Origin of the sequence: Cobetia sp. Ld8 (genome assembly GCF_045066615.1) — a bacterium.
Classification (GTDB): Bacteria; Pseudomonadota; Gammaproteobacteria; order Pseudomonadales; family Halomonadaceae; genus Cobetia; species Cobetia amphilecti.
This window is the reverse complement of record NZ_JBISHF010000009.1, coordinates 283,698-369,324: the sequence shown is the minus strand read 5'-3', so window position 1 is coordinate 369,324 and position 85,627 is coordinate 283,698. Positions and strand designations below refer to the sequence as shown.

Genomic DNA, 85,627 nt, shown 5'->3' with positions numbered 1-85,627 from the left:
GTGAGAGGCTTGCTCCGATATTTGGTGACCTTGTCACCACTCATCGGCAAGCGCTCACACGAATTACCTGATCAAATTTTTAAAGAGCGTCGCTGCTAAGCGAGGAGGCATATTCTACCCGGAACGCTTGAGAAGTCAAGCACTTGATGATGAGTCAGTCGACTGCCTCTAAGCATCATCAAGCGGTGAGGAGCGTTGCTCGATCACCTGTTCCGTAAGGAGTGCGACGTATTCTAGCGAATCGCCCGGGATTGTCAATCGATGATTTCGAAGCGGGCTTCAAAAACATCAAGCAAAACAATCACCTGCAAACCTCTTTCACCGCTGGTGACGCCATGCGTCCCCGGCAGCGGATGCGTACTTTACGCACGAACCGCCGTGAGGGCAAGGGCTTTTTCAAGAGATTGTCATCAGGATGTCATGCATCTCGAACACCTCCCATCACCTTGGTGCCGATGCTCTATCGACCAGACCGAGAATCGATTGATAGCTGAGTCCGGAGTGCTCACTCAGCCCTATCTCGCAGGTGCGCGAGTTGGAAACCCCGTAGTCGCAATCGGCCACTACCTCCTTCAGTCCCTTCAATGCCGAGGCATTGAGCTCCGGTGTACTGAAGCCCTTGTCGCCTGCGAAGCCGCAGCAGGTGATCTCTTCCGGCACGACGACTTCACTGGCGCACTGCCGCGCCAGCGCCACGAACTGCTCTGCCAGCCCCATGCGGACACTGGAGCAGGTGACATGCACCGCGACTCTCGCCTTGAGCGGTGTGATCGAGAGATAGGGCAATAGATAGTCGAGTACCAGCTGCACCGGCTCGACCAGAGTCAGCGACACCTCGAGATGCTCGCGCGCATAGGCCTGAGCCTGTGCCAGGCACGGGCTGGTATCACAGAAGATCGGCAGCCGTCCGCCGTCACTCGCCGCCACCAGCGCCGTTGCCAGCTCGGCGGCCTTGGCATCTCCCGCCTCGAACTGCCCCTTGGACTGGAAGGCCATGCCACAGCACAGTGCCTCCAGACCTTTCGGCAGCACGACCTCGAAGCCTGCCTTGTCCATCAAGGCCAGCGCCATCTCCGTGACACTGCGCGGATCGCGATCATCAGCAGCGACCCCGAAGACACGCGTGGCGCAGGACGGGAAGTAGACGACATGCCCATTGGGCGCTGCACTGCGCCCCAGTGGCTGTGCGAGATGCTTGAGATAATCACGCGCAGCGGCGGCCGGCATGCTGGGAGTCCATTGCTGCACCCTGTCGCCGGACACCTTGCGAGCAGCCCGGGTCAGGCGACGCATGTTGCGCGTGCCGACGGCACCATGCAGCCCATCCGCCAGCCTGAGCACGCCACGCATGCCACTGGTGACACGCGTGAAGTGCTCACCGGCCCAATGCGCCACCTTTACCTTGCCTGGATGATCGGCACCGGCGTTCTCCTCATGACGCAGCCCCCGGATCAGATCACCGGTATTGATGCCGACCGGACACTGGGTCGCGCACAGGCCATCGCCCGCACAAGTCTCCATGCCCTGATAGGCGTATTCCTTCCTGAGCACTGCCAACTGGTCGCGCTGTGCATCATCCGGTGCCTCGAGCGCTGCCAGGCGTGCGATCTCCCGTCGGATGACGATGCGCTGGCGCGGCGTCAGGCTCAGGTTCTTCGACGGGCAGACCGATTCACAGAATCCGCACTCGATGCAGCGGTCCACCAGCGGGTCCGCCGCCGGCAATGGCTTGAGGTTTTCCAGATGCAGGCGAGGGTTGCGCGTCAGGATCACTTCCGGGTTGAGCAGGTTGTCCGGATCAAAGGCCTCCTTGATACGCCACATCAGGGTATAGGCATCCTTGCCCCACTCAAGCTCTACATAAGGCGCCATGTTGCGACCGGTGCCATGCTCGGCCTTGAGCGAGCCACCATATTCCTGCCCCACCAGCTGCGCGACGTCATCCATCAGCGCCTGATAGCGCGCCACCTCGCCTTCGCGCTCGAAGCCCTGCGGGAAGACGAAGTGAAGATTGCCCTCCAGCGCGTGGCCAAACAGGATCGCTTGGGAGTAACCATGCCGCTGGAAGACCTCCGTCAGCGCACCGACGCCTTCCGCCAGCCGCTCGATGGGGAAGGCGACATCCTCGATGATCACGGTGGTCCCCAGGTCACGCACTGCGCCGACCGCCGGGAACAGCCCCTTGCGGATCTTCCAGTACAGCGCATAACGCTGCGCATCCTGGGTGAAGGCCCACGACTCGCAGGTCTCGATGCCCTCCAGCACGCGGGCAACCTCGGCCATGCGCGCCTCCAGCTCCTGATGATGCGCGCCCCGCACATCCACCAGCAGCGCGACCGCCTCTTCCGGCAGGGTGCGCAACACGTCCGGCATGCCCGGTGCGTCCTCCACGGAGCGCAGCGCCGCGCGGTCCATCAGCTCCACCGCCGCGACCGGCGCCGTCTTCAGCAGCATGGTGGCGCGACAGGCCGCATCAATGTTCGGGTAGTACACCAGCGCCGCCGCCTTGTGCGGCTCCTCGATCACGGTGCGGTAGGTAATGGAGGCGATGAAGCCCAGCGTGCCTTCCGAACCGATCATCAGATGCTTGAGGATCTCGAGACCATCGGCATAGTCGACCAGCGCATTGAGGCTATAGCCGGTGGTGTTCTTGAGCCGATACTTGTGGCGGATGCGCTCGGCCAGCTCAGGGTCGGCGCGCACACTGGCCGCCATGCGCTCCAGCTCCGCGAGCAGACCACCATGGCTGGCACGAAAGGCCTGCACGCTCTCCGGCGACGCCGTATCCAGGCAGGTGCCATCGGCGAGAATGACGCGCAGGTCCTCGACGGTGCGATAACTGTTGTGTGCCGTGCCGCAGCACATGCCGGACGCATTGTTGGCCGCGATACCGCCGATCATGCAGCTGTTGATCGAAGCCGGGTCCGGGCCGATCTTGCGTCCGAAGGGTGCCAGCAGCTGATTGGCACGCGCCCCGATCACCCCCGGCTGCAGGCAGATGCGACTGCCCTGCTCCAGCACCTGTGCCCCTCGCCACTCACCGCCCAGCTGGATGAGCACCGAATCCGTCAGCGCCTGACCGGACAGTGACGTCCCTGCCGCACGGAAGGTCACCGGCAACTTGCGCACCCGGCACTCGCGCAACACATGCCCCAGCTCCTGCTCGTCATGCACCCGCACCACCAGCTGCGGCACCAGCCGATAGAAGCTGGCATCCGTGCCGTAGGCCAGGGTGCGCAGCGGATCATGGATCAGGCGCTCACCGGGAATGTGCTGCGCCAACGCCTCGCGCAGGGCGTCATAGGCAGCAGCACGCGCCTGGGGTGAGGCATGCCCGCCCATGGCAGGGTGAGCAGTGGAGTCAGGGGCAGCAGCGGCGGTCATGGCCAGTCTCTTTATCAGTCAGTCAGGATGTCTTTCAGGGTATCAGTCAACACGGATCACGCTTACGGCAGCAGCGGATCACTCAGACCCACCAGGTGGAACGCCAGCATGCCCAGCACGCCGGAGGCCAATAGATAGTAGGCGGTCGGAATCGCCGTCATGCGCAGGGTACGACCCTCACGCCCCAGCAGACCGACGGTCGCCGAGGCCGCCACGACGTTGTGGATGGCGATCATGTTGCCGGCCGCGGCCCCGACCGCCTGCAGCGCCACCATCAGCGCTCCCGACAGCCCGAGCTGGGCGGCGACATTGAACTGGAACTGGGACAGCATCATGTTGGAAACCGTATTGGAGCCGGCGATGAAGGCGCCCAGCGCGCCGATGCCCGAGGCGAACAACGGATAGGCCTGACCGAGGCTGTCAGCCACCACGTCCGCCATCACCACCGGCATGGACGCCAGGTCGTTCAGATTGACGCCGGAGTTGATCAGGATGCGCACCATCGGAATGGTGAACACCAGCACGAAGCCGGCGCCGACCAGTGTGCGCCAGGATTCGCTGGCCGCCGCCACCAGCTGGCGAGAGGCCATGCGATGCAGCAGCAGCGTGATCAGGGCCACGAAGACCATGATGCCGCCCGGCAGATAGAGCGGCTGTATCGCGCCGGAGATACCGCTGGCACCCAGCAGGTCAGTGGCACTGAATTGCACGCTGACCAGCCAGCCCTTGAAGTCACTCGATACGCGCGAGGCAACCAGCAGCAGCGCGATCAGCCCATAGGGCAACCATGCCAGCCACAGAGGCAGCGGCTTTCTGCCCGCCGCGGCGGCCTCGACATCATCACGCTCCAGCGTCAGGTCACCCAGCCAATGCCTGGGCCACTCGGCCTCGGGCGGAAAATCCCAGCTGTCCTTCGGCAGTAGAAATCCGGCACGCGCCGCTGGCACCACGAGGATCAAGCCGACCAGAGCGCCGATCAGTGACGGGAATTCCGGGCCGAGGAAGATACCCGCCGCCACGTAGGGCAGCGTGAAGCACAGGCCTGCGAACAGCGCGAACGGCGCAATCGACAGCCCCTCGCTCCAGCTTTTCTTCGCGCCGAAGAAGCGCGTCATCATCACGGTCATGAACAGCGGCATCAGCAGGCCGACGATGCCATGCACGATGGCGACCTCCGAGGTGATCAGCTGCATGAAGGCCTCCCAGCTGGAATGGTTCGCCAGCAGCTGCTCACCGAGATTGGCCTTGTCGAGGCCCGTATTCACGCCGATCACGATCGGCGTGCCCACCGCCCCGAATGATACCGGCGTCGACTGGATCATCATGCCCACCATCACCGCCCCCAGCGCCGGGAAGCCGATGGCGACCAGCAACGGCGCCGCGATGGCCGCAGGCGTCCCGAAGCCGGAAGCCCCCTCGATGAAGCTGCCGAACAGCCAGGCGATGATGATGGCCTGTACGCGACGGTCGGGACTGACGGTGGTGAAGGCGCCGCGGATCACCGCGATCGCCCCGGAATGCTTGAGCGTATTGAGCAGGAAGATGGCGCCGAAGATGATCCACAGCACCGAGACGGTCACCATCAGCCCCTGCAGCGTGGAGGCCAGAATGCGCGTCAGCGACATCTGCCATACGAAATAGCCGATGGCAGCGGTGACGAGAAAGACCAATGGCATGGCGCGACGCGCGGGCCATTGCAGACCGACGAGCAGGATGCCCGCCAGCAGGATAGGGGTGAAGGCCAGCAAGGCCAGCAGTGGCTCGGACATGACGGAAACTCCGCAGGCGAATTGTTGTGATTGTTGTCTGGCACGGCAGTGAAGGACTCGGGGGTTGGCGCACCCTTTGGGTCAGGCCTTCCGATAAATTGGTCATACCAATTTACCCTGCTGTGCCTCGGCATAATCTAGGCGTCGCCTCGAAAGGGGTCAAACATCATGTGGCGCAAGGTATCTAGACATTGGTCAAAGCAGCCTCATTGCGTAAAATTGGTCTTACCAATTACTGAGAACGCCAACCTCCCACGCGAGGCGTGGTTATCACACATATTGGTAAGACCAATGTCGGCTGTGGCGTGGAATGCCCACGGGCCACACTGATCATCGGCAGCGCCGCAAGCGCCCCTCTCTTGCATGCCGCGTACCGGCATTCCAGCGTTCGGCGCCGCCTTTCACCTTTGCCGCAAGGACACTTCCATGCGTTACGCCCCCGTCCGCCAACCCCGTATCGCCGATGTACTCACCGAGCGCCTCGAAAGCATGATCATCGAGGGCAGCCTGAAACCCGGCGAGCGCCTGCCACCGGAGCGCACCCTGGCTGAGCAATTCGAGGTCTCGCGCCCCTCCGTGCGGGAGGCCATCCAGAAGCTGGCCGCGCGCGGACTGCTGACCTCACGCCAGGGCGGCGGCACCTACGTCTCTGAAGAGCTGGCGCGCGCCTGGTCGGACCCGCTCAGCGCGCTGCTGGGTCGCCACGGCGAGTTCAATCTCGACCTGCTGGAATTTCGCGATGCGCTGGAGGGCATCAGCGCCTACTACGCCGCCATGCGCTCCACCCCTGCCGACAAGGCAATGCTGCGCCAGCGCTTCGAGGACCTGGAGAAGAGCTTCGAGGGACGTGACCCGGAGCGCGAGGCCGGCGCCGATGCCGCCTTCCACCTCGCCATCGCCGAGGCCGCGCACAACGTGGTGCTGCTGCACTCGATGCGCAGCCTGTTCCAGTTGCTGGAGAAGAGCATCGTGGCCAACCTGCGCCACCTGTTCGAGAAGCCGGAATCACGCCCGCGCCTGATCCAGCAACACCGCAGCCTGTTCGAGGCGATCATGGAAGGCCGCGCCGAAGATGCGCGCAACGCCGCCCATGAGCATCTGGTATTCGTCGAGGATTCACTGCTGGAACTGGAACGCGCCGAGACTCGTGCCCAGCGCGCCTTGCGCCGTGCCCAGGCGGCGCCGGATGGCGCATGACGCTCAGTCATGACGCTCTGGCTGAATATGAAGATCCGGATATGCAGAGCTTGAGATGAGGGCCTGAACATGAAGGCTTGCCGATGAAGGGCACGCGCCTGCCCCAGCTGTGGCGTCTCGTACTGGCGGTCGCGCTACCGCTGGGGCTGATGCTGTGCGTGTGGCAGGCGGTCTCGATGGCGCGCAGCCAGGGTCTGGAGCGCCTGGGGCATGAGGCAGACAACGAACTGCGCCTGACCGCCGCCAGTCTGCGTGGCCAGCTGAATCGCCACGCCTATCTGCCCAGGCTGGTGGCAGAGAATGACCAGCTGCGCGACTTTCTCGATCACCCAGAAGACCCCAGCGCGGAAGTGGCGCTCAATCAGCGCCTGGACCGCATGCGTGAGCTGGCCGGCATCTCGGACCTCTATCTGGTCGATGACACCGGCACGACCATCGCCGCCAGCAACTGGCGTTCCGCCAACACCTTCATCGGTCAGAACTACCGCTTCCGCCCCTACTGGCAAGACGCCATCAACGGCGGCGAGGGGCGCTTCTACGGGCTGGGCACCAGCTCCGGTGAGCGCGGTTATTTCTTCAGCGCTGCTGTCACCAGCCCCCAGGGGCGACGTGGCGTGGCCGTGGTCAAGGTGCAGATAGAGGCGCTGGAGGCGGCGTGGCTCGACCAGAATGCCGACATCATGGTCACTGACCCGCATGGCGTAATCTTCATCGCCAGCCAGGCGCAGCGGGTACTGCGCACGCTGGAGCCACTCAGCGAGGAGACACGCAACCGGCTGCTCGATACCCAGCGCTATGCCAATCAGCGCCTGCGCCCGCTGCGCCTGCATCATCGCGAGGCGCTGCCGGAGCTGCTGGGCTCGCCCTTTGAGTCGCGCCGCGACACGACCTCCATCGAGCTGTTGCAGCTGACACCGGGGGATCTCTGGCAGCACGCCTGGTTGAGCCTGTCCCAGCCACTGCCGGACATCGGCTGGCGCCTGCATGTGCTCAAGCCACTGGCACCGCTGCGCAGCGGTATCTGGCAAGCGGCCGGGCTCGCGGCCGGTGGCTATGCCTTGCTGTGTCTGCTGGCAGGGCTGGGCTGGCAGCGACTGCGCATCCTGCGTGAGCGTCGCCTGTTCGCCGAGCGCGAGCGCCAGAATCTCGCCAGCAGCCAGCAACGGGTGCGCGGCATCATCGACCGCACTCAGGCTGGCCTGTGCATCCTCGATGAGCGGGTGCGGCTGGTGTATCTCAACCCGACGGCCATTGCGCTGTTCGGCTCGCCCTTGAGTGCCGATGCCTCACCGGGCGACTCACTCCGCCAGCCCAGCGCCCGCGAAGGGCGTGATCTGCGCGAGCTTTTCCTGCCAGCCGAGCGCCACCTGCTGGACCGCCTGACCCAGGCCCGCTCCGTCGGGCCGCTGGAAGTGCATGGCCTGCGCGAGGGTGTCGCGGTACCACTGGAGCTTTCCTGCTCGCCGCTGCCCAGCCCCAACGGTCCGCGCTGGCTGGTCACGGTCTTCGATGTCAGCGAACGCCGTGCCCAGGCCGAACAGCTCGCCCAGGCACGCGATGCCTTCGAGCAACGGGTGGTCGAGCGCACCCGTGACCTCGCCGCCAGCAACACGCGCCTGAGTGCCGAAGTCGAGGAGCGCACCCGCGCCGAACGCGAGCTGCGCGAGACGCGTGATGAATTGATCCAGACCGCCAAGCTCGCGGTCCTGGGGGAACTGGCCGCCGGCATCAATCACGAGCTCAATCAGCCATTGGCCGCCATCCGCGCCTATGCCGAGAACGCCAGCGCCTTCCTCGCCCGCGCCCAGACCTCCCAGGTCGAGAGCAATCTGCGCCAGATCACCGAGCTGACCCAGCGCATGGGCGAGATCAGCGCACAGTTGCGTCAGTTCTCACGCAAGAGCGGTGACCGTCTGGAGGCCATCGATCTCACCACCAGCCTCGACTACGCCCTGCGCCTGCTGCATGCACGCTGCGAGGCACTCGGCGTGGCCCTCATTCGCGAAGCGAGTCCAAAGCTGGCCCGAGTGCGCGCCGAGCCGGTACGTCTGGAGCAGGTATTGGTCAACCTGATCGGCAATGCATTGGATGCGCTTGCCGACATGCCCCCCGAGCGCACGGAACCTCCCAGCATCCAGCTCAACCTGCATGAGCAAGCGGGCAGCGCCGGCAATCAGGTCGTGCTGGAAGTCCACGACAACGGCCCCGGCCTCGAGCCATCGCAACTGGTGCGGGTGTTCGAACCTTTCTATACCCAGCGCGCCGACGGCCAGGGGCTCGGGCTGGGGCTATCGATCAGCGCGCGTATCGTCGCCGACCTCGGCGGCACCCTCGAGGCGTACCCCTCGCCGCTGGGTGGCGCACTGTTCCGGCTGACGTTGCCGGCACTCTCGATGCCCTCACAACCCCCAATGCCACCCACCGCCAACCATTCACAGGAGCCGTCATGAGCGACGTCACGAATACCGACATGCAGGTGCTGGTGGTGGATGACGAACCGCACCTGCGCGACAGCCTGAGCCAGAGCCTGATGCTGGCCGATTACCGCACTCGCCCGCTGGCCAGTGCCGAGCAGGCACTGGCGATCCTGCGCGCCGAAGCGCCCTTCGAGGGTGTGGTGGTCACGGACATTCGCATGCCGGGCATGGATGGCCTGAGCCTGCTGCACGCGGCGCATGCCGTGGATGACGAGCTGCCGGTGATCGTGATGACGGGACATGGCGACATCGATACCGCCGTCGCGGCCATGCAGGCCGGCGCCTGGGATTTCATCGAGAAGCCCTTCGATCGCGAGCGCATGCTCGATGGCGTGCGGCGTGCGGTGGCCGCTCGCCGGCTGGCGCTGGAGAACCGCTCGCTGCGCGAACAGCTGGATACCCAGCGCAACAGCGCCGGCCCCAGGCTGGTGGGCAGCAGTGACATCATGCAGCGCCTGGATGCTCAGGTGTCACGCCTGGCGGCGGTCGATGCCGACACCCTGCTGTATGGCGAGACCGGCGCCGGCAAGGACCGTGTCGCCCGCTGCCTGCACGAGCGCAGCGCCCGCGCCAGCAAGCCCTTCGTGGCGCTCAACTGTGGTGGCATGCCGGAGACATTGATCGAGTCGGAACTGTTCGGCCATGAGAAAGGTGCCTTCACCGGTGCCAGCGAGCGCCGCATCGGCAAGCTGGAACACGCCGACGGCGGCACCCTGTTTCTCGATGAGATCGAATCGATGCCGATGTCATTGCAGATAAAACTGTTGCGGGTGCTGCAGGAGCGCAGCATCGAGCGGCTCGGCAGCAATACGCCACGCCCCATCGATATCCGCGTCATCGCCGCCACCAAGCGCGATCTGCGCGAAGCGGCCAGCGCCGGCGAGTTTCGCGAAGACCTCTACTACCGCCTGAACGTGGTCACGCTGTATCTGCCGCCACTGCGCGAGCATGCCGAGGATATCCTGCAGCTGTTCCGGCACTTCGCGATTCTGGCCAGCGAACGCACCAGTCTGGAAGTCCCGCCGCTGGACGCCACCACCCTGCAGGCACTGCTGGCGCATGACTGGCCGGGCAACGTGCGTGAACTGAGAAACTGTGCGGAGCGCCATGTGCTGCTGGGCGGACTGGAGGGCAACATCGGCGACAGCATGGCGGAAGGGCGACCGCTCACCGCGGGCACGAGTGGCCCGGCCGTGAACAGCACGGAAGCCGCAAGAGAGGCGGACAGAGAAGACATCACCGCCGGCACGGGCGAGCGGGATGCATCAGGTGCACCAAGGGAATCAGGCGAGCTGGGGGAACTGGAGCACAACGTGAAGGCGGCCACGCAGGCGCAATCGCTGCCGCAGCGCATGGAGGCGTTCGAGGCCGCGCTGATTCGCGAAGCCCTGGCGGCCAGCAAAGGTCAGGTGGTGATGGCCTGCGAACGACTGGGACTGCCGCGCAAGACACTCTACGACAAGCTCAAGAAGCACGGCCTGAGTGCCGAGCCCTATCGTGCCTGATGCATCACAACCAAGGCATCGCAAAGGAGATTCGCGTCGCCCTTCAGCCAGACGGCATCAGACGCCGGCCATCAGCCGCGACAGACCTGCGCCGAACACGGACAGCGGCCCCTGCAGGTGCATGATGTCCACCAGCACTGAAACGGGCGGCAGCCAGGGCGTCATGGCGGCAATCACCGCCACCATCGCCAGCGAGTTGCCCGGCTCACGATAATCGAACAGCTTGAAGGCGGTGCCGAAGCTGCGCTTCAGGCGTGCGCCGACCATGTCGACGCTGTACATCTCATCGAGCAGCAGGTGGATCATGGCGCCGAACAACAGGGCCGCGCCCTGCCACCAGGCCTGCTCTTCACTCTGACCCAGCACATGCAGGCTGGCGGCCGTCACGCCCAGCGAGCACAGCAGTGACGCCAGCAGCGAGTGCCAGATGCCGCGATGGACGGTGAAGCGCTTGAAGATGGCGCTGGCCACATAGCGCACGCCCAGATAGGTAGCGCCGCCGGCCATCATCAACGGCCCCGCCAGCAGGCGGTCCTGCAGCAACAGCACGCAGGCCATGGTCGCCAGTACCGCAAACAGCGTGAACAGGATACGGATGGCACGCGAGTTGTCGGAGTCGATATCCGGCAGGATACCGCCGAAGGTGGTCAGGCTCGCCAGCGGAACCCCCTCCGCCAGCGACCACAGGCCGCCCTGCCAGCCCGCCGCCGCGACGATGCCGCCGGCAAAGGCCGCTACGGTGATATGGGTACGAAAATTGGCCATGAAATACGGGTCGCGAGCCCTCGACGATGTCACTGGACCAGACGCCACACGCTGGCACTGGATATACGTCCAGATTATGACGCAAGCATTTCATGAAAAACAATGGCTTGTCCGAGTTAGTACGTACCGCCGCCGCCGCTGCCTTCAACGTTTGGAAAAATCCGGCCCCACAACGAGCACTCCCCCGCCAGCCGGAGCCAACGGGGGAGTGATCATTTCTGCGTCTGCCAATCTCCGCAATGGAGGTTCAGTCAGCGTAGTCTTCGGCCAGATGCTGATCCTTCAGCTTGACGTAGTTCACCGCCGAATAGGTGAAGAACTCACGCTCACTGTCCTTGATGGGGCGCAGTGCCTTGGCCGGGTTGCCGGCATACACATGCCCGCCCTCGAGGCGCTTGCCCGGCGGCACCAGCGCACCCGCCGCAATGATGACTTCATCTTCCACCACCACGCCGTCCATCACGATGGCGCCCATGCCGACCAGCACGCGGTCGTGAATGGTGCAGCCATGCAGCACGGCCTTGTGACCGATGGTGACGTCATCGCCGATTTCCAGCGGGTAGCCGCCCGGATTGAAATCACTGGCGTGGGTGATATGCAGTACCGCGCCATCCTGCACGCTGGTACGCGCACCGATGCGGATACGGTGCATGTCGCCACGAATCACCGCCAGCGGCCATACCGAGCTGTCATCCCCGAGGGCGACATCACCCAGCACCACACTGGCCGGATCGACGAAAACCCGCTCGCCCAGTCGCGGCGTCAGGCCCTTGAAGGATCTAATGCTCATGCCTTACCTCCTGAATTAGGCAACCAGCCTACTGCGCCAAACACCGGGATGCCAATAGCGCAACAGCCTGACTCGCGTTGCGATGTTTTCGACACCCCGTCCCGACGCCCCGCTTGCAGGCTCGCCATGCCCCACGCATCGCGCCACGCCGCGCGCCGACTCAACGCCAGATTTACGTACCGATTGCGCAGGCGCGCTTACTTGAAGAAGCTCCAGCCCAGCACGACGACGACCAGCGGAATCGAGATCCAGCGCAGCACCCAACGCCAGGTGCGGAAGAAGCCACGCGAGGTGCCGAGGCCTGCCAGCGCACGATTCTGCGGCATCACCCAGGCCGCGAAGATGGCGATCAGCAACCCGCCGATCGGCAGGAAGAAGTCCGGCGGAATCGTCGTCACCGCATCGAAGACATTCATCTCGCCCAGCACGTGCACGTCCTTGAGGCTCGAGAAGGACAGCACCGACAACAGCCCCATCGCCCATACCGAGACACCGACCACCAGTGCCGCGTGGCGACGCTTGAGGCCCCAACCCTCCAGCACCTCGACGATGGGCTCGGCGATGTTGATCGAGCTGGTCCAGGTCGCCAGCAGCAACAGCAGGAAGAACAGCGCCAGCAGCACGCTGCCGCCCGGCAGATTGGCGAAGGCGATCGGCAGGCTGACGAACATCAGGCCGGGGCCGGAGGCCGGGTCCATGCCCTGGCTGAAGACCGCCGCGAAGATGGCGATCCCTGCCAGCAGCGCCACGCCGATATCCAGTGCCGCCACGGCGATCGCGGCCGTCGGCAGACTCTGGCGCTCCGGCATGTAGGCGCCGTAGGCCATCAGGGCACAGGCCCCGACCGCCAGAGTGAAGAAGGCATGCCCCATGGCATTGAGCATCACGTCCAGCGTGATGGCACTCGGGTTGGGCATGAACAGCCAGTTCAGCGCGGGGCCGAAGCCGGGCGTGCTGATGCTGTAACCGGCCAGCGCCAGCAACAGCACGTAGAGCAGCGGCATCATCAGGTTGTTGAGGCGCTCGAGCCCGGAAGAGATGCCGGCGGCCACCACGCTCATCGTCATCAGCATGAAGACGGTGTGGTTGAAGGTCATCGTGACCGGGTCTTCCAGGAAGGCACCGAAGGAGGCGCCGATCTCCGGCGGACTCATGCCGCTGAAGTCACCCTTCAGCGAATCGACCAGATACTCGATCGACCAGCCCGACACTACCGAATAGAACGACAGGATGAAGAACATGGTGATGGCGCCGAACAGCCCCAGCCAGCGCCAGTGCGGGGTGCGCCCACCGCTGACGGCCAGATGGGCCAGCGCCTGCATCGGTCCGCGACGTCCGGCGCGCCCGATCATGATCTCGGCCATCATCACCGGCAGGCCCAGCAACAGCACGAAACCGATATACAGCAGCAGAAACGCGGAACCGCCGTTCTCGCCGGTCATGTAGGGGAAGCGCCAGATATTGCCCAGCCCTACGGCGGCGCCGGTCACGGCCAGAATGAAGGCTCGGCGACTGCCCCAGCGTTCGGTGGTTTCGCTCATGTCTGCTCTCGTGGTCTCGGTATGGGGGAAGGATACGGGCCCCACTCAGGGGCAAGGCCAGCAAGATAGCAGCCGTACCGGCCTCGGCCAATGCGACATGCGCGTGGCAACGCCCGCCTATCGAGGCGATAGATTGAATAACACGCGCCAAGGCCTCACATTCTAGGTATCCCCGCGGCAGCGGTGACGCCGTTTTCACGGCGCAATCGATGCGCAAGTTCTCCTTTACCGCTTACCGCTGCCGCCCACCCGAATGACGCGAGGTACATGATGTCGATCAATCCCCTGCTGGAACGCAATACCCTGCCCCCCTTCGACACCCTCAAGGCCGAGCACGTCGAGGACGCGATCAGCGAACTGCTGGAGCACAACCAGCAGGAGATCGAACGCCTGATCGAGGCCACCCGCGATGACACGCGCTGGGACAACTTCGCCGCGCCGCTGGAAGCGCTGGGCGATCGCCTGAGCCAGGCCTGGTCGCCGGTCTCGCACCTCAACTCGACCATGAACTCGCCCAAGCTGCGTGAGGCCTATCAGGCCTGTCTCGCCAAGCTGTCGGCCTACTCCACCTGGGTGGGTCAGAACAGCGACCTAGCCGCGGCCTATCAGCGCCTCGCGGACAGCGATGAGTTCGCAAGCCTCGATGAAGCCCAGCAGAAGGCGATCACCAACAGCCTGCGCGACTTCCGTCTCGCCGGTGTCGACCTGCCGCAAGACAAGAAGCAGCGTTACGGCGAGATCCAGGCGCGCCTGTCCGAGCTCTCCAACACCTTCTCCAACCATGTGCTGGATGCCACCCAGGCCTGGCACAAGGATGTCGGTGAAGAGGCACTGGCGGGCGTACCGGAAAGCGGCCTTGAAGCGCTCAAGGCCAATGCCGAAGCCAAGGGCCTGGAAGGCTATCGCATCACTCTGGACTTCCCGAGCTTCTTCCCGGTGCTCAGCTATGCCGACAACCGCGAGCTGCGCGAGGAGGTCTACACCGCCTTCGTCACGCGCGCCTCGGAGAAAGGCCCCAACGCCGGTGAGTTCGACAACGGCCCGGTGATCGAGGAAATTCTGGCCCTGCGTCAGGAGCTGGCCGCGCTGATCGGCTTCGACGACTACGCCTCGCTGTCGCTGGCGACCAAGATGGCCGACTCGCCGGCGCAGGTCATCGCCTTCCTGGATGACCTCGCCACCCGCGCCGTGCCGCAGGCGCGTGAAGAGTTCAACGAGCTGGCGGCCTACGCCACCGAGAGCCTCGGCATCGACGACCTGCAGCCGTGGGATGTCGGCTATGCCAGCGAGAAGCTGCGCGAGTCGCGCTACGCGATCAATCAGGAGCAGCTGCGTCCCTACTTCCCGGCGCCGCAGGCCATCGACGGGCTGTTCGAGGTCGTCAATCGCCTCTACGGCATCACCTTCAAGCAGCGCGAAGTGCCGGTCTGGCACGAGGACGTCAGCTACTACGAGGTGATCGAGAATGACACCCCGATCGCCGGCTTCTATCTCGATCTCAACGCGCGTGAAGGCAAGCGAGGCGGTGCCTGGATGGATGAGTGCCGCGTCCGTCGTCGCCGCGAGGATGGCAGCCTGCAGTTGCCGGTCGCCTACCTGACCTGCAACTTCACCCGCCCGGTGGGCGATCGCCCGGCACTGCTGACCCACGATGAAGTGGTCACGCTGTTCCACGAGTTCGGTCACGGCCTGCATCACATGCTGACCCGCCAGGAAGTCGCCGAAGTCTCCGGCATCAATGGCGTGGCCTGGGACGCCGTCGAGCTGCCCAGCCAGTTCATGGAGAACTTCTGCTACGAGCGTGAAGGGCTGGATCTGATCGCACGTCACGTCGACACCGGCGAGCGCCTGCCGGATGACATGCTCGAGCGCCTGCAGGCAGCCCGCAACTTCCAAGCGGCGATGACCATGGTCCGCCAGCTGGAGTTCTCGCTGTTCGACTTCCGCCTGCATCATGAGCTCGACAAGCCGTCGGCCAGCGATGTCCAGGCATTGCTCGACGAGGTGCGCAGCAAGGTCGCCGTGGTGCCGGCGGTCGAGTTCAATCGCTTCCAGAATGGCTTCAGCCATATCTTCGCCGGCGGTTACGCCGCGGGTTACTACAGCTACAAGTGGGCCGAGGTGCTGTCGGCAGACGCCTTCAGCGCCTTCGAGGAAAGCGCGGTCTTCGATACCGCCACTGGCCAGCGCTTCCGTGACGAGGTACTGGCTCGTGGTGGCTCGCGTGACGCCGCCGAGCTGTTCCGCGCCTTCCGTGGCCGTGACCCGCAGGTCGATGCCCTGCTGCGTCACTCCGGCATCGGTGCCCAGGCGGCCTGATCTCGCCCCGTCTCGTGATGGCGCAAGCCTGACCACGAGCTGCTGACCATGCGCCCCTGACCTTTACCGGTCGGGGGCGTATCATATGGCGCATCATCCGCCCGAGGCGGGATTGCCAGACCTACCCTGACCCTGACTGGAGGCACCATGTCTACCATCAAGCGCTTCATCGCCGGTGCCGTCTGCCCGCGCTGCGGAGCAATGGACCGCCTGCGCACCTGGGAGCAGAACGAGACCCGCTACCGTGACTGCGTGTCCTGCGACTTCTTCGAACAGCAAGCCATCGAGGAACCGCCGACCCTCGCCGAGATTTCCACGCGCGTGAGCGACCCCCGCGAGACGCCGGCGAGCGATGAGGTTCAGCCGGTGCGCATTCTGGACCCCGGCAAGCTGCACTGACATCTGCTGTATCGTTGTGACATGAAAAAGCCCCGCCTATTGGCGGGGCTTTTTCATGTCATCTCGGCAGGATGATCAATTGATCACAGACCAGACTACCGCAGATCTGTCGACCGCAGTTCTGTCGACCATCGTTCAGTCGACCACACATCAGTCAACTACACCGCAGGCGACGCGCGAGCCGCCACCGCCCAGCTTGGGCGTATCGGTGTAGTTGTCACCGCCGGAGTGGATCATCAGCGCATGGCCGCTGAGATCGCTTTCCTTGAGGCGCGGTGCCAGCACCGGCAGCGAGATCTTGCCATCGGCATCGACGCTCAGCGCCGGAAGGTCACCGAGGTGGCCATCACCGTAGGGGCCCTGGTGGGTACCGGTCTCTTCTGGATCGAAGTGGCTACCTGCCGCGGCGGCGGCGACGGTCTCGCCATCCTTCTCGGCCGGTTCGCAGCTGGCATTGGCATGCAGGTGGAAGCCGTGGATGCCGCTCTCGAGCCCCTCGATCTTCGGCGTCAGCAGCAGACCATCATCGGTATCCTCGGCCATGACACTGCCGACGGACTCACCGACGCCATCACTGCTGACGCGATGCATTTCCACCTCGGTGGCGGCCTGGGCGACGCCGCCGAACAACCAGGCGCCGAGCGCCAGCGTCGCGGCGGTCTTGAGGGGCTTTCTGGACGAGGTCGTAAAGGATGCCGTGTGCTGTGTCTCGTGATTCATGAGCAATCTCTCCATCACTGAGGCCGGCGTCACTGCCGACGCCTTGAGTGGCTTGCGGGCCGCTGTCACAAGCGGCTACCCGTCAGACCTCAGGGCGAGCGACGTCACATTCAATGCCGCTCTTCCAATTACTTGTCGCGCACGCCCGGCAGGCATGCCTCAACGAGAAGAGATCCCCAGATTTTCCAGCACCTTGAGACACGGCTCGGCCTGATTGAGGGTATAGAAGTGCAGGCCCGGCGCACCGCCATCCAGCAGACGCTGACTCATGCGCGAGATCACCTCGGTGCCGAAGGCCCGAAGGCTCTCGCTGTCATCGCCATAGCTCTCGAGCTGCCGGCGGAGCCAGCGCGGGATGTCCGCCCCGCAGGAATCGGAGAAACGCGCCAGCCGGGTGTAGTTGGTGATCGGCATGATCCCCGGGATGATCGGCTGCTGGATGCCGGCGGCACGCGCGCGCTCCACGAAGTGGAAGTAGGCATCGGCATTGAAGAAGTACTGGGTGATGGCGATATCGGCGCCGGCCTGCATCTTGCGCGCGAAGTTCTCGAGATCGCTGTGGTAGTTGTCGGCCTGTGGATGGCACTCCGGATAGGCCGCCACCGCGATCTCGAAGTGATCACCGGTCTCCTCGCGCACGAATTCGACCAGCTCGTTGGCGTAACGCAGCTCGCTGCGCGAGCCCATCCCGGAGGGCAGGTCCCCGCGCAACGCCACCAGGCGCTTGACGCCCTGCTCGCGATATTGCGCCAGGATCTCGCGCAGCTCGCCGCGGTCACTGCCGACACACGACAGGTGCGGCGCGGTGCAGATGCCGCTGGCGCTGACCGACTGCACGGTGTTGAAGGTGCGCTCGCGCGTGGAGCCACCCGCGCCATAGGTGACGGAGAAGAACTCCGGCTCCAGCGCCGCCAGCTGATCGCGAACCCTCTTGAGCTTTTCACGCCCGGCCTCGGTATTCGGCGGGAAGAATTCGAAGCTGATCCCTGACGGATGTTCGCTTGCACTCATGGGGCGGCCCTCGTGGTCGTCGTGTCCGGCATTGATGTCGTTATCGCCGCACACTTCGCGGTGCGCGTGCAGCAATACACGTCCGGCGCGTCACGCCACCGCCCCTGTACTGCATGTCGAGCATTCTGACCGCCGCCGCCGACCCCGGCCAATGAAAGGTTTTCGCCTCAACTTCAATACCATTCATATAAGAAAATGCGTGTTTATAACCATTGCTGACAGTGGCGTCCTGCCCCTCAGTCCTGCCCCTCGCCAGCCGCGCAACCACGCGATCCACAGCCGGATCAAGGAAAGGCGCAATGAGCGACATTCATGGGATGACGCTGACAGGGGCCACACGGCATGATGAGCCAAAAGGACAATGACGCTTCACAAGGAACCGTGATGGACCACATCGATCTGCAGCAACCGCTCTGGATGCTGATCACCTTTGTCGCCCTCGGCGCCCTCTGTGCACGCCGCCTCGCGATCGACCCGCGCCCCATCGCCACCTTGCTGATCTACGTGATCGCGCCGCTGACCTTCTTCCGCGGGCTGGTGCTCGGCGAGCCATCGCTGAGTGATCTGGGCCTGACGCTGGGACTGTTCTCGCTGGCCAGCAGCATCTGCCTGCTGGTGCGCCCGCTGGCCGCGAAGTTCTTCCCGCCGCAGGAAGCCGCCCTGCTCGCCTTCTCCTCCGGCACCGGCAATACCGGCTACTTCGGCCTGCCGGTCGCGATGCTGTTGCTGCCGCCGGAAGGCGTGACCCAGTACCTGTTCTGCCTGCTCGGCATCACGCTGTATGAGTTCACGCTGGGCTTCTACGTCAGTGCGCGCGGGCAGTTCTCGATGCGCCAGAGTCTGGTCAAGATCGTGCGTCTGCCGCTGATCTACGCCTTTCTGGCCGCTCTGCTGGTGGGGACCCTGGGGCTTGAGGTACCGGGGGCGGTGATGGAGGGACTCGACTACTTCAAGTACAGCTACACGGTGCTGGGCATGATGATCATCGGCATGACGCTGGGCGGTGTCAGCCTGCGCGAGATCGACCCGCGCTTCATTCTGGCCGCGACCGGTCTGCGCTTCGTGATGTGGCCGCTGCTGAGTCTGGGCAGCGTGATGCTGCTGGGCAGCCTGTTCGCCCTCGACCCGGTGCTGGCGCAGGTGTTGCTGCTGCTGGGGGTGGTACCGATGGCCGCCAATGTGGTCGTGCTGGCCATCGAGCTGAATATCCAGCCGGCCAAGGGCGCGATCGCGGTGATGCTGACCACCCTGGCGGCGCCGCTGATCATCCCGCTGTACCTGTCATGGATGCTGGCGATCAGCGGCCTGGGGTGAGGTTCAGGCGCCAGCCATCTCGGGCGTGACGGCGTCGGGCGTCGCGGCCGGCGCCGGACGCGGCATCAGATGGCGCGGCGCCGTCTCGATGATCTGACCCTGCCAGTCGATCAGGTGCAGCGCGCCTTCGGCATCTTCCGCCAGCGCGGTGCAGTGCTCGACCCAGTCGCCGTCGTTGCAGTAGAGCACGCCTTCCTCGACCCGGAAGCCCGCCTGGTGGATATGCCCCCCGACATAGCCATCCAGCCCTTCGAGACGCGCCTGACGCATGGCGGCTTCCTCGAACTGGGCCACATAGCGCTGGGCGGTGCCGCTACGACGCTTGAGCGCGCTGGCCAGCGACCAGTACGGCAGCCCGAACATGCCACGCGCGCGATTGCACCAGCGATTGAGCGACAGGATGAAGCCGTGCATGCCATCGCCCAGCTTGAGCAGCCACGGCGCGATGCGCACATGGGTGTCGAATTCGTCGCCGTGGGAGACCAGCAGGCGACGACCGCTGCCAGTGGTATGGATCGCGCGCCGCTCGATGCTCACGTTGTGCAGCTTCAGGCCGCACAGGCGACGGAAGGCGGCATCATGATTGCCGGGAATGTAGATGACCTCACAGCCACTGCGCGCCAGACGCAGCACCCGCGCCACCAGCGCCTGCTGGTCCTTGTCGAGCACCGCACGCTTGCGCATCGCCAGCAGGTCGACGATATCGCCGACCAGATACAGGCGTTCGGGGCGCACGCGACGCAGCAGCTTCGCAAGCAGCGCCGCCTGGCAGTCCGGGGTCCCCAGATGCACATCGGAGATGAACAGCGTGCGAACCTGACCGAGAGCGTCGGAAGCAGGCGGCATTTCAGCACGGGAAGCCGATTGCGGAGCGGTCATGTCAGTCACCTCTGGGTTGCCAGGCGGAATCGACAGGCGAGGCCCAGATGGCTCCTGTCGTTGCCCAGCAAGACTGAGGGGAGGCGATGACATACCCGTAACAGCGACATGAAAAAGCGATGACAGCCATTGCCATCAATCACTTGCAGCATGAATGAAGGGAAGATCGCGGGCTTTCTCACGCCTGGGGATCGTTGGCGCCCGCCATGGCCCGCCGCCGAGCGCGCTTCTGACGATACATGCGGTCGTCCGCGATATGGATCAGATCATCGACATCCACATCGCCCTGCAATACCGGGTCGTGGGTGACGCGCCCGATGCTCACCTCGACCGGGAAGGGGATTTGCTGCTCCAGGCGTTGCTCCTGAAGATGGCGCATCAGCTGGGTCGTCGCCTGCTGGCTGGCCATATCACAGGCTCCGGGCATCACGACCAGGAATTCATCGCCGCCCAGGCGGCATGCCAGCCCGTCTTCACCGGCCGCCTGGGCGACACTCCGGGCCACCAGCTGGATCAGGCGATCCCCCTCGGCGTGCCCGAAGCTGTCGTTGACGTGCTTCAGGCGATCGACATCCACGAACAGGATTGACACGCATTGCCGAGTGCTCGTGCTCTCGGCCAGCATCCGCTCGAGAAAATCAAAGCCGAAACGGCGATTGGGCAGCCCCGTCAGCAGATCATGATTGGCGCGGTATTCCAGCTCGTTCTGCTGGGTGAGCAGCTGCTGATTCATCTGCTGCAATTCGTCATTGCGAGCTTGCAGTACACGTCGCAGTGCCACCGTACGCCGGAAGGTAGTACTGCGTGCATGCGCCAGTGCTGGAGCAATGATCATCGTCGCCAGCGTATATGCTCCGCCGGCCCCGACAAGATCCGTCAATTGCAAAGGGCTCAGCCACAGGAAGATGGGGATGTAGCAAAACATCAACGGCAAGCTGCTGACCAACTGATAACGCCAGCCCCAGACCAGCCATGCCGGCATGGCAATCAGCATGCAGGTCGAGAAGCTCAGATTCCATAGCGACAGCGTGATGGCATCCTCGATCATCGATGCCCCGAAACAGAAGTACAGATTGGCGCAGCTGGCACCGAACAACACGATATCATCTGGTCGCCGGGGATCGTTCCTCAGCAGCGCGAGGCATGTCAGGCACACGCCGAGCAGCAGGAATCGTCCGACCCAGAGCGTCGGCCAGGCATTGGGGACCTGGAAATAATCAAATAGCAGAAAACACGCCAGTCCCGCCATGGCGAACAGCACGAAGGTATGGTTGAGGCGCGCACGAAAATGGCGTGACTCATCATCCTCGGTTTCACGGCGGGGCAGCAGACGTTCCTGAAGCGACACGGCACTTCCTCTCTGGCAATCAAGGCACCTGCTCATGCTACACCGCGTGGTGGCCTCGCCGTACTGGTGCAGAGGGTTGATCTATAAACGCTACTTCGGTGCAGCCCCCCGCCAGAAAGGCAAAAGGCCCCATGGCTGACATGAGCCACGGGGCCTTTTCTATCGCCATCAGGTGCCCATTTCAGCTCTCGTGGGGCTTGCGCTGGCAGGCTTTGACTCAATGCTTGTCGTGTGGCTCTTCCGGGTGGCAGCGATCTCCGACCACCGCGGTCACCAGCTTGCCGATGCTCAACCCCTGCACGAGGATCGAGAACAGCACGATGATGTAGGTGGTGACCACCAGCGGCTCGCGGAAGTCGCCTTCGGGGATCGCCAGTGCCAACGCCACCGAGATGCCGCCGCGCAGGCCGCCCCAGGTGAGCACGCGCGTGGTGCCGGGGCGGAAGGTGTACCAGCGGCGCAAGAGGCTCAGCGGGAGGCCGATCAGCGCCAGGCGCGAGAGCAGGATCACCGCCACCAGCACCAGCGCGATGCCGATCGAGGTCAGCGTGATCGGCATCAGTACCAATTCGAGGCCGATCAGCACGAACAGCACCGCGTTGAGAATCTCGTCGACCAGTTCCCAGAAGCCGTCCAGATAGCGGCGGGTGTTGTCGGACATGGCGCCATCACGCGCCATGTTGCCGATGATCAGCCCCGCCACCACCATCGCGATGGGGCCGGAGACATGCAGCGCCGAGGCCAGCGCATAGCCGCCCAGCACCAGCGCCAGACTCAGCATCACCTCGACCTGATACTGGTCGATGCTGCGCATCAGCTGGTAGACCAGCGCGCCCAGTGCCAGCCCGAGCAGGATGCCGCCGCCGGCTTCCTCGAGGAACAAGAGCCCCATGTGGCCGAGCTCGACCTCGCCGCTGCCGGCCGACGCCGCACTCAGCAGCGCGGTGAACAGCACCACCGCCACGCCATCATTGAACAACGATTCGCCGACGATGCGGATTTCCATGTCGGCAGGCGCGCCGGCACTGCGCATGATGCCAAGCACGGCGATCGGGTCGGTGGGCGAGATCAGCGCACCGAACACCAGGCAATACAGGTAGGGCACCTCGATACCGGCCCACTGGAACAGCCACCAGGCGGCGGAGCCGATCACCAGCGTCGAGATCAGCACGCCCAGCGTGGCCAGCAGACCGATGGAGCGCCGATAGGCCTTGAGGCGCGAGAGGTCCACGTGCAGCGCGCCGGCAAACAGCAGGAAGGACAGCATGCCGTCCATCAGCAGGCTGTTGAAATTGATGCGCCCCAGCCAGTCTTCCGCGGTATCGGCCACGACGGTGGTCACCGCGAAGTGATCGAGCCCGATCACGCCCAGCGACAGCACCAGGCCGATGGCCATCACGCCGATGGTCGGCGGCAGGCGCAGAACGCGATGATTGAACCACATGCACACGGCAGTGATGGTGATGAACAGTGCAGCGAGATTGAGCATCCGAAAACGGTCCTTTGCAGTGGCGCCGATACCCCTGATGGCATGACGTCCTTGTCATTCTTTCCAGTTCTTCTGTCGCGTGAGCGGCCGAGTGGCTGTCTGAGCTGAGCGTGACTGTCCAGAGCGGCTCATGGCTACCAGTACGGAGCGCGGCTACCAGAGATCGCCGTGGCGTTCACGGTGGCAGAGATAGAGACGCAGCTCGAACTCACGCTGATGATACTCCGGCTGCATGTGACAGCAGAGCCGGTAGAACGCCTTGTCGTGGGCCTTCTCGCGCAGATGCGCCAGCTCATGCACCACGATCATGTTGAGCAGCGGCTCCGGCAGGCGACGGAACAGCGACGAGATACGGATCTCGTTCTTGGCCTTGAGCTTGTTGCCCTGCACCCGCGACACGAAGGTGTGCAGCCCCAGGGCGTTGTCGATGACGTGAATCCGGTCGTCGTAGATCACCTTGCTGATCGGCGCCGAGCTGCGCAGATACTGATTCTTCAGCGCCATGGTGTAGTCATGCAGCGCCCGCGCACCCTGCAGCTGATGAGGCTCGGGATACTTGCCGAGAAAGAAGGCTGCCGTCTTGCCCGACGCCAGCAGTTCACTCGCCTGCTGTTGGATCTCGGGGGCGTAGCCCTTGAGATAGCGTAGATCAGCCACTGGGCATCTCTCCTGTTGCTGTCCGAAGGAGGGCCAGAGACAAGAAAACCCGCCGAGGCGGGTTTTCTTGTCATGGCGCCGAAAGCGAGGGGCGAGACGTCCGCCACCTGCCAGGCCTGTCGAGCTGGCGGATTTACAGGCCAGCGGCAGCCTTGAGGCCAGCGGCACGGTCGGTCTTTTCCCACGGGAAGGCGGTGAAGGTTTCGGTCTTCTGCTCGCCGCTCACGTCGGTCCAGCTGTAGCTGTGCTCGAACGGCTCACGACCGAAGTGGCCGTAGGCAGCGGTCAGCTGATACATCGGGTGCGCCAGGTCCAGCATGGTAGTGATGGCGTACGGACGCAGGTCGAAGTGCTCGCGCACCAGCTCGACGATCTTGGCATCGCTGATCTTGCCGGTGCCGAAGGTGTTGATCGAGACGGAGGTCGGCTCGGCGACGCCGATGGCGTAGGAGACCTGGATCTCGCACTTGTCGGCCAGGCCGCTGGCGACGACGTTCTTGGCCACGTAGCGACCGGCATAGGCGGCGCTGCGGTCGACCTTGGACGGGTCCTTGCCGGAGAAGGCACCACCACCGTGACGGGCCATGCCGCCGTAGGTGTCGACGATGATCTTGCGACCCGTCAGACCACAGTCACCCACAGGGCCACCGATGACGAAGTTGCCGGTCGGGTTGATGTGGTATTCGGTGGTCTCGGACAGCCACTCGGCCGGCAGCACCTGCTCGATGATCTCGCGCTTGACCATCGCGCGCAGGTCTTCCTGGGACACTTCCGGGTCATGCTGGGTCGACAGCACGACGGCTTCGACGGCGACCGGCTTGCCGGCTTCGTCGTAGCGGAAGGTGACCTGGCTCTTCGCATCCGGACGCAGCCACGGCAGCATGCCGTTCTTGCGCAGTTCCGCCTGACGCTCCACCAGACGGTGGGCGTAGTGGATCGGCGCCGGCATGAAGGAGTCGGTCTCGTTGGTGGCGTAGCCGAACATCAGGCCCTGGTCGCCCGCGCCCTGATCTTCCGGCTTGGTGCGATCGACGCCCTGGGCGATATCGATGCTCTGCTTGCCGATCAGGTTGAGGACACCACAGGTCTCGCCGTCGAAGCCGACGTCGGAAGAGGTATAGCCGATATCGGTGATGACACGACGTACCAGCTCCTCGAGATCCACCCACGCGCTGGTGGAGATCTCACCGGCCACGATGGCAACGCCTGTCTTGACGAGCGTTTCGCACGCCACGCGTGCCTGCTTGTCGCGCGCGATGATGGCATCGAGCACGGCGTCGGAAATCTGGTCGGCAATCTTGTCCGGATGCCCTTCGGACACGGACTCGGATGTGAAGAGTGAGTATTCGCTCATTGGTCCTCGACCCTCTTTTCGGATGCGGGGATGATTCGGCCACTGACGGCAGACTGCGTTGACGACCGAGTAGAAACACGCTTGTGGCGCACGATGAAGCTCAACACGGGCGGTTGAGCCTCGGGGGGGCGAGTTTACACGCCACTTATGTGAGTTCCTAGCGCAATGGGGCCCGTGGGGCCGTCCAATCGAGACCTTTTTGCGACAAGCGCTGCACACAGGGTAATAAGCCGTTGCCACCTTTGGACGAGCGTACATCCCGGATGCGATTTGCCGCGCCCTGTCATCTCGGTGACAATACCCGCCCGGAGATCACGCTCGGACGCGAGTCCGCGCGTACAAGGTTCACGCGACGCACTGTCCTTTCCGGCGCACTGTTTCAGGCGCACAGTCCTGAAGGAGACCCAGGCAGCAGCATGCCCTGGCTCTCGGGATGCACTGAGCGTCCGGCGCAGCACGCCGTGATTCATTGCCCCACTCTTGACGCCCGCAGGCGAGGAGCTACTGCATGCCTTCCCGTTTTGACCTGGCCAACGCCATCCGTGCACTTTCCATGGACGCCGTTCAGAAGGCCAAGTCTGGCCACCCCGGCGCCCCCATGGGCATGGCCGACATCGCTGAAGTGCTCTGGAACGACCACCTCAAGCACAACCCGGCCAACCCGAACTGGGCCGATCGTGACCGCTTCGTGCTGTCCAACGGCCATGGCTCCATGCTGCTCTACTCCCTGTTGCACCTCTCGGGTTATCAGCTGAGCCTTGAAGACCTGCAGAACTTCCGCCAGCTGCACGCCAAGACCGCCGGTCACCCGGAATACGGCTACGCGCCGGGCATCGAGACCACCACCGGCCCGCTGGGTCAGGGTCTGGCCAATGCCGTCGGCATGGCGATCGCCGAGAAGACACTGGCGGCGCAGTTCAACCGTCCGGGTCACACCGTTGTCGACCACACCACCTGGTGCTTCCTGGGTGACGGTTGCATGATGGAAGGCATCTCCCACGAGGTCGGCTCGCTGGCCGGCACCCTGGGTCTGGGCAAGCTGATCGCCCTGTATGACGACAACGGCATCTCCATCGATGGCGAAGTCGAAGGCTGGTTCACCGATGACACCGCCAAGCGTTTCGAGTCCTACGGCTGGCACGTCGTCTCCAACGTCGACGGCCACAAGCCGGAAGAGATCAACGCCGCCATCGCGCTGGCCAAGAGCCACGACGACAAGCCGAGCCTGATCATCTGCAAGACCGTGATCGGCTTCGGCTCCCCGAACAAGGAAGGCACCGAGTCCTGCCACGGCGCGCCGCTGGGTGATGACGAAGTCGCTGCCACCCGCGAGAAGCTGGGCTGGACCCACGCGCCCTTCCACGTTCCGGAAGACATCTATCAGGGCTGGGACGCCAGCGAGCGCGGCGCCAAGCTCGAGAGCGACTGGGATGCGCGCTTCGCCCGTTACGCCGAAGCACACCCGGAACTGGCCGCCGAGTTCACCCGTCGCCTGGAAGGCAAGCTGCCGCACGCCCTGACCAGCGAGAAGATGATCGAGGATGCCCAGGCCGCCGGCGACAGCCCGGCCTCGCGCAAGGCGTCCTTCGAGTGCCTGAACCAGCTCGGCCCGCAGCTGCCGGAACTGCTCGGCGGCAGTGCCGACCTGGCCCCGTCCAACCTGACCTTCTGGAAGGGCGCCCAGGCGATCACCCGCGAAGACTTCAGCGGCAACTACCTGCACTACGGTGTGCGTGAGTTCGGCATGGGCGCGATCATGAACGGCGCCGGTCTGCACGGCGGCTTCATCCCGTACGGCGCGACCTTCCTGATCTTCATGGAATACATGCGCAACGCCGTTCGCATGGCCGCCCTGATGGGTCAGCAGGCCGTCTACGTCTTCACCCACGACTCCATCGGTCTGGGCGAAGATGGCCCGACGCACCAGCCGATTGAACAGCTGACCAGCCTGCGCACCACGCCGAACCTGTCCACCTGGCGTCCGGCGGATGCCGTGGAGACCGCGGCGGCGTGGGATGCAGCCATCAAGCGTCACTCCGGCCCGACCGCGCTGATCCTGTCGCGTCAGAACCTGCCGCACCAGAACCGCGACAAGGCCCAGCTGGCCAACATCAGCCGTGGCGGTTACGTGCTGAAGGACGCCGCCAACGGCCAGCCGGAAGTGATCCTGATCGCCACCGGCTCCGAAGTCGGCCTGGCGATGGATGCCGCCGCCGAGCTGGAAGCCGCCGGTCGCGCCGTGCGTGTCGTGTCCATGCCGGCCACCGACCTGTTCGATGCGCAGGACGCGGAATACCGCGAATCCGTGCTGCCGTCTTCCGTCACCGCACGCGTGGCGATCGAAGCCGGTCATCGTGACTACTGGTTCAAGTATGTCGGCCTGAACGGCGACATCATCGGCATGGAGACCTTCGGGGAATCCGCGCCGGCTGGCGACCTGTTCAAGCACTTCGGCTTCACGGTCGAGAACGTGGTCGAACGCGCCAACAAGCTGCTGGGCTGATCACCGCCTGACCCACCCCGTCGATGACGGAGCGGGATGCAGATCGACGCCGCCGCCTCCCGCTGGGAGCGGCGGCGTTTTCGTCTGTGCGACACTCGGGGAGCCCTCAAGCGTCACCGGCTGTCGCCTGTAGTCGACGTGGCTCACACGAGTCGCGGCTTGATGACACGATTCATCCTGCATGAGCGGTCATTCTCCGGCGATCATGCCCACGACAGACAGCGCAGACGGCGACTACACAACCCCTCCAGTTGAGTAGTGTGACTACGTGTCCTTAGACGAAAAAAACCAGAAATCAGGCGCTTGCGCGCCTTTCGCTCCCTCCGCCCAGCAAAGCGATGCGCTACCATGGACCCCCTGAAAAACACTCGGAACACGACATCCTTGAACCACCAGCCGCCTCTGCCCACCGCCGACGCTCCCCAGGGAGACAAGGTGTCCCGACGCCAGGGAAACGCTCCCTTGCGAGTGGCCATCAATGGCTACGGACGCATCGGTCAGTGTGTGCTGAGAGCGCTGGTAGAACGTGAAGCACGCGGTGAGGCACTGCCGCTGGAAGTGGTCGCGATCAACGAGCTGTCAGATCTGGACACCATCACCTATCTGACCCGCTACGACACCACCCACGGCCGCTTCCCCGGCACGGTGGAACAGCGCGACGGCCAGCTGGTCGTCAACGGCCATGCGATCAGCATCCTGTCCGAGGCCAATCCAGATTGCCTGCCCTGGCGGGCATTGGGGATTGATCTGGTGCTGGAGTGCTCCGGCAGCTTCAAGGACCGCGCCACCGCCGAGCGGCATCTGGCGGCGGGCGCCGACCGCCTGCTGTTCTCCCAGCCCGGCGATACCGACGCCGATGTCGATGCCACCATCGTGTGCGGCATCAACCAGTCGGCGCTGGCCCCCGCCGAAACGGGACAGGCAGGCAGCGGCATGCGCATCGTCTCGGCGGCGTCGTGCACCACCAATTGCCTGATTCCGATTCTGACGGTGCTGGAAGAGGCCTTCGGACTGGAGCGCGGCGTCACCACCACGGTGCACTCGGCGATGAACGACCAGCCGGTGATCGACGCCTACCATCAGACGGACCTGCGCCTGACGCGCTCGGCGATGAGTTCGATCGTGCCGGTGGATACCGGCCTGGCCAAGGGCATCAACCGCCTGATGCCGCACCTGGAAGGACGCTTCGAATGTCTGCACCTGCGCGTGCCGACCATCAACGTGTCCTGCATGGACATGTCCATCGAAGTGAAGCGTGACGTGAGCGCGGATGAGGTCAATGACCTGCTGCGCGAGGCCTGCGCACAACGCCTGCAGGGCCTGATGGGATTGAGCGAGGAGCCGACGGCTTCCATCGACTTCAACCACGATCCGCGCTCGGGTATCGTGGATGCGACCCAGACCCGTGTTGCCGGCGGCCGGCTGATCAAGATGCTGTGCTGGTTCGACAACGAATGGGGCTTTGCCAATCGCATGCTGGACGTCGCCACCCATTGGCACGCCTGCGAGATGACAACGCCTCTGGCGAGGGAAGCTCTCTCCACCGATTCACGACCAAGGAACCCGTCATGAACGTGCAAACGATGACCGCCCTCGACCTGTCCGGAAAGCGTGTGCTGATCCGCGAAGATCTCAACGTGCCGATCCGCGACGGTCAGGTGACCAGCGACGCGCGCATCCGTGCCAGCCTGCCGACCATCAAGGCGGCACGCGACGCCGGCGCACGCGTGATGCTGATGAGTCATCTGGGCCGCCCCACCGAGGGTGAGCCGGAAGACCAGTTCTCGCTGGCACCGGTCGCGGCACATCTGGGCGAGCTGCTGGGCAGCCCGGTGCGCCTGATCAACGACTACCTCGACACGGCACCGGATGTCGCCGAAGGCGAGGTCGTGCTGCTGGAGAACGTGCGCTTCAACAAGGGCGAGAAGAAGGACGAGGAATCCCTGTCCCGCGCCTACGCCGCGCTGTGCGATGTCTACGTGATGGATGCCTTCGGCACCGCGCACCGTGCCCAGGCCTCGACCCATGGCGTGGCACGCTTCGCACCGGACGCCTGCGCCGGCCCGCTGCTGGCCGCCGAGCTGGAAGCCCTCGAGAAGGCACTCGCCGCACCGCGTGCGCCGATGGTCGCCATCGTCGGTGGCTCCAAGGTCTCCACCAAGCTCGACGTGCTCCAGGCGCTGTCCGACAAGTGCCATCAGCTGATCGTCGGTGGCGGCATCGCCAACACCTTCATCGCGGCGGCCGGTTACAACGTCGGCAAGTCCCTCTACGAGGCTGACCTGCTCGATACCGCTCGCGCGCTGATGGACAAGGTCGAGATCCCGCTGCCGACCGACGTCGTCGTCGCCACCGAGTTCTCCGACAAGGCCGAAGCCGTCGTGCGCGCCGTCGCCGACGTCCAGGACGACGAGATGATCCTGGATATCGGTCCGGAGACCGCCTCGCGCTTCGGTGCGCTGCTCAAGGACGCCGGCACCATACTGTGGAACGGCCCGGTCGGCGTGTTCGAGATCGAACAGTTCGCCAACGGCACCGAGCAGCTGGCGATGGCCATCGCCGAGAGCGACGCCTTCTCCATCGCCGGCGGTGGCGACACCCTGGCGGCCATCGACAAGTACGACGTCGAGTCGCGCGTCTCCTACATTTCTACCGGTGGCGGCGCCTTCCTCGAATATGTGGAAGGCAAGGTACTGCCGGCCGTTGCGGCATTGGAAGCCGCAGCAAGCTGAACCCGCCTGTGTCCTCATTGGCGCAGGCTTAGAGTCACGGCCACAAGGTCGCTCCCCGTCAGCTGACGGGGGGCACCCGACGCTTCTCCACTCGATTCCTCAAAAAGACAGGTGATGTCATGGCATTGATCAGCATGCGCCAGATGTTGGACCACGCAGCCGAGTACGGATACGGCATCCCGGCGTTCAACGTCAACAACCTCGAGCAGATGCGCGCCATCATGGAAGCCGCCGATCACACCGATTCTCCGGTGATCGTCCAGGCCTCCGCCGGCGCACGCAAATACGCGGGCGCGCCGTTCCTTCGCCACCTCATCCTGGCTGCGGTGGAAGAATTCCCGCATATCCCGGTGGTCATGCACCAGGATCACGGCACCTCGCCGGCAGTCTGCCAGCGCTCCATCCAGCTGGGCTTCAGCTCGGTGATGATGGACGGCTCGCTGGGCGAAGACGGCAAGACCCCGACTAGCTACGAATACAATGTCGATGTGACCCGTCGCACCGTCGAGATGGCCCACGCCTGTGGCGTGTCCGTCGAAGGCGAACTGGGTTGCCTCGGCTCGTTGGAAACCGGCATGGCCGGTGAAGAAGACGGCATCGGCGCCGAAGGCAAGCTGGACCACGACCAGATGCTGACCGACCCGGAAGAAGCCGCCGACTTCGTCAAGAAGACCCACGTCGATGCCCTAGCCATCGCCATCGGCACCTCCCACGGCGCCTACAAGTTCACCAAGCCGCCGACGGGTGACACCCTGTCCATCCAGCGCATCAAGGAAATCCACGCCCGCATCCCCGAGACTCACCTGGTGATGCACGGCTCTTCCTCCGTGCCGCAGGACTGGCTGGAAATCATCAACGAATACGGCGGCAAGATTCCGGAAACCTACGGCGTGCCGGTCGACGAGATCGTCGAAGGCATCAAGCACGGCGTGCGCAAGATCAACGTCGACACCGACCTGCGTCTGGCCTCTACCGGTTCCATCCGTCGCTTCATGGCGCAGAACCCGTCTGAATTCGACCCGCGCAAGTACCTGAAGGAATCCGTGAAGGCGATGCGCGACATCTGCATCGCCCGCTACGAAGCCTTCGGTGCCGCCGGTCATGGCAGCAAGATCGACCCGATCAACCTCGAAGCGATGTTCGAGCGTTACAACCGTGGCGAGCTGGACCCGAAGATCAACTGATCGGGCGGCGCCCGCCAAGGTCTCCCTGCCCGCACGCGAGCAGGCAGGGAATGAAGAGAAAGGCGGCCCTTCGGGGTCGCCTTTTTTATGCGCCTCAGGGTGCCAGCCTCTCGCGCACGCAGGTATCCTTTCGAGATTCCGTTTGGCATTGATCATTCATCACCGTATCGCAGGAGACATCATGGCCTCGCTCAAGGATCAACTGTCCGGGCTTGTCTATTCCACCGAACATGGCGCAACCTGCCCTGAGTGTCGGCGTGCCGAAGCCGAGTGCGAATGTGCCGACCTCGCCGAGCGTGAACGCCTGGCAAGCCTCGATGGCGTGGTGCGTATCCGTCGCGAGACCAGCGGTCGCAAGGGCAAGGGCGTGACCACCGTGAGCGGGATTCCGCTCGCCGAGAAGGAACTCAAGGCCCTGGCCAAGACTCTCAAGCAGCGGTGCGGCACTGGCGGCAGCCTCAAGGATGGCATCGTGGAGATCCAGGGCGATCACCGCGAGACGCTCAAGGCTGAACTCACGCGGATGGGCTATACCGTCAAGCTGGCCGGTGGCTGAACGCCTGCTGCGCGCACCTTTGCCTTCCATCTCGCTGCACAAGGGATTTCCATGCTGAACTTCATCACGCCACGCCGGCCTTCGGCTCGCACGCTCTCGCTCTCTGGCCTGCTGCTGGCCACGCTCGGGCTGGGTGGCTGCATGACCGGCCCGGACTTCACGCAGCTGGAGGCGCGCGTGGTGCCGCAGCAGGCCTTCACGGCACCGCCGGATGCGATGCTGGAAGTGCGCCTGGTGGATGTCTCCCGCGCCGACGCCGAGGCCGGACTGATTGCCAGTACCCGCTATGGCGGCCTGCGTGAAGGGCCTTTCCCGGTCAGCCTGCAGTACGACCGCAATGCCATCGAGGAAGGCCATCGCTATGCGCTGCAAGCCGATGTGCGCAGCGAGGGTCGCCTGTATTGGATCAATGACAGCGCGGTGCCGGTGCTGGGTGACGCCAGCACCTCACAGGGCGAGGTCGAGATCCCGCTCACGCCGCTGCCGCGTGCGCTGGGCCATTGATGGCGCGCTCGCCCGGCCCGACCAGTACGCTCGACTTGACCAGTACGTTCGACTTGACCAGTACGCTCGACTTGACCAGTAGGCCCGTCTCTCACCGATAGGACACCCCAATGGATTGGCTGGAATACCTGTTACCTGTCTTCTTCCTTACCCCTCTGGGTGCCATTGCACTGGTGGTGCTGGGCATGCGTGGCCTGCATGAGCGGCGCATCCAGTCGCCGCTGACCCGCCGCCAGCTGCGTGAACCGGGCCAGAGCCTGCGCGATCGTCTCGATGAGGCCTTCCAGGCGCTGTTTCTCGACGGGGCGCTCGGCCCGCTCATCACCTTGAGTCCGCTGGTCTACGGCATGGGGCGCATGGTGTTCGGCGAAGAGCAGAACTGGCTGGAATGGGCCGCCTACGGTCTGGCCTGTGCGCTGCTGGTACTGGTGTTCGCGCTGCGCCTGACGCGGCACTTCCAGCGCATCCGCAAGCTGAAGCTGGGACTGGCCTGCGAGCTGTCCATCGGTCAGGAGCTCGACCAGCTGATCCGCCCGGAACAGCTGACCAGCATGGTCTATCACGACGTGCCGGCCGATGGCTTCCATATCGATCATCTGGTGGTCACCCCCGCCGGCGCCTATGCCATTCGCACCAAGGCGCGCTCGCGGCCGCTGGATGCGCTGGGCGCACTCAAGGATGAGGTCAAGCTCAAGGATGGTCGCCTGCACTTCCCGGGCTATCGCGAGCGCAAACCGCTGCGCGAGACACGTACCGCACGCGACTGGACGGCCGCCTGGCTGAAGCGTGAATGCGGTGTCGACGTGCCGGTGCAGGGGCTGCTGGCGCTGCCGGGTTGGCAGATCGTGCGCGAGGGAACCCAGCGCGAGAATGACCCCGAAGTCGTCAATGGCGAGGGCCTGGCCGAGTGGCTGAGCACCCATTGCATGGCCCCCGAAGAGGGTTGCCCGACTCTGGATGACGCCCTCAAGCAGCGCATCAACGAGGCGATTCTCGACCGCGTTCAGGCCGAGCGCCTCGCCACCAGTTGATCCTCCGCCATGCTCCGGCCCCTCGGAGCATGGCAGCGCCAGACAAAGGCTTGCCAAGGCGCCCCGCCCGGCGTTAAATACGCGCCGGTCCAGCCTTGGCAACCTTATCGCGCTATCGCAATGATGGCGCTCTTGGCGACATATCCCGCATGAAACTCATCACCTTCGACGCTTTTCGTACCCTCGGCATTCCCGGTGTTCGTTATATCAAGCCGGAGCGCATGCTGGATCACCTCGACGAGATCCGCGCCGCCGATATCCTGCTGTTTCCCGAATACTGGCAGATCACCACCCTGGTCTACGGCCTCGGCAAACGCATCTTCCCCAGCCTGCCCAGCTACGCGATCGGCCACGACAAGGTCGAGCAGACACGCGTCTTTCAGGCCATCTGCCCGGACAATGTGCCACCGACCGAGATTCGCGGCGCCAGCCGTCAGGCAATCGACGATATCGAGGCGCGCTTCGGCTACCCGCTGATCGTCAAGGAAGTCAAAAGCTCGATGGGCGTCGGCGTGAAGCTGATCCAGTCGCGTGGCGAACTGGAAGCACATGCAGCGGAGCACCCGGTGCTGTATGCCCAGCCGCGCCTGGAGATCGACCGCGACCTGCGCATCGTGGTGGTGGGTGGCGAAGTCATCACCGCCTACTGGCGCGTTACGCCGCTGGGCGGCTATCGCTCCAATGTCAGTCAGGGCGGCGAGACGGCCTACGACAATATCCCGGCCCCCGCCATCGCCCTGGCCCTGCACCTGGCCGAGGCATTGAGTGTCGATCATGCCGGCTTCGATATCGCGATGGTCGATGGCCATCCGCTCGTGTTCGAGTTCAACCGCCTGTTCGGCAATCAGGGCATCCCGGACAGCTCGCGGCGCATCGGTGCCGCCATCCTCCGCCATCTGGCGCTCGACAGCAGCGACAACGACCCGACGCCACCGCTACTGACGCCGCGCCGAGTGCGCCGCGCGACACTCGAGGAAACCGGCTGACGCCTTGCGGGCGTACGCCCTTTCCTGCCCTGAACGACAAGACGCCGCCCAATGGGCGGCGTCTTGTCGTCTGACACTGGGCCGTTCAACTGGCCGGCCGGCTCATCTCCTCACAGGCGTGAGGGACGGCTGTGCGGGTCGCCTTCGATATGATCCTTGGGCGGGTCCTGCCGCGGTTTGCCTGCTGCCGGCACGTCCTCGTCGGGTATTTCCCAAGTGCCGTCTTCGGTCCAGGGGTCGTCTGCCGGGAACTCCTCGATGTTGATTTCCTTGACCGTGTAATCGGGCTGGTAGCGCAGGTCATAGTGCGCGGCACGCACGATGGAGATGCACAGCATCAAGGCCACTGCCAATAGCGGCACACCCCCGATGATGGAGGCCGTCTGCAGGGTCTCCAGCCCGCCGATGAACATCAGCACGATGGGCATGAACGACAGGGCGAAGGCCCAGAACAGGCGGTTCCAGCGCATCGGCTCTTCATCGACTTCCTTCTGGACCACAGCGGCCAGAATGTAGGAGATGGAGTCGAAGGTGGTCGCGGTGAAGATCAGCGCCAGCAGCGTAAAGGCGAAGATCACCACGTAGTCCAGCGGCAGCGTGTGCAGCATCGCGAAGATGGCCGCGGTCGGGCTCTGGTCATTGAGGATGGTGACCACGTCCAGCTCACCGGACAGCTGCAGGTAGAGGCCGTAGTTGCCCATCACCATGAAGAACAGGAAGCAGCCCATGGTGCCGAAGAACATCGAACCGGCGACCATGGCGCGGATGGTGCGGCCCCGCGAGATACGCGCGATGAACAGCCCCACGCTGGGCGCGAACACCAGCCACCAGGCCCAGTAGAAGATGGTCCAGTCCTGCGGGAAGTGCGTGTCCTCGAAGCCCTTGAACTCGGCGAACGGCTCAAGCCAGGTGGCCATGTGGATCAGATTGCTCATCACCCGGCCCAGCGCATCCAGGCCGGTATTGGCCATGAACAGGGTCGGCCCCGCGATGAAGATGAACAGCAACAGGCCGACCGCCAGCCAGAAGTTGATGTCTGACAGCAGCTTGATGCCCTTCTTGAGGCCCACGTAGGCGCTGTAGCCGAACAGGGCGGTACACACCAGCAGCACCACGATCTGCGTAGTCAGCGACTTGGGCACCCCGAACAGCTCGTGCACCCCCTCGTTGATCATCGGTGCCGCCAGACCCAGGGTGGTCGCACCGCCGCCCAGCATGCCGAAGATGAAGCTGATATCGATCAGCTTGCCCAGCCAGCCATGCGCCAGCTTTTCGCCCAGCACCGGCATCAGCGCCTCGGAAATCTTCAGCACGCTGTGGTGACGCACGTAGTAGAAGTAGGCGATCGGCACGGCGGGAATCAGGTAGATCGCCCATGCCAGCGGGCCCCAGTGGAAGATGCCGTAGGCCGCGGCCCATTCCGCTGCCTCCGGTGTCTGGCCTTCCACATGGAATGGGGGCGACTGGTAGTAGTAGACCCACTCGATCATCGACCAGTACAGGATGGAGGCCCCGATACCGGCACAGAACAGCATCGCCGCCCACGACACGATGGAGAATTCAGGCTTCTCCTCGGCATCACCGAGCTTTATCTGACCGATATCGCTGAAGATGATGTAGATCATGAAGCCGCCGGCCCCCACGCCGAGCAGCAGATAGAGCACGCCGAGCTTGCTGGTGACGAAGTTCTTGGCCGCCGATACCCACATCGCGCCCTGATCGGGGAAGATGACCAGGGGCAGCGTCACTGCCAACAGCAGGAAGATCGAGCCGAAGAAGGTCGGCTTGTCGATCATGTCGAAGGGCTTTTCCGGCCGATCCCCCGCCGTCTTGGCGGATACCTTTCGGGTTTCCTTGCTCATATATAAGCCTCATTTATCGTTATTGCTATGCATGATAACAGCTTATCATGAGTGATTGCGATACACGCATCCCCACTGCGTACAATCCTAGTACAACGATCCAAGCGCCTACGTAAAGTTAATTTAACGCAAGCAAGTCATTTATTAGCGCATGGCAGGCCGTGGCGTTCAGGCCAAGAGAAGAGCAGGAAGCACGACGTCAGGGCTTGCAGCGACAGGCAAATCAGCAGGGAAGACACAGCCAGAACAGGCAGCGCAGAGGTGGGCAGCCACAGAGGGGTAAGACGCAGGGAAGGCGCAGCAAAGGCAGCAGATATCAGGCCGGAGAGCAGGCATCCACCAGGGAACGGCACGCCGCCGCTGCCGCTCCCCGGCTGGAAATGATGAGGCTGAAAGTGATGAAGCCTGCAGTAATCAGGCTTGAGTTGATCGAGCTGATGGCGCCTCGGGCTCAGTCGCCGCGCAGGCGCCCGCCCATCTCCTGGGCGAGATCCACCGCGAAGTGGTCCGTCATGCCGCCGATGAAGTCGAGCATGCGCCGATAGCTGCGGTAGAGATCCCAGTCCTTGGTCGGCGTGTTCTCGCCGATCAATGCCAGCACACGTTGATGCTTGAAGCTGGAGCGCCCCTTGGTATGCAACTCATGCGCAGCGCCGATAAAGGCCTCGAGCAGGATGCCCAGCGTGGTGTAGGCGCCGATCTCCAGCTTGGCCTTGCGCTCGTTGCGGAAGATCTTCTGGCGCGCCAGATTCTTGGCTTCCCGCACGCCCCAGCCGAGGTCGGGGTGGCAAAGGTCGAGCAGGTCTTCACTGAGCGTGCCGGCCAGCAGTTCCGTCTCGCGCTGCACGAAAGCCTCGGCGACATCATTGACGGCACGCTCCATCGCCGCGCCTCTCAGCGCCGCCACCTTGCGCCGCTGGGAGGTGCCGCGGGCGACCATCTCCTGATATTCGCGCGGCTCGCCACCGCTGATGCCGGTGAGAATCTCGAACACTTCCTCGAACTGCAGGATGCCCATCTCGAGGCCATCTTCCAGGTCCAGCAGCGCATAGCAGATGTCATCGGCGGCCTCGACCAGCCACGCCAGCGGGTGACGGCACCAGCGGCCATCGGCTCGTGCCAGCAGCCCGCAGCGCTCGGCGACCTGATCCAGCAGCACGCGCTCGCTCTGATAGCAGCCGAACTTGCCGCCGGCCGTGGCGTGCTCCACCGTCCACGGGTACTTGAGCAGCGTGCCCAACGTCGCTGCCGTCAGGCGCATGCCGCCATGGAACTGGTTGTATTCGATCTGGGTGACGATGCGAAAGCCCTGGGCATTGCCTTCGTAGGTGAGCAGGTCCTCGCGCTCGGCATCGCTCAGCCCGGCCAACCGTCCGTGATCACTGGCGGCCTCGGCGGCGAACCAGTCGCGGATGGCGTACTCCCCGGCGTGGCCGAAGGGCGGGTTGCCGATGTCATGCCCCAGGCAGCCGGTCTGGACGATGACGCCGAGATCCGACGGTGTGATCCAGTCGGGCAACTGCTCCTTGAGCTTCTCGCCGACCATCATGCCCAGCGAGCGACCGACACAGCCGACCTCCAGCGAGTGGGTCAGACGCGTGTGGATATGGTCGTTGTCGGTCAGCGGGTGGACCTGGGTCTTGCGCCCCAGGCGACGGAAGGAACCCGCGAACACGATGCGATCGTGGTCCTTGTGGAAGGGAGTCCGCCCCATCTCACGCGATACGGTGCCCGGTGCGTCATGCAGGCGACTCGGTTCCAGCAGTCGCTCCCAGCTCATCGATGACATCAGGCAACTCCTTGGCAGGCGCCGAGCACTGGCGCCGGCGAGCAGATAACAGGTGAATGACGCGCATAAAAAAAGAGAACAGGGATTGTGGCACCCTGTTCTCCTTGTCTCCAGCCCGCTCAGGCCTTCCTCAGTCCTCGGCCAGCGCCGGCAGCAGCACCTTGAGCTTGCGGGTCAGGGTGTTGCGGCCCCAGCCCAGCAGCTCGGCGGCTTCGCCCTTGCGGCCACCGGTATGCTTGAGAGCCGTCTCGATCAGGATGCGCTCGAAATCGGGCACCGCCTCTTCCAGCAGATGGGTGTGGCCGGCGGCGAGTGCGCGGTCTGCCCACTCGCGGAAGGCACCACGCCAATCGCCGGAGGCCGCCTCGGTGCCGCTGGCATCGCGCAGCTCCGGCGGCAGGTCCTCGATCATCACTTCACGCCCCGAGGCCATCACCGTCAGCCAGCGACAGGTGTTCTCGAGCTGGCGCACGTTGCCCGGCCAGTCGAAGCGCGTCAGGTGCTTCTCCGCGGCCTCCGTCAGCACCTTGGGCTCGGTCGACAGCTCACGCGCGGCCTCGCCCAGGAAGTGGCTCATCAGGCGCGGAATGTCTTCGCGGCGCTCCGACAGGCGCGGCAGATGCACGCGAATCACGTTGAGGCGGTGGAAGAGATCCTCACGGAAGCGCCCATCCTCGACCAGCTTTTCCAGATGCTGGTGCGTCGCGGCGATGATGCGCACGTCGACCTTGACCGGCGTGATGCCACCGACACGATAGAACTCGCCATCGGCCAGCACGCGCAGCAGGCGGGTCTGGGTCTCGGCGGGCATGTCACCGATCTCATCGAGGAACAGCGTGCCGCCATCGGCCTGCTCGAAGCGCCCGCGGCGCAGCGCCGTGGCGCCGGTGAAGGCGCCCTTCTCATGGCCGAACAGCTCCGATTCCATCAGGTCCTTGGGAATCGCCGCCATGTTGAGTGCGATGAACGGCTTGGCGGCGCGCGGCGAGTGCTGATGCAGCGCCTGGGCCACGCGCTCCTTGCCGGTACCGGACTCGCCGTTGATCAAGACGGTGATATGCGACTGTGACAGGCGGCCGATGGCGCGAAAGACTTCCTGCATCGCCGGCGCTTCGCCGATGATTTCCTTGGTCAGCCCTTCCGGCACGGTGGCGGGCGCCTTGGATTCACGGGCATGCGCCACGGCGCGCCGTACCAATGCCAGCGCTTCATCGACATCGAACGGCTTGGGCAGGTATTCGAAGGCGCCGCCCTGATAGGAGGCCACGGCGCTGTCGAGGTCGGAATGCGCCGTCATCACGATGACGGGCAGGTCCGGGTACTTCTCGCGCACGCGCGCCATCAGGTCCAAACCATCGGTTCCGGGCATGCGGATATCGGTGATCAGGACATCCGGGCACTGACGCATGATGCTGGCTTCGGCCTGGTCGGCACGCTCGAAGGTTTCCACCTCGAGGTCGGGTTGTGCCAGAGCGCGCTCCAGCACCCAGCGAATGGCACGGTCGTCATCGACGATACAGACGCGGGCAGTCTCGCTCATGTGTGATCTCCAGAAGTGCCGGCTAGCGGAATGAGTAAACGGAATTCGGTATGGCCGGGGCGCGAGTCACACTCGATCAGCCCCTGATGCTGGTGCAGGATGCCCTGGGCGATCGACAGCCCGAGCCCTGAGCCTTCGGCGCGCCCCGAGACCATCGGGTAGAACAGCGTCTCGCGCAGGCTCTCCGGAATGCCGGGGCCGTTGTCGATGATCGCCAGCTCGCAGACCAGCCGGTGGCGCTCATGGCCCAGCGTGAACTGCCGGCGAGCGCGGGTCCGCAGCGTGATCTCGTAAGGGGCGGCGTCAGGCTGCGGTGAATCGGGCTGTGGCTGCTCATTGAGGGCCTGGGTGGCATTGCGCGCGATGTTGAGCACCGCCTGGATCAGCTGGCCTTCGTCGCCGATCACCTCCGGCAGGCTCGGGTCGTAGTCGGCGCTCAAGGTGATGGCACTGCCTTCCGCCTGCAGCAAGGCCCGCACCCGCTCGGTCACCGCGTGGACATTGACCGGCGCCTGCAGCGGCGGCCGGTTCGGCCCGAGCATGCGATCGACCAGATCACGCAGGCGGTCCACCTCCTCGATGATGATGCGCGTGAACTCCACCATCTGCGGTTCGGGCAGGTCACGTTCGAGCAGCTGGGCGGCGCCACGAATGCCACCGAGCGGATTCTTGACTTCATGCGCGAGACCACGCGTCAGCACCTTGACTGCCTCCTGACGGGCGATCAGCGCTTCTTCGCGCGAGATCTGCATCAGGCGATCACGCGGTTCTATCTCGACCAGCAGTTCATTGGCGCTGATGGGCGTCGCGGTGAAATCCACCGTCAGCGCTTCATTGGCCGCGTTGATGATCTCGGCCTCACGCTGGGTGTAGGGGTGCTGTTCTTCCAGCGCCTTGCGCAGCACATTGATCAGGGTGTCATCCAGCCCGGTCATGTTGTCGGGCGTACTGCCCTTCACACGCACCAGACTCACCGCCAGCAGCGTCTCCGCGGCGGGATTCATCCAGACCATCTGCAGCTGTGAGTCCAGCACCACCACGGCAGTGTTCAGGTGTTCGAGCAGTCGTTGATGCATGGGTTTGTTCGCCATCTGCAGTACGTCTCCCTGTTCTGCAATAACCGCGCCAGTCTGGTGCAGGCACCGAGAACACGGCGTCCGATGCTGTGCAACCATTTCTGGCCTCTCATATTGGCACCAAAATGGTGCAGGCGAAAAATCGCGCTCGAATCCGCGTTGCCTCACTTCACCGCCAGGCGGCCCGACATCGACTGGCCCGGACACGAAAAAGCCGCCCGAAGGCGGCCTGTCAGCGAAGGAGAAACGCGCGAAGAAAGCAGGCCGCCCAGACGCTGCTAGCCACCGCCAGCATTGGCAGGGTTGTTGGGGTTGCGAGGCAGATTGACGCTGGCGCGCTGCACATAGACCACCTTCGGCTCACTGGTCTGGCGTACGCGGCCGGTGGAATCCAGCAGCTCCGCCTGGATGACATGCTTGCCACGCTCCAGCGCCGGCACCATGAAGACGGTGCTGTGCATGGCGGATTGAGACGGCGCACCGTCCACGGTCACGCGCACCTTGTCTTCCGGGCGCAGCTTGGGCTCGATTCCCAGGCGCACCGCCAGATTGCCTGCCTGCCCGGTCTGCAGCGTCTCCTCGTTGGACGGGCTCTGGATGGTGAAGGTGGTATAGCCACGGAAGGCCACATCCACCGCAGGCGCCCGGGTGCGGGTGCTCTCGCTGGATGAGGTAGAACTCACGCGCGACGGCGTGCTGCGCCGCGGCGGCAGGGATTCCGTCGACGGCACCACGCTGAGCGGCGTCAGCTGCACCTTGCTGCCGCCCGCAGGCTGATCACTGAAGACCACGTTGCCGTTGGCATCGACGTGACGATAGACCTGGGCCGCCTGTAGATCGAACGACAGGCTGGACAGCATCAGCGTCGCTGCCAGCAGCAGGCACTGCAGTGGCTCGGGGCGCGCTGCTGGCAGTGCACGCGAGTCAGTCGCGGGGTTCGCGACGCGCAGGGAGGATACGAAGGGCCACATCCGAAGATTCCTGAAGAGAGTCATGGGAGGCCAGAAGCCGCAGGCAGCTCCAGCGGGTTGGGTCTATCGGCAGGCGATCCTGCTGCCTGAAGACAAGGCTAACAAGTTACAAAGCTTACCGCGTTGATGCCAGCATTTGGGGCCTTCGACAAGATGCCTGAGTGCATTGACTGTCACGCAAGGCTACCACCGCGCCCTGCATATCTGTCATCAGCATGGCCGACCTCAGGGAAAAGGATCAGGGGCAGAGCAAAGGATCAGAGCAAAGGATCAGAGCAAAGAGATGGAACGAAACAGGGCCACAACGAAAAACAGGGCCACACCTGTCGGTATGGCCCTGCTGTCGTCATCGTCCGGGGCTTGCCTTCACCGGGAAGGCACTCCGTCAGATGGCGTGGCTAGCGAATGGCTGCCTCAACCTCTGCAGCGCTTGGACGCTGCTGTACTTAGGCGTTGCAGTACTTAGACGCTGTAGTACATGTCGAATTCGAGCGGGTGAGTCGCCATGCGCAGGCGCTGGACGTCTTCGCCCTTCAGCTCGAGGTAGGCATCGATCATGTCGTCGGTGAAGACGCCGCCCTGGGTCAGGAACTCACGATCGCCGTCCAGCGCGGTCAGGGCCTGTTCGAGGCTCTCGGCCACGGTCGGGATGGACTTGGCTTCTTCGGCCGGCAGGTCGTAGAGGTTCTTGTCCATCGCGTCGCCCGGGTGGATCTTGTTCTTGATACCGTCGATACCGGCCATCAGCATCGCGGAGAACGCCAGGTACGGGTTGGCCGTCGGATCCGGGAAACGCGCCTCGACACGCTTGCCTTTCGGGCTGGCGGTGTACGGGATACGGATGGAAGCGGAACGGTTGCGGGCAGAGTAGGCCAGCATGACCGGCGCTTCGAAGCCCGGCACCAGACGCTTGTAGGAGTTGGTGGACGCATTGGTGAAGGCGTTCAGGGCACGAGCGTGCTTGATGATGCCGCCAATGTAGTAGAGGGCCATTTCGGACAGACCCGCGTACTCGTCACCGGCGAACTGGTTGTCGCCATCCTTCCAGAAGGACTGGTGAACGTGCATGCCGGAACCGTTGTCACCGACCAGCGGCTTGGGCATGAAGGTCGCGGACTTGCCGTAGGCGTGAGCCACGTTGTGGATCACGTACTTGAGTTCCTGAACCTCATCGGCCTTCTTGACCAGGGTGTTGAACTTGACGCCGATCTCGTTCTGGCCGGCGTTCGCCACTTCGTGGTGGTGAACTTCGACTTCCTGACCGATGGCTTCCAGGGTGTTGCACATGGCAGCACGGATATCGTGGAAGCTGTCGATCGGCGGGACCGGGAAGTAGCCGCCCTTCAGACGCGGACGGTGACCCAGGTTGCCGCCTTCCGGCGTGGAATCGGTCGCCCAGGCACCTTCTTCGGAAGAGATCTTGAACATGGAACCGTTCATCTCGTTCTTCCAGTGCACTTCGTCGAAGATGAAGAATTCCGGCTCCGGACCGAAGAAGGCGGTGTCGCCCAGACCGGTGGACTTCAGGAATTCCTCGGCACGCTTGGCGACGGAACGCGGGTCGCGCTCATAGCCCTGCATGGTGGCCGGCTCGATGACGTCGCAGCGCAGCACCAGGGTGGTGTCTTCGGTGAACGGGTCGAGGAAGGCAGTGCCGTCGTCCGGCATTAGGATCATGTCGGATTCGTTGATGCCCTTCCAACCTTCGATGGAGGAACCATCGAACATCTGGCCGTTCTCGAAGAATTCCTCATCCACTGTACGCGCCGGGATGGAGACGTGCTGCTCCTTGCCCTTGGTGTCGGTGAAGCGCAGATCAACCCACTTGACTTCGTGTTCTTCAATCAGGGCAAGTGTCTTCTCAGCCATGGTAATTCTCCGATGGAGCCGGCGGCTCTGGTTACAGTTGGTGTCAGCGTTGTCTGGGGTTATTGCTCTATTTTGTAAGCCTTTTCTCTCATGGTCGGCGTCGTTATGCCAGCCATCAGACAGGATGCTCTAACAATGCAGCGAGCGTGCCAGAATGGCGCACGCCGCATCGCTCATTTCAGTAAGATCATGAATATGCTAAAAAAAACATCACCATCTTCATGCATGCAGCACGAAAACCCGACCAAAGATGGGCCGACAAGGTGCAAAAATTCTTGCCGCGCAGTGCAGATTCATCATTTGAGTGCACCAAAAAACGCCATTGCTCCACATTGGTGCAAACCGCTGAATCCCGGGATTTCTCCGCTCACACCCGATGATCACGTCAGCATCACATTGCGGTCATTTCTTTCTTTCATCCTCATGTTTGCCTCGACTCACAAGTTTTTTTCATCCGCGACAAGGGCGCGGAAAAGACTTGAGAGACAACCATTTGGGCACTTCAGGCCAATTGAAGGCACTCGCTGACTCGCCTCGTGAATGCACGATGCTGGCAGGAGGCATGCCATGCCCCCTATAATGCGCCCCAAATCACAAGCGCCCGGTACGCGAGCGCCCATTTTCCGCACAGGTTCCCGTCGTGATCGAGAAACTTCGCAACATAGCCATCATCGCCCACGTTGACCACGGTAAAACTACCCTGGTCGACAAGCTCCTGAGTCAGTCTGGCACCCTGGACCGCAAGGCCGAGGGTCAGGAACGCATCATGGATTCCAACGACCAGGAAAAAGAGCGCGGCATCACCATTCTCGCGAAGAACACCGCGATCCAGTGGAACGACTACCACATCAACATCGTGGATACCCCTGGGCACGCTGACTTCGGTGGCGAAGTCGAGCGCGTGATGTCCATGGTCGATTCCGTGCTGCTGCTGGTCGATGCCGTCGATGGCCCGATGCCGCAGACTCGCTTCGTGACCCAGAAGGCATTCGCCCAGGGCCTGAAGCCGATCGTCGTCGTCAACAAGATCGACCGTCCGGGCTCTCGTCCTGACTGGGTCGTTGACCAGATCTTCGATCTGTTCGACAACCTGGGCGCGACTGACGAGCAGCTCGACTTCCCGATCATCTACTGCTCTGCCCTCAACGGCATTGCCGGTATGGATCCGGAAGACCTGAAAGACACCATGGACCCGATGTTCCAGTCCATCGTCGACATCGTCGAGCCGCCGAAGGTCGAGCTGGACGGTCCGTTCCAGATGCAGATCTCAGCACTGGACTACAACAGCTACGTCGGTGTCATCGGTCTGGGTCGCATCAAGCGCGGCGCCGTCAGCCCGGGTCAGCAGGTTTCCATCATCACCAAGGAAGGCGCTGTCCGTAAGGGCAAGATCGGCCAGGTCATGACTCACATGGGTCTGGACCGCGTGCAGACCGACAAGGCGACTGCCGGCGATATCGTCTGCATCACCGGTATCGAGAACCTCGCGATCTCCGACACCATCTGCGACACCGCCACTGTCGAGGCGCTGCCGCCGCTGACCGTCGATGAGCCGACCGTCTCCATGACCTTCCAGGTCAATGACTCTCCGTTCGCCGGTCAGGACGGCAAGTTCGTCACCAGCCGCAACATCCGTGAGCGTCTGGACCAGGAACTGATCCACAACGTCGCACTGCGCGTCGAACAGGGCGAGACTCCGGAGAAGTTCGTCGTCTCCGGTCGTGGTGAGCTTCACCTCTCTGTTCTGATCGAATCCATGCGTCGTGAAGGCTTCGAGCTGGCCGTGGGCCGTCCGGAAGTGATCATCAAGGTCATCGACGGTCAGAAGCAGGAACCGTACGAAGAAGTCATCATCGACTGTGAAGAGCAGCACCAGGGCTCCATCATGGAAGAGCTGGGCTACCGCAAGGGCGAGCTGACCAACATGAACCCGGATGGCAAGGGTCGTGTGCGTCTGGACTTCATCATCCCGTCTCGCGGTCTGATCGGCTTCCGTGGTCAGTTCCTGACCCTGACCTCCGGCACCGGCATCCTGACCAGCCGCTTCGATCACTACGGTGATCTGAAGGAAGGCGCAGGCGTCGAGCGTCGCAACGGCGTCATGATTTCCATGGTGCCGGGCAAGGCGCTGTCCTACGCCCTGTACACCCTGCAGGAACGTGGCAAGCTGATCATCGGTCACGGTACCGAAGTCTATGAAGGCATGCTGGTCGGTATCCACAACCGCGCCAACGACCTGGTCGTGAACCCGACCAAGGCCAAGAAGCTCGATAACATGCGTTCTACCGGCAACGATGAAAACATCGTGCTGACGCCGCCGATTCGCTTCACCCTGGAGCAGGCGATCGAGTTTCTGGATTCCGATGAGCTGGTGGAAGTCACTCCGCTGCACATCCGTATCCGCAAGAAGTACCTGAAAGAGAACGAGCGCAAGCGCGCCAGCAAGTAAGCTGGCCCAGCCTGCCCCCTGCCTGATGGCAGGGGGCATCGTGCTCAAACGCAAAAGACCCGCCAACTCGGCGGGTCTTTTGCGTTTGAGCACTTTTCGCTGTTGCCGCAAAGGGCAGCATGACCATCTCTCTAATACTTATGAATGTCATTGCAGGAAGTGCGTCGCTATTAGGGCTCGCAGAATAAGAGAACTTTGCGCGATACCTTGGCCTGAGGCATCTCTAACACTTAAATGAGGGTTATATGAGGCATATTAGTGTTGCGCATATAGCATATTCATTCAGAGCATCTCATAAGCGGCCGATGCCGACGCGCAACATGATGCCTTTATTTCTTTATAGGGCGCAATTACACGTCATCGAGCGAGGATAAATCGTCGAATTCTAATGATGCGTCGCGTTTGAACGACGCAAAAACGAGACGTCGATGCGCAGTCACTAGGGTCAACGCAACGGAGCAGGTATCTTCTGCCGGAGCTTTCTTTATGCATATCCTGCAGTTAACGAAGACTTGTTCGCCACACGCCACCCGGAGCAGGGTCCTCTTACCGATCCTCGTGAGCACTCGCCATGTGTCGTCATTGCCAAGCCAGGTGTGTGCAATGCGTCACGAATACGCTCCAGAAGACCCGTATGAAAGGATTCAGCAATGAGCATCAAGCAACGCCTCGAAGTCCTGCCATGGGACACGCTGGCGCGTTACCGCCTGATCGAGATCATCGCCTTGTGGGAGGGGCGAGTCACTTCGCGTCATCTGGGCAACGCCTTCGGTATCGCCAGACAGCAAGCCTCGCGCGTCATGAAGACCTACCGCGAGACGGTCGCCGAGAACAATCTCGAGTATGACCCCGTCATCAAGGGCTACCGTCCGTCGGCGAATTTCTGCCCCATGCTGACGCGGGGTGAGGTCGATGAATACCTGCAATTGCTGGGCAATCACGACAATCTGAATCCGCATTTCACCGGGTTGGGGCTAGGCCAGGCAAATACCGAGGCCCTGCGCCTGCCGTCACGCAGCGCCAGTCCGCCGGTGGTCAGGGCCTTGATCGAAGCCGCCAGTCAGGGCGCGCGTCTCGAGGTGACCTATGCCTCTCTCAACTCCCCCCAGGGGGAGGAGCGCATCCTGTGTCCGCATACGCTGGTCTACGCCGCTGGCCGCTGGCATGTGCGCGCCTTCTGCGAGAAGAACCGGGCTTTTCGTGACTTCGTGCTGTCTCGATTCCGCGCGGTACCGGAGCTGTTCGGTGAAGCCCTCGAGGGCAGCCAGCGCGAGTGCGATGAAGGCTGGGAGACGCGAGTCACCTTGAAGCTGGGCGCCGATCCGCGCCTGACGCCCGCCGAGTGCGGCCTGATAGAGCAGGACCACGGCATGGTGGATGGCGAGCTGCACCTGCCGACACGCGGCGCCCTGGTGCAGTACGTCCTGCGCGAGCTGGGCATCAATCCGGACCATCTGGAAGAGTCTCCGCGCGCCCAGCAGCTGGTCGTGCTCAATCGCGACGAGATCACTGACTGGCTGTTCGTCAGCTCCAGCGCCTGACGCGGGAGTGAGCGGGTCTGCCCTCGCGCTGACCTCAGTTGCCTGAATGGGCTATCCATCGCCGAGCGAAGTTTATATGATGACTTCTGCACACAGTCCTTCGCCCTTCCCGGCGGAGGGCTGTTTTTTTGGTGTCCAGCAAGGCCTTGCTCGCAAGGGGCTGACACCACGACTGACAGGAGGTCTCATGGCCACACTTCCCTCGATCATCATCAATCGTCTGGACGCCGAACGCCTCGAGCGCCTGATTGATCGCGTTGCCGCCGCCGACCGCCAGGTGGCAGAACAGCTTGAGGATGAGCTGGAGCGCGGCGAGGTCGTCGAGCCTCACGAGGTGCCCGCCGATATCGTCAGCATGAACAGCCGCGTGGAGTTCACGGACCTGACCCGCCAGCAGACTCTGGTGCGCACGCTGGTCTATCCGCATGCGCTGCCCGACCAGCAGGATGGCCTGTCGGTGCTGGCGCCACTGGGGGCTGCCCTGCTCGGCCTCAAGGTCGGCAGCCTCATCGAATGGCGGCTGCCGGATGGCAGCCTGCATGAGGTGCGTATCGAGGCGCTGCATTACCAGCCGGAAAGCGCCGGCGACCTGCACCGCTGACAGCGCCTAGCGCATCAGCAGGCGGCGGATAAGACCATGGATGGCGCGCGCTGTCGGCCCGTCGGCATAGGGCGGATACATCAGTCGCGCGCCATTCATGCGCCCCTTGGCGAAGATTCCCTTGGCCTTGCTGAGCGTCTGGAAGCCTTCCTTGCCATGGTAATGGCCCATCCCGGATGGCCCGATACCGCCGAACGGCATGTCATCCTGCGCCACATGCAGCAGGGTGTCGTTCAGACACATTCCGCCCGCATGGGTGCCTTCGGTGACCCGCTGCTGTTCGTGCTTGTCGTGGCCGAAGTAATAAAGCGCCAGCGGCCGGGGCCGAGCGTTCACATAGGCCATCGCGACGGACAGCGTGTCCGCCGGTGCCTCCAGCAACTTGCCCTTCACACTCGTCTCGCCCTCCGCCTCATCCGCTGCCCCCGGGTCCGCCAGGCCGACGATCGGCAGCAGCGGGCCGAAGATTTCTTCCTGCATCACGCGCATCTCATCCGTCACATCGAGCAACGCCAGCGGCGGCATCAGACGCTTCTCGACCAGCTCGGGGTCATTCCAGTCGGGGCTATCGACCAGAGGCCTGAGTATCGCGCCCTTCGCCAGGGCGTCCTCGAGCACCTCTCGCAAGCGCTGGTACTGACGCTGATTGATGATGCGAGAATAGTCCTGCGTCTCGCAGAAGCGCGGATAGAAGCGCTGGAAGGCCTCGCCCAGCGCCGTGACCAGCAGCGGGACCTGGTCGTCACTGCACAGCACATAGTCCGGCGCGACGCAGGTCTGGCCGGCGTTCATGCCCTTGCCGAAGGCCAGCCGCCCGGCCGCTTCACGACGCTGCGCCTCATCCGCCATCAGCTCACGCGACATGATCACCGGCGACTTGCCGCCCAGCTCCAGCGTCACGGGGGTCAGGTTGTCCGCCGCGGCGCGCATCACATGCTTGCCGACCGCCGTGCTGCCGGTGAACAGCAGGTGGTCGAAGGGCAAGGCCGAGAAGGCCGCCGCCACATCGGCCTCACCGATCACCACGGCCACCTGCACCTCATCGAAGGCATCGAGCAGCATCACGCGCAGCGCCTCGGCGGTCTCGGGGGTGAACTCGCTCATCTTGATCATCACCCGATTGCCGGCACTCAGGGCGCTGATCAAGGGGCCGATCGCCAGATAGAGGGGATAGTTCCAGGGCACGATGATGCCGACTACGCCCAGCGGCTGATAGACGACGCGCGCAGAGGCCGGCTGGAAGGCAGCGCTGACATGGCGCTTGGAGGGCTTCATCCAGCCCTTCAGGTGACGGCGTGCATGACGAATGCCTTCGTAGCTCGGTACCAGTTCGGCCAGACGCGTCTCATGGGCGCTGCGGTGACCGAAATCGGCGCTGATCGCCGCGATCAAGGCCTCTTCGTGTGACTTGAGCGCATCACGCAGCGAAGTCAGCCAGGTCAGGCGGTCGTCGGCGCTGGGCATCGGCGACAGGCCGTAGGCGGCGCGCTGGTCTTCCAGCAGCGCCTGCATGCGCGTGATTTCCCGGGTAGCAGCCTCGCTGGTCTCATTAGACGAGCCAGCAGGCGAGGCAGCAGACGAGACAGCAGGCGAGGCAGCAGACGAGACAGCAGATTCAGGCGAAGCAGGATCAACAGGGGCGGCAGTCGTCATGAGAACATCCAGTGAGGGCCGGCGAAGCCAGCAGCGAAGGCAGACAGCCACGAGTATGGCGTACCAGGCGGTAGCGACCGGCGCGCGGAGAACCGCCGGCGTGGCACATCCCGTTTTAGAACACTCGTTTGATGACGTCAAAGAAAGTCGCCTGCGCCGCTGCCGTACGCCGCAATGCAAAAAGCCCCCGCACCGTGAGGTACGAGGGCTTTTCGAGTGTCGACCGGCGATGGCGCCGGTGACGGGAATTCGTTGGCGCGCCCAGCAGGATTTGAACCTGCGACCCCTGCCTTCGGAGGGCAGTACTCTATCCAGCTGAGCTATGGGCGCGCATGCCAAGGTTGCAGTGAACCGAGGCGCGCTTATGGTAACGTCTTGATTCTACGATGTCGAGATATCCCGCCAGCCACGCGGTTGCTGCGCCTCCGGCGAGCGCTATACTGGCTCGATACACAGCCCCAAAAGGTGCACGCCATGCAAGCTCGCCGGCCAGCCGCTTTTCTCCTCAAGCGCTCTTCCCTGTCACTCTCATTGAGCGCGATGCTGTTCAGCGTGCTTGTCAGCGCGTCCACACAGGCCGCAGACAACTCCCGCGAGGCGATTGCCGAGCGACTCAAGCCGGTGGGCGAGCTATGCGTGAAGGGCGATGCCTGCGCCGGTGATGGCTCGGCAGCGAGTTCTCAGCCGGCGGACAGCGGCGATGGTGGGCAAGCCAGTGCCGCCAGCGCGATAGACGGCGAGAAGGTCTACGGTGGCATCTGCATGGCCTGTCACACGACTGGCGCCGCAGGTGCCCCGCGCCTGGGCGAGGCCGGCGACTGGGAAGGCCGTCTCTCCAAGGGCGACGAGACGCTCTACACCCACGCCATCGAAGGCTTCAATGCCATGCCGGCCAAGGGCGGCAACCCGGCGCTTTCCGATGAGGAAGTGAAGGCCGCGGTGGATTACCTGCTCGACTCCGTGCGCTGAGTCTCAGCGCACAGTACCCGACAGTAGACATCAGCCCAGCAGCGAACGCAGGCCCGCGATGGCATCCCGCCCGCGGGCCACTTTCTTCTCCTGATCCTGCGGCTTGTCGGCCCGCCCTTCCCACTCGAGGTCTTCCGGCGGCAGCTCATCCAGGAAGCGGCTTGGCACGCAGTCCATCATCTCGCCGTAGGTCTTGCGCTGGCGCGCCAGCGTCAGCACCAATGTACGGCGGGCACGAGTGATGCCCACGTAGGCGAGGCGGCGCTCCTCCTCCACTGTTTCCATCTCGATGGAGTTGCGGTGCGGCAGCAGGTCTTCCTCCAGCCCCAGCACGTAGACATGAGGAAACTCCAGGCCCTTGGAGGCATGCAGCGTCAGCAGCTGCACGCGGTCGGAGTCATCTTCCTCGGCCTGCTGCTCGAGAATGTCGCGCAGCACCAGGCGTGAAATGGCCGCCGCGACATCGCCGGTCTCGGTATCGCCGATCATCGCCTCGCTACCTTCCAGCTCCTCCACCTCTTCCTGCGGATTGCCGCTGATCGACTTCTCGAGCTGATCGACCAGGATCCAGACGTTGGCCATGCGCCGCTCGGCGATCTTGGGCGCACTGGCGTTCTGATACAGCCAGCCTTCGTAATCCACCTCGCGGAACAGCTCGCGGATCGCGCTGATCGACTGGCCAGCGTCCATCTCGCGGCGCACGCGGTCCAGCGTATGGGTGAAGCGGCCGAGGCGGTCCAGCGCACGCTCGCTCAGCTGCTCGCGCAGGCCCATCTCGCTGCAGGCGGCGTAGAGCGACACGCCACGGCCGGTGGCGTAGTTGGCCAGCTTCTCCAGCGTGCCCGGCCCGACTTCACGCCGCGGCACGTTGACGATACGCAGGAAGGCGTTGTCGTCCGCCGGATTGATCAACAGACGCAGGTAGGCCATCGCGTCCTTGATCTCGTTGCGCCCGAAGAAGGAGGTGCCGCCAGAGAGCTTGTAGGGAATCTGGTAGTGCTGCAGCTTCAGCTCCAGCAGGCGCGCCTGGAAGTTGCCGCGATAGAGCACCGCGAAGTCACGCCATTCGGCGCCTTCCTTGATGCGCCGCGTGAGGATCTCGCCCGCCACGCGCTCGGCCTCGGCCTCTTCGTTGCGATTCATGATGATGCGGATCGGGTCGCCATCGCCCATCTGCGACCACAGCGTCTTGTCGTAGACGTGGGGATTGTTGGCGATCAGGGTGTTCGCCGCGCGCAGGATGATGCCGGTGGAGCGATAGTTCTGCTCCAGCTTGATCAGGTTCAGGCGCGGGAAGTCCTCACCGAGGGTGACGAGGTTCTCGGGGCGTGCGCCACGCCAGGCGTAGATCGACTGGTCATCATCGCCCACCACCGTGAAGGTCTGGCGCTCCTGCATCAGCATCTTCACCAGCAGGTACTGGCTGATGTTGGTGTCCTGATACTCATCGACCAGCATGTAGTGGATGCGCCGCTGCCAGCGCGCCAGCACCTCGGGGTGATCACGGAACAGCACCACCGGCAGCAGGATCAGATCATCGAAGTCGACCGCGTTGTAGGCCTTGAGATGCCGGTTGTAGGCCTCGTAGATCACCGCGGCGTACTGGGCGTCTTCGTCCTCGGCATGCGACAGCGCCGCCCCGGGCAGGATCAGGTCATTCTTCCAGGTGGAAATCTGGCTCTGCACCGCGTTGATCTGCTCGGCGTCGGTGTCGGCTTCCTTGTGCATCAGCTCCTTGATCAACACCTTGGCATCATCGGTATCGAACAGCGAGAAGCCCGGCTTGTAGCCCAGTGTCTTCAGCTCGCCGCGGATGATGGTCAGGCCGAGGGTGTGGAAGGTCGAGACGATCAGCCCGTGGCCCTCGCGACCCTTGAGCATCTTGCCGACACGCTCCTTCATCTCGCGCGCCGCCTTGTTGGTGAAGGTCACGGCGGCGATGTTGCGTGCCTTCATGCCGCATTCCTGCACCAGATAGGCGATCTTGGTCGTGATCACGCTGGTCTTGCCTGATCCGGCACCGGCCAGCACCAGACAGGGGCCATCGATGGCGCGCACGGCTTCCTGCTGGCGGGGGTTGAGCTTGGCGAGGCGATCACGGATCTCGGTCATCACGGTGTCCTGCTGGGCGAAGAAAGGGAGCGGAAATGCATCTCACGCGGGCGATGGTCGGTCAATCGAGGGCTGGCCGATCAATCGAGGGCTAGCCGATCAGTCGAGCGTTATGGCGCCGGCGAAATCGAGCTGACGCCAGCTTTCATAGACGACCACGGCGACGGCATTCGACAGGTTCATGCTGCGGCTGTCGGCCAGCATCGGCAGGCGCAACACCTGCTCGCGGGGCAGGCTGTCGAGCATCGCCTGTGGCAGACCGCGTGTCTCGGGGCCGAACACCAGCGCATCACCGGCCTGGAAGCTGGCCTCGTGCGGCGCGGTGCGCCCACGCGTCGAGAGCGCGAAGACCCGCGAAGGTTTCACGCTCGCCACGAAGTCATCGAGACTGGCATGGCGCTGCACACGTGCCCACTCATGATAATCGAGACCGGCACGGCGCAGGCGCTTGTCGTCCAGCTCGAACCCCAACGGCTCGATCAGATGCAGGCGGTAACCGGTATTGGCACACAGCCGGATGATGTTGCCGGTATTGGGCGGAATCTCGGGCTGATAGAGCACGATATCGAGCATGAGCAGACTCGCGGCAGAAGGCGAAAACAGGGGGCTGGCCGGCGATGCTCACCTGGCCATGACAACGCAAAGCGGGCCCCGAAGGGCCCGCCATCTTACCGCAATGCGTGACTCACGCGGAGCACGCGTTGCCGAGAACCCGCCTCAGAACTGCAGACGCATGCCGACCAGCGGGCCGGAATCCAGCGTGCGTTCGTCACGGTTCTCGAAGTCGGCCTTCACCTTGCGGTAGCCGACATAGCCTTCGACGTTGTCGATGACCTGATACCGTGCGCGCAGGCCGTATTCGTAGCTGTGCTCGAGGTCGTTGCTGGTCGCGACGTCCGGGGTCACGTAGCCGTAGCCACCCAGCGAGACACGCGGTGCGCCCGGCAGGTAGTAGTAGCCGTAGCCGCCGAGGCCCAGACCGCCGCCGTCACCGTGGTCGGTGTCGTACTGGCTCCAGCGTGCGCCGAGGCCCACGTCGTATTCGCTGGTGCGCTCGGTGCCCAGCAGCTGGACGTGACCGGCCGTGACGTCGTCGTGGTCATCGCTGGACAGGATACCGCCGCCGAGCTGGACGCCATTGCCGATCTCGCCATTGATTTCGCCCTGAACGGCTTCACTATTCAGGTTGAGGTCAGCGTTGCCGGCCATGGCCGGGGCGGACAGACTGGCAGCGAGGATGGCTGCCGAAAGGCCGAGAATGTTACGGTGAGCTGTCATGTATGCACCTCTGTACGTGACTGGGAAGGTAATGCTGCGCGGGTCATGAACGCTCTCAGGCGCCCTGGAGACCGTATTGCGCACGGTAGTCGCGAATCGCGACCGCATGCCCAGACAGTTCCTGCTGTGCGTATTGTTCCAGATATTCGAGCACCTGGTCGAGCGTCACGATACTGACCACGGGCATGGAGAAACGTGCCTCCACTTCCTGAATGGCGCTGTTCGCCTTCAGGCCTCCCTGACCATCGGGAGCGCGCTCCTGACGGTCCAGTGCGATCACGACGCCCGCCGCCTTGGCACTCTCGGCGTGGATGATCTCCATCACTTCGCCGATGGCGGTGCCGGCGGTGATGACATCGTCGATGATCATCACGCGGCCTTCGAGGGGCGCGCCGACCAACGAGCCCCCTTCACCGTGGGTCTTGGCTTCCTTGCGATTGAAGGTGAACGGCATGTCACGATCATGATGATCAGCCAGCGCCACGGCCGTCACGGCACCCAGCGGGATACCCTTGTACGCCGGGCCGAACAGCACATCGGCCTCCAGGCCTGATTCGACGATGGCACGCGCATAGAAGCGTCCCAGACGTGCCAGGGCCTGTCCGGAGCGGAATAGACCAGCATTGAAGAAGTAGGGGCTCACCCGCCCGGACTTGAGCGTAAACTCGCCAAACCGCAGCACGTCCTGCTCGATGGCAAACTCAATGAACTCCCGCTGGTAGTCCTGCATCCGATATCACCTTTGAATTCGTTAGCCATTTACCAAATCGTCTAAAGCTCGGGTATCATACAGGCGCGACGAACCAGGGACCACGTATGAAAATCGCTACAGTTAACGTCAATGGTATTCGAGAAGCGGTCAGCCGCGGCTTCCTCGACTGGCTTGCCAGTCAGGACGCCGACGTCGTCTGCATCCAGAACCTCAAGGCCAAGAGCTTCGAGCTCGACGACAGCATCCTCTACCCGGAAGGGTACGAAGGCTACTTCCTGGACGCCGAAAAAGACGGCTTCTCAGGGGTTGGCCTCTATTGCCGCCAGATTCCCAAGGCCATCATGTATGGACTGGGCTTCGAGCAGTGCGATAACGAAGGCCGCTACCTGCAGGCCGATTACGACCGCTTCAGCATCTGCTCTTTCCTGATGCCTGACGGAAGTGATCCGGCTGCCAAGGGCGCCTTCATGGAGCAGTATCAGGAATACCTCAGCAAGCTGCGCCGCAAGCGTCGTGATTACATGATCTGCGGCACCTGGCATGTGGCCCACAAGACTGTCGACCTCGCCAACTGGTCCGACAATCAGATGACGCCGGGCTTCAAGCCGGAAGAACGCGCATGGATGGATCAGGTCTTCGGCCCGATCGGCTTCATCGACGCCTTCCGCGAAGTCAATCGCGATGCCGACCAGTACTCCTGGTGGCCAGCGCTGGACAGTGACCAGCCGCGCGCCCGTCAGGAAGGCTGGCGCCTCGACTATCAGGTCATCGACCCGAACCTGCGTCGTCATATCAAGGACGCCTGGATCGACACCGATGCCACCTTCAGCGAGTTCGCACCGGTCATCGTCGAGTACGACCTCGAGCTGTGATGCACGCTGTCACCCCTTGAGCGTTCGGCCTCGGGCCACCCTGCCAGTCGCATGATGTGCCTTCGGGCACTGACGAAAACGCCCCCATCGCGCAAGCGGTGGGGGCGTTTTCTGTCTGGCATCAAGCGCTCATGACGCAGCGCTCATGACATGGCACTCATGGCATAGCGGCCGTGCCGCAGGGCTCAGGCGTCGGCCGGCATGCCGAGTGCGGCGCGCTGCGCGGCGAACAGCTGCTCACCGGTACGCTCGGCGAGATCCAGCAGGGCATTGAGCTCGGCGCGATCGAAGGCCGCGCCTTCGGCCGTGCCCTGCACCTCGATCAGCCCCTTGCCTTCGGCCATCACGACATTCATGTCGGTATCGGCCTTGCTGTCTTCCGGGTAGTCGAGATCGGTGACCGGGACACCCTTGTAGATGCCGACCGACACGGCGCTGACCAGACTCACCAGCGGGTCGGTCTTGATCTTGCGCTCACGCTGCAGGCCCTGCAGCGCATCGACCAGTGCCACACAGCCACCGGTGATCGCCGCGGTACGCGTGCCACCATCGGCCTGGAGTACATCGCAATCGATGGTGATGGTGTATTCGCCCAGTTTCTTGAGATCTACCGCGGCGCGCAGCGCACGGCCGATCAGACGCTGGATCTCCACCGTGCGGCCACCCTGCTTGCCACGCGCCGCCTCACGATCATTACGGGTATGGGTCGCACGCGGCAGCATGCCGTACTCGGCGGTCAGCCAGCCCTTGCCGGAACCACGCAGCCAGCGCGGTACGCCCGCCACGACAGAGGCGGTGCACAGCACGCGGGTCTCCCCGAACTCCACCAGCACCGAACCCTCGGCGTGACGAGTGAACTCACGGGTCAGGCGGATCTCGCGCGGCTGCTCCGGGGTACGGCCACTGGGACGGGTCACGTTGGCTTCGCTCATGGGGATTCCTTGTTGCAGTATTCGGGAGGCCAGAGTCTACACGCCGCAGCCACGGGCGACGACCTTCGCGCCGCGCGGGCCAGACCGGCTCCTGATCACTGGGCGCTCAAGAGCGGCACGCGTACACTTCAGGCTATCAGCGCGGTCGCTCACGCGCCGCCCCTCTTCTGACAGCCAACCGACAAGGAGCACGTCATGGTCCACAGCATGACCGCCTTCAGCCGCCAGACCCATGAAGCCGACTACGGCACCCTGACGCTGGAGCTGCGCTCGGTGAACCAGCGCTATCTCGAACCGCACTTCCGCCTGCCCGACAGCCTGCGCGAACTCGAAAGCGCCTTCCGCGAAGGCCTGCGCAAGCGCCTCAACCGCGGCAAGGTCGAACTCTCGCTGCGCTTTGACGCCGAAGCCGGTGCCGACAGCCTCGCCGTCGATGCCAGACGCCTGGGTGAACTCAGCCGCGTGCTCGCCGAAGTCGGCCAGCACTGCCCGGACGCCCCGCAGCCCTCACGCCTCGCCCTGCTCGACTACCCCGGCGTGCTGGTACGCGAAGGCGCCGATCAAGAGCGCATCAAGGCCGATGCCCTCAGCCTGTTCAAGCGCGCGCTGGACGAGCACATCGAAGGCCGCGCCCGCGAAGGCGAACGCCTCGCCGAGCTGATCAGCGCACGTCTCGATGGCGTCAACACCCACGTCGCCGAAGTCCGCCGCCTGATGCCGGACATCCTCGCCCGTCAGCGCGAGAACCTGCTCGCTCGTCTCGAAGAAGTCCGCGCCACCCTCGACCCGCAACGCCTGGAAGCCGAACTGACCCTGATGGCCCAGAAGGCCGACGTCGACGAAGAGCTCGACCGCCTCGACACCCACGTCGGCGAAGTCCGTCGCCAGCTCACCCAAAAGGGCCCCATCGGCCGCCGCCTCGACTTCCTGATGCAGGAACTCAACCGCGAAGCCAACACCCTCTCCTCCAAGTCCGTCGTCGCCGACACCACCCGCTGCGCCGTCGAGCTCAAGGTGCTGATCGAACAGATGCGCGAGCAGATTCAGAATATCGAGTGATATCCCGCCAAAGGAGTTAGCCGGATGAGCAGACCCGAACCATGGAGTGGTGAAGAAGTCGCAGCGATTGTCGAAACGTACAAGAAGATGCTGGTTGCAGAACTTTGCGGCCAGCATTACGTGAAAACGGACCACAATCGTGAGCTTACCGAGAAATTAAATAATCGCTCAAAGGCTTCTATCGAATTTAAGCACCAAAATATCAGTGCCGTGCTGCGCGATGCCGACTGCCCCTATATCAACGGCTACAAGCCGATGAGTAACTATCAGGGCATGCTGGTCGATGTTGTTGAGCGCCACCTACTGCGTACTGAGCTATTCGATCAGGCAGCACGCAATGCAGCAGACCGGCCGGTCATTGATGCGCCGGCCCCCAAAGATACCTCCATCATTGTCACGCCACCGCAATCCAAGGCACCTCAGACCAGCGTGCAAGAAGCCAAGCAGGGTTACGCGACGCCCACGCCGGTTAAGCGCGACTACCTGGCGCGAGAAGCCCGCAACCATGCACTGGGGAGTGCCGGCGAACGCTTTGTGGTGGCCTTTGAGAAGATGCGCCTCAGAAAAGAAGGCCACACATCGCTGGCCGAGAAGGTCGAGCATGTGGCGGAAACCCAGGGCGATGGCTTGGGCTATGACGTCCTGTCCTTTGATGCGAATGGACGAGAGCGTTGGATCGAGGTGAAGACGACGGCATTTGCCAAAGAGTGCGCTTTTTTCATCACGCCAAATGAACTCAAGTGCTCGCAAGCCAATCCTGAGCACTACCATCTTTTCCGCATCTTTAGCTTCTTAACCCAGCCCAACATGTACTGCTTGAGGGGCGACCTCTACCCGCAATTGACGCTCAATCCGCAAAGCTATCGCGCGCACCTGCTGTGAATATCTGGCACCCGTCCCTCAGCAATTGAAACTCTGCCCGACAGGCGCCATCTTGTTTCCACCCCTCGACTGAGGGCTTTTCCGCTCAAGGAGCCAGGCATGTCTATCGAACAAGTGCTGTACCGTGCAGAAGCCACTACCACTGGGGGTCGTGAGGGCAAGTCGCGTTCTTCCGATGGGGCGCTGGATGTCACCCTGAGCACGCCGAAGGAGTTGGGCGGTGGTGGCGGTGAAGGTACCAACCCGGAGCAGCTGTTCGCGGCGGGTTACTCTGCCTGCTTCATCGGTGCCATGAAGCACGTGGCCAGCACTGACGGCGTGACGCTGCCAGAAGGCCTGGAGATCACCGGCAAGGTGGGCATCGGCCAGATTCCGGCCGGTTTCGGTATCGAGGTGGCGCTGGATATCAGCCTGCCGGGCATGGACAAGGCCGAAGCGGATGCGCTGGTCGAGAAGGCGCATCAGGTGTGCCCGTACTCCAACGCGACGCGTGGCAACATCGATGTGACGCTGAACGTCAGCGTCTGATGACTGACGACTGATCGCCAGACACGAAAACGCCGCCCCTCGGGGCGGCGTTTTTGATGGTGCGAGACGCTCGTTGCTTGCAAGCGTGTGAGTCGATCAGACGCCCTGCTCGCGCGCCATGCGGCGGGCAATCAGCGGAGCGTTCCACAGGCTGGGCAGCAGAATCAGCGACACCGGCACGGCGGTGACGACGATGAAGGATTGCAGCGCGTTGATGCCGCCATCGCCCATCGAGATCAGCAGCGCCGCGACCACGCCCATCATCAGGCTCCAGAACACGCGCACGCCGCGCGGCGGATTGTCGTGGCCGCTCATCACCATCGAGACCGCGTAGGTCATCGAGTCACCGGTGGTGGCGACGAACAGCGTGGTGAGCACCAGGAACAGCACCGAGATGGTGAAGCCGAACGGCAGTTGCTGGGTGATGGCGATCAGCGCTGCCGGCAGATTGAAGCCGGTGAACGGGCCGGAGACGCTGCCCGGGTTGCTCAGCTCGAAGGCCAGACCGCTGCCACCGATGATGGTGAACCACAGGCAGGTGACCAGTGGCGAGATGACCGCGATCAACAGCACCATCTGACGCAGGGTGCGGCCACGCGAGATACGCGCGACGAACATCGCCATCAGCGGGCCATAGCCGATGAACCAGCCCCAGAAGAACAGCGTCCAGCCATTCAGCCAGCCATCGTCACCCCGGAAGGAAGACATGGCGACGAAGTCACCGACGTAGCGCACCAGGCCCTGCGGGAAGGCTTCGAGCAGGAAGCCGGTCGGGCCCATGATCAGGATGAACAGCAGCAGCGCGCCGCCGAGCAGGACGTTGGTGCTGCTCAGGAACTGGATGCCACGGGTCACGCCGCTGACAGCGGACAGGGTGTAGATGACGGTCAGCACGAGCAGCAGCGTGAGCTGGGTTGCGTAGGTGTCGGGAATGCCGAACAGCGCATTGAGGCCATAGCTGACCTGCAGACCGAGAAAGCCGATGGGGCCGACGGTACCGGCCACCACTGCCAGCACGCAGCAGGCATCGACCAGCGCACCGATGGGGCCACGCATGACGCGGTCGCCGAACAGCGGATAGAGCAGCGTGCGCGGCTTGAGCGGCAGGCCCTTCTCGTAGTGCAGGTACATGAAGATGATGCCGGTCAGGCTGCCGAGCATCGCCCAGGCCAGAAAGCCCCAGTGCATGAAGCTCTGCGCCAGCGCGTTGTAGGCGGCATCGGCGTTGCCTGTCGGGGCGTCCGCGCCGAACACCGGCGGCGGCGAGGTGAAGTGAGCGATCGGCTCTGCCGCTGCCCAGAAGACACCACCACCCGCCAGCAACGTGCACAGGATGATGGCCATCCAGCGCAGCGTCGAGATATCCGGCGCCGCCAGCCCGCCCATGCGCACCCGTCCGGTACGGCCGATGGTCAGCACGATGGCGATGACGAAGGTCGCCAGCATCAACGCTTGCCAGTAGGCACCGAAGTATTGGGTCGAGACACCGAAGGCACTCTGGATGAGCGCGGAGACAGCGTCGAGATCCACCAGTGCGGCGATGGCAAACACTGCCAATACGCCACCACTGATGATGAAGACGGGCCAGTCGATACCTTGCGGGGTGTGGGCGGGTTCAGCGGGGGGATTTACCGGTGTGGCGGAGCCGGACGAAACAGTCCGGGAAGAATCCGTCATTAGTCAGCCTCTGGGCATGATCTGAGTGACGGTGCAGTGTATCAGCCGTAAAACGCTGAACTATGACACAAGCCGTTGTTTTTACACCTATGTAACGCGACGTATCACCAAGCCTACAGCCGTTTTACATCCGGGCATCGGTGATAACAACTCATGACCTCCCTCGGCTGCCATCTTGCGGCCATGCCAGGCTGATCCGTGCATGACGACATGCAAAGGCCGCCCGAGTGGGCGGCCTTTTTCACATCAGCCAGTTACAACCCTTGCTCACGCGCCATCTGCCGCGCGATACGTGGGGCATTCCACAGACTGGGCAACAGCACCAGCGAGACAGGCACCGCGGTCACCACGATGAAGGATTGCAGCGCATTGATGCCGCCATTGCCCATCGAGATCAGGATCGCCGCCACGACCCCCATGATGAGGCTCCAGAACACACGCACGCTGCGTGGCGGGTTGTCGTGACCGCTCATCACCATCGAGATGGCGTAGGTCATCGAATCCCCGGTCGTGGCCACGAACAGCGCCGACAGAATCAGGAACAGCACCGACATGATGAAGCCGAACGGCAGCTGCTGAGTGATGGCGATCAAGGCCGCCGACAGATTGAAGCCGCTGAACGGGCCGGAGACGCTGCCGGGGTTTTCCAGCTCGAAGGCCAGGCCGCTGCCGCCGAGAATGGTGAACCAGACACAGGTCGCGAGCGGCGACAGGATGGTGATCAACAGCACCATCTGACGCAGGGTGCGCCCCCGCGAGATACGCGCGACCAGCATCGCCATCAGCGGGCCGAAGCCGATGAACCAGCCCCAGAAGAACAGCGTCCAGCTATCCAGCCAGCCGCTGTCGCCGCGGAAGACCGCCATCGGCACGATATTGTCCAGGTAGTCGACCATGCCCAGCGGGAAGGCCTTGAGCAGGAATTCGGTCGGCCCGAAGAGCACGATGAAGAACAGCATCGCGCCGCCGATCAGCACGTTGGCACTGCTCAGGAACTGGATGCCGCGCATCACGCCACTGACGGCGGACAGGGTGTAGACGAGGGTCAGGATGGCCAGCAGCACCAATTGCGTCGCGTAGGTATCGGGAATGCCGAACAGCGCATTGAGCCCGTAACTGACCTGGATACCGAGGAACCCGACCGGCCCCACGGTGCCCGCGATGACGGCCAGTACGCAGCAGGCATCGACCAGCGCGCCGATCGGCCCACGCATCACGCTTTCTCCGAGCAACGGATAGAGCAAGGTGCGCGGCTTGAGCGGCAAGCCCTTCTCATAGTGCAGGTGCATGAAGACGACACCCGTCAGGCTGCCCAGCACCGCCCAGCCGAGAAAGCCCCAGTGCATGAAGCTCTGCGCCAGCGCATTGTAGGCCGCATCGAGATTGCCGACCGGTGCCTCCGGCCCGAAGACGGGCGGCGGCGAGGCGAAGTGCGCGATGGGCTCTGCGGCGGCCCAGAACACGCCACCACCGGCCAGCAGGGTGCACAGAATGGTCGCCATCCAGCGCGGCGTGGAGATGTCAGGCGTCGACAATCCGCCCAAGACCACGCGCCCTGTGCGCCCGAAGGTCATGCCGACGGCGACGAGGAAGGTCACGATCATCAAGCCCTGCCAATAGGCACCGAAGTAGGTGGTCGAGAAGTCGAAGGCGTGATTGATCAGGGCCGACACGCCGTCCAGGTCGATAAGCGCGGCGGCGACGAACAGCGCCATCACGCCTCCACTGAGGAGGAAGACCGGCCAGTCCAGACTGCGAGAGCTGTTGAGCGCTGTGGGCTCGGAATCAGGAAGTGCTGCGGCTTGATCGGGAGAGGATGTGGTGTGATCAGCAAGAGATGCGGCGTGATCGGAAAGGGGAGCTGCTTGGGTTGCGGAGCCGGACAAGGCAGTCCGGGTGGTATCCGTCATTAGTCAGCCTCGGGGCATGATCTGAGTGACGGGGCAGTCTAACAGGCGAGAAAGCGCCGAATATGACACAAGTGATTGTTTTTACACCCATGTAACGCGACGTATCATCAAGCCAACAGCCTCATTACATGCCTGCCACCCCGTAACCGCCAGCGAGAGGCTCGCCGCGGGAGCGCGCAGCTGCGAGGATGGAGTCACACGGTGACCGCCCTGCCGGTAGCCTTCGATCCACTGCCGCTCGCGGCCCCTGCAACGAACGCAAGCCATGACCTCGCCCCGTCGCCGCGACTTCACCCCCGCGATGAAGCGTCGCAACCAGCATCTGCTCAAGGACGTGACCTGTGCCCAGAGCGCACCGCTCAATGTCGCCTTCATTTTACTGGAGCACTTCTCGATGCCCGCCTTCACCAGCGCCCTCGATGTGCTGGTCACGGCCAATCTGCTCCGCGATATCCCCTTCTATCGCATTCACACCTTCGGGGTGACGGCGGGCAGCGTACGCAGTGATCTGGGCATCGACATCATGGCCAGCGCCGGGCTCGAGTCGCTGGGGCAGGCGCAGATCGACATGATCATCGTGTGTGGCGGCTACCGGGTGCAGCTGGACGAGATTCCCTTGCTGAGCGAGGTCTTGCGGCGAGCCGACCACCAGGGCTGTCGCCTCGGCAGCCTGTGGAATGGCAGCTACTTTCTGGCGGCCGCCGGCGTGATGGCGGGCCATCGCTGCACCATCCATCCCGAGAATGCAGCGCTGTTCAGCGAGTCATTCCCCCAGCTGGAGCTGTCGCGTGCCCCGCTGGTGGTGGAAGCGGCGCGCTTCAGCTGCACCAATGCCGGCAGCGCGCTGAACATGATGCTGGAAGCCATGCGCCAGCGTCACGGCGATGACCTGGCGCGCAGTGTCGAGGAAATCCTCGCCTGCGAGCGCCCCGCGACGCCCAGCCCCTGGCACCCGGACCAGACGCTGCCCGCGCCGGACAGCCAGCACCCGGAGGCACTGCGCACCATCCTCGAGCTGATGAGCAACAACCTCGAGGAGCCTTTGAGCATGAGCGAGATCTCGCACTGCGTGACGCTGTCACGCCGCCAGATCGAGCGCCTGTTCACCCGCCATCTGGATACCACGCCCTCGCGCTACTATCTGGAGCTGCGCCTGACCCGGGCACGCCAGCTGCTGACACAGGGCAACGCCAGCATCACCGAGGTCACCGTGGCCTGTGGCTTCGTCAGCACCACCCACTTCAGCCACTGCTTCCGCGATTACTTCGGCATGTCGCCGACGCGCGCACGTCAGCAGCGCTGACGCTGCCCCGTTGCTGACGTGCCGGCGCCGCTCCACAGACTTTCCGCCACTGAAACGCAAGACGCCGCCCCGAAGGGCGGCGTTCTTTCATTGCGGCTTGTGCTCACGGGGCTTTCTTGCCTCGCTTCAGGCTCACATCAGGCAGAAGCCGTCTGCAGCTCGCGGCGCTCATGACGCTGACCGAGCAGGAAGACGATCAAGCCCGCGATGGCCATCGCCACCCCGACCAGGCCGATAGAGGAATGCGACGGGCCATAGGCGAAGGCCATGCCGCCACACCAGGCGCCCAGCGCATTGGCGATGTTGAAGGCCGCATGATTGAGCGTCGCCGCCATGGTCTGGGCGTCTTCCGCCACATCCATCAGGCGCATCTGCAGCGCCGGTGCCAGCCCGATACCGGTACCGACCAGCCCGACGAACAGGATGCCGCTCCAGACACCATCGGCGGCGAAGTAGAAGCCGCCCTGCACCAGCGCGCTCCAGATCAGCACGGCAGGGATGGTGCGCATCAGGTCGATGTCCGCGGCACGGCTACCGATCAGGTTGCCGATTATGGTGCCTACCCCGAAGACGGCCAGCACCATCGGCACCAGGTTCTGGGACAGCCCGGCCTGGACGTTGAGCGTCTCCACCGCATAGCTGTAGACACTGAACATGCCACCGAAACCAATACAGGCGATGCCGAGGGTATAGAGTACCCGCGGCTTGATCAGCGCAGCCAGCTCGGTGAGCGGGGTCGCGTCCTGATTGCCGGCCTGATAGGGCACGAAGCCACGCACCAGCACCGCCGTGGCCAGCGCCAGCAGGCCGACGACGAGGAAGGCGGAATGCCAACCGAACAGGCTGCCGAACCAGGTCGCCGCTGGCGCCCCGATCAGAATCGCCACCGTCAGGCCCATCATCACGCGACCGACGGCCCGCCCGCGCTCGCCGGCGGGGGCAGCATCCGCCGCCACCAGGGCCGCGACGCCCAGATAGACACCATGCGGCAGGCCGGCGATGAAGCGCAGCGCGGCAAAGCTGGTCAGCGACGGTGCCAGCAGGCTGGCCACGTTGCTGACCGCGAACAGCAGCATCAGGCCGATCAGCAGGCCACGCCGCGGCAGGCGCGCGCCCAGCGCCGATATCAGGGGCGCACCGACCACCACGCCCATCGCATAGGCACTGATGGCGTAGCCGACCTGCTGCGAGGACACATTGAAGTCCGCCGCGATGTTGGGCATCAGGCCCATGATCACGAATTCGGTAGTGCCAATGGCAAAGGCACCGAGCGCCAGCGCCAGTTCGGCGATGCGCGGATGGCGCGCAACGGGGGAGGCAGACATGTCCGGGTCTCCTGAAACTTGAAAAGGGGGTATCACCCGTGGCCGTACTCAGCCGTGGCGCCACTGTCAGGGGCAGACCACGGCTGACATTGCCCGCGCATGGCTGGCGCTACGCAGGGCAAAAGACCGCGCGCCATTCATCATCAGCCGGAAGGCGGGAATGAATGGCGCGCGGGACAGGTAACGGGTAATGCGCTCGTGCGCGGCCTCTCTGGCGGAGGCCTGCGGCACGTCTGCCGCTGCTCTATCGATGTATGCACGCGATTTACGTACGCGGCTTGCGAAGCAAAGTTCACGAACCTCGTCTGGCAAGGCGCGATGGGAATCACGGGAGTGCGCAAGCTCAGGCCAGCGTGGCGAGGCGGCGGCAAACCCTGTGTCCCTTCAAGACCCCAGGCCGGCGCGAGAACTGGCTGACGCGAGAACTGGCCGACGCTTGAGTGATAACTGAAATATACGACCATTGTTGCAGATAACGCCACGCCAACCCAGCCACTTCGCGACGACAACTGTGATGCCCGAGCTGCAACATTGCATCACGGGACTGTCATGCGCGCGTGCAGCGGAAGCGGGGTGGATTATGCGATAATGCCGCGATTCAGCGACAGCAAGCGGATCACTTCCATGTCTTCGACTTCTTCAGCATCTTCCTCGGCGGCCAGCAACGCACGTGGCACGCTCTACATCATTTCCGCGCCGTCCGGCGCCGGCAAGACCACCCTGGTCAAGGCACTGCTGGAGCGCATGGACGGTATCGGCGTGTCCGTCTCGCACACCACCCGCGGCCAGCGCCCGGGCGAGCAGGATGCCGTCAACTACCACTTCGTGGATGTCGATCACTTCAAGACCATGATCGAGCAGGGCGACTTCTTCGAGCACGCCCAGGTCTTCGACAACTTCTATGGCACCTCGCGTCCGGCGGTCGAAGCTCGCCTGAGCAAGGGCGAGGACGTCATCCTCGAGATTGATTGGCAAGGCGCCCAGCAAGTGCGCGCCCAGGTGCCGGAAGCCGTCTCCATCTTCATCCTGCCGCCGTCGCGTGAAGCGCTGCTCGAGCGTCTGTCCGGTCGCGGTACCGATGGCGAGGACGTGATCGCGCGTCGCATGCGCGATGCGGTCAGCGAGATGTCCCACTACGACGAATACGACCTGATCGTCATCAATGATGACTTCGAGCAGGCCCTCGACGAGCTGTGTGGACTCGTCAATGCCCAGCGTGCGCGTCTGCCGCGCGTGCAGCATCGCCACGCGGCACTGCTCGATTCCCTGCTGGCCGACTGATGACGGCGGCGGGAATCCCGCTGCTCGCTCAGACGTTTAGTCAGCCGTTCGGTCAGCAGTGCAGAGAGCCGCTCGGACAGCCTGACAGTCGGGCAGGACTTGCCGGCTTTCGTCCTGATCATGCGCGCTGTGGTCGCGTACGCCGCCGACAGACGCGCCAGGCGAAGGAGTTGATCGCGCCTGACTTGTCATGCAACAACGGCGTCGAGTAGACTCGATTCCCTTTCAGAATCATTGGCCGCTGAGCCGTCTCGCCCCTGGCGGGCCGGCTCAGCGGCATTGTGCTTGCGTCGTGTGCGAGATACTGTCAGATGATCAGGGTAAGTGACCCCTAGCGGTCGCGGCACTCTGCGCTGATTACACGCCGACAGCGAACCCCGAATATCCCGCTATTGATAGGTGCACCGCCATGGCTCGCGTAACCGTAGAAGATTGCCTCGAGAACGTCGACAACCGCTTCCAGCTGGTGATGATCTCCACTCGTCGTGCCCGTCAGCTGTCACGCGGCAGCCGCAACGCCCAACTGCCGTGGGAAAATGACAAGCCCACCGTCCTCGCCCTGCGCGAAGTGGCGGCCGGTCTGGTCGGTCGTGACATCCTGAACGAGCCGGTCGAAGCTCCGATCCAGCGCAAGCCGGTAATGCCGCAGATCGAAGACTGAGCCCACGCTCAACCTGCCGACTGCATGTGTGCTTCCGCACCTCTGCCACTCCCGCCCTCGCGGCCGGAGCACGGGGTGCGGGCCCGGAATCACTCTGAGCCAAGGCCGCTGAATGTTCACGATCGATGACCTGGCAGACCGCCTGGGCGGTTATCTTCCCGAGGAAGAGATCCGTCAGGTTAGGCGCGCCTTCTATTACGCCGAGCAGGCCCACGATGGCCAGCGCCGGCGTTCCGGTGAGCCCTATGTGACCCACCCGCTGGCGGTGGCGAACATTCTCGCCAATATGCACATGGACCATCAGAGCCTGATGGCCGCCATGCTGCACGATGTCATCGAAGACACCAGCGTGACCTTCGAGGCACTGGCAGGCCAGTTCGGCGAACCCGTCGCCCTGCTGGTGGATGGCGTCTCGAAGCTGACCCAGATCACCTTCGAGGACAAGGCCGTCGCCCAGGCCGAGAACTTCCAGAAGATGGTGCTGGCGATGTCCCAGGACATCCGCGTCATCATCGTCAAGCTGGCCGACCGTCTCCACAACATGCGTACCCTCGGCGCCCTGCGCCCCGAGAAGAAGCGTCGCATCGCCCGTGAGACGCTCGAGATCTACGCCCGCGTCGCCAACCGTCTCGGTATCAACACCATTCGCGTCGAGCTGGAAGACCTTTCCTTCCAGGCGCTGCACCCGATGCGTTCCGAACGCATCAAGCGTGCCGTCACCGCCGCGCGTGGCAATCGTCGTACCCTGATGCGCGAGATCCAGGCCAGTCTGCAGAACGCGCTGGAGCGCGATCAGCTGCCCGGCTCGGTGATCGGTCGTCAGAAGCATCTGCTGTCCATCTATCGCAAGATGCGTGACCAGCAGAAGCCCTTCAATGAATTGATGGACGTGTTCGGCTTCCGCATCATCACCGATGACGTGGACAGCTGCTATCGCATCCTCGGCGTGGTGCACAATCTCTACAAGCCGGTGCCGGGTCGCTTCAAGGATTACATCGCGATCCCCAAGGCCAACGGCTACCAGAGCCTGCACACCACGCTGTTCGGCATGAACGGCATGCCCATCGAGGTACAGATCCGTACCCGCGAGATGGAAGCGATGGCCAACAACGGCATCGCGGCGCACTGGCTGTACAAGGCCGGCCAGACCGACCGCCCCATCGGCGCCGGCAGCCATGCGCGTGCCCGCGAATGGGTGCGGGGTCTGCTCGAGATGCAGCGCCATGCCGGCAACTCGCTCGAGTTCATCGAGCACGTCAAGAACGACCTCTTCCCCGACGATACCTACGTGTTCACCCCCAAGGGCGACATCATGGAATTGCCGCGCGGCGCGACGGCGGTCGATTTTGCCTATGCGGTACACACCGATGTCGGCAACAGCTGTATCGCCTGCCGCATCGATCGTCATCTGGCGCCGCTATCCTCGCCGCTGGAGAGTGGCCAGACCGTCGAAGTCATCACCGCGCCGGGCGCCAAGCCCAATCTGGCGTGGCTCAACTTCGTCACCACGGCCAAGGCGCGCTCTGCCGTGCGCCATTACCTCAAGCATCAGCAGCGCAGCGAATCCGTGACCCTGGGTCAGCGTCTGCTCAACAAGGCGCTCTCCGGGCTGGACTCTTCCCTCGAGCAACTGCCGCCCAGGCGTCTCGATACGCTGGCCGCGGAGCTGGAGCTGGAAGGCGGGCGTGATGACCTGCTCGAGTCCATCGGGCTCGGCACCCGCGCCGCCTACAGCGTGGCCCAGAGCCTTCTGAGCGACACGACCAGCACCACGGCGCAGCAGCCCAAGTTCTCGGCCAAGGACGGCAATGTCCAGGCGGAGAACAGCGGCAACAGCCCGATGCAGGTCAGCGGCGGCAACAGCATGGTCACCAGCTACGCGCGCTGCTGTCACCCGCTGCCCGGCGAGCCGATAATGGGTCATCTGTCGGCCGGCAAGGGACTGGTGGTCCATCGTCAGGAATGCAGCAACATCACCGAACTGGCCAGCGATCCGGAACGCGTCTTCCCGCTGACCTGGGCCGATCAGGTCGAAGGCGACTTCACGGTGGCGCTGCGTATCGAGGCACAGACCCAGCGCGGTCTGATCGCCGAGCTGGCCGAGCTGGTCACCGATGCCGAAGCCAATATCGAGCGCATCGGCATCGAGGAGCGCGACGCCCATCTGGCCATCGTCAATCTGACACTGGCCGTGCGTGATCGCATCCATCTGGCGCGCATCATCAAGCGCATGCGCAACCTGTTGCACGTGGAGCGAATCACCCGCGTCCTCAGCTGATCTACCGTAATGGCCGCGTCGTCCGCCACTGGCGGGCGGCGCGGTTTTTGTTTTCAAGGCTGCCGCAGAGTAGCCATCGGACACGTTCTTCTGAACACCCGTGTCGCGGCCAAGGCCGACTGCAGTGCAGGACCTTGACCGCGACCGAACTCGCCGTGGACGGCGAGACCCTATAACCACAATCGTAACCCGCTGCTGAAGGCCGCCACCGCACAACACTCGCAACCGGCAAGGCTTGAGCGCAGTCACAAGGAGCATGTCATGAGCAATCGCGCGATCATCAACACCGACAAGGCCCCTGCTGCCATCGGTCCGTATTCCCAGGCGATCAAGGCGGGCAACACCGTCTATCTGTCCGGCCAGATTCCGCTGGACCCGCAGACGATGGAAGTCGTCGAAGGCGGTATCGAGGCGCAGGCGCGTCAGGTCTTCACCAACCTGAATGCCGTGTGCGAAGAAGCCGCCGGCAGCCTGGGCGACATCGTCAAGCTCAACCTCTACCTGACCGATCTGGACGACTTCGCGCGCGTCAACGCGGTGATGGAAGAGTTCTTCACCGCGCCCTTCCCGGCGCGTGCTGCGGTTGGCGTCAAGGCGCTGCCCAAGGGCGTGGCCTTCGAAGCCGAAGGCGTGATGGTCATCGGTGACTGAGCACCCGCTCACTGACGATGGCAGGTCACCCGCGAGGAGTGGCTGACGCAGAGACGACAGTGCCCGCCCCGGGATTCCGGGGCGGGCACTGTCAGTTGGCGCTTCATCTGGGCACTGCCTCACTCGAGAACTGCGCCGCTCGTCAGCCAGTCTCGGCGAGCAACTTATCCACACCCGGTCAGGCGACTCAGTACGCAACCGCATGTGGATAAGTGAAAGCGGCAGTGATCAGCGGCCCGACAATTCGCTCTTCGGCACCGTCACGCCGTGCTCCTTGAGCACCTCGGCATAGCCTTCGCGGAAAGTCGGGTAACGGAAGGTGTAGCCGCTCTCGAGCAACAGGGCATTGCCGCAGCGCTTGCTGGAACGCCGCCGCAGCGGTGACTGGATCACCTCGGTGGACTCGACCTTGAGCTGACGCGCCAACCAGGCCATCACTTCGTGCAGCGGTGCGCCGTCACAGTCGGTGGCCAGATAGATCGGCTCGACCGGCTTGCCCTCGAGGCTCAGCGCGATCAGGTGTGCCAGCACGCCCGCGCAGTCGTCACGGTGGATGCGGTTGGAGTAGAGTGGCGGGTTGCTGGCGGCGATGCGACCATCACGCGCCTGGCGGATCAGCATGTCGCGGCCCGGCCCGTAGATGCCGGAGAAGCGCACCACGGTGCCGTTGAGCGAGGAATCGAGCAGTGCCTGCTCGCCTTCGCGCATCAACTGGCCCGAGAAGCTGGTGGCATCGGTGGGCGACTGCTCGTCGACTTCCTCGCCATCCTTCTGGGCGTAGACGGAGGTCGAGGACACGAACAGCACGCGGGTCGGCGGCTTGGCGCGCGACTCGAGCTCCGTCACCAGCGCCCGAATGCCATCGACGTAGGCGGCGCGATAGGCCTCTTCGTCGAAACGGTCGGCGCTCAGCACATGTACCACCGTGTCGGCATCTGGCAAGCTGGCCAGTGCACCTTCGGCAGTGATGTCCAACGCCAGCGTCTCGATACCGAGATCCGCAAGCTTGGACACATCGCGCCTGACACCAATGACGTGCTGACCGGCCTTGAGCAGTTCACGCGCCAGCGCGCTGCCAACGTCGCCACAACCGAGGATGAGACTCGTCTTCTTCACCTTTGCCGTGCTCCTTGGTAAAACGAATCGGTACCCACCGCATCCCAGGATGCCAGTTCCGGGCAGGAATCATGACTCTAACAGAACTCCGCTACATCGTAACCTTGGCCCAGGAGCGTCATTTCGGACGCGCCGCAGAGCGCTGCTTCGTCTCGCAGCCCACCTTGTCGGTGGCCGTCAAGAAGCTTGAGGAAGAGCTGGGAGTCGCACTGTTCGAGCGTTCCAAGTCCACCGTACAGGTCACACCGCTCGGCGAGAAGATCGTTCAGCAGGCTCAGCGCGTGCTGGAGCAGTCCAGCGTGATCAAGGAACTGGCCAATTCCGGTAAGGATCAGCTCTCCAGCCCATTGCGCATCGGCGCCATCTATACCATTGGACCCTATCTTTTCCCGCACCTGGTGCCGGAACTGACGCGGCGTGCGCCGAAGATGCCGCTCTACATCGAGGAAGGCATGACCGGCGACCTGCGTCGCAAGCTGCGCAATGGCGAGCTGGACGTGATCATCGTCGCGCTGCCGTTCACCGAGACCGACGTGCTGACCAAGATCCTCTACGAAGAGCCCTTCGAAGTCCTGCTACCGGCCGGCCACCCCCTGCTCGAGCAGGACAGCATCGCCAAGGAACAGTTGATCAACGAGCGTCTTTTGATGCTCGGCGAGGGCCACTGCTTCCGTGATCAGATTCTCGAGGCCTGCCCGGCCATCGGCAATCAGATCAACAACCCCGAGAATACGCTGATCGCCGAAGGCGGCTCGCTGGAAACCATCCGCCACATGGTCGCCTCCGGCCTCGGTATCACCGTGCTGCCCTACTCGGCGACCGGTACCGGTCATTACGAGAGCGGCGTGCTCGAGACGCGTCCCTTCAAGGACCCGGCGCCCAGCCGCAGCGTGGCGCTGGCATGGCGTGCCAGCTTCCCGCGCCCCAAGGCCATCGACGTGATCAGCATGGCGATCGCCGAGTGCTCCAATCGTGCGCGCCAGAGCAATGAGAACGGCATGCAGGGCTCCGCTTCCCAGAGCCACGAACCGGCATGAGCAGGGCGGGCACGGAAGCCTCATCTGCCGGGCCCGCCAGCGCCGGTGTCTTCGCCACCGGCGCGCTGGCCCAACCGCTGGACAGCCTGAGCGGCGTCGGTCCCGCGCTGAGCGAGAAACTGTCGCGCCTCGGGCTGGAGCGCGTCGCAGACCTGCTGTTCCATCTGCCGCTGCGCTATCAGGACCGGACCCGCGTCACGCCCATCGGCACGCTCAAGAGCGGCATGGAGGCGGTGGTCGAAGGCGAGGTGACGGCCTGCGACATCGTCAAGGGCCGTCGCCGCAGCCTGCTGGTGCGCCTGCGCGATGGCAGCGGCATCCTCAGCCTGCGCTTCTTCCACTTCTCCCCCGCTCAGCAGCAGCAATTCCAGCGAGGCCATAGCGTGCGCTGCTTCGGCGAGGCACGCGCCGGGGCCACCGGTCTCGAGATCTACCATCCGGAATACCGCCTGCTCGGCCAGGGTGCCGCGCCGGTGGAAGACCACCTCACGCCCATCTATCCGGCCACCGAAGGCCTCAATCAGGCACGCCTGCGCGCTCTGATCGCCCAGGCGCTCAAGCAGCTCGAGGAAACGCCCCATGAGCTGCCGGACCTGATTCCCGAGGCGCTGCGCACGCGCTTTCGCCTGCCCGGCGTGATCGAGTGCCTGCGCTTTCTGCACGAGCCACCGCCGGATGCGCCCGTCGATCAGATGAGCGACGGCGTGCACCCGAGTCAGCGCCGCCTCGCCCAGGAAGAATTGCTCGCCCACCAGTTGAGCCTGCGTCAGGTGCGCGCGCGTATCCAGCAGGATGGCGCGCCCTCGCTGAGCGCCAGTGGCGGCCTCAGCACGCGCTTTCTCGCCCAGCTGCCCTTCTCGCTGACCGGCGCCCAGCATCGCGTGCTGGAAGATGTGCGCCGCGACCTGGCGCGCGAAGTACCGATGTTGCGTCTGGTGCAGGGCGATGTGGGCTCGGGCAAGACGGTGGTCGCCGCGCTGGCGGCGCTGATCGCGATCGGCGGCGGCTGTCAGGCGGCCTTGATGGCGCCCACCGAGATTCTCGCCGAGCAGCACTATCGCAACTTCCGCGAATGGCTGGAGCCATTGGGCATCGAGGTGGCGTGGCTGGCCGGCAAGCTCAAGGGCAAGGCGCGGCTGGATGCCAAGGCCGCCATCGCCGATGGCCGGGCACGCATGGTGGTCGGCACGCATGCGCTGTTTCAGGCCGATGTGACCTTCCAGCGCCTGGGGCTGGCGATCGTCGATGAGCAGCACCGTTTCGGCGTGCATCAGCGCCTCGCATTGCGGGCGAAGGGGGAAGCCGGTGGCCTGACACCGCACCAGCTGATCATGACCGCGACGCCGATTCCGCGCACCCTGGCGATGAGCGCCTACGCCGACCTCGACCTGTCGGTGATCGACGAGCTGCCGCCGGGACGCACCCCGGTGCAGACCGTCGCGGTGGCCGACCCGCGCCGCCCCGAGGTGGTCGAGCGCATCCGCGCCGCCTGCTCCGAGGGTCGTCAGGCCTATTGGGTGTGTACGCTGATCGAGGAATCCGAGGTGATGACCTGCCAGGCCGCCGAGGTGACGCGTGACGAGCTGACCGAGGCGCTGCCGGAGCTGTCCATCGGTCTGGTCCATGGCCGCATGAAGGCGGCCGAGAAGGCCGAGGTGATGGCGGCGTTCAAGGACGGCGAGCATGACCTGCTGGTGGCGACCACGGTGATCGAGGTCGGGGTCGATGTGCCGAATGCCAGCCTGATGGTGATCGACAATCCCGAGCGTCTCGGCCTGTCGCAGCTGCACCAGCTGCGCGGCCGCGTCGGGCGTGGCAGCACCGAGAGCTTCTGTGTGCTGCTCTATCATCCGCCGCTTTCGCAGCACTCCAAGCAGCGCCTGGCGGTGATGCGCGAGACCACCGATGGCTTCAGGATCGCCGAGAAGGACCTGGAACTGCGCGGACCCGGCGAAGTGCTGGGCACGCGTCAGACGGGGCTGGCGGGGATGAAGATCGCCGATCTCGAGCGTGACAGTGACCTGATCGCCCCGACCACCACGCTGGCCGATGCCATCCTCAGCGAGGCCCCGCAGGCCGCGGAGCCCTTGATTCGCCGCTGGCTGGGCGAGGCGGCCGGGCAATACGGCGCCGTCTGAGTGCGCCGCCCGCTGCTCATCTTGCGCCCTCACCTATTCCGCCCGGACACTCGATCACTCGGCCCGCCGCGCCAGTCGCTCAGACAGTACTTGTCTTACAGCACTTGTTTTTCAGTACCGGTCAGTCAGGACAGGTCAGCTGGCGCGGCTGGCCTTGATCAGCTGGGTGCCGGCGCTTTCCAGCGGCTGCAACAGCCGCAGCACCAGAATCAGCTGTGACAGCGCCAGGCGTCCAGTGGTGGATTCGACCTGCTCGACCTCGGCTTCCAGTGCCGCGATCTCATCTTCGCTGTCCAGCGTGACGGCGATCTCACCGCCCGCCTCCAATTGCTCTCCCAACGCCGTCAGCTGCTGACTCAGGCGCTCGCCATGGCGCAGCAGCGTCTCGATGCCGCTGCTGGCCGAGGCGGTCGATTCCAGTTCGCCACGATGCGCTGCCAGTGCCGAGAGATAGCCGAGCACGGTATGCGCGTGGAGCAGGAAGCCGAAGCCCGGCTCGACATCACGACGGAAGTGGCCGGGCTCCTTGCGGGCCGTGGCCAGCAGATTGGAGAAGGCCGCGTCGGCGTTGTGGGCATTGCGGCGCGCCAGGCGGTAGGCCAGATCATCGCGCTTGCCGTGACGGTACTGGGACAGCACCTCGCCCAGATAGCGGCCGCTGGTCTTGAGACTGACGCCGGCCTGACGATAGAGCTTGCGGCCCTGCCAGTCCGGCAGGATCAACACCACCGAAAGCCCGGCCAGCAGGCCACCGACCAGCGTATCGAACAGGCGCGGCCAGATGAGATCGAAGCCATCGCCGACCTGGTTGAAGCACGCCAGCACCATCAGCGTGATGGCGGCGGTGGCCAGGGTATAGCGCGAGCCACGCGTGGCGAAGAACAGCACCCCCGCGACCACGGCGATCCCGGCCTGGATCGTGGGTGCCGGGAACAGACTGATCAGCGCCCAGCCGGCGACCAGACCGATCAGCGTGCCCAGAATCCGCTGCGCCAGCGTGCGGCGCGTATCGCCGTAGCTGGGACGACATACGAACAGCCCGGTCAGCAGAATCCAGTAGCCCTGGGTCGGGTGCACCGCCAGCAGCACACCATAGCCGGCCACCAGCGTCGCGGTCAGGCGCAGCGCATGGCGGAAGATCGGCGAGCGCGACGTCAGGTGGCTGCGGATACGCTCGAACATGTCGCGCGTGCCGTGAGGCGAGCGGTCCAGCAGGCTGTTGTCGCTTTCATTGCTGACGGCTTCGAGATCATTCAGGCGCGCGATCTGGCCTTCGATCAGGCGCAGGTTGCTGGCGAGGGCTTCCAGCGCCTGCATCAGATGATGCCACTCGGGCCGCTGCTGTTGCTTGAGATAGACGAGCGAGGCATTGAGGTCTTCCAGCGCCTGCTGGCTGTCACTGGCATCGAAGGGCTGGCGCATCAACAGCGCCTTGCCGAGCCCGCGACAGGCGCGCCCCTGCTGCTCCAGCAGACGCTGACAGCGGAACAGGATGTCGTGATGGAAGAAGGCGTCGGTGAGCTGGCCGTAGGGATAATGGCTGGAGCTGGCGCGCTCGTGGAGGTCCTGGGCGATGAAGTAGAGGCGCAGGTAGCGGTCGAGCTTGGTGGTATCGCGCCGCCCGGCGAGGCGCCGGAAGACCATCTCCTTGGTCTGGTTGAGCGCCACCACCACGCGACCGTTCTGCTCGGCCAGCGCCAGACGCCGGGCGGACTGGTCGACATTGTGCAGCGGTTCGAACAGCTGCGCCTTGAGAATCAGGTAGCGCCCCAGCTCACGGTAGAGCGTCGCCATGCTGTGCTTGAGCGGCTGACGCGAGAACAGCGCGCACCACACGACCGAGAGCAGGCCATACCAGGACGCCCCGACCACCAGCAGCAACGGCTGAACCAGATTGATGCCCAGCCCCGGCTCCCGCAGCCACTCGGGCAGGCTGCGCTCCAGCACCGCGATCTGACCATCTCCATGCTGCTGCTCGAGGCTGATCATGGTGTAGACGGCCAGAATCAACGAGGCGCGCGCGATGGCGCCGTAGCGGGCATCGATGGCGCCCAGCATCGGCATCGCGAAGGTGGCCAGCGCCAGCCCGATCACGAAGGGCAGCGGCATGCCGAACAACAGCTCCACCGAGACGGCGGCGATGCTGAAGCAGGCCAGCGTCATGCCCAGCGCACGCAGTCGGCCGCGCCAGTGATCATCGGTTTCCGCCAGCCCCGAGGCGATCACGCCCAGAAACAGCGGAATCACCACCGCCATCTCGTCGAGCCAGAACCCCACCGCCATCACGCCACCCAGCGCGATCAACATGCGTAGCGAATAGCTGAAGGCATCCAGCGTCCACAGACGACGCAGGGAGTGCATGAGGGAGTCCAGGAGAGAGCGTGTCATGAAGTGTTCCGTGACCAGGGCGCCGGGCAGCGCATTAGACTTTAGATTTATATCGCTAGCATAACACCCCGTTCTGCCGTGTCCGAGAGCCATGGTGCATGCAAGCGTTGGCGGGCGCGTCGAATGTCGAATCGCCGCGACGTGCCACTCTGAAGACTCCTGACCTCATTGGCTTTCATGGAGAATACCGATGCATCCTCTTATCGAACGCGTCACTGGCTCCCTCGGGCTGTCACCGGAAATCGCCGAGCAGGCGGTCGGCATGGTTCTCAAGTTCGTGCGTGAGCAGGGGCCGGATGGCCCGGCCGCCTCACTGCTGGGCGCCATTCCGGGGGCGGAAGGCCTGATCGGCAGCGCAGGCGAGGAAGCCGCCGAGTCCGGTGGCGGTGGCCTCATGGGCGGCCTGATGGGCGCCGTCAGCGCCTTCACCGGCGGCAGCGGTGGCGGTGCGCTGGAACTGGGCCAGAAGCTGATGGGGCTGGACCTGAACATGGACCAGGCGCGCGGCGTGGCCGATGAGACGCTGAGCTATGCGCGCGAAGAAGCCGGCGATGGCGTGGTCGATCAGGTGCTCGAAGGCATTCCGGGCCTCAAGCAGTTGCTGTGACGCCTCGAGGGCGTTGAGAGGGTCTTCTCGAACAGCCCCTCGCAAGTAAAGGCTCGCAAGAAAGGCTCGCGACAACTGCTCGTGACAACAGCTAGTGACAAAACAGAACGCCCCGCTGATTCTCTCAGCGGGGCGTCTTTCGTTCATGCAGGCACGGCACCGGGTCATTCAGCGAATGCGCTTGAGCAATGACTGCAAGCGGTTGAGCTGGGCCGAATCGCCGACCAGCCGCACGCGCTGATCCATCAGGCCTTGCAGGAAGGCACGCGGCGAGGGCTTGAGCAGAAAGGCCACCGCACTGTCGCTATCGGCGAAGCGCAGCTCAAGCTCGGTATCCACCGGCAGGCCACTGCCCGTGGTGACGCCCGCGTGGGACATGCGGTAGTGACGCGCGATGCTCATGTCTTCGGTCGCGACGCCCCAGTCCAGCGGACGCTTTTCCAGCTCGGCACGAAATTCGGGGTCGCGCTTGAAGGCCCGCTTGAGCAGCAGACCCAGCACCCACAGCAATATCTTGAGCTTCATGGTGTCATTCCTTGAATCGCGAAGCGTCGTTCACGCAGGCCATATGAAAATGCCACCGGCCCCGCAGGGCGGAACCGGTGGCATCAGCATGACAGCCGACAGGGCTTTTGATGACGACGATTGAAAGCCATGGCGACAGCCACCCCGGGTCTGCGCTGAAGCACGAGCCGAGGTTACTTGGTCACTGCATCCTTCAACGACTTGCCGGGTTTGAAGGCAACGGTCTTGCTGGCCGGGATGGTCAGCGGCTTGCCTGTCTGAGGGTTCTTGCCGGTACGCGCCGCACGCTGGCGCACGGTGAATGACCCGAAACCGATCAGTGAGACGTCATTGCCTTTGGCCACGGTATGAGTGATCTCGTCGAGAATCACGTTCAGTACCTGACTGGCCTTGTCCTTGGATAGATCCGCACGCTCGGCGATAGCCGCAGCGAGTTCTGGCTTGCGCATGAAAAGCCCTCCTGGTTTGGCATTCTGCACGGGCGGCCAAGCCGCCGTTTCCATTGTTGTTCTTGCACTTGCTAGCGGTGGCGTATGGCGGCGACGCAATCCGCTCCCGGCAAGCTTTGCCGTATCAAACCTGTCGATGGTAGCAATCTGTCAGACGACGCTCGCTGAGCAGCATGTCTGACGGAGCATTCACTATCGTGCCTGACCGCGCTGGCAGCAAGGGATTTACGACCATCGATCATGGCATCGCCTAGCCTAGCAACGGCGGCGCCTGCCGCGCTAGCTCGACTTTCCTGCGAACGGAGGCGCCTGTCAACGCATATCCAATCAAGCGTTCGTTCATATCCAGTGCACGTGCTTCGAGGTCATCGCCTTCACCGGTGATTTCCCAGCGCGCCACGGCCGAACGCGGCGGATAGGCCACCACCGGCAAGACCGGTGTCTTGACCAGCACCGGCCACGCCTTCCAGTCGAGCACGCTCGGCTCACCACACAGGTTGGCCGCCAGGGTGCGCGCAGCCATCTGCAGCGGCTGGACATACATGGCATTGACGCCCTCGACACTGGCGCAATCGCCCAGCGCCCAGATATGCGGCTGGGAGGTGGCCAGGTGGCGGTCGACACGGATGCCGTCACCGCCGGCGCTCAGGCCTGCGGCCTGCGCCAGACGAATGCGCGGCGCCAGCCCGGTGGCCAGCAGAACCACGGAGCCCGTCAGGCGACGACCGCTCTGCAGGCGCACCTCGACCGGCGCGGCCTGGCGTTCGGCCTCCTCGCCTGAGCTGGCGGCGATGGTCTCGACCATCTCGCCCTGGCGACGCGTCACGCCGAGCCCATCCAGCGCCGCGCCCAGACGCTGCCCCAGCGCTTGCGGCAGCAACCCATCCAGCGGAGTTTCCTCAGGCGCGACCAGCGTGACGCGGTGGCCGGCGGCCGTCAGATCATTGGCGTATTCACAGCCGACCAGTCCGGCACCGACAATCACCACGTGCCCGTCTTCCCCGCGCTCGCGGGCCTTCGCCAGCGTCGCGCAGAAGGCCGCATAGTCGTCGAGGTCATTGATGCTCTGCACGCGTGAGGCCACTTCCGCGGCGACGGGGAAGGGACGACGCGGCGCCGCGCCGAGTGCCAGTACCAGCTCGTCATAGGCCAGACACTCCTCGCCCAGCCATAGCTGGCGGGCATCACCGTCGATGGCAGTGACGCGTTGATGGGTACGCAGCTCGGCATTCAGCTCGTCCACCAGCGCCACCGGCGCCTGACGCGACAGGTCGGTGGCCGACATCTTCTTGGCGAAGGCGGTGGACAGCATCGGCTTGGCGTAATCGTGGCCGCTGTCCTGGCTGATGAGGATCAGCCGGCTGTCCTTGTCACGCGCACGCAGCGCGCGCGCCAGACCAATGCCCGCCATGCCGGTACCAATGATGACAAGGGTGCGAGGGTCGCGCATGGCACCATCTCCTGAGATCGATCCGAGGGGAGCGCTGATGAAAGAGCGCCAGCAGCGTCCGTCATGAACGCCGATGAATGCGCCCAGCATACCAGCCCGCCAGCAGTGCAGGCATGCCTGAGCGGGAGGCCTTGCCGCCCGGCCATGCTAGACTCGCCATTTCGTCATCCTGACAGGGAATTCACCGTGGTCCGATGCCCAGCAGGCGAGCCTCATCGCGCAGCGCTCACGCCACAGACCTCCACCTGTGAGGCGCCTCATTCGTCAACCGAGACTCTATGCCAGCCTGCGCCTCGCTGGCCTTTGCCCACGCGCGTCATGGCCACTGCTTCGGCGGCGGTGCGCCGTCATTGGCAGCCGGCTGCCGCGCTGCAGGGTGTCATGCCGGCCGGCTGGTGGGCGTGGCTCTCCTCGTCGGACTCGCTGACCCAGCGTCTTGCCAGCGCCATGCAGCAGCAGGATGAACGCGATGGCCAGCCAATCCAGGGCCTGCGCGTGCGCCTGCTGCTGCAGGACACCGGCCCCGCGCGGCTGGATGAGGCACGCCTGCTGGGCATCGGCCCACGCCGGCATGTCTGGCGACGCGAAGTGGCGCTCTGTCATGGCGATACGCCATGGGTGATCGCACGCTCGCTGGCGGCGCTGGACCTGGCCCACGGTCATCGCCTCTCGACGCTGGGTGAGCGCTCGCTGGGCCATTGGCTGTTTCGCCAGCCCGACCTGACCCGCAGCGCCATCGATGTCAGCCGTGCCCCGCTGGTGCTTTCGAGTCCCAGGCCGCTGGCCCGCACCACCAGTCGGTGGATGCGCCGCTCGATGTTCTCGCATGGTCGCTTCAAGGTGCTGGTGCAGGAGGGCTTCACGCCGGCCTTCCAGCACGCGCTGCAGCTGGCCTGAGCCTGGCCACGTTTCTCTCTTCCCTTGCCCACTACCACCCGCCCAGGAGCCCCGATGACCGCGTCATCCACTTCCGCCGCTTCGCGTCCTTCCAGACTGGCCGACTACCTCGCCCTGACACGGCTGGACCGCCCCATCGGCACCTGGCTGCTGATGTGGCCGACCCTGTGGGCACTGTGGCTGGCGGCAGATGGCATTCCCGAGCGCACGACCCTGCTGATCTTCATCGCCGGGGTCTATCTGATGCGCGCCGCCGGCTGCGTGATCAACGACTACGCCGACCGCCATTGGGACAAGCATGTCGAGCGCACGCGTGACCGACCGCTGACCTCGGGTCGCATCTCGGAGCACGAGGCGCTGACGCTGTTCGGGGGGCTGGTCGCGGCCGCCTTCGTGCTGGTGTGCTTCACCAATCTGACCACGGTGCTGCTGTCGATCATCGCCGTGCTGCTGGCGGCCAGCTACCCGTTCATGAAGCGCTTCCATCATCTGCCCCAGGTGGTGCTGGGCGCCGCCTTCGGCTGGGCGATTCCGATGGCCTTCGCCGCGACGCTGGAGGAGGTGCCGACCTACGGCTGGTGGCTGTTCGCGGCCAACTTGATGTGGACGGTGGCTTACGACACCGCCTACGCGATGGTCGATCGCAACGACGACCTCAAGGTGGGCATCAAGTCCACCGCCGTGCTGTTCGGGCGTGCCGACAAGCTGATGATCGGCCTGTTGCAGCTGGGCATGCTGGCGGTGTTGATCGGCATCGGCCTGCACCTGGCGCTGGGCATCTTCTACTGGCTGGGGCTGGCTGCCGCCGCCGTCACCTTCGTCTGGCAGCAACGTCTGATCCGGGAGCGTGAGCGTGCGCCCTGCTTCCAGGCCTTCCTCAACAATCATTGGACGGGTCTGCTGATCTTCGCCGGTATCGCCCTGGCGACCTGGCCGATGAGCTGACGCCTGCATAAACATTAGTATTATTTAATTCAAAGCAACCCCTGCCCTCTATTGCTTCCCAGCCCACGGTTCATGCCTGCCTGCCGCGCCTCCAAGGCGGCTGGCAGGCTTGCGTGCAAGCTGCCATGCTGGCAGTTGTCATCTCGCTGTCATATAAGCGGGTTGTAATCGTCATCGACTTGTCATTCTGGCGCGTGCGCCGACTGCTGCATGGGATCTAGCGATGAGCTCCAAGACCGTACTGATTGTCGACGATGAATCCTCGATTCGCGAGATGATCGCCGTTGCCCTCGAAATGGCGGATTACCGCGTGCTGGAGGCAGACAATGCCCAGGACGCCCACGCCATCGTCGTCGATGAAAAGCCCGATCTGCTGTTGCTGGACTGGATGATGCCGGGCACCAGTGGCCTGGAGCTCGCGCGGCGTCTCAAGCGTGACGAGACCACCTCGGAGCTGCCGATCATCCTGTTGACTGCCAAGGGCGAGGAAGACAACAAGATTCAAGGCCTGGAAGCCGGTGCCGACGACTACATCACCAAGCCCTTCTCGCCGCGCGAGCTGGTCGCCCGTCTCAAGGCCGTGCTGCGTCGCACCACTCCCAAGGGGGTCGAGGAGGCGGTGGAAGTCGAAGGCCTGATGCTCGACCCGGCCAGCCACCGCGTCACCGCCCACGGCAACTCGCTGGATGTCGGCCCGACCGAATATCGCCTGCTGCAGTTCTTCATGACGCATCAGGAGCGTGCCTACACGCGCAGCCAGCTGCTCGATCAGGTATGGGGCGGCAACGTCTATGTCGAGGAGCGCACCGTGGACGTGCACATCCGTCGCCTGCGCAAGGCGCTGGGCACAGGCCATCAGCATCTGATCCAGACCGTCCGCGGCACCGGTTACCGCTTTAGCGCTCAGGCCTGAGGGATTCATGCGCTATTGGACCAACGAGCTATGGCGCCTCGGCTACCTTGCCGGTGGCTTCGGCCTGATCGGTGGCCTGCTGGGCCATCTGGGCTGGGGCCTGGCGCTGGGTCTTTCGCTGTATCTGTTCGTCCATCTCAAGCACTTGAAGAGCCTCTACACCTGGCTGATCACCAATCCCCATGAAGAGCCGCCGCCCGGCGATGGCGTCTGGGGAGACCTGCTCGATCGTCTCTACCGCTACCAGAAGGGCCAGCGTCAGGCTCAGGAGCGACTGCGCAGCATCCTCAACCGTATCCAGGAATCCTCCGAGGCCATGCGCGACGGCCTGGTGATGCTGGACAACCACGGTGACATGGAATGGTGGAACAGCGCTGCCGAGCAGCTGGTCGGTCTCAAGGCCAGCCACGACCGCGGTCAGCACATCACCAACTATCTGCGTGACCCCGTCTTCATCGACTACTTCAATCGGCTGGCCTACCGCGAGCCGCTGACGCTCCAGTCGCCGCTATCTGACAACCTGACGCTGCAGATCTCCATCACCCTGTTCGGTGACAACGAGCGCCTGGTCATGCTGCGTGACGTCACCCGCCTCTATCGTCTTGAAGAGATGCGCCGCGACTTCGTGGCCAATGTCTCCCATGAGCTGCGCACGCCGCTGACGGTACTGGCCGGCTATCTCGAGACCTACTCCGATTACGCCGATGACCTGCCACCGCGCTGGCAGCGTGGACTGGGCCAGATGCAGAGCCAGACCGACCGCATGCAGCACCTGGTCGAGGACCTGCTGACCCTGTCACGCCTGGAAACCGACGAGCTGTCCGACAATGGTCGCTGCATCGACATGAGTGCCCTGCTCGGCCATATCCGCGACGACGCCGAAGGCCTGTCCCAGGGGCGCCACACCTTCTCCATCGAGGCCGATGCCAGCCTGTCACTGCGCGGTGAGGAGCAGGAGCTGCGCAGCGCGATCTCGAATCTGGTCTTCAATGCGGTGCGCTACACCCCCGAAGACTGTCATATCACCCTGCGCTGGAAGGCGGATGACCAGGGCCTGCTGGTCGAGGTGGAAGATGACGGGGACGGCATCGACCCGGTGCACCTGCCGCGCCTGACCGAGCGCTTCTACCGCATCGACAAGGACCGCAGCACCGCCACGGGAGGCACCGGCCTCGGGCTCGCCATCGTCAAGCATGTGCTGATTCGTCATCAGGGCCATCTGGAGATCGACAGCCACCCCGGCGAGGGTGCGCGCTTCCGCTGTCACTTCCCCGACGAGCGCGCCTGTCAGGCGAGCGCTCCCCAGGCCAGCAGTGCGCTAGCCCAGTGATGGGCTGATTCAGTGATGATCTGCCCCGGACGCCAGCCCAACGCAGAACGCCCCGCAGCCACCTCGTAAGGAGGCGACTGCGGGGCGTTTCGTTTGGTCAATCAGACGACGCTGCGGCTATTTCAGCGACGTGCCAACTTAGAGACGTGCCAACTTAGCGACGAGTCAGTTCAGCGACAGGCTGTCTCAACGACGCGGTGCCGGCAACTGACGGTAGTGGCTCTGCCACATCAATACCGCCCCGGCGACGGCGCCCGGGATGAACAGCAGATTGGCCAGCGGCACCAGCGTCATGACGAACACCGCGGCGCCGAAGGTCAGTGAGGGCCACCAGCGCGCCTTGAGGCGCTGCTTCATGTCACCGAAGCTGACCTGATGGTTGTCCATCGGGTAGTCGAGATACTGGATCGACATGCTCCAGGCCGAGAACAGTCCCCACAACAGCGGCGAGAGCAGGTTCAGGCCCGGGATGAAGCCGATGATGAACAGCGCGATCATGCGCGGGATGAAGTAGCCCAGCTTGGCCATTTCACGCCCCAGCGAGTCGACGCCGATCTTCATCAGGCCACGGTCATCATCGATCAGGGTGCCATCCAGACGATGCTCGACCTTCTCGGCCAGAATGCCGTAGAAGGGCGCGGCGATCAGGTTGGTCACCAGGCTGAAGGTGAAGAACACCACCAGCAACAGACTCACTACCAGCACCGGCCAGATCAACCAGCTGAGCCACTCCAGCCAGGCCGGCACCTTGAGCATCCAGTAATCGATCCAGCCACCGAACTGGTTGAACAATACCCACAGCGTGATGCTGTAGAGCACCAGGTTGATCGCCAGCGGTACGAATACGAAGCGGCGCAGCCCGGGGGTATAGACCATGCGGGTCCCGCGGACCAGCGCCGATACGGCATCAATCATGCGACGTCCTCGTCATCTCAAAAGAACCGGCCAGCCAGCGGGCTGACCGGAGCCACACCCTAGCACTCCCGCCTGCGCGGCGCAGCTGTCGGCCGCCTGACACCGCTCGCGCTCCCACGACGCAATCGCCCCGCGACCTGCCGGTGGGCAGGTGCGGGGCGAAAGACGCTACACAGGGGCAGGGAAGCGCGTCAGCTCACTTCTTGTCCAGGTCCTGCGGCTTCAGGTCATGGGTATCGGTGTGACGCACATCCACGCCCTTGACCAGGAAGATGACGTACTCGGCCAGGTTGTCGGCGTGGTCACCGATGCGCTCCAGCGCACGCAGAATCCACATCACGTTGAGCACCGGGGTGATCTGGCGCGCGTCTTCCATCATGAAAGTCATCAGCGAGCGCATCGCGCTCTGATATTCCAGATCCACCGAGGCGTCTTCACGCAGCACCTTGAGGGCAAGGTCGGTATCGAAGCGCGCGAAGGCCGTCAGGGAGTCACGCACCATGCTGCGCACGTGCTGGCTGAGATGACGCACCTCGACCATGCCACGCGGGCTCTGGCCGTTCTCGACCAGCGAGATGGCGTTGCGTGCGATCTTGCTCGATTCATCACCGATACGCTCGAGATCGGAGGTGGCGCGGATGACGGCCAGCACCAGGCGCAGGTCGGAGGCCGCCGGCTGACGGCGGGCCAGCACCCGGGTGCACTCGTCATCGATCTTGAGC

General features: G+C 63.9%; 68 protein-coding genes and 1 tRNA gene (1 of these 69 running past the window's edge). 34 read left to right on the top strand and 35 right to left on the bottom strand.

Annotation, left to right across the window (positions count from 1 at the left end):
- Window positions 1–441 precede the first annotated feature (441 nt).
- Window positions 442–3,384, bottom strand: coding sequence for an FAD-binding and (Fe-S)-binding domain-containing protein (locus tag ACJJV2_RS17795; RefSeq protein WP_405282444.1), 2,943 nt, complete (start codon window positions 3,382–3,384; stop codon window positions 442–444).
- 62 nt (window positions 3,385–3,446) lie between these two features.
- Window positions 3,447–5,153, bottom strand: a complete 1,707-nt coding sequence (locus tag ACJJV2_RS17790) for an L-lactate permease (RefSeq protein WP_405282442.1) — start codon at window positions 5,151–5,153, stop codon at window positions 3,447–3,449.
- Window positions 5,154–5,579: 426 nt separating this feature from the next.
- On the opposite strand from ACJJV2_RS17790, the gene ACJJV2_RS17785 reads away from it, so the two are divergent.
- From ACJJV2_RS17785 to ACJJV2_RS17775, 3 genes are all read left to right on the top strand, one after another.
- Window positions 5,580–6,350, top strand: coding sequence for an FCD domain-containing protein (locus ACJJV2_RS17785; protein ID WP_317292395.1), 771 nt, complete (start codon window positions 5,580–5,582; stop codon window positions 6,348–6,350).
- An 83-nt stretch (window positions 6,351–6,433) separates the two neighbouring features.
- A complete protein-coding gene (locus ACJJV2_RS17780) occupies window positions 6,434–8,800 on the top strand; it encodes an ATP-binding protein (protein ID WP_405282440.1) in 2,367 nt (788 codons plus the stop codon).
- Window positions 8,797–10,332: a sigma-54-dependent transcriptional regulator gene (locus ACJJV2_RS17775; protein WP_405282438.1), complete on the top strand. Its 1,536-nt coding sequence runs from the start codon at window positions 8,797–8,799 to the stop codon at window positions 10,330–10,332. Before ACJJV2_RS17780 ends, ACJJV2_RS17775 begins: the two co-directional genes overlap by 4 nt.
- Before the next feature lie 57 nt (window positions 10,333–10,389).
- Here the strand turns inward: ACJJV2_RS17775 and ACJJV2_RS17770 are convergent, their stop codons facing one another.
- The 3 genes from ACJJV2_RS17770 to ACJJV2_RS17760 form a co-directional block, all read right to left on the bottom strand.
- Complete coding sequence (locus ACJJV2_RS17770) at window positions 10,390–11,097, bottom strand: metal-dependent hydrolase (protein WP_279833849.1); 708 nt, start codon at window positions 11,095–11,097, stop codon at window positions 10,390–10,392.
- 247 nt (window positions 11,098–11,344) lie between these two features.
- Window positions 11,345–11,887 (bottom strand): gamma carbonic anhydrase family protein, encoded by a 543-nt coding sequence (locus ACJJV2_RS17765; protein WP_153636693.1) that lies wholly within the window; start codon window positions 11,885–11,887, stop codon window positions 11,345–11,347.
- Window positions 11,888–12,084: 197 nt separating this feature from the next.
- Window positions 12,085–13,428: a sodium-dependent transporter gene (locus ACJJV2_RS17760; protein ID WP_153636694.1), complete on the bottom strand. Its 1,344-nt coding sequence runs from the start codon at window positions 13,426–13,428 to the stop codon at window positions 12,085–12,087.
- 270 nt (window positions 13,429–13,698) lie between these two features.
- Here ACJJV2_RS17760 and prlC point away from each other — a divergent pair, with 270 nt between their 5' ends.
- A complete protein-coding gene (gene prlC / locus ACJJV2_RS17755; RefSeq protein WP_405282435.1) occupies window positions 13,699–15,747 on the top strand; it encodes an oligopeptidase A in 2,049 nt (682 codons plus the stop codon).
- A gap of 147 nt (window positions 15,748–15,894) precedes the next feature.
- Complete coding sequence (locus ACJJV2_RS17750; RefSeq protein ID WP_043335719.1) at window positions 15,895–16,146, top strand: YheV family putative zinc ribbon protein; 252 nt, start codon at window positions 15,895–15,897, stop codon at window positions 16,144–16,146.
- Window positions 16,147–16,296: 150 nt separating this feature from the next.
- On the opposite strand, the gene sodC is transcribed toward ACJJV2_RS17750, so the two are convergent.
- Together sodC and metF are read right to left on the bottom strand one after the other, a co-directional pair.
- Window positions 16,297–16,866: a superoxide dismutase [Cu-Zn] SodC gene (gene sodC, locus ACJJV2_RS17745; protein WP_405282433.1), complete on the bottom strand. Its 570-nt coding sequence runs from the start codon at window positions 16,864–16,866 to the stop codon at window positions 16,297–16,299.
- A gap of 159 nt (window positions 16,867–17,025) precedes the next feature.
- Window positions 17,026–17,877: a methylenetetrahydrofolate reductase [NAD(P)H] gene (gene metF / locus ACJJV2_RS17740; RefSeq protein WP_405282431.1), complete on the bottom strand. Its 852-nt coding sequence runs from the start codon at window positions 17,875–17,877 to the stop codon at window positions 17,026–17,028.
- Window positions 17,878–18,261: 384 nt separating this feature from the next.
- Between metF and ACJJV2_RS17735 the strand changes: the two genes are divergently transcribed.
- Window positions 18,262–19,191 (top strand): AEC family transporter, encoded by a 930-nt coding sequence (locus tag ACJJV2_RS17735; RefSeq protein ID WP_054556323.1) that lies wholly within the window; start codon window positions 18,262–18,264, stop codon window positions 19,189–19,191.
- A 3-nt stretch (window positions 19,192–19,194) separates the two neighbouring features.
- Here ACJJV2_RS17735 and ACJJV2_RS17730 read toward each other — a convergent pair whose 3' ends face one another.
- The 5 genes from ACJJV2_RS17730 to metK form a co-directional block, all read right to left on the bottom strand.
- A complete protein-coding gene (locus ACJJV2_RS17730) occupies window positions 19,195–20,070 on the bottom strand; it encodes a UDP-2,3-diacylglucosamine diphosphatase (RefSeq protein ID WP_405282428.1) in 876 nt (291 codons plus the stop codon).
- 178 nt (window positions 20,071–20,248) lie between these two features.
- A complete protein-coding gene (locus ACJJV2_RS17725) occupies window positions 20,249–21,418 on the bottom strand; it encodes a GGDEF domain-containing protein (RefSeq protein WP_405282426.1) in 1,170 nt (389 codons plus the stop codon).
- 217 nt (window positions 21,419–21,635) lie between these two features.
- Window positions 21,636–22,907 (bottom strand): cation:proton antiporter, encoded by a 1,272-nt coding sequence (locus ACJJV2_RS17720; RefSeq protein ID WP_405282424.1) that lies wholly within the window; start codon window positions 22,905–22,907, stop codon window positions 21,636–21,638.
- Window positions 22,908–23,060: 153 nt separating this feature from the next.
- Window positions 23,061–23,564 (bottom strand): M48 family metallopeptidase, encoded by a 504-nt coding sequence (locus ACJJV2_RS17715; protein ID WP_043335730.1) that lies wholly within the window; start codon window positions 23,562–23,564, stop codon window positions 23,061–23,063.
- A gap of 133 nt (window positions 23,565–23,697) precedes the next feature.
- Window positions 23,698–24,918 (bottom strand): methionine adenosyltransferase, encoded by a 1,221-nt coding sequence (gene metK / locus ACJJV2_RS17710; protein ID WP_043335733.1) that lies wholly within the window; start codon window positions 24,916–24,918, stop codon window positions 23,698–23,700.
- A gap of 508 nt (window positions 24,919–25,426) precedes the next feature.
- Here metK and tkt point away from each other — a divergent pair.
- The 8 genes from tkt to ACJJV2_RS17670 all read left to right on the top strand — a co-directional run bounded on the left by tkt (window position 25,427) and on the right by ACJJV2_RS17670 (window position 34,414).
- Window positions 25,427–27,421: a transketolase gene (tkt, locus tag ACJJV2_RS17705; RefSeq protein ID WP_043335737.1), complete on the top strand. Its 1,995-nt coding sequence runs from the start codon at window positions 25,427–25,429 to the stop codon at window positions 27,419–27,421.
- Window positions 27,422–27,856: 435 nt separating this feature from the next.
- A complete protein-coding gene (locus ACJJV2_RS17700) occupies window positions 27,857–28,993 on the top strand; it encodes a type I glyceraldehyde-3-phosphate dehydrogenase (protein ID WP_405282421.1) in 1,137 nt (378 codons plus the stop codon).
- Window positions 28,990–30,153: a phosphoglycerate kinase gene (locus ACJJV2_RS17695; RefSeq protein ID WP_405282418.1), complete on the top strand. Its 1,164-nt coding sequence runs from the start codon at window positions 28,990–28,992 to the stop codon at window positions 30,151–30,153. The genes ACJJV2_RS17700 and ACJJV2_RS17695 overlap by 4 nt, the downstream gene beginning before the upstream one ends.
- Window positions 30,154–30,272: 119 nt before the next feature.
- Window positions 30,273–31,337, top strand: a complete 1,065-nt coding sequence (fba, locus tag ACJJV2_RS17690) for a class II fructose-bisphosphate aldolase (protein ID WP_043335741.1) — start codon at window positions 30,273–30,275, stop codon at window positions 31,335–31,337.
- A gap of 181 nt (window positions 31,338–31,518) precedes the next feature.
- On the top strand, window positions 31,519–31,893 hold the full coding sequence (locus tag ACJJV2_RS17685) for a translation initiation factor Sui1 (protein WP_043335744.1): 375 nt from the start codon (window positions 31,519–31,521) through the stop codon (window positions 31,891–31,893).
- A 51-nt stretch (window positions 31,894–31,944) separates the two neighbouring features.
- Window positions 31,945–32,397, top strand: a complete 453-nt coding sequence (locus ACJJV2_RS17680; protein WP_043335747.1) for a YbaY family lipoprotein — start codon at window positions 31,945–31,947, stop codon at window positions 32,395–32,397.
- Between the two features lie 110 nt (window positions 32,398–32,507).
- Window positions 32,508–33,428 carry a nuclease-related domain-containing protein gene (locus tag ACJJV2_RS17675; protein WP_405282415.1) on the top strand — a complete coding sequence of 307 codons (921 nt, stop codon included), beginning with the start codon at window positions 32,508–32,510 and terminating at the stop codon, window positions 33,426–33,428.
- A 149-nt stretch (window positions 33,429–33,577) separates the two neighbouring features.
- Window positions 33,578–34,414 (top strand): RimK family alpha-L-glutamate ligase, encoded by an 837-nt coding sequence (locus ACJJV2_RS17670; RefSeq protein ID WP_107335810.1) that lies wholly within the window; start codon window positions 33,578–33,580, stop codon window positions 34,412–34,414.
- Between the two features lie 110 nt (window positions 34,415–34,524).
- On the opposite strand, the gene ACJJV2_RS17665 is transcribed toward ACJJV2_RS17670, so the two are convergent.
- The 6 genes from ACJJV2_RS17665 to glnA all read right to left on the bottom strand — a co-directional run bounded on the left by ACJJV2_RS17665 (window position 34,525) and on the right by glnA (window position 43,521).
- Window positions 34,525–36,276: a BCCT family transporter gene (locus ACJJV2_RS17665; protein ID WP_405282412.1), complete on the bottom strand. Its 1,752-nt coding sequence runs from the start codon at window positions 36,274–36,276 to the stop codon at window positions 34,525–34,527.
- A 451-nt stretch (window positions 36,277–36,727) separates the two neighbouring features.
- Window positions 36,728–38,065, bottom strand: a complete 1,338-nt coding sequence (locus tag ACJJV2_RS17660) for a deoxyguanosinetriphosphate triphosphohydrolase (RefSeq protein ID WP_043335753.1) — start codon at window positions 38,063–38,065, stop codon at window positions 36,728–36,730.
- Between the two features lie 130 nt (window positions 38,066–38,195).
- Window positions 38,196–39,605 carry a nitrogen regulation protein NR(I) gene (gene ntrC / locus ACJJV2_RS17655; protein WP_405282410.1) on the bottom strand — a complete coding sequence of 470 codons (1,410 nt, stop codon included), beginning with the start codon at window positions 39,603–39,605 and terminating at the stop codon, window positions 38,196–38,198.
- Window positions 39,602–40,696, bottom strand: a complete 1,095-nt coding sequence (glnL, locus tag ACJJV2_RS17650) for a nitrogen regulation protein NR(II) (protein ID WP_264158090.1) — start codon at window positions 40,694–40,696, stop codon at window positions 39,602–39,604. The genes ntrC and glnL overlap by 4 nt, the downstream gene beginning before the upstream one ends.
- Before the next feature lie 263 nt (window positions 40,697–40,959).
- Window positions 40,960–41,652 (bottom strand): DUF4124 domain-containing protein, encoded by a 693-nt coding sequence (locus ACJJV2_RS17645; protein WP_405282408.1) that lies wholly within the window; start codon window positions 41,650–41,652, stop codon window positions 40,960–40,962.
- A gap of 462 nt (window positions 41,653–42,114) precedes the next feature.
- Window positions 42,115–43,521, bottom strand: a complete 1,407-nt coding sequence (glnA, locus tag ACJJV2_RS17640) for a glutamate--ammonia ligase (RefSeq protein WP_043335758.1) — start codon at window positions 43,519–43,521, stop codon at window positions 42,115–42,117.
- Between the two features lie 640 nt (window positions 43,522–44,161).
- Here glnA and typA point away from each other — a divergent pair.
- The 3 genes from typA (at window position 44,162) to rnk (ending at window position 48,112) form a co-directional block, all read left to right on the top strand.
- Entirely contained in the window at window positions 44,162–45,970 is a 1,809-nt protein-coding gene (gene typA, locus ACJJV2_RS17635; RefSeq protein WP_405282405.1) for a translational GTPase TypA, read from the top strand.
- Between the two features lie 650 nt (window positions 45,971–46,620).
- Window positions 46,621–47,511, top strand: coding sequence for a WYL domain-containing protein (locus ACJJV2_RS17630; protein WP_215823616.1), 891 nt, complete (start codon window positions 46,621–46,623; stop codon window positions 47,509–47,511).
- A gap of 187 nt (window positions 47,512–47,698) precedes the next feature.
- A complete protein-coding gene (gene rnk, locus ACJJV2_RS17625; protein WP_043331775.1) occupies window positions 47,699–48,112 on the top strand; it encodes a nucleoside diphosphate kinase regulator in 414 nt (137 codons plus the stop codon).
- Between the two features lie 6 nt (window positions 48,113–48,118).
- On the opposite strand, the gene ACJJV2_RS17620 is transcribed toward rnk, so the two are convergent.
- Window positions 48,119–49,624, bottom strand: a complete 1,506-nt coding sequence (locus ACJJV2_RS17620; protein ID WP_405282403.1) for a coniferyl aldehyde dehydrogenase — start codon at window positions 49,622–49,624, stop codon at window positions 48,119–48,121.
- Window positions 49,625–50,018: 394 nt separating this feature from the next.
- A tRNA-Arg gene (locus tag ACJJV2_RS17615) sits at window positions 50,019–50,095 on the bottom strand.
- 144 nt (window positions 50,096–50,239) lie between these two features.
- Here ACJJV2_RS17615 and ACJJV2_RS17610 point away from each other — a divergent pair.
- Window positions 50,240–50,734: a c-type cytochrome gene (locus ACJJV2_RS17610; protein WP_405282401.1), complete on the top strand. Its 495-nt coding sequence runs from the start codon at window positions 50,240–50,242 to the stop codon at window positions 50,732–50,734.
- 30 nt (window positions 50,735–50,764) lie between these two features.
- Here the strand turns inward: ACJJV2_RS17610 and rep are convergent, their stop codons facing one another.
- The 4 genes from rep to pyrE form a co-directional block, all read right to left on the bottom strand.
- A complete protein-coding gene (gene rep / locus ACJJV2_RS17605; RefSeq protein ID WP_043331771.1) occupies window positions 50,765–52,846 on the bottom strand; it encodes a DNA helicase Rep in 2,082 nt (693 codons plus the stop codon).
- A 99-nt stretch (window positions 52,847–52,945) separates the two neighbouring features.
- The gene (gene trmL / locus ACJJV2_RS17600) at window positions 52,946–53,419 is read right to left on the bottom strand and encodes a tRNA (uridine(34)/cytosine(34)/5-carboxymethylaminomethyluridine(34)-2'-O)-methyltransferase TrmL (RefSeq protein WP_405282398.1); all 474 of its coding nucleotides are present in this window, start codon (window positions 53,417–53,419) and stop codon (window positions 52,946–52,948) included.
- A gap of 144 nt (window positions 53,420–53,563) precedes the next feature.
- Window positions 53,564–54,124 carry a YfaZ family outer membrane protein gene (locus ACJJV2_RS17595; RefSeq protein ID WP_153636709.1) on the bottom strand — a complete coding sequence of 187 codons (561 nt, stop codon included), beginning with the start codon at window positions 54,122–54,124 and terminating at the stop codon, window positions 53,564–53,566.
- A gap of 55 nt (window positions 54,125–54,179) precedes the next feature.
- Window positions 54,180–54,854: an orotate phosphoribosyltransferase gene (pyrE, locus tag ACJJV2_RS17590; RefSeq protein WP_107335804.1), complete on the bottom strand. Its 675-nt coding sequence runs from the start codon at window positions 54,852–54,854 to the stop codon at window positions 54,180–54,182.
- Between the two features lie 86 nt (window positions 54,855–54,940).
- On the opposite strand from pyrE, the gene ACJJV2_RS17585 reads away from it, so the two are divergent.
- A complete protein-coding gene (locus tag ACJJV2_RS17585) occupies window positions 54,941–55,708 on the top strand; it encodes an exodeoxyribonuclease III (RefSeq protein ID WP_043331765.1) in 768 nt (255 codons plus the stop codon).
- Window positions 55,709–55,893: 185 nt separating this feature from the next.
- Here the strand turns inward: ACJJV2_RS17585 and rph are convergent, their stop codons facing one another.
- Entirely contained in the window at window positions 55,894–56,640 is a 747-nt protein-coding gene (rph, locus tag ACJJV2_RS17580) for a ribonuclease PH (protein ID WP_043331764.1), read from the bottom strand.
- Between the two features lie 195 nt (window positions 56,641–56,835).
- On the opposite strand from rph, the gene ACJJV2_RS17575 reads away from it, so the two are divergent.
- The 3 genes from ACJJV2_RS17575 to ACJJV2_RS17565 all read left to right on the top strand — a co-directional run bounded on the left by ACJJV2_RS17575 (window position 56,836) and on the right by ACJJV2_RS17565 (window position 59,109).
- Window positions 56,836–57,699: a YicC/YloC family endoribonuclease gene (locus tag ACJJV2_RS17575; RefSeq protein ID WP_405282395.1), complete on the top strand. Its 864-nt coding sequence runs from the start codon at window positions 56,836–56,838 to the stop codon at window positions 57,697–57,699.
- A gap of 24 nt (window positions 57,700–57,723) precedes the next feature.
- On the top strand, window positions 57,724–58,581 hold the full coding sequence (locus tag ACJJV2_RS17570; protein WP_405282393.1) for a DUF3883 domain-containing protein: 858 nt from the start codon (window positions 57,724–57,726) through the stop codon (window positions 58,579–58,581).
- Between the two features lie 99 nt (window positions 58,582–58,680).
- Window positions 58,681–59,109, top strand: a complete 429-nt coding sequence (locus ACJJV2_RS17565; RefSeq protein WP_054556341.1) for an organic hydroperoxide resistance protein — start codon at window positions 58,681–58,683, stop codon at window positions 59,107–59,109.
- 96 nt (window positions 59,110–59,205) lie between these two features.
- Here ACJJV2_RS17565 and ACJJV2_RS17560 read toward each other — a convergent pair whose 3' ends face one another.
- Window positions 59,206–60,786, bottom strand: coding sequence for a BCCT family transporter (locus ACJJV2_RS17560; protein WP_153636711.1), 1,581 nt, complete (start codon window positions 60,784–60,786; stop codon window positions 59,206–59,208).
- Window positions 60,787–61,040: 254 nt separating this feature from the next.
- On the bottom strand, window positions 61,041–62,696 hold the full coding sequence (locus tag ACJJV2_RS17555) for a BCCT family transporter (protein WP_405282390.1): 1,656 nt from the start codon (window positions 62,694–62,696) through the stop codon (window positions 61,041–61,043).
- A gap of 265 nt (window positions 62,697–62,961) precedes the next feature.
- Here ACJJV2_RS17555 and ACJJV2_RS17550 point away from each other — a divergent pair, with 265 nt between their 5' ends.
- Window positions 62,962–63,999 (top strand): GlxA family transcriptional regulator, encoded by a 1,038-nt coding sequence (locus ACJJV2_RS17550; RefSeq protein WP_043331759.1) that lies wholly within the window; start codon window positions 62,962–62,964, stop codon window positions 63,997–63,999.
- A 137-nt stretch (window positions 64,000–64,136) separates the two neighbouring features.
- On the opposite strand, the gene ACJJV2_RS17545 is transcribed toward ACJJV2_RS17550, so the two are convergent.
- Window positions 64,137–65,324, bottom strand: coding sequence for an MFS transporter (locus tag ACJJV2_RS17545; protein ID WP_043331757.1), 1,188 nt, complete (start codon window positions 65,322–65,324; stop codon window positions 64,137–64,139).
- Between the two features lie 624 nt (window positions 65,325–65,948).
- On the opposite strand from ACJJV2_RS17545, the gene gmk reads away from it, so the two are divergent.
- The 4 genes from gmk (at window position 65,949) to ACJJV2_RS17525 (ending at window position 70,195) form a co-directional block, all read left to right on the top strand.
- A complete protein-coding gene (gene gmk / locus ACJJV2_RS17540) occupies window positions 65,949–66,605 on the top strand; it encodes a guanylate kinase (RefSeq protein ID WP_052384319.1) in 657 nt (218 codons plus the stop codon).
- Window positions 66,606–67,014: 409 nt separating this feature from the next.
- Entirely contained in the window at window positions 67,015–67,266 is a 252-nt protein-coding gene (gene rpoZ / locus ACJJV2_RS17535) for a DNA-directed RNA polymerase subunit omega (RefSeq protein WP_043331755.1), read from the top strand.
- A 112-nt stretch (window positions 67,267–67,378) separates the two neighbouring features.
- On the top strand, window positions 67,379–69,544 hold the full coding sequence (locus ACJJV2_RS17530) for a bifunctional (p)ppGpp synthetase/guanosine-3',5'-bis(diphosphate) 3'-pyrophosphohydrolase (RefSeq protein WP_279836521.1): 2,166 nt from the start codon (window positions 67,379–67,381) through the stop codon (window positions 69,542–69,544).
- A gap of 261 nt (window positions 69,545–69,805) precedes the next feature.
- A complete protein-coding gene (locus ACJJV2_RS17525) occupies window positions 69,806–70,195 on the top strand; it encodes a RidA family protein (protein ID WP_043331752.1) in 390 nt (129 codons plus the stop codon).
- Window positions 70,196–70,423: 228 nt separating this feature from the next.
- Here the strand turns inward: ACJJV2_RS17525 and ACJJV2_RS17520 are convergent, their stop codons facing one another.
- Window positions 70,424–71,311, bottom strand: coding sequence for an SDR family oxidoreductase (locus tag ACJJV2_RS17520; RefSeq protein ID WP_043331750.1), 888 nt, complete (start codon window positions 71,309–71,311; stop codon window positions 70,424–70,426).
- A 71-nt stretch (window positions 71,312–71,382) separates the two neighbouring features.
- Between ACJJV2_RS17520 and ACJJV2_RS17515 the strand changes: the two genes are divergently transcribed.
- Both ACJJV2_RS17515 and recG read left to right on the top strand, forming a co-directional pair.
- A complete protein-coding gene (locus tag ACJJV2_RS17515) occupies window positions 71,383–72,348 on the top strand; it encodes a LysR substrate-binding domain-containing protein (RefSeq protein ID WP_405282386.1) in 966 nt (321 codons plus the stop codon).
- Window positions 72,345–74,486 carry an ATP-dependent DNA helicase RecG gene (recG, locus tag ACJJV2_RS17510; RefSeq protein ID WP_279836523.1) on the top strand — a complete coding sequence of 714 codons (2,142 nt, stop codon included), beginning with the start codon at window positions 72,345–72,347 and terminating at the stop codon, window positions 74,484–74,486. Before ACJJV2_RS17515 ends, recG begins: the two co-directional genes overlap by 4 nt.
- 135 nt (window positions 74,487–74,621) lie before the next feature.
- Here the strand turns inward: recG and yccS are convergent, their stop codons facing one another.
- Window positions 74,622–76,874 carry a YccS family putative transporter gene (gene yccS / locus ACJJV2_RS17505; RefSeq protein WP_405282383.1) on the bottom strand — a complete coding sequence of 751 codons (2,253 nt, stop codon included), beginning with the start codon at window positions 76,872–76,874 and terminating at the stop codon, window positions 74,622–74,624.
- Window positions 76,875–77,064: 190 nt separating this feature from the next.
- On the opposite strand from yccS, the gene ACJJV2_RS17500 reads away from it, so the two are divergent.
- Window positions 77,065–77,481 (top strand): DUF2780 domain-containing protein, encoded by a 417-nt coding sequence (locus tag ACJJV2_RS17500; protein ID WP_054556347.1) that lies wholly within the window; start codon window positions 77,065–77,067, stop codon window positions 77,479–77,481.
- 168 nt (window positions 77,482–77,649) lie between these two features.
- On the opposite strand, the gene ACJJV2_RS17495 is transcribed toward ACJJV2_RS17500, so the two are convergent.
- The 3 genes from ACJJV2_RS17495 to ACJJV2_RS17485 all read right to left on the bottom strand — a co-directional run bounded on the left by ACJJV2_RS17495 (window position 77,650) and on the right by ACJJV2_RS17485 (window position 79,905).
- A complete protein-coding gene (locus ACJJV2_RS17495) occupies window positions 77,650–78,006 on the bottom strand; it encodes a hypothetical protein (protein ID WP_054556348.1) in 357 nt (118 codons plus the stop codon).
- Window positions 78,007–78,179: 173 nt separating this feature from the next.
- Window positions 78,180–78,455, bottom strand: a complete 276-nt coding sequence (locus tag ACJJV2_RS17490) for an HU family DNA-binding protein (protein WP_024952843.1) — start codon at window positions 78,453–78,455, stop codon at window positions 78,180–78,182.
- 250 nt (window positions 78,456–78,705) lie between these two features.
- Window positions 78,706–79,905, bottom strand: coding sequence for an NAD(P)/FAD-dependent oxidoreductase (locus ACJJV2_RS17485; protein ID WP_043331744.1), 1,200 nt, complete (start codon window positions 79,903–79,905; stop codon window positions 78,706–78,708).
- A gap of 318 nt (window positions 79,906–80,223) precedes the next feature.
- Here ACJJV2_RS17485 and ACJJV2_RS17480 point away from each other — a divergent pair, with 318 nt between their 5' ends.
- The 4 genes from ACJJV2_RS17480 (at window position 80,224) to phoR (ending at window position 83,990) form a co-directional block, all read left to right on the top strand.
- On the top strand, window positions 80,224–80,802 hold the full coding sequence (locus ACJJV2_RS17480; RefSeq protein WP_405282380.1) for a chorismate--pyruvate lyase family protein: 579 nt from the start codon (window positions 80,224–80,226) through the stop codon (window positions 80,800–80,802).
- A 54-nt stretch (window positions 80,803–80,856) separates the two neighbouring features.
- Entirely contained in the window at window positions 80,857–81,747 is an 891-nt protein-coding gene (gene ubiA / locus ACJJV2_RS17475) for a 4-hydroxybenzoate octaprenyltransferase (RefSeq protein ID WP_405282378.1), read from the top strand.
- Window positions 81,748–81,970: 223 nt separating this feature from the next.
- Window positions 81,971–82,660, top strand: a complete 690-nt coding sequence (gene phoB / locus ACJJV2_RS17470) for a phosphate regulon transcriptional regulator PhoB (RefSeq protein ID WP_043331741.1) — start codon at window positions 81,971–81,973, stop codon at window positions 82,658–82,660.
- A gap of 7 nt (window positions 82,661–82,667) precedes the next feature.
- Window positions 82,668–83,990, top strand: a complete 1,323-nt coding sequence (gene phoR / locus ACJJV2_RS17465; protein WP_405282375.1) for a phosphate regulon sensor histidine kinase PhoR — start codon at window positions 82,668–82,670, stop codon at window positions 83,988–83,990.
- Between the two features lie 186 nt (window positions 83,991–84,176).
- Here the strand turns inward: phoR and cysZ are convergent, their stop codons facing one another.
- Window positions 84,177–84,905 (bottom strand): sulfate transporter CysZ, encoded by a 729-nt coding sequence (gene cysZ / locus ACJJV2_RS17460; protein ID WP_043331739.1) that lies wholly within the window; start codon window positions 84,903–84,905, stop codon window positions 84,177–84,179.
- Between the two features lie 196 nt (window positions 84,906–85,101).
- Window positions 85,102–85,627 carry the 3' portion of a phosphate signaling complex protein PhoU gene (gene phoU / locus ACJJV2_RS17455; RefSeq protein WP_043331737.1) on the bottom strand. 200 nt of this gene lie beyond the right edge of the window, so the window shows 526 of its 726 coding nt (coding positions 201–726); the start codon falls outside the window, past its right edge; its stop codon occupies window positions 85,102–85,104.

Coding starts and splice junctions, on each gene's coding strand:
- ACJJV2_RS17730 (WP_405282428.1), bottom strand. CDS start 20,070: ATGACCGCTCCGCAATCGGCTTCCCGTGCTGAAATGCCGCCTGCTTCC.
- ACJJV2_RS17500 (WP_054556347.1), top strand. CDS start 77,065: ATGCATCCTCTTATCGAACGCGTCACTGGCTCCCTCGGGCTGTCACCG.
- rph (WP_043331764.1), bottom strand. CDS start 56,640: ATGAGCGAAGCCAACGTGACCCGTCCCAGTGGCCGTACCCCGGAGCAG.
- metF (WP_405282431.1), bottom strand. CDS start 17,877: ATGAGTGCAAGCGAACATCCGTCAGGGATCAGCTTCGAATTCTTCCCG.
- rnk (WP_043331775.1), top strand. CDS start 47,699: ATGGCCACACTTCCCTCGATCATCATCAATCGTCTGGACGCCGAACGC.
- ACJJV2_RS17575 (WP_405282395.1), top strand. CDS start 56,836: ATGGTCCACAGCATGACCGCCTTCAGCCGCCAGACCCATGAAGCCGAC.
- ACJJV2_RS17760 (WP_153636694.1), bottom strand. CDS start 13,428: ATGAGCGAAACCACCGAACGCTGGGGCAGTCGCCGAGCCTTCATTCTG.
- ACJJV2_RS17525 (WP_043331752.1), top strand. CDS start 69,806: ATGAGCAATCGCGCGATCATCAACACCGACAAGGCCCCTGCTGCCATC.
- ntrC (WP_405282410.1), bottom strand. CDS start 39,605: ATGAGCGAGACTGCCCGCGTCTGTATCGTCGATGACGACCGTGCCATT.
- pyrE (WP_107335804.1), bottom strand. CDS start 54,854: ATGCAGGACTACCAGCGGGAGTTCATTGAGTTTGCCATCGAGCAGGAC.
- ACJJV2_RS17585 (WP_043331765.1), top strand. CDS start 54,941: ATGAAAATCGCTACAGTTAACGTCAATGGTATTCGAGAAGCGGTCAGC.
- trmL (WP_405282398.1), bottom strand. CDS start 53,419: ATGCTCGATATCGTGCTCTATCAGCCCGAGATTCCGCCCAATACCGGC.
- ACJJV2_RS17720 (WP_405282424.1), bottom strand. CDS start 22,907: ATGCTCAATCTCGCTGCACTGTTCATCACCATCACTGCCGTGTGCATG.
- ubiA (WP_405282378.1), top strand. CDS start 80,857: ATGACCGCGTCATCCACTTCCGCCGCTTCGCGTCCTTCCAGACTGGCC.
- phoB (WP_043331741.1), top strand. CDS start 81,971: ATGAGCTCCAAGACCGTACTGATTGTCGACGATGAATCCTCGATTCGC.
- ACJJV2_RS17665 (WP_405282412.1), bottom strand. CDS start 36,276: ATGAGCAAGGAAACCCGAAAGGTATCCGCCAAGACGGCGGGGGATCGG.
- ACJJV2_RS17770 (WP_279833849.1), bottom strand. CDS start 11,097: ATGGCCAATTTTCGTACCCATATCACCGTAGCGGCCTTTGCCGGCGGC.
- ACJJV2_RS17675 (WP_405282415.1), top strand. CDS start 32,508: ATGGATTGGCTGGAATACCTGTTACCTGTCTTCTTCCTTACCCCTCTG.
- ACJJV2_RS17645 (WP_405282408.1), bottom strand. CDS start 41,652: ATGTGGCCCTTCGTATCCTCCCTGCGCGTCGCGAACCCCGCGACTGAC.
- ACJJV2_RS17595 (WP_153636709.1), bottom strand. CDS start 54,124: ATGACAGCTCACCGTAACATTCTCGGCCTTTCGGCAGCCATCCTCGCT.
- metK (WP_043335733.1), bottom strand. CDS start 24,918: ATGAGCGAATACTCACTCTTCACATCCGAGTCCGTGTCCGAAGGGCAT.
- recG (WP_279836523.1), top strand. CDS start 72,345: ATGAGCAGGGCGGGCACGGAAGCCTCATCTGCCGGGCCCGCCAGCGCC.
- ACJJV2_RS17480 (WP_405282380.1), top strand. CDS start 80,224: ATGGCCACTGCTTCGGCGGCGGTGCGCCGTCATTGGCAGCCGGCTGCC.
- ACJJV2_RS17550 (WP_043331759.1), top strand. CDS start 62,962: ATGACCTCGCCCCGTCGCCGCGACTTCACCCCCGCGATGAAGCGTCGC.
- ACJJV2_RS17490 (WP_024952843.1), bottom strand. CDS start 78,455: ATGCGCAAGCCAGAACTCGCTGCGGCTATCGCCGAGCGTGCGGATCTA.
- ACJJV2_RS17495 (WP_054556348.1), bottom strand. CDS start 78,006: ATGAAGCTCAAGATATTGCTGTGGGTGCTGGGTCTGCTGCTCAAGCGG.
- tkt (WP_043335737.1), top strand. CDS start 25,427: ATGCCTTCCCGTTTTGACCTGGCCAACGCCATCCGTGCACTTTCCATG.
- ACJJV2_RS17630 (WP_215823616.1), top strand. CDS start 46,621: ATGAGCATCAAGCAACGCCTCGAAGTCCTGCCATGGGACACGCTGGCG.
- yccS (WP_405282383.1), bottom strand. CDS start 76,874: ATGACACGCTCTCTCCTGGACTCCCTCATGCACTCCCTGCGTCGTCTG.
- ACJJV2_RS17670 (WP_107335810.1), top strand. CDS start 33,578: ATGAAACTCATCACCTTCGACGCTTTTCGTACCCTCGGCATTCCCGGT.
- ACJJV2_RS17545 (WP_043331757.1), bottom strand. CDS start 65,324: ATGTCTGCCTCCCCCGTTGCGCGCCATCCGCGCATCGCCGAACTGGCG.
- ACJJV2_RS17780 (WP_405282440.1), top strand. CDS start 6,434: ATGAAGGGCACGCGCCTGCCCCAGCTGTGGCGTCTCGTACTGGCGGTC.
- phoR (WP_405282375.1), top strand. CDS start 82,668: ATGCGCTATTGGACCAACGAGCTATGGCGCCTCGGCTACCTTGCCGGT.
- ACJJV2_RS17560 (WP_153636711.1), bottom strand. CDS start 60,786: ATGACGGATTCTTCCCGGACTGTTTCGTCCGGCTCCGCCACACCGGTA.
- ACJJV2_RS17485 (WP_043331744.1), bottom strand. CDS start 79,905: ATGCGCGACCCTCGCACCCTTGTCATCATTGGTACCGGCATGGCGGGC.
- sodC (WP_405282433.1), bottom strand. CDS start 16,866: ATGAATCACGAGACACAGCACACGGCATCCTTTACGACCTCGTCCAGA.
- glnA (WP_043335758.1), bottom strand. CDS start 43,521: ATGGCTGAGAAGACACTTGCCCTGATTGAAGAACACGAAGTCAAGTGG.
- ACJJV2_RS17660 (WP_043335753.1), bottom strand. CDS start 38,065: ATGTCATCGATGAGCTGGGAGCGACTGCTGGAACCGAGTCGCCTGCAT.
- ACJJV2_RS17530 (WP_279836521.1), top strand. CDS start 67,379: ATGTTCACGATCGATGACCTGGCAGACCGCCTGGGCGGTTATCTTCCC.
- gmk (WP_052384319.1), top strand. CDS start 65,949: ATGTCTTCGACTTCTTCAGCATCTTCCTCGGCGGCCAGCAACGCACGT.
- ACJJV2_RS17565 (WP_054556341.1), top strand. CDS start 58,681: ATGTCTATCGAACAAGTGCTGTACCGTGCAGAAGCCACTACCACTGGG.
- ACJJV2_RS17750 (WP_043335719.1), top strand. CDS start 15,895: ATGTCTACCATCAAGCGCTTCATCGCCGGTGCCGTCTGCCCGCGCTGC.
- glnL (WP_264158090.1), bottom strand. CDS start 40,696: ATGGCGAACAAACCCATGCATCAACGACTGCTCGAACACCTGAACACT.
- ACJJV2_RS17515 (WP_405282386.1), top strand. CDS start 71,383: ATGACTCTAACAGAACTCCGCTACATCGTAACCTTGGCCCAGGAGCGT.
- ACJJV2_RS17775 (WP_405282438.1), top strand. CDS start 8,797: ATGAGCGACGTCACGAATACCGACATGCAGGTGCTGGTGGTGGATGAC.
- ACJJV2_RS17735 (WP_054556323.1), top strand. CDS start 18,262: ATGGACCACATCGATCTGCAGCAACCGCTCTGGATGCTGATCACCTTT.
- rep (WP_043331771.1), bottom strand. CDS start 52,846: ATGACCGAGATCCGTGATCGCCTCGCCAAGCTCAACCCCCGCCAGCAG.
- ACJJV2_RS17685 (WP_043335744.1), top strand. CDS start 31,519: ATGGCCTCGCTCAAGGATCAACTGTCCGGGCTTGTCTATTCCACCGAA.
- ACJJV2_RS17680 (WP_043335747.1), top strand. CDS start 31,945: ATGCTGAACTTCATCACGCCACGCCGGCCTTCGGCTCGCACGCTCTCG.
- ACJJV2_RS17785 (WP_317292395.1), top strand. CDS start 5,580: ATGCGTTACGCCCCCGTCCGCCAACCCCGTATCGCCGATGTACTCACC.
- ACJJV2_RS17570 (WP_405282393.1), top strand. CDS start 57,724: ATGAGCAGACCCGAACCATGGAGTGGTGAAGAAGTCGCAGCGATTGTC.
- ACJJV2_RS17610 (WP_405282401.1), top strand. CDS start 50,240: ATGCAAGCTCGCCGGCCAGCCGCTTTTCTCCTCAAGCGCTCTTCCCTG.
- ACJJV2_RS17795 (WP_405282444.1), bottom strand. CDS start 3,384: ATGACCGCCGCTGCTGCCCCTGACTCCACTGCTCACCCTGCCATGGGC.
- cysZ (WP_043331739.1), bottom strand. CDS start 84,905: ATGATTGATGCCGTATCGGCGCTGGTCCGCGGGACCCGCATGGTCTAT.
- prlC (WP_405282435.1), top strand. CDS start 13,699: ATGTCGATCAATCCCCTGCTGGAACGCAATACCCTGCCCCCCTTCGAC.
- ACJJV2_RS17765 (WP_153636693.1), bottom strand. CDS start 11,887: ATGAGCATTAGATCCTTCAAGGGCCTGACGCCGCGACTGGGCGAGCGG.
- ACJJV2_RS17555 (WP_405282390.1), bottom strand. CDS start 62,696: ATGACGGATACCACCCGGACTGCCTTGTCCGGCTCCGCAACCCAAGCA.
- rpoZ (WP_043331755.1), top strand. CDS start 67,015: ATGGCTCGCGTAACCGTAGAAGATTGCCTCGAGAACGTCGACAACCGC.
- ACJJV2_RS17620 (WP_405282403.1), bottom strand. CDS start 49,624: ATGCAGGCGCTGCTGGAAGACCAGCGCGCCGCCTACGGCCTGTCGCCG.
- ACJJV2_RS17790 (WP_405282442.1), bottom strand. CDS start 5,153: ATGTCCGAGCCACTGCTGGCCTTGCTGGCCTTCACCCCTATCCTGCTG.
- fba (WP_043335741.1), top strand. CDS start 30,273: ATGGCATTGATCAGCATGCGCCAGATGTTGGACCACGCAGCCGAGTAC.
- ACJJV2_RS17695 (WP_405282418.1), top strand. CDS start 28,990: ATGAACGTGCAAACGATGACCGCCCTCGACCTGTCCGGAAAGCGTGTG.